This window comes from Thermanaeromonas sp. (assembly GCF_021890735.1).
GTDB lineage: Bacteria > Bacillota > DSM-521 > Neomoorellales > Neomoorellaceae > Thermanaeromonas.
In genome coordinates this window covers 1-86348 of the sequence record NZ_JAKKUR010000003.1, presented here as the reverse complement: position 1 = coordinate 86348, position 86348 = coordinate 1, and the positions used below count along the sequence as shown (strand labels likewise).

Annotated in this window: 78 protein-coding genes and 1 tRNA gene; 9 read left to right on the top strand and 70 right to left on the bottom strand. The window is 52.0% G+C overall.

Annotation, left to right across the window (positions count from 1 at the left end):
- The 12 genes from L5656_RS01475 to L5656_RS01420 all read right to left on the bottom strand — a co-directional run.
- On the bottom strand, nt 1–109 hold a 109-nt coding region (locus tag L5656_RS01475), incomplete at its 3' end, for a thiamine pyrophosphate-binding protein (RefSeq protein WP_297197980.1).
- A gap of 71 nt (nt 110–180) precedes the next feature.
- Nucleotides 181–1839 (bottom strand): dihydroxy-acid dehydratase, encoded by a 1659-nt coding sequence (gene ilvD, locus L5656_RS01470; RefSeq protein ID WP_297197977.1) that lies wholly within the window; start codon nt 1837–1839, stop codon nt 181–183.
- 9 nt (nt 1840–1848) lie between these two features.
- Nucleotides 1849–2736, bottom strand: coding sequence for a branched-chain-amino-acid transaminase (gene ilvE, locus L5656_RS01465; protein ID WP_297197974.1), 888 nt, complete (start codon nt 2734–2736; stop codon nt 1849–1851).
- Between the two features lie 217 nt (nt 2737–2953).
- Nucleotides 2954–4630, bottom strand: coding sequence for an L-lactate permease (locus L5656_RS01460; RefSeq protein WP_297197971.1), 1677 nt, complete (start codon nt 4628–4630; stop codon nt 2954–2956).
- 208 nt (nt 4631–4838) lie between these two features.
- Nucleotides 4839–4976 carry a hypothetical protein gene (locus L5656_RS01455; RefSeq protein WP_297197983.1) on the bottom strand — a complete coding sequence of 46 codons (138 nt, stop codon included), beginning with the start codon at nt 4974–4976 and terminating at the stop codon, nt 4839–4841.
- A complete protein-coding gene (locus tag L5656_RS01450) occupies nt 4939–5163 on the bottom strand; it encodes an FmdB family zinc ribbon protein (RefSeq protein WP_297197968.1) in 225 nt (74 codons plus the stop codon). Before L5656_RS01450 ends, L5656_RS01455 begins: the two co-directional genes overlap by 38 nt.
- 77 nt (nt 5164–5240) lie before the next feature.
- Nucleotides 5241–6344, bottom strand: coding sequence for an HD-GYP domain-containing protein (locus L5656_RS01445; protein ID WP_297197967.1), 1104 nt, complete (start codon nt 6342–6344; stop codon nt 5241–5243).
- Nucleotides 6345–6582: 238 nt separating this feature from the next.
- Complete coding sequence (locus L5656_RS01440) at nt 6583–8082, bottom strand: aminotransferase class I/II-fold pyridoxal phosphate-dependent enzyme (RefSeq protein WP_297197964.1); 1500 nt, start codon at nt 8080–8082, stop codon at nt 6583–6585.
- A 218-nt stretch (nt 8083–8300) separates the two neighbouring features.
- The gene (gene fbp, locus L5656_RS01435) at nt 8301–9446 is read right to left on the bottom strand and encodes a fructose-1,6-bisphosphate aldolase/phosphatase (protein ID WP_297197961.1); all 1146 of its coding nucleotides are present in this window, start codon (nt 9444–9446) and stop codon (nt 8301–8303) included.
- A gap of 190 nt (nt 9447–9636) precedes the next feature.
- Nucleotides 9637–10134 carry a pantetheine-phosphate adenylyltransferase gene (gene coaD, locus L5656_RS01430; RefSeq protein ID WP_297197958.1) on the bottom strand — a complete coding sequence of 166 codons (498 nt, stop codon included), beginning with the start codon at nt 10132–10134 and terminating at the stop codon, nt 9637–9639.
- 20 nt (nt 10135–10154) lie between these two features.
- Complete coding sequence (locus L5656_RS01425; RefSeq protein ID WP_297197955.1) at nt 10155–11189, bottom strand: acyl-CoA dehydratase activase; 1035 nt, start codon at nt 11187–11189, stop codon at nt 10155–10157.
- Nucleotides 11152–13413, bottom strand: coding sequence for an acyl-CoA dehydratase activase-related protein (locus L5656_RS01420; RefSeq protein WP_297197952.1), 2262 nt, complete (start codon nt 13411–13413; stop codon nt 11152–11154). The genes L5656_RS01425 and L5656_RS01420 overlap by 38 nt, the downstream gene beginning before the upstream one ends.
- A gap of 162 nt (nt 13414–13575) precedes the next feature.
- Here L5656_RS01420 and L5656_RS01415 point away from each other — a divergent pair, with 162 nt between their 5' ends.
- Complete coding sequence (locus L5656_RS01415) at nt 13576–14313, top strand: DUF72 domain-containing protein (protein ID WP_297197949.1); 738 nt, start codon at nt 13576–13578, stop codon at nt 14311–14313.
- 18 nt (nt 14314–14331) lie between these two features.
- On the opposite strand, the gene L5656_RS01410 is transcribed toward L5656_RS01415, so the two are convergent.
- From L5656_RS01410 to L5656_RS01275, 28 genes are all read right to left on the bottom strand, one after another.
- Nucleotides 14332–15612 carry a uracil-xanthine permease family protein gene (locus L5656_RS01410; RefSeq protein WP_297197946.1) on the bottom strand — a complete coding sequence of 427 codons (1281 nt, stop codon included), beginning with the start codon at nt 15610–15612 and terminating at the stop codon, nt 14332–14334.
- A 74-nt stretch (nt 15613–15686) separates the two neighbouring features.
- Nucleotides 15687–17168, bottom strand: a complete 1482-nt coding sequence (locus L5656_RS01405) for a tripartite tricarboxylate transporter permease (protein WP_297197943.1) — start codon at nt 17166–17168, stop codon at nt 15687–15689.
- A 20-nt stretch (nt 17169–17188) separates the two neighbouring features.
- Nucleotides 17189–17650, bottom strand: a complete 462-nt coding sequence (locus L5656_RS01400) for a tripartite tricarboxylate transporter TctB family protein (protein WP_297197941.1) — start codon at nt 17648–17650, stop codon at nt 17189–17191.
- 67 nt (nt 17651–17717) lie between these two features.
- On the bottom strand, nt 17718–18728 hold the full coding sequence (locus tag L5656_RS01395) for a tripartite tricarboxylate transporter substrate binding protein (RefSeq protein ID WP_297197938.1): 1011 nt from the start codon (nt 18726–18728) through the stop codon (nt 17718–17720).
- Nucleotides 18729–18798: 70 nt separating this feature from the next.
- On the bottom strand, nt 18799–19875 hold the full coding sequence (locus L5656_RS01390; protein WP_297197935.1) for a zinc-dependent alcohol dehydrogenase: 1077 nt from the start codon (nt 19873–19875) through the stop codon (nt 18799–18801).
- Nucleotides 19876–19904: 29 nt separating this feature from the next.
- The gene (locus L5656_RS01385) at nt 19905–21158 is read right to left on the bottom strand and encodes a Tm-1-like ATP-binding domain-containing protein (protein ID WP_297197932.1); all 1254 of its coding nucleotides are present in this window, start codon (nt 21156–21158) and stop codon (nt 19905–19907) included.
- A 15-nt stretch (nt 21159–21173) separates the two neighbouring features.
- A complete protein-coding gene (locus L5656_RS01380; protein ID WP_297197929.1) occupies nt 21174–22091 on the bottom strand; it encodes a sugar phosphate isomerase/epimerase family protein in 918 nt (305 codons plus the stop codon).
- 81 nt (nt 22092–22172) lie between these two features.
- A complete protein-coding gene (locus L5656_RS01375) occupies nt 22173–22769 on the bottom strand; it encodes a class II aldolase/adducin family protein (RefSeq protein ID WP_297197927.1) in 597 nt (198 codons plus the stop codon).
- Between the two features lie 85 nt (nt 22770–22854).
- Entirely contained in the window at nt 22855–23706 is an 852-nt protein-coding gene (locus L5656_RS01370) for a creatininase family protein (protein WP_297197925.1), read from the bottom strand.
- Nucleotides 23707–23949: 243 nt separating this feature from the next.
- A complete protein-coding gene (locus L5656_RS01365; protein ID WP_297197921.1) occupies nt 23950–24939 on the bottom strand; it encodes a LacI family DNA-binding transcriptional regulator in 990 nt (329 codons plus the stop codon).
- 216 nt (nt 24940–25155) lie between these two features.
- Nucleotides 25156–25740 carry an indolepyruvate oxidoreductase subunit beta gene (locus L5656_RS01360; RefSeq protein WP_297197918.1) on the bottom strand — a complete coding sequence of 195 codons (585 nt, stop codon included), beginning with the start codon at nt 25738–25740 and terminating at the stop codon, nt 25156–25158.
- Complete coding sequence (gene iorA / locus L5656_RS01355; RefSeq protein WP_297197916.1) at nt 25733–27511, bottom strand: indolepyruvate ferredoxin oxidoreductase subunit alpha; 1779 nt, start codon at nt 27509–27511, stop codon at nt 25733–25735. Before iorA ends, L5656_RS01360 begins: the two co-directional genes overlap by 8 nt.
- 113 nt (nt 27512–27624) lie before the next feature.
- Nucleotides 27625–28944 (bottom strand): phenylacetate--CoA ligase family protein, encoded by a 1320-nt coding sequence (locus L5656_RS01350; protein ID WP_297197913.1) that lies wholly within the window; start codon nt 28942–28944, stop codon nt 27625–27627.
- 25 nt (nt 28945–28969) lie between these two features.
- Nucleotides 28970–29740 carry a sodium:solute symporter family transporter gene (locus L5656_RS01345; RefSeq protein ID WP_428849288.1) on the bottom strand — a complete coding sequence of 257 codons (771 nt, stop codon included), beginning with the start codon at nt 29738–29740 and terminating at the stop codon, nt 28970–28972.
- A 66-nt stretch (nt 29741–29806) separates the two neighbouring features.
- Nucleotides 29807–29956: a hypothetical protein gene (locus L5656_RS01340; protein ID WP_297197907.1), complete on the bottom strand. Its 150-nt coding sequence runs from the start codon at nt 29954–29956 to the stop codon at nt 29807–29809.
- A 93-nt stretch (nt 29957–30049) separates the two neighbouring features.
- Nucleotides 30050–30823 (bottom strand): acyl-CoA dehydratase activase, encoded by a 774-nt coding sequence (locus L5656_RS01335; protein ID WP_297197904.1) that lies wholly within the window; start codon nt 30821–30823, stop codon nt 30050–30052.
- Nucleotides 30824–30842: 19 nt separating this feature from the next.
- Nucleotides 30843–32039: a 2-hydroxyacyl-CoA dehydratase subunit D gene (locus L5656_RS01330; protein ID WP_297197902.1), complete on the bottom strand. Its 1197-nt coding sequence runs from the start codon at nt 32037–32039 to the stop codon at nt 30843–30845.
- 94 nt (nt 32040–32133) lie between these two features.
- On the bottom strand, nt 32134–33174 hold the full coding sequence (locus L5656_RS01325) for a 2-hydroxyacyl-CoA dehydratase subunit D (RefSeq protein ID WP_297197900.1): 1041 nt from the start codon (nt 33172–33174) through the stop codon (nt 32134–32136).
- Nucleotides 33171–34586 (bottom strand): argininosuccinate lyase, encoded by a 1416-nt coding sequence (gene argH, locus L5656_RS01320; protein WP_297197899.1) that lies wholly within the window; start codon nt 34584–34586, stop codon nt 33171–33173. Before argH ends, L5656_RS01325 begins: the two co-directional genes overlap by 4 nt.
- A 16-nt stretch (nt 34587–34602) precedes the next feature.
- The gene (locus L5656_RS01315; protein WP_297197896.1) at nt 34603–35814 is read right to left on the bottom strand and encodes an argininosuccinate synthase; all 1212 of its coding nucleotides are present in this window, start codon (nt 35812–35814) and stop codon (nt 34603–34605) included.
- A 62-nt stretch (nt 35815–35876) separates the two neighbouring features.
- Nucleotides 35877–36818, bottom strand: coding sequence for an ornithine carbamoyltransferase (argF, locus tag L5656_RS01310; protein WP_297197895.1), 942 nt, complete (start codon nt 36816–36818; stop codon nt 35877–35879).
- 107 nt (nt 36819–36925) lie between these two features.
- Complete coding sequence (locus L5656_RS01305) at nt 36926–38122, bottom strand: acetylornithine transaminase (RefSeq protein WP_297197893.1); 1197 nt, start codon at nt 38120–38122, stop codon at nt 36926–36928.
- Between the two features lie 52 nt (nt 38123–38174).
- Nucleotides 38175–39035, bottom strand: coding sequence for an acetylglutamate kinase (argB, locus tag L5656_RS01300; RefSeq protein ID WP_366017788.1), 861 nt, complete (start codon nt 39033–39035; stop codon nt 38175–38177).
- Between the two features lie 87 nt (nt 39036–39122).
- On the bottom strand, nt 39123–40343 hold the full coding sequence (gene argJ, locus L5656_RS01295) for a bifunctional glutamate N-acetyltransferase/amino-acid acetyltransferase ArgJ (RefSeq protein WP_297197889.1): 1221 nt from the start codon (nt 40341–40343) through the stop codon (nt 39123–39125).
- A 52-nt stretch (nt 40344–40395) separates the two neighbouring features.
- Entirely contained in the window at nt 40396–41436 is a 1041-nt protein-coding gene (argC, locus tag L5656_RS01290) for an N-acetyl-gamma-glutamyl-phosphate reductase (RefSeq protein ID WP_297197886.1), read from the bottom strand.
- 74 nt (nt 41437–41510) lie between these two features.
- Nucleotides 41511–42488 carry an SH3 domain-containing protein gene (locus L5656_RS01285; protein WP_297197884.1) on the bottom strand — a complete coding sequence of 326 codons (978 nt, stop codon included), beginning with the start codon at nt 42486–42488 and terminating at the stop codon, nt 41511–41513.
- A 97-nt stretch (nt 42489–42585) separates the two neighbouring features.
- Nucleotides 42586–43986, bottom strand: coding sequence for an RsmB/NOP family class I SAM-dependent RNA methyltransferase (locus L5656_RS01280; protein ID WP_297197881.1), 1401 nt, complete (start codon nt 43984–43986; stop codon nt 42586–42588).
- Nucleotides 43986–45185 carry a M20 family metallopeptidase gene (locus L5656_RS01275; RefSeq protein ID WP_297197878.1) on the bottom strand — a complete coding sequence of 400 codons (1200 nt, stop codon included), beginning with the start codon at nt 45183–45185 and terminating at the stop codon, nt 43986–43988. The genes L5656_RS01280 and L5656_RS01275 overlap by 1 nt, the downstream gene beginning before the upstream one ends.
- Nucleotides 45186–45240: 55 nt before the next feature.
- Between L5656_RS01275 and L5656_RS01270 the strand changes: the two genes are divergently transcribed.
- Nucleotides 45241–45405, top strand: coding sequence for a hypothetical protein (locus L5656_RS01270; RefSeq protein WP_297197875.1), 165 nt, complete (start codon nt 45241–45243; stop codon nt 45403–45405).
- Between the two features lie 51 nt (nt 45406–45456).
- Here the strand turns inward: L5656_RS01270 and amrS are convergent, their stop codons facing one another.
- The 3 genes from amrS to L5656_RS01255 form a co-directional block, all read right to left on the bottom strand.
- Complete coding sequence (gene amrS, locus L5656_RS01265) at nt 45457–46449, bottom strand: AmmeMemoRadiSam system radical SAM enzyme (RefSeq protein ID WP_297197872.1); 993 nt, start codon at nt 46447–46449, stop codon at nt 45457–45459.
- Nucleotides 46450–46638: 189 nt separating this feature from the next.
- Nucleotides 46639–48024, bottom strand: a complete 1386-nt coding sequence (gene amrA, locus L5656_RS01260) for an AmmeMemoRadiSam system protein A (RefSeq protein WP_297197870.1) — start codon at nt 48022–48024, stop codon at nt 46639–46641.
- Between the two features lie 123 nt (nt 48025–48147).
- Entirely contained in the window at nt 48148–48846 is a 699-nt protein-coding gene (locus L5656_RS01255) for an N-acetylmuramoyl-L-alanine amidase (RefSeq protein ID WP_297197867.1), read from the bottom strand.
- 170 nt (nt 48847–49016) lie between these two features.
- Here L5656_RS01255 and L5656_RS01250 point away from each other — a divergent pair, with 170 nt between their 5' ends.
- From L5656_RS01250 to L5656_RS01235, 4 genes are all read left to right on the top strand, one after another.
- Complete coding sequence (locus L5656_RS01250) at nt 49017–49295, top strand: UxaA family hydrolase (protein ID WP_297197864.1); 279 nt, start codon at nt 49017–49019, stop codon at nt 49293–49295.
- A gap of 4 nt (nt 49296–49299) precedes the next feature.
- Nucleotides 49300–50460 (top strand): UxaA family hydrolase, encoded by a 1161-nt coding sequence (locus L5656_RS01245; RefSeq protein ID WP_297197861.1) that lies wholly within the window; start codon nt 49300–49302, stop codon nt 50458–50460.
- A 415-nt stretch (nt 50461–50875) separates the two neighbouring features.
- A complete protein-coding gene (locus tag L5656_RS01240) occupies nt 50876–51856 on the top strand; it encodes an ATP-binding cassette domain-containing protein (RefSeq protein ID WP_297197859.1) in 981 nt (326 codons plus the stop codon).
- A 47-nt stretch (nt 51857–51903) separates the two neighbouring features.
- Nucleotides 51904–52698 carry an ABC transporter permease gene (locus tag L5656_RS01235; RefSeq protein WP_297197856.1) on the top strand — a complete coding sequence of 265 codons (795 nt, stop codon included), beginning with the start codon at nt 51904–51906 and terminating at the stop codon, nt 52696–52698.
- A 14-nt stretch (nt 52699–52712) separates the two neighbouring features.
- On the opposite strand, the gene L5656_RS01230 is transcribed toward L5656_RS01235, so the two are convergent.
- The 7 genes from L5656_RS01230 to L5656_RS01200 all read right to left on the bottom strand — a co-directional run bounded on the left by L5656_RS01230 (nt 52713) and on the right by L5656_RS01200 (nt 57738).
- Complete coding sequence (locus L5656_RS01230) at nt 52713–53273, bottom strand: cyclase family protein (RefSeq protein WP_297197854.1); 561 nt, start codon at nt 53271–53273, stop codon at nt 52713–52715.
- Entirely contained in the window at nt 53255–54832 is a 1578-nt protein-coding gene (gene zwf, locus L5656_RS01225; protein ID WP_297197851.1) for a glucose-6-phosphate dehydrogenase, read from the bottom strand. Before zwf ends, L5656_RS01230 begins: the two co-directional genes overlap by 19 nt.
- A gap of 54 nt (nt 54833–54886) precedes the next feature.
- Nucleotides 54887–55420: a thermonuclease family protein gene (locus L5656_RS01220; RefSeq protein ID WP_297197848.1), complete on the bottom strand. Its 534-nt coding sequence runs from the start codon at nt 55418–55420 to the stop codon at nt 54887–54889.
- A 70-nt stretch (nt 55421–55490) separates the two neighbouring features.
- Complete coding sequence (locus L5656_RS01215) at nt 55491–56018, bottom strand: DUF2179 domain-containing protein (RefSeq protein ID WP_297197845.1); 528 nt, start codon at nt 56016–56018, stop codon at nt 55491–55493.
- A 105-nt stretch (nt 56019–56123) separates the two neighbouring features.
- Nucleotides 56124–56198, bottom strand: a tRNA-Gly gene (locus L5656_RS01210).
- 57 nt (nt 56199–56255) lie between these two features.
- Nucleotides 56256–56603, bottom strand: a complete 348-nt coding sequence (locus L5656_RS01205) for a cupin domain-containing protein (RefSeq protein WP_297197843.1) — start codon at nt 56601–56603, stop codon at nt 56256–56258.
- A gap of 109 nt (nt 56604–56712) precedes the next feature.
- On the bottom strand, nt 56713–57738 hold the full coding sequence (locus tag L5656_RS01200; RefSeq protein ID WP_297197840.1) for an alpha-hydroxy-acid oxidizing protein: 1026 nt from the start codon (nt 57736–57738) through the stop codon (nt 56713–56715).
- 235 nt (nt 57739–57973) lie between these two features.
- Between L5656_RS01200 and L5656_RS01195 the strand changes: the two genes are divergently transcribed.
- Nucleotides 57974–58381, top strand: coding sequence for a c-type cytochrome (locus tag L5656_RS01195; protein WP_297197837.1), 408 nt, complete (start codon nt 57974–57976; stop codon nt 58379–58381).
- Between the two features lie 16 nt (nt 58382–58397).
- The gene (locus L5656_RS01190) at nt 58398–59786 is read left to right on the top strand and encodes a cbb3-type cytochrome c oxidase subunit I (RefSeq protein WP_297197833.1); all 1389 of its coding nucleotides are present in this window, start codon (nt 58398–58400) and stop codon (nt 59784–59786) included.
- Here the strand turns inward: L5656_RS01190 and L5656_RS01185 are convergent.
- The 6 genes from L5656_RS01185 to L5656_RS01160 all read right to left on the bottom strand — a co-directional run bounded on the left by L5656_RS01185 (nt 59765) and on the right by L5656_RS01160 (nt 67005).
- Nucleotides 59765–60622, bottom strand: a complete 858-nt coding sequence (locus L5656_RS01185) for a class I SAM-dependent methyltransferase (RefSeq protein ID WP_297197831.1) — start codon at nt 60620–60622, stop codon at nt 59765–59767. The genes L5656_RS01190 and L5656_RS01185 overlap by 22 nt on opposite strands.
- Nucleotides 60623–60643: 21 nt before the next feature.
- Nucleotides 60644–61399: a FadR/GntR family transcriptional regulator gene (locus tag L5656_RS01180; protein ID WP_297197828.1), complete on the bottom strand. Its 756-nt coding sequence runs from the start codon at nt 61397–61399 to the stop codon at nt 60644–60646.
- Nucleotides 61396–63564, bottom strand: coding sequence for an L-lactate dehydrogenase (quinone) large subunit LdhH (gene ldhH, locus L5656_RS01175; protein ID WP_297197826.1), 2169 nt, complete (start codon nt 63562–63564; stop codon nt 61396–61398). Before ldhH ends, L5656_RS01180 begins: the two co-directional genes overlap by 4 nt.
- Nucleotides 63533–64102 carry a LutC/YkgG family protein gene (locus L5656_RS01170; protein WP_297197823.1) on the bottom strand — a complete coding sequence of 190 codons (570 nt, stop codon included), beginning with the start codon at nt 64100–64102 and terminating at the stop codon, nt 63533–63535. Before L5656_RS01170 ends, ldhH begins: the two co-directional genes overlap by 32 nt.
- A 190-nt stretch (nt 64103–64292) precedes the next feature.
- Nucleotides 64293–65579, bottom strand: coding sequence for an adenylosuccinate synthase (locus L5656_RS01165; RefSeq protein WP_297197820.1), 1287 nt, complete (start codon nt 65577–65579; stop codon nt 64293–64295).
- 28 nt (nt 65580–65607) lie between these two features.
- On the bottom strand, nt 65608–67005 hold the full coding sequence (locus tag L5656_RS01160) for an NAD(P)/FAD-dependent oxidoreductase (RefSeq protein ID WP_297197817.1): 1398 nt from the start codon (nt 67003–67005) through the stop codon (nt 65608–65610).
- Between the two features lie 233 nt (nt 67006–67238).
- Between L5656_RS01160 and L5656_RS01155 the strand changes: the two genes are divergently transcribed.
- Nucleotides 67239–67604 (top strand): hypothetical protein, encoded by a 366-nt coding sequence (locus L5656_RS01155; RefSeq protein WP_297197814.1) that lies wholly within the window; start codon nt 67239–67241, stop codon nt 67602–67604.
- 112 nt (nt 67605–67716) lie between these two features.
- Here the strand turns inward: L5656_RS01155 and L5656_RS01150 are convergent, their stop codons facing one another.
- The 14 genes from L5656_RS01150 to L5656_RS01085 form a co-directional block, all read right to left on the bottom strand.
- On the bottom strand, nt 67717–68985 hold the full coding sequence (locus tag L5656_RS01150) for an SLC13 family permease (protein WP_297197811.1): 1269 nt from the start codon (nt 68983–68985) through the stop codon (nt 67717–67719).
- A gap of 94 nt (nt 68986–69079) precedes the next feature.
- Nucleotides 69080–70267: an aconitase family protein gene (locus tag L5656_RS01145; protein ID WP_297197808.1), complete on the bottom strand. Its 1188-nt coding sequence runs from the start codon at nt 70265–70267 to the stop codon at nt 69080–69082.
- 18 nt (nt 70268–70285) lie between these two features.
- On the bottom strand, nt 70286–70705 hold the full coding sequence (locus L5656_RS01140) for a 2-oxoacid:acceptor oxidoreductase family protein (RefSeq protein ID WP_297197805.1): 420 nt from the start codon (nt 70703–70705) through the stop codon (nt 70286–70288).
- A 58-nt stretch (nt 70706–70763) separates the two neighbouring features.
- Complete coding sequence (locus L5656_RS01135) at nt 70764–71579, bottom strand: thiamine pyrophosphate-dependent enzyme (RefSeq protein ID WP_297197802.1); 816 nt, start codon at nt 71577–71579, stop codon at nt 70764–70766.
- Nucleotides 71580–71595: 16 nt separating this feature from the next.
- The gene (locus L5656_RS01130) at nt 71596–72765 is read right to left on the bottom strand and encodes a transketolase C-terminal domain-containing protein (RefSeq protein ID WP_297197799.1); all 1170 of its coding nucleotides are present in this window, start codon (nt 72763–72765) and stop codon (nt 71596–71598) included.
- A gap of 27 nt (nt 72766–72792) precedes the next feature.
- Nucleotides 72793–73092 (bottom strand): 4Fe-4S binding protein, encoded by a 300-nt coding sequence (locus L5656_RS01125; RefSeq protein WP_297197796.1) that lies wholly within the window; start codon nt 73090–73092, stop codon nt 72793–72795.
- 292 nt (nt 73093–73384) lie between these two features.
- Nucleotides 73385–75310: a sigma 54-interacting transcriptional regulator gene (locus L5656_RS01120; RefSeq protein WP_297197793.1), complete on the bottom strand. Its 1926-nt coding sequence runs from the start codon at nt 75308–75310 to the stop codon at nt 73385–73387.
- Between the two features lie 220 nt (nt 75311–75530).
- Entirely contained in the window at nt 75531–77483 is a 1953-nt protein-coding gene (nuoF, locus tag L5656_RS01115) for an NADH-quinone oxidoreductase subunit NuoF (protein ID WP_297197790.1), read from the bottom strand.
- A gap of 15 nt (nt 77484–77498) precedes the next feature.
- Nucleotides 77499–77981, bottom strand: coding sequence for an NADH-quinone oxidoreductase subunit NuoE (gene nuoE, locus L5656_RS01110; RefSeq protein WP_297197786.1), 483 nt, complete (start codon nt 77979–77981; stop codon nt 77499–77501).
- A gap of 97 nt (nt 77982–78078) precedes the next feature.
- Complete coding sequence (gene fdhD, locus L5656_RS01105) at nt 78079–78882, bottom strand: formate dehydrogenase accessory sulfurtransferase FdhD (RefSeq protein WP_297197785.1); 804 nt, start codon at nt 78880–78882, stop codon at nt 78079–78081.
- Nucleotides 78883–78931: 49 nt separating this feature from the next.
- Nucleotides 78932–81637 (bottom strand): formate dehydrogenase subunit alpha, encoded by a 2706-nt coding sequence (gene fdhF, locus L5656_RS01100; protein ID WP_297197782.1) that lies wholly within the window; start codon nt 81635–81637, stop codon nt 78932–78934.
- Nucleotides 81638–81846: 209 nt separating this feature from the next.
- Nucleotides 81847–83010 carry a S41 family peptidase gene (locus L5656_RS01095; RefSeq protein ID WP_297197779.1) on the bottom strand — a complete coding sequence of 388 codons (1164 nt, stop codon included), beginning with the start codon at nt 83008–83010 and terminating at the stop codon, nt 81847–81849.
- A 117-nt stretch (nt 83011–83127) separates the two neighbouring features.
- Nucleotides 83128–84471, bottom strand: coding sequence for a DUF1015 domain-containing protein (locus tag L5656_RS01090; RefSeq protein WP_297197775.1), 1344 nt, complete (start codon nt 84469–84471; stop codon nt 83128–83130).
- A gap of 164 nt (nt 84472–84635) precedes the next feature.
- A partial coding sequence (locus L5656_RS01085) for an FAD-dependent oxidoreductase (protein ID WP_297197772.1) occupies nt 84636–86348 on the bottom strand: 1713 nt, incomplete at its 5' end.

Here is an 86348-nt window from a genome sequence, read left to right as displayed (position 1 = left end):
AAAGTTCGTGGTAGAGGGGAAGAACAGCCCCACCCGGGTATCCAAATACTGTATCTACGCCTTCAGCCTGCAAGGCCCGGATAATTATTTGAGCTCCTGTAAGCCTCATTTTCGCTCCGCAATCCCCAATGGTAATGGCACCTCCCAGAGAGAAATACTTCAAAGCGCTTCAAAGCAAACCTACTCAAGAACCGCTCCCCGAGCACCGGAACCTACCTGGCGCGCATAGCGAGCCAGATATCCGCTTGTTATCTTGGGAGCCGGCGGCCGCCACTCTTTCTTCCGGCGCTCGAGTTCTTCTTCGTCTACTAAAAGATCCAGTCTGCGTTCCGGGATATCTATGGAAATGAGATCTCCTTCCTTGACCAGGCTAATGGGCCCTCCCGCTGCAGCCTCGGGGGAAACATGCCCTATGGAGGCGCCGCGGCTCGCCCCGGAGAACCGGCCGTCGGTAATGAGAGCAACCGAGCTATCTAGCCCCATACCGGCCAGGGCTGCGGTGGGACTCAACATCTCCCGCATCCCGGGGCCTCCTTGGGGCCCTTCATAGCGAATAACTATAACATCGCCCGGCTTGATCTTTCCCCCTATGATGGCTTCAAAAGCCTCTTCTTCAGCGTCGAAAACCCGTGCCGGTCCTTTATGGACCATCATCTCCGGGAGAACAGCTCCCTTTTTAACCACCGCTCCCTCCGGGGCTAGACTCCCATAAAGTACGGCCAATCCTCCATCCGGGCTGTAAGGCGCTTCTACCGGCCGGATGACCTCGGTATTGTAGACCTTTTTCCCCCGGCAAATTTCGGCCACCGTTCGGCCTGTTACCGTCAGGCAACCGCCCTCTAACAATCCGGCACGGTACAGTTCAGCCATAACTGCCGGAATACCACCGGCTTCATGTAAATCCTGTATGTAATGGCTGCCGGCCGGATCCAATTTGCAAAGTTGGGGTACGCGGCGGCTGGCTTCATCAAATACCCGCAAAGGCAAGTCTACCCCCGCCTCCCTGGCGATGGCCGGAAGATGCAGGCAGGTATTGGTAGATCCTCCCAAAGCCATATCTACAGCCACCGCGTTATGGAAAGCGGCTTCGGTCATAATATCCCGCGGGCGTATACCCTTTTCTACCAACTCCATAATCTTCTGCCCGGCTTCCTTGGCCAAGCGCAAGCGGGCAGCATAAACGGCCGGAATAGTACCATTACCGGGCAAGCCCATCCCCAAGGCCTCCGTAAGACAGTTCATGGTGTTAGCCGTAAACATCCCGGCACAGGAACCGCAGCCCGGGCAGGCACAATCTTCCAATTCCTTCAGCTCTTCCTCTGTCATCCTACCTGCCTGAACTGCGCCCACACCCTCAAACATAGTAGAAAGGGATACATCTTTCCCCCTATACCGTCCAGCCAGCATGGGGCCGCCGCTTACAAAGATAGCGGGGATGTTGAGCCTTGCGGCAGCCATAAGCATGCCCGGGACTATCTTGTCACAGTTGGGGATGAAAACCAAACCATCAAAGGGATGGGCCACGGCCATTATTTCGATACTATCTGCAATAAGCTCGCGGCTGGCCAGAGAATATTTCATACCTAAATGGTTCATGGCAATACCATCACAAACGCCTATAGTCGAAAACTCTAGGGGGGTACCTCCAGCCATCCGCACGCCCGCCTTTACAGCTTCGGCTACAAGCCTTAAATGAACATGACCCGGGGCGAGCTCATTATAAGAGTTTACAATTCCTATAAGTGGGCGGGACAATTCCTCATCAGTGAAGCCACTGGCTTTAAACAAAGAGCGGTGTGGAGCCCTGGCCAAACCCTTTTTCATGCTGTCGCTCCGCAATTTCCCTCACTACTCCTTCTGGGGAAAGATTTCCGGCCCGTCTACTTTGGTCAACTCGCGGAAAGCGCTGATGAGCTTCCGGGTTATGGGTCCCGGCCTGCCGTCTCCGATAGGCCGGCTGTCAAGGTGGCTTACGGGTATGACTTCTGCGGCAGTTCCGGTCAAGAAGCATTCATCCGCCGTATATACATCATGGCGGGTAAACACTTTTTCTGCCGCAGGTATACCAAGCTTCTTAGCCAAGTCGAGAACCGTGTTCCGGGTGATGCCCTCTAAAAGGCCGATGTGCGAAGGAGGGGTATAAAGACAGCCGTTTTTAACAATAAATATGTTATCCCCCGTTGCTTCTGCCACATAGCCTTCTTTATTGAGCATCAAACCTTCGGGCGCTCCCGCCTTGGTGGCTTCTATTTTGGCCAGAATGTTATTAAGATAATTTAAGGATTTAATGCGCGGGTCCAAGGCATCGGGTGCATTTCTCCGCGTCCCCACCGTAACCAGCTCCAGCCCCCGTTCATACAGCTCCTCTGGATAAAGCTGGATACCGGCGGCTATGCAGAAGATAAAGGGTTTGGGGCACTTGCGGGGATCTAGTCCCAAATCGCCACGGCCCCTAGTCACCACTAACCTAATGTAGGCATCCTTAAGATTATTACGCCGGCAGGTTTCCAGCACTATGTCCATCATTTGCTCTTGGGTGATACCGGGATCCAGGGCTATATGCCTGGCCGATTCATAAAGCCTTTGAATGTGCTCTTTTAACTTAAACACCCGGCCATGGTAGGCCCGGATACCCTCAAACACCCCGTCACCGTAAAGTAAACCGTGATCGAACACAGAAACTTTAGCCTCTTCTTCGTTCACAAATTTGCCGTCTAAGTAAATAATAAGCCCCACTTTGTCTCATCCCTCCCGCTCCTCAGGGCCTCACCCGGCCATATTTAAAAAATAAGAAAGAATAACAAAGCCTTAAGAAATATGTTTATGTTTGAGTATAAAAAAACCCGGCCGGAGGTGTCAAGGACTTTCCTGTGTTAAATTCTTGTTAAGTAATTAAGAACCCCCGGCCTGTTACCACCGGGGGTCTAAAACTCGGTCACTGTTTTCTTTTGTCTTAATGAAATCCTAAAACATAAATGGCCAGCATCCCGTATATACCCGCTGCTGTCAAATAATATATTGTAGGTATAACAGTCATACGCAAGATGTATCCTTCTTTTCCTATCATACCTACTACGGCAGCCGCGGCTACGGCATTATGCACGCAGAACATGTTTCCACCGGCACCACCGACAGCCTGTAGAGCAACCACCAACCTTTCGGAAACACCAATTTGATTGGCCACCGACCACTGGAAAAGAGCAAACATCATGTTACTAACAGTGTTAGATCCCGCAACAAAGGCGCCTAACCCGCCGATATAAGCCGCAAACATAGGCCATGCGGCACCTACGCTATCGGCCACTCCCTTGGCCAATTCTAAGGGCATGCTCATATATCCGGTAGCATTGACTCCTGACTCGATAAAGACCCTCACCATGGGCACCGAGAAAGACAAAGCCACTCCGGCATTGAACATTTGGCCCGCAACTTCTTTAAAGCTCTTACTTATTTCCTCACCTTTCATCTGGTGCAAGAACCAGACAATAATTACTACCACTAGAAAGATGGTCCCTGGCGAATGAAGAATCTCCCAACTCTGAGATATATTAGTACCAAAAATATTCTTAAGCTGTAAATTTACTGATTTTAAGGCCGTAGCTAGGGGCTTATACATGCGTGTCAAAACTAATAGTATGGCCACTATAACATAAGGCGTCCACGCCTTCACCAAGGACATCTTTTCTCGTATTTCACCAACGTCCCCTGTTACAGTCCCCAGCCAAAGGCTAGGCCACTCTTCCTGGGGCGGAAAGTCCCAAATGTTCTTAGGCATTAAAAACCCTTTACTCGCCGCGTACGTAACTATTGCCAAAGCAATTAGAGCACCCAACATAGACGGAAATTCCGGTCCTACAAAATTGGCCAGCAATACGTAGGGTATAGCAAACGTTATCCCTGCGAAAAGGGCAAACGGCCAAACCTCAAGGCCCTCTTTCCAAGAACGGTTCTTCCCGAAAAACCGTGTCAACAAACACGAGATGAACAAAGGCATGACAAAACCTATAATAGCATGTAAAATGCCAACCCGCGCTGCAATGCTATAAAGATATTGCTCCCAACTCATTCCCATGGCTTGAGCTGCACTTTCCACGAGGCCTTGCCCGGACTTAAGCCCTGTATTAACGCCTACTAGTATGGGTGTACCCACTGCTCCGAAAGAGACCGGCATGCTCTGGGTGACCATACCCACTACCACGGCTGCCATGCCCGGGAAGCCGAGAGCCACAAGCAAGGGACCTACTATAGCAGCCGGAGTACCAAAACCGGAGGCTCCTTCAATAAAACATCCAAAGAGAAAACCTAGAATAATGGCCTGGATACGCCTGTCTGGAGTTATCTTTGTAAAACCGTAACGAATAGTGGCCACTGCCCCGCTGTATTTTAATGTGGCCAGTAGCATCAATGATCCAAATATAATCCACAGCAGGGAGACCGCTACCCACAAGCCTTGCACAGACGCAGCAAGAATCCTTATCAAGTCAACCTTCCATACGAAATAGGCTAAAATGACAGCCACCAGCCAAGATACTGGCATAGCTCGTTTAGCAGGCCAGCCCAAACCCGGCATCAGGATTAATACCACTACAATGGGCAACGTAGCAATTAGAGCCAGCGCTCCATGGCTCAACTTCGTTCCCCCCTACTTATAATCCACGTAATTTATTAAGATTCGGTCTAAAATCAAGGTTTGGCCTTAAATTAACTGATGAACTAATTCGTGTATTTTCTTTTTTCTTCCTACCACCTCCCGTTCGGTGTTCCGATGGTTAGACCACCTTACTACATAAATAAATTCAACACCATAGCAAAAATTCCTGCTTGTAAAGCTTAAATTTTCATGAAACTTTGAGTACTAGTTCCCTCTTCTTACGGGACGATAAATACCCTTTTTCACAAAAATAGTAACAGTCCTGCCCCGTCTTCCCCGATATTTCTTTAACGACAACCACTACAGCTACTACAACTTCCGCCACAACTACTCCCCGAGCTGCCTGTACTCACCCCACCTTCGCCGCCCTTCGTAATATATAGAAACCCGGTAAATCGCTGGCTGACAGCACCTCCGCATACCGGACAGCGTACTTTGTCCCTCTCCTTTATGGATACAAACTCACTGAAAGTATGCCCGCACTCCTGGCATTTAAAATCATAAGTCGGCATCTCTCTTCACCTCGCATCGTATTGAGGGTAAGTCCCGGTAAGAACTCCTGTTTAACCGTTGGCTAACTCCGGAAAGGCTACCTCTTTTCGACCTTTTCCTGAGGTGGTAGCACCCTAACTACCCAACGGTCCAATTCTTGGGCTAAGTCTATCTCAATCTTTGCTTTAAGGGGTTTCCCTTCACGGCCATAAAGCAAGCATACCTGAGGTTTGTGGGATTGCCCGGGAGAGGTTCTAAGTACTATTCCTACCTCCCCGGTATTAAGTTCAACCATGGTACCCACTGAATAAGCAGCCACATTAGAAAGGAAAGCCTTTACCAGGCGATAATCATGCCGGAAATTGCCTGCTGCCGCCAGCATTTCATAGGCTTCGTGGGCAGGGTAGGCTTTGCGGTAGACCCGGTCGGCCGTTAAGGCATCGTATTCATCCACAATGGCGGTTATAGCCGCAAATTCATGGATGTCTTCCCCTTTAAGTCCACGGGGATAACCGCTACCGTTATACCGCTCATGATGTTCCCAGGCCACAAGAGGAGCGATCTTGCCCAAGCCCTCCTGCTTGCTCAATATCTCAAAGCCTAACTCTGCGTGCCGGCATACTATATTATACTCTTCCGGCGTCAAGGGACCCGGCTTGTTTAAAACCTCGGCGGGTATAAGGATTTTCCCTATATCGTGAAGCAAAGCTCCCATCCCCAACTGGATGAGGCTTGCTCTGGGATATTTTAAAGTTATCCCTGTAATAACAGCGAGAATACACACATTGACGGAATGAGCAAAGGTATAATCATCTAGGGCTCTTATGTCTGCGAGGTTGACCATTATCCCTTTACGGCTTAAGAGTTCTTGTACGATACTTTCTACTACTTCCCTTACGCGCTCCGGTTCAATTAAAGCCGCCTGGTTACCTCTTTTTTCTCCCTTAACCCCTTCCATTATTTCCTTGACCAGTTTTAGGGCCTTAAGCCGCGTGGCCTCAGACACCACGTCTTCTACTTCCCATTCAGGCCCCATATCATCGGCTACATAAACCCCAGGTATACCCAGTTCCCGCAACCGCTGTATATAATAGGGCTTTAAGATGACACCTTTATTTAACAATACCCGGCCCTCTGCATCAAAGATAGACCGGGCAACCACCATTCCTGGCCGCAAGCACTCCAAAGGGAGCTTCCGCAAGGGCCTTCCTTCCTCCCCTTCCTTGCTCACGACCAGTTATTCGACATAATTTGAAATTATCCTTTATTCCTCGGGAAAATTTCCATTCCGGGATCCTTACGCTGGCGGTAAAGATAATATATCAAAAGCACTGCTGTGCCGCCCAGAAGAATAATCCCGTACACAGCCATGGCCAACTACACCCCGAAGAATATTATAGCACAAACACAACCCCTTGGAGTTCCCGCTTTGCGTTCTTTTAAGCCAGTCCGGCGCGGCTTACAGCTTCCCTTTCTAGGAGGCTTACCGTACGCTTCAACACCCGGATATATCTAAGCTCCGGGTCTTCGGGGCCCTGAAGATCGGCCTGCTCTTTTTTAAGTAAGTTTACATAATCTATAATCTCCCTCGTTATCACCTCTCCCGGACATACTAGAGGTATCCCGGGAGGATAAGCTGTGATGGCCTCTGCGCTTATCTCGCCCTCTGCATATTCCAACTCTACGCTACGGGTCTGGCTGTAGAAAGCTTCCCTGGGCAACACCGACATCCGCGGTATGGCGGGTAGAGGAGGGCAAAAACGTATTACATTCTTTACAGGACGCTGCCGGGCAATATCCTGGAAAGCCGCTACCACCCGCCTGGCCATCTCCCAATCATCGCCTATGGATATAAGCAGGAGCACGTTATACAGGTCAGACAGTTCCACCTGGATGCGGTATTCGCGCCGCAGGATGTTCTCCATCTCATAGCCCGAAAGCCCGAGATCCTGGACGTTAACCGTAATCTTGGTAGGATCTAAGGCATGACAACCGGGCACCCCTACCACTTCTTCCCCTAAAACCCGCAGGCCCTCTATGCGGGAAAGTTCTCTCCGTATAAAATAGGCTATCTCTAAAGCTCGCTCTATTAGCTTGTGGCCGAAAAGGGCCATCTGCTTGCGCGCCACATCGAGAGAGGCGAGCAAGATGTAGGAAGGGCTCGTTGTTTGAGAAAGATTAAGAACGGCCTTAAGGTGTTTAGGATCCACCCTGTTGCCCCTTGCTAGAAGAAACGAGCTCTGGGTAAGAGACCCCGCAAGTTTATGGGCACTCACTGCCGACAGGTCCGCTCCTGCCTCCATGGCCGAAAGAGGCAAGGCCGGATGAAACTTAAGGTGAGCCCCATGGGCTTCATCCACTATTACCGGCACGTTGTACCGGTGGGCTACCTCCACTATTTCCTTTAGGGCCGGAGCTGTCCCGTAATAATTGGGATTTATGATAAATACTGCCTTAGCGTCCGGGTGTTCATTTAAAGCCCGTTCTACCTTTTCTGGGGTTACACCCATGGATATGCCAAAATCGTGGTTTATCTCCGGTTCTATATAAACGGGCCGTGCCCCGCTTAATATAAGGCCGCCCAGGGCCGAACGGTGGGCATTACGGGGGATGATGATCTTGTCGCCGGGATTACACAAAGCCAGAATCATGGCCTGGATCCCGGAAGTAGTCCCGTTTACCAGGAAAAAGGCATGATCGGCACCATAAGCTTCAGCCGCCAGCTCCTCGGCTTCACGGATGACACTTCTGGGATTGCAGATGTTATCTAAATCGGGCATACAAGTAAGATCAATGGCCAGCACCCGTTCGCCTACGTATTCCCTAAATTCGGGTAACGCCCGGCCCTGTTTGTGTCCCGGGACATGCAAGGGTAAAACACCTTCTTCTACGTACCGTTTCAGGGCAGTAAAAATGGGCGTCTTCCTCTGGTCTAGCACCTCTACCCGGACCCCCAACTTCTTAAATAACAAGCAGAATTAATTACACCATAACCTTTCGATAAATGCAAGGATAAAACTTTAAATGAGCCTGTTATTGGGGTTCTATTATTTTTTATGCCAAACACTAGCTAGCGTCAACCCCCTAAAAACGGAAGAGGGCCTATCCTTACGGCCCTCTTCTGGAGGATATTACGCATCCAGGTTAGAGTGTACTTTTATTTTGCACCCAGTTCCTCCCGAGCAGCAGCGACCTCCTTTTCTGCTCCTGGGGTAATTTTGGTGAACCTATGTTTGATCCTCGCCATTACTTCGGGTAAAGTAGTATACTCCATATCCTCTAACGGTAGGCGGTGCGGCTCAAAGGGCCCTAACTGCCGGAGGTAGCTGGCTATCTCATTGGCAATCCTCCGGGCCTGGTCGAAAGCCACGTCGGCGAACAGGTCCTGCGGCCCTATAAGCTTCCCGTTGGCCAGCTGGAACCCGAGGGCGACTACACGCGGCGGGCCATCAAAGCGAGTAGGTGTAGCCTGGGCTAAGGATACGGGCATCAGGGGGCCCATGTGGGAACCCCGCATCCAACCTGCCACCAGGTGGGGATGGGCGAAGGGTTCCAGGGCTTCTCCTACGGCCGGAAGCCCGCTCTGGCAACGCACGATACATACAGGATCATCTTTGCCCACATACCGACCAGCCAGGAAGTTGAGTCTCTGTGTGCTGGATACAGCTGCAATCTCTCCGGTGGCCTTAGAGTACACGGCCTTAACACAGTACCGCCCCGGTGCTCCTATAAACACTAAAAGATCGTACATTTCTTCGGGTAGGGAAAAGATCACGCGCTTATTTTCGATCAAATCATAGACCTCAAAGCGGAAGCCTTGATGCATTTTAGGATCTATCACCAGCCCGATGGTATTAAAGGGATCCGCAAACATTTTATAAAGGGGGAAGTTCCAGGCACCGGGTTCAGTTTTGTCGGCCATAAATATGATTACCGGCTCGCTCTTTCTTTCCTCAAATTCCATCTCCGCTACTCCCGGACCCATTCCCCGCACGTTTCCTGAAAAAGCATCGGAGAGCAAATCCTGCCCGGCACCATATAACTTCATCTCCCGGGCGACCTCGGTACAGCGCAGGAAGGTATTCCAAGCCAGGTGATGAATCTCAGGGCTATCTACTCCCCGGCGGTGGGTCATGATTAAGTTGATATCATCTCCCACATGGGTGACGTGAAAATCCACCAAAAGATCGCTTTCCGCCAGGGTCTTTCTGGCCGTCTCTATTAGGCGCGGATGTACGCTGGAATGACCTACCCAGCCTCCGATGTCAGCTTTAATTACTGTTAAAGTAATTTTTTCGGGCATATATCTATCCTCCTTTGCGAGAGGTGATCTCGCCAGCCTCTTACAATAATTATGTTATACTATATGCTTCTAATGTGCAATATAGAATAGCAAAATTTAAATCAAGAGCAGCCTAAATAAAAAAATAAAAAATAGCAGGCTTTGGCCTGCTTGAGTTGCTCCGTTTCTGAAAAGTGCCTTCTCAAAGATATTAGACCCTGTATTTTTCTGCTAAATTAAACTTCTCGTAAAGAGCAAGCTCTACTGCCGGGGGAACCAGCCCCCTGATGCACCCACCTAGAGAGGCTACTTGGCGAATGATGCTAGAAGTTAAAAAAGAATATTCGGTAGCCGTCATAAGAAAAACAGTTTCCACCTCTTCGGCCAACTTTTTATTCATAATAGACATCTGGAACTCGTACTCGAAGTCGGAGACCGCCCTTAAGCCCCGTATTATAGCGCAGGCCCCTTCCCGTCGCACGAAATCTACCAAAAGGCCCTGAAAAGGCTTTACTTCCACTCCCGGGATATCCTGCGTGACCTCCCGGGCCAGCCTTACCCTCTCTTCTAAAGAAAATAAGGTCTGCTTGTAGTTATCCTTAGCCACCCCTACGATTATGCGGTCGAAAAGCTTGCAGGCCCGCTTTATGACGTCTAAATGGCCGTTGGTTATAGGGTCAAAGGTACCCGGATAAACTGCGATCCGCACTGTGTCCTCCTCCTTAAACTTTAAGCCCCAGGGCGTAAAAGGGTTAATTTTTCTCTCTGATCTTCCCGGTCGGCAGAAGAAAGGCTTAAATTAGCCCACTTCCCGCAACGGCTGCCCCACCGCCCCACAAGCTCACCGTGGACGTAAAGCTCGCTTATTTCGCAGTTGTTGGCGCAATCGTTGCAAATGAAGCTCCTGGGAGTGCATTTGAAACTGGCTATAGCAGCGATACCCCGGAACTTGGTAGGCATCCGGTACTTTAACCATCTCTCCCGGGCAAGAAGCGCTGCTCCCAGAGCCCCCATCACCCGAAAATGTTTAGGAACAACTATGGGCAAACCCAAAAGAGCCTCAAAGGCCGCCCTCAAGCCTACATTGGCCGCTACACCGCCCTGGAAAAGCACTACAGGTTTTATTTCTCTCCCGCGGGCTACGTTGGTAAGATAATTGCGTGCCAGAGCAAGGCAAAGGCCGGCTATTAGATCTTCTTTGCTATAGCCCATCTGCTGTTTGCTGATAAGGTCGGACTCCGCAAAGACCCCACAGCGTCCCGCGATGCGTACGGGGCTCTTAGATTTTAGGGCCAGTTCCCCGAACTTTTCAATGGGTACATTTAACCGGGCCGCCTGGTGATCCAAAAAAGAGCCCGTCCCCGCTGCACAAACGGTGTTCATATTAAAACCCCGCGATACCCCGTCCTTAAGATATATGATTTTAGAGTCCTGGCCTCCGATATCTATGACCGTCCGCGCCTCAGGATGAACTTCCCGTGCCGCCACCGCGTGGGCGGTAATTTCATTTTTTATAGTGTCCGCCCCTACCATGGCCGCGGCCAGGTGGCGCCCCGATCCGGTAGTGCCCACGGCCAGTACCTCAGCGTGAGGTAAAGCGTCGTTAAGCTGTTTAAAGCCCGTCTGTAAAGCCTCGATAGGGCCGCCATGGGTCCGGAGATAAGTTTCAAAAAGGATTTCCTTTTCCAGGCTCAGGGCCACAATTTTGCTGCTCACACTGCCTACGTCAATACCCAAGAAGCACTCCAAATCTTCCACCTCCATAACTTAAGCCCTCTTCCCGTCTTTCAGCCAGAACTTCCAAGAAGGCCTCAAGCCGCGTCTCCCAACCTGCCGTCCCGGTCTGCTCGTTGATTATCAACGAAAGCAATGGCAAATCTAGTTTCTCGCTTAAAGGTACCATTATATTCTGGGAAACCGTTTCGGGCATACAGGTAAAGGGTAAAAGGTGTATCACTCCGTCAAAACCTTCTTCTTTGGCCAGGACCAGTTCGCCTACGCTCTCTTGCCCGTGTCCTCCTACAGGTGCCCTCAAGTAAGGTGCGGCAGCAGATATAACTCGCTGGTGGTGCTCACGCGCTTTTTGCTTATGCAGCACGTGGAGATCAAACCACTGGGTAGCGGTAAGATTGCGTACTACTTCTACCCTTAAATCGGGCCGGGAGGCTAAGAAACGTTCGATTTCTTGATTAACAAAACTCTCTAAAACTGTATAAATCTCTCCTATAATCTTCACCCTCAAGGGAGCAAGTTTTTCTTCCGGTATGGCTTCGAGCTCCTCCCAAAGCTCTCTTTCTGCTTTTTTAACCTGCCCGACATAACCCGCTGCCTTGACCTGCCGCACAAATCTCCTCCATGCCTTATCCGCCGTACCTCTATTTTTTTCATAAGCCCTTTTACGCCGGACCCAGGCCTCACCCCGGTCTAAGGCAGCCATTTTATGATACCCTAAGTACAATCCTTTGGCGATCCTCCACAAAGGAGCATTACCCGTAGCTTCCCGCAAGGCCTGGCGGAACGCCTTCCAGCGGGTCTTTAACGGTACCGGAGAATCTATGATTACTAACCGGAACTCGTATCCTTTAGCCTTAAGAAGGAGTTCCTGGAGCTGGGCATACCAGCCTAGGCGGCACCTTCCCTTGCCGCCCACCATAATTATGGTATTAGCACCTTTTTCCAAGACAGCCCGCATCTGCCCTAAGGTGGTAACCATAGGATAACAGATAAATTCGGGAGCCAGCTCTTTACCCAGCTCCACGACAGTTTTACTTAAAGGCGGTGTGGGAATCATTTCTACCCCGCACTCCGCCAGAGCCGACTCCAGGGCGATATCCAAAAGCCCCATGCCTGGGGCTCCTACTTTTAGCTCCTCCCTTCTTAGGGCAGGCACGGACGAAATCGGAAGCCTGCGGTTGTCACCGGGTCCCGTTATTCCGCCCTCCATAACTAACGATTCGGTCCTCGCGCTGGAGGGGACCCGTAACCTTACGGGGGACACTCGCGGCTCTCCAGCACTAGTATCCAAGAAGGCTTCCAGCCGGGTAACGAACCCGGCTTCTCCCGTATGCTCGTCCACCGTAAGTAGCAAAAAAGGTACGCCCCGTGCTTCGGCCTCGGCCTCAAGGAAGGCTTCCAGCACAGAAGCAGGGCCGCAGGAGAAAGCTTCCACCAGGATAAGCTTATTTACCAAGCCGCGACGCAAAAAGTAAAATCCGGCCCCCAGCAGCCGGGCCTCATAGGCCCACATCCTGTTCCCTTCCCAAAGAGATCCCACTTCTTTTAATACCTCTTCTTGGGGGGCCATCTCTGCCGTCCAAACCTGCCCGTACTCGCGCAATCTATCGACCAGGTTATGTCCCACTATATCATAAAGGACATAGGGGTGACCTAGCACTCCTATAACTTGCGAGGGATCATACTCGGCCAGGGGGTCAAAGCGGCGCCGGGGTCTTTTGTCCTGGCCAGACATCCGGGCATAGGCCTCTACCACGGTCAAACCTTGGCGGGTTAACTTTTCAAAAAGGGCCTGCCTTTCCTCTCCCACCCTTATAGCTTCCTCTGCCTCGTTACGACGAGCCCCCAGGCGAGCTGCCACTTCCAGAAGGCTTTCCTTCCAACAACCTGGCTTTTCCCTTTCGTTCCATTCGGGAGCTAGCAACTGTTCCTCACTTAGCCCAAGCCCGTTTTTAAGCATATCTGCGATTCCTATAAGCTTCGGGCAACAGTAGTTCTCCTTATCCACGCTAGAAAGAACGGGAACGAACAGGTAGTCTACACCTTTTTCCAATAGCCTTTTGGCATGGGCAAAATAAAGTTTTACCGAGACACAAGGTTCATCCGTGGGGCAACAGACCATATCTAGTAGGGTCCGCCCGTCACTGGGCGGCGACACCACCACTTCAGCTCCCAGGGTTTCCAGGAAACCCTGTATAAAGGGAAAAATATAATAATAAGACAGTCCGCGCGGGATACCCACCCGTAAAGGCACCAGCGGTCACCCCCTGCTAAGTTAATTATACTCCTTCGCCAATATAAGGCAAGCTTTGCCAAGGTCAACGCTTCTTTGGAGTATTCCCCGGGAGTGGGTTTATTTATACTGAGGTGTTATACTTTTGTTAGGTGCAGAAGGGATGGAAGGGAGGATGGCGGGTTGGGCAAGCTTTTTTTGGGAACCAGCGGGTTTAACTATTCCCACTGGCGCGGCCGCTTCTATCCTCCGGAACTGCCTACTAAGGAATGGCTTAAATTCTATGCCTCTTACTTTCCTACTGTTGAAATTAACGTAACTTTTTACCGTGTCCCGCGGCTTACCACTTTTACCACCTGGTACGAGCAAACTCCGGACGATTTTACCTTCGCTTTAAAGGGCCACCGCCAGATAACCCACTACAAGCGCCTTAAAGATGCGGAAGCTGAGCTTGAAAAATTTCTGCAGCATTTATCCCCTTTACAGCATAAATTGGGGATCATCCTGTGGCAGCTACCCCCTGGCCTTAAAGCGGATATAAAGCTGCTTGCAGATTTTATAGGAGCTCTTCAGGCTCATCCTTTAGCCAGCGGGGTTCGCCACTCCTTCGAATTCCGCCATGCAAGCTGGTTTTCTGCCGAAGTTTACTCCCTGCTATCTTCGGCAGGATACGCCCTCTGCGTAGCAGACAGTCCTCGCTGGCCCAAAATCGAGGAACTCACAGCAAACTTCGTGTATGTGCGCTTTCATGGAAGCCAAAAACTTTATGCTTCCTCTTATACTAGCGAAGAACTTGCGAAATGGGCAAAAAAAATAAAGCACTGGCTAGAACAAAACTTGGACGTCTACGCCTACTTTAACAATGACGCCCAAGGATATGCCCTCGCCAATGCCCGGGAGCTATTGGCCCTTCTAGCCTAAATAGCTGTTCTTCATGAGTTAGCCAGTTAACTTTTCCTGGCGTTTTCTTTTAAGAACTACGTGTTCCAACAACATACTGGCCAAAGTCCCTACAATAACACCGTTGCTCAAAGCACCTGCTGCCCAAGAAGGCACCCTTACCCAGTATCCCGGGGGTAAAAGCATCACTCCTATCCCTGTAAGAAGGCTGAGGCCTATTATAAATGTCTCCCGCAAGGAAACCTCCTCGCGTAACATATCCTTTATACCTATTACCACCAGGGAGCTCCCCGATACCAGCAATACTGCGGCAGCTACCGGTTGGGGGATACTACCTACAATCCTGCCTAAAGGAGGTAGCAGGCCCAGGGCCATGAACATTATACAGGCGAAGATAAAGGGACGGGAGCGCTTGTCGCCCGTAACGGACACGAGCGCAGCCGAGATGGCAAAGGGAATAGTTCCGACACCGCCTCCAAGGCCGCTCATAATATTGGCCACACCGCTCGCGAGTAAACCTCTATCATACCTTCTAGCGGGCACCTTATCGCCCGTAGCAGCTTCCCAGGCCGAAATGCTGCCTATAACATTGGGTACAAGCATTATCCCAAGCAAGATGAGCGACAACAGGGTCCCCGGGTCAAAGGTAGGTTTCCCCCACGGAAAAAGGCAGGGCAGGGAAATAAGCCCCATGCCTCTTACTTCTGGAAGAGGAGCTGCTCCCACTACCAAGCTCAATAGCCATCCTAGGGCTACACCCACTATGATAGCTCCCTGCTTTAGCATTCCCTTGCCGTTTAAAGTGAGATAGACCACCAGCACCAAGACCAACAGAGCAACAATGAAAAGCCTTATCCCGCCGCTAGCGATACCCTTAACCCCCACACCACCTATCTGCAACCCCAATACCGTGAGGAGCACGCCCGTGATGCGGGGTGTAAAGAGGGAACGCCATTTAGTGATTACCCCGGCCCATCCCATTATCGCCAAAACAACCCCTACGGCTATCATAGCTCCTTCGATATCCGTACGCACCGATGCCAGGTGCTTTCCTGTGCCGACCGCCACACCGGCCAGAAGAACATAGGCGGCCCACCAGGGGGCCGCCGGTCCTTCCATTAGTAGTACCCCGTGCCCGAACTTGACCTGAAGTAAACTGGAAAGGCCGGTCAAGAAAAAAGCCATCTGGCTTAACCTGGCTATTTCCAGTGTATTCATGCCCAGGGCGCTGCCGACGATAACAGGTACGGAAATAATCACCCCCAAGTGAAATACCACCCACTGAAGGGCGCAGAGCCACCAATCCGATCTATCCTGCAAATTGGCTGCCCCCTTAACCTGGCGCATTCCCAGCTTTTCGTGGGAAGGCCTGCCTTGGCTTTAAAGTGAGTGCATCAATCTGCACTCATAACCCGGGGTTTTTTGACCAGCATAAAAACGACTAAAGCCAGGGCCATGGCGTACATGGCCAGGGAAATAGGTGAGGCTACAAATATCGCCAGGTCTCCCCGGCCCATGATCAAGGCCTGGCGCAGGGATCGTTCCATAATGGGACCCATTACCAGTCCGATCAGGAGGGGAGCGGGATCGTATTCGTATTTCCGCATCAGATATCCCGCCACTCCCGCGGCCAGCATCACCCATACGTCGAATATATTGTTGTTATCGGCATAGGCCCCTACGATGCAAAACAGCAGGACTACGGGCATAAGGTATTTATAAGGAATTCGGGTGATACTGGCCCATATTCCTACCAGGGGCAGGTTTAGAATCAGCAGCATTATATTGCCTATATACATGCTGCCGATTACACCCCAGAAGGCATCCGGATGTTCCCGCAGGAACAGGGGGCCGGGCGTAACTCCTACTAAAAGCATACCGCTTAAGAGGACGGCAATGGCCGGAGAGAAAGGTATCCCGAGGGAAAGCAAGGGTATCATGGCCCCTACGCTAGCCGCGTTGTTAGCGGATTCCGGTCCGGCCACCCCTTCGATGGCCCCGTTACCGAACTCCTCTTTGTGTTTAGAGGTGCTTTTTTCCAAACTGTAGGAGGCAAAGGAAGCGATAGTAGCGCTCGGGCCGGGAATAAGACCGATTAAAAAGCCGAGCAGAGTCCCTCTAAACATGGAGGGCAAAGCCCTCTTTATTTCTTCTTTAGTTGGATAAAGGTCCCGTAGCCTTACCTTGGCTACAGGTTCGATCTTCTCTTCAGGCTGGCTGGCCAGCCACAAGATCTCACCTACTCCGAAAAGGCCAGCAGCAATGGCGATAAAACTTAAACCCGTACCCGCCAAAGGCTGGTTAAAAGTAAACCTGTTAACCCCGCCTAAAGGATCCAATCCTACAGTGGAGAGCAGGAGCCCCAGCGCTATCATTAGGAACGCCTTTATGCCGCCTTTACCCGAAAGATTGGAAAGCACAATGACGCCCACCACCGTCAAGGCGAAAAACTCTGCCGGTCCGAAGGCCAGGGCTGCTTTAGCCAAGGGCGGCGCAAAAAGCTGAAGCAGAACTATGCCAATGGTTCCGGCTACAAAGGATCCCAAAGCGCTGACAGCCAAGGCAGCTCCCGCCCGTCCCTTTTGGGCCAGCTTATATCCTTCCAAGCAAGTAACCACACTGGCCGGCTCTCCGGGTACGTTTACCAGAATAGAGGTAGTAGAGCCACCGTACATGGCTCCGTAATAGATCCCCGCCAGCATGATCAAACCTGCCGTAGGCCCCAACTTTACAGTTAAGGGCAAGAGCAGGGCCATGGCCGCAGCCGGACCCAATCCTGGCAAGACTCCGGTTAATGTTCCGACTAGCACTCCTACAAAGCAGGCCAAGAGGTTATACGGAGTAAGAGCTATCTCCAGGGCCGAAAGAACGGACATAATTTAAGCAGGACCTCCCTTTAAATAAAGAGACCTTTGGGAAACGAAACCTGTAGCCAGAAGGAAAAAATCAGGTAGGCTCCCAAAACAGCGCCTAACGCTACCCCTATGGCTTGGCTCCATCTCTTTACCCCTAGCAATTTACAGAACAGGCAGACTAAGATAAAGCTACTAGTGAAAAACCCTAAAAACTTCATCCCCCATAGTATAAAGGCATTCAGCACCACCAGAGACACTACTTTCCGCGTACCGTTGGTATTATTATTGTTTTCTTCCTTTTCACTTGGCCGTTGGTTTCTACCGGCTAATATATTGACAAACAGTAACCAACCTGCCATGGCTATAACCGCAATGGCCACAAGTAGCGGAAAAACAGCCTCTCCAGGAGTCTCAAGACTGCCCAGATTGTATTGAAGGGAATATATCATAAAAAATAATCCGATACCTGCTATCACTAAAATACTTCCTATCTCCTTAGCCACACTACCAACTCCCCAGGCCTTAGGGGACACCCCTAGGCGAGGTGTCCCCGGTTTTACAGACAAAATCCTATTGTTTCTTCATGCCGACCTGCTCCATCAACGCCGCCAGTTCCTTGTCTTGCTCCGCTATGAACTGGTCGAACTCCTTGGCCCCGCGAAATTCAATGTTGGCCCCCATGTCTTCGGCAAATTTCTTGAACTCGGGGTTCTCGGCCACCTTCTTAAAGGCTTCCTCCAGCTTTTTGATTACCGACTCAGGCGTACCGGCAGGTACCGCGATACCACGCCACAGCGAAAGGGTAAGGGGGATGCCCTTCTCTTTGAAAGTCGGTACATCGGGTAAAATCTTAAGCCTTTCTTCCCCTGTGATGGCCAGGATCCTTACCTGGCCGGCCTTTACCTGAGACATAATTTCCGCCGGTAGCTGGGAGCTCGCTTCGATCTGGCCCCCTAACACGCTAGAAATAGCCAGTCCGCCCTGCCCGAAGGGCACATGGGTAAATTTGGCACCCGTTTTGTTTTCTAAAGCTACGGCTACCAGGTGAGTGAAGCTACCGTTACCCGAATTTCCGATACGTACTTTTCCGGGATTTTTCTTGGCATACTCTATAAACTCGTTTATATCCTTCCAGGGTGCATCGGCCTTAACGGCTATGCTTACCGGCTCGGTGGTAAGTTCGGCCACCCCGCTAAAGGCAGTGTAGTTGAAATTCATATTCCCGGCATGATAAGCAGTATTGATGGAATTGGAGTTCCATACAATGGAGTAGCCGTCCGGTTTTTGCTCTTTTACGTAACTGTATCCTACGGCCCCTCCAGCTCCCGTCCGGTTAACCACGGTGATAGGTTGCCCAAGCTCTTTCCCGGCCAGCTCCGCCACTTTACGTGCCAAAAGATCGGCTCCACTACCTGGCGCAAAAAGGACGGTCATTTCAATGGGCTTGGTGGGAAACTCTATCTTTTGCTCTTGGGTCTTCCCATTCGAAGACCCTTGGGCCCCTCCGCACCCCGCTGCTACGAGGCCTAAGCCCGCCAGCATTATGCTTGCCGTTAAAATGGCTAAAAATTTCTTAATCATAAGCTCCACCTGTACCTCCTTTTTAAAATAAACATAAGTTCAAAATGTCAAAAAGGAATAATAGCTTAGCTTAAGGATTTACCACCACCTTCATGGCTCCGTCTTTACGGTTTACAAAGTAATCCAGGGCTGTATGGAACTCCTCCAAGGGGAAAGCATGGGTCATAATAGGTTTAGCATCGATTTTCCCCTGGGCCATAAGGGAAAGGGCCCGCTGGCAGTTGCGATTGCCTTCGCCACGCACAGTAAGAAGGCTTATCTGGTTAAGGACCACATAATCCAGGTTGGCCACAACCGGCTCCTTATAGAAGGAGACCAGTACCACTACTCCGCCCTTTTTAGCCGACTTAATGGCCAGCTCAAAGCTATCGGAGGTTCCCGCACATTCAAAGACTCTTTCCGCACCCTTGCCGTTGGTCAAGGCCAAAATCTTATCTAAGGGAGCAGGTTCCTCCCGCACGTTGATGGTATGGGTGGCGCCCAGCAGGCGGCCTTTGCTCAAGCGGTCTTCGCGGGTTCCGACCAGTATTATCCTTTCTGCTCCCAAGGCTCTAGCGCACTGGACTACAGATAGACCTATTGGCCCGGGGCCTATAACAACTATGGTATCGCCTGCAATATAACCTCCGCTTTTATCTATGGCATAAAGGGCACATCCCGCCGTAGTCACATAGGTTGCTTCATTGAAGGAAATGTTATCGGGGATTTTATATACAGAATTTACGTGCTGAACGGCGTACTCAGCAAATCCCCCGTCCACTGTCATCCCTGCGGCCCGGTGGCCTTTATCCAGGCGACCATAGTTTAAACAGGCGGTGTACTTCCCGTCGATGCAATTTTCGCAACGGCCGCATCCCTTGTGGGCTTCGATGGCTACTCGGTCCCCTACCTTAAACTCGTCAACCGTTTCCCCCACGGCTACCACGGTACCGGCCCACTCATGACCAAAGGTAAATTCGCCATAAGGCGGCATTTTCGGCATACCTTTTGTAATAATTTTTACATCGGTACCGCAGATCCCGCACGCCGCTACCCTTACCAGTACCTCTCCCGGGCCGGGCTTAGGAACTGGCTTTTCCACCAGCCTGACGTCGTTGGGGCCAAAAAGAACTAAAGCTTTCATCTTGTCGGGAATGGTGAATTCCATAAGCCATAACCCCTTTCTTTTAAAGAGTTTTAAAGAGTTTGTGCATTTATTTCCTTAAATTTCCCAGTTGACCCGATCATCTCGTGCAGGATGCTTGCAGCCAGTTCAGCAAAAGCCGCATCATTGATATGGGCGTCTACCTTAATTAGCCGGATCTCCGGTTTAAGATGCGCTTCCAAAGCCTTTACCAGGGCCTCATCAGCTTGGGGGTCGTGTAGCGGGCCTCCCTCCCGCCCGTTTTCCGAAAAGCCGCGCAAGGGAATAAGCACGGCCACCGGCCCCCGGGACGCATTGAGTTTCCCCGCCAGAACCCGGCCCACCTTAGCGAGCTCCTCGGCGGTAGCCCTTACGTTGGTATTGTAGGGGTTATGGTAGTGGGTAGGCCTGTTCCGGTAACGAGGGGGAATGGTATCGGGCGGGCCAAAGCAAAAGTAATCTAGTCCACCCGGTGCCACCACTTGCGGAACACCTCTTTTCCCCGCCGCCTCCAGCCGGGGCCGTAACGGGGTATAGATGTCATCACCTAAAACCTCGCCCACCAATTCGTGGGGTGTAAGATCCAGTACTCCCGCTACCCACCCCTCTTCAATGAGTTCTTCCATGGCTGAACCGCATGTCCCGGAAGCGTGAAACGCGATAACCTCGTAGCCCTTTTCCTCCAGCCAGTCCCTAGCCCTGGTGACCGCCGCATTGGTGTTACCGAGGGCGGTAACTGTGATAACCGGCCTATCCCCTCTTTTAAGGCTTGAGCCATGTTGGGCCATTCCGATGACAGCCGCCGCAGCATTAGCCAAAATTGACCGGCTCACCGTATTGGGACCGCCGAGAAGATCGGCTACCGAAAAAAGCATCATTATATCTTTGTATTGTACGTAAGGTCTGACGTTTCCTGAGGCCACAGTAGAAACGATAACCTTGGGAACTCCAAAGGGCAGGGAGCGCATGGCTATAGAAGCTATGGCCGTTCCCTGGTTCCCACCGATCCCCACTACTCCTTTAAGCTCTCCTCTTTGGTACAGCTCCTTAAGTACCCGGGCCGCTCCCCGGCCCATGGTCTCCATCATAGCGTCCCGGCGCAAACCTTTAAGATCGTTAAATTCCACCCCCGCCAACCGGCTTATAACTTCGCGGGGATAATCTGCCTGAAAATTGTGGGGAGAGTAGGTACTCACATCCAGTACCGGCGCCGCGAAACCACGGGAGCTAATAAACTCTTTTAGAAAGCGGGTTTCTGCCTCTTTGGTGTCTACGGTAGCAACTATAGCTATAGATGGAAGGGGCACCACAACTTCCTCCCCTTAGGCCAGGGCCCAGGCTTCCCTGATTACACGCTTAGCATTGGCCAGAATAAGCTCTGAAGTCTCGCCCGGCAGAAGCGGCCGAACTTCGGCGCTCAAAACCGGTCTCTTTTCGGGTCCCACCAGCCCCATGTCCACCAGCAGGCGGAAGTAACCTGCCACCTCGGCCACGTCTATTTCCCCATCCTCCACTCCAAAACGGGGCTGCAAATCGCCGTATAGGGGGTGACGCCTGTCCTTCATTACGCAGTTACCGATGTGGAAGGCCATAAGGTAATCCTTCACTAAAGGCAGGGCTTCCTCCGGTTTTTCCCTGAGCAGAGGAAAATGGGAAAGATCGGCCAGGAGACCAAATTTAGGATATTGGGGCTTAAGCTGCCGGGCTATATCCAGGGCATCGCGGAAGGGACCTATGAGAGACTCCTTGTCAATATCCCGGTCGAAAATTTTTAAGGTAATTAGAGGATCCCCCATCTCCCGGGCATACTCGCAGATCTGGGCTAAGGAATCTACTAAGAGCTTTTTAGCTTCCTCTCTCTTTTCCGGACCGGGATCTTTACCTGCGGGTATCCGCACCGCCGTAGCTCCCAGGTCTAACGCTTCCTTAAGGCAATTGAATACCTGCTTAATAGCCTTCTTTCTTTCCTGGGGATCTAGGGAATTTAGATTAAGCTTCTGACTGAACATGGCCGGCTGGGTGGCATAACATACTTCCAAATGAGAAACTTTCAACATGTGAGCAGCCTCCAGCCGGACCTTTACATCCCGCATCCAGCCTACTTCTACAGCCGTAAAGAAGTCGTCCTCCGCTATACGGCGCAAGGTCTCCAGGATGGGACCGGTGCCGTATGCCGTTTCCGGAAAAGCCTTGAAATGGACAATGCCCACCTTCATGTAGCGGTAGATGGAGCCTTCCAACCCAAACGCCCCCTTAAATTTACCTGAAATTTCGTTGTTTGCCGAGTGCTACCCTAAAACGCTGGTCTGGGTTTCGCCCGCCTAGCCTTTAAGGCTTTTAAGGATACAAGCTACCCTGGCATTGTCCTCTAAGACATCTGCAAGGTAGTAGGCCTTTCTTATATTTTCTCCTACTGTCACAAAGCCGTGCTTGCTTAAAACTGCAGCTTTCACCCCAGACTCCCGGAAGGCTTCAACGACCAAACGCGCCAATTCTTCGGAACCGGGCGGTGCAAAATCCACTACTGCAACTCGATGTAAGCCCATTTCAGCCGCGGCGGTAACTACGGGGAGTTCACCGAAGGCCGTGGCATACGCGGTGGCGTACGGGGAATGACCGTGGACCACGGCATTGATTTCTGGTCTCACGCGGTAAATACCCAAGTGAAACCTTATCTCTTTAGAAGGTTTTCCCTCTCCTTCCAGTACTTCCCCGTCTAAATTCACTAGTAGAAAATCTTTTTTTTCTACCTCACCAAAGGAGCGACCGCTGGCTTTAATAAGCACCTTATCTGGCATGTGCGGAAGCCGGGCGCTGGTGTTTCCGCTGGTTCCCGAAGAAAGTCCCCGCTCATAAAGTTTTCGCGTTACCTCCACTAGCTCCTCTCTCAAGGCCTCTAAATCAGCCGGCCAGGACAACTCTTTGCACCTCTCTTTGCGGCGGGAAGCTGTCCCCGGGGCGCAGCCGCTTTAGGGTTACGCCCCGGGAATACCCGCCCATAGTCTAGGCCCTTTCAGGGAAGTCACGGTTCTTAACCTGGAAGGGGAATTTCTTAACTTCGTTAATAAAGGCCGCCAAGTGTTCCGCCTCTTTTTCAAAAAGCTTTAATCCTTTTTCCTTGCTCCCCCGGAAGGGGTTACCAATTGTCGCGCTATCCGAATACTCGTGGTGCTCCATAGGCACAATTATGTTCTCTGAACCGCGGAATTTCACGGTAGCAGTACCGTCTATCTTGGAGAACTCCGGCCCCATCCACCGGGGAGCGTGGGCAATGTCCCTGACCGCCCGGCTCATATCCACTAATGTCTCATCATAGGCCATCACTTGGGATGTCTCCATTTCTCCAGCATGCCAGCCCGGCGTCTCCTCGGGCGGTCCTTCAATTATCCCCTTCACTACTTCACATTCCCTTTCCGTAGGCGTCTTGTACCAGGCTACAAAAGCCCCCGTCTGGTAACGGATCTTGCGCAGCAACTCATCGATGGGTTTGGTGTTAGAGCCATGGTGGGATACGTAAATAATTTTGTTGGCGCCGTGGTAAATGAGGCTGCGGGCAATATCGTAGAGGACCCGGCGGAAGGTCTCTGCAGACAAGGTTATAGTACCGCAGCCTTCCCCGACTTCGCCCATGTGGTGCGGAGAATATCCGAAGGGCAAGAGGGGTGTGTAGGGAACATTGGCTATTTTTGCTGCACGCTCGGTCACGGAGATAGTGGTGAAACTATCTGTGCCTAAGGGTACATGGGCGCCGTGTTTTTCGCAGCTTCCTACGGGGACCAAAACTACATCGGTTTCCTTAAACCATTCCTGAGCCTCGACATAAGAACATTCTAGTAAATTGTGTCTCTTGGCCATCTCCTAAAACCTCCAGGAATTATTTTGGTTTAAATTTTTAGGTCACATTTTTTGTTGTTTAGGCTATTAATTAAGTCATATATTGAGTTAACGGGAATAGCCGCGGCTACCCTTTTTTGGCTCACCCGAGATAATTTCTTAAATTTACTTAATCGGAGGAAATAAATGGTTATAATGTCTATTTTGATCTATTTATCCATTTATCTATACCGCTCTATTGTTATCCACGTTCTTATCCACGATTCAGGCTGACTCGCGGATAATCAGCTCCACTGGTAACAAAGTCACTTGCGGGACCGTTCTACCCCCCAGCAAATCCCTCAAAAGGCGCATAGCTGTAGCACCAAGCTCGTATACGGGAACCCTAACCGTAGTCAACCGAGGCAAAACGTAAGAAGCCAAGGGAATATCGTCAAAACCCACTACGGCCATATCCCGCGGTACTGATAAGCCTTCATCCGCCAGAGCCTTTATTGCACCTACAGCCATGAGATCATTATGCGCCAGAAGAGCCGTAGGCCACGGCTTGTGTTCTAATAACTTCCGCACGGCCTCGTATCCTCCGTGGGGAGTAAAGTCAGCATGGACTATGCGGGAAGGTTCGTATTTCAGCCCCTTTTCCTCTAAGGCCTGCCTGTATCCAGCCAGGCGGTCCCGCGAAGTGGTAGACGAAGAGGGACCGGCGATGCAAGCAATATCCCTGTGTCCTCGTTCAAGCAAATGTATAACTGCTCGTCTTGCCGCATCAGCATTATCGATTTGCACAGAAGGGAAGAATCCGAAATGGCGTCCTATCACTACGGTAGGGATATCCTCTTTCTGAAAAAAGTGGTCCTCCCTAGCGTCTTCCACCACACCCCCGCCCATAAAGATTACCCCATCTACCCTCTTTTCCCGCAATACACGAAGATACTTGAGGGTTCTTTCGCGGGAGCGGTCGGTATTGCAGAGGATGACGGTATAACCTTCCTGGTGGGCCACATCTTCGATCCCCCGTACAATACCTGAATAGTACGGGTTAGCTACATCGGGTAGCATGAGTCCTATCATTCGCGTCTCGTTAAGCTGAAGGCTGCGGGCCGCAGCGTTGGGGCAAAAACCAAGCTCCGCTACTGCTTCAAGAACCTTTCTTCTTGTCTCCGGGCTTATAGGGTGGGGACTGTTATTCAGTACGCGTGATACGGTAGTTACGGAGACTCCAGCCCGTCGAGCAACATCTTTTATGGTTACCATTACTCCGCTCCTCTGACGGAAAACGTTTTCCTATAGCTAAGTGTAGCATGCTATACCCAAGCTGTCAACACCCTTTTGGACTGAGTTATCCCCACTTTTTACAGAGCAGGCCTGCTTGAGCTTGGAAGCGACCGACTAAACCCTTTTGGGCTTTTGTTACCGGACTGTGATATTGTCATAGTGTAAGCGGACTGAAAAAGAAGCTAAAAGAAGGGTTTAAGTTATGGATTCCCACCCCAATGTAAAGGCTTTAAGGTTAATCTCCCGGAACTCAGATTTCACAGAAGTACTAATAGCTTCCTCCCAGCACTCACGGGGTATGGATAAATGCCGGGCCAGAACACCTAAAAGGACCATATTTACCGCTTTGGCGCTCCCTGCCTCCTTTGCTTTCTTTAAGGCATCTACGATGGCCACTTTTTTTACGCGGGCTCTCAACATTTCCAGAAGCCCTTCGGGATAGCTTGAAGCACCCGTCAAAACCGGAAGCGGCGGTATCTCCTGGTCGTTAACGATCAGCACCCCTTCACCTTTAAGGAAGGGCAAGCAGCGACAGGCTTCCAATTTCTCGAAGGCCACTAAATAATCGGCCGTACCTTGTGTAATCACCGGGGAATAAACTTTAGTGCCAAAGCGGACATGGGTTATTACGCTACCCCCCCGTTGGGCCATCCCATGCAAGTCGGCTACTTTAACATCCCAACCCAGACTTGCTGCTGCCCGGGAGAGTATACGCCCTGCTAAAACCGTCCCTTGTCCACCTACACCAGTTAAAAGGATACTTATGACCTGGTCATGCATTTTCCCCAACCACCTTTTCAATGGCTCCTGCCGGGCAAATCTGGGCGCACAATCCGCAACCCGTACACTGTATTTCGTCAATTACCGCCTCTTCGCCGTTAAAGGTAAGGGCAGGGCAGCCTAGGTCTAAGCAACACTGGCAAGAACGACAATACATACCTACCACCCTATATTTACCTGTTCCCTTAGCCAGCAGGGCGCAAAGGCGCCGCGCGATAATAACCGAAGGTTCCGGCGTAGCCACTTCGGCACTTATAACTTCTTGGGCACGGGTGAGATCATAAGGATCGACAACCTGTACCCGCCTTATACCGAGACCCCTTACCACCTGTTCCAGATCAATCTTGGTCGTCAGCGCGCGGGAAGCAGTGTATCCTGTACCGGGGTGATCCTGGTGCCCGGTCATGGCCGTAGTACCGTTGTCCAAAATGATAACCGTGGTTGTCCCCTGATTGTAAACTATATCCAGAAGTCCCGTCATCCCAGCATGTAAAAAGGTGGAATCCCCTATCACGGCCACCAACCCGCGACTAAATTCCTGTCCCCTAGCTTTTTCCATTCCCAAAGCTACACCCATGCTAGCACCCATGCAGATACACGTATCCATGGCGTTCAGGGGCGGGGAAGCTCCCAAAGTATAGCATCCAATATCCCCCGCTACAGTAAGCTTTAACTTGCGCAAGATATAAAACACTCCCCGGTGAGGGCACCCGGGGCACATAACCGGCGGACGTGCAGGCAGGGTTATATTTAAGGAGGGAGAGTTGTCGTGCAATAAACTCTCGTTTAATAGGGCGGGGTTCACCTCGGCCACTTTAGGCCCTATACCTTTGACCACCACACGGGGGTCGAACTCTCCGATGCGGGGCAAAAACTCCTTCCCCCGCACCGGCAATCCCCAGGAAGAAATCTGCTCCTCCAAGAAGGGTTCCAGCTCTTCCACGACAAAGCAGACATCAACCGCAGCTATAAACTGCCGGATAAGGTTCTTAGGCAAGGGATAGGTTAAGCCCAATTTGAGTACAGAAACACCGGGAAGGGCCTCCTTTACGTATTGGTAAGAAATTCCCGACGTAATAACCCCTACCCGTCTATCCCCCCATTCCACCCTATTTAAAGGGGTGATCTCCGCGTACGCTGAAAGTTTAGCCCTTCTCTCTTCCACAACCTTATGTCGTTCCCGGCCAAAGGCGGGTAACATCACATATTTCGAGGGCGCCTTAGTATAAGGTTTCAGGGGAACCTCTTCTCGTTCCCCTAGTTCAACTAAGCTTTGGGAATGGGCTATACGCGTGGTTAAACGGAGCATCACAGGAGTGTCAAAGGCTTCACTTAAAGCAAAAGCCACTTTGGTCATTTCTTTGGCTTCTTGGCTGTCGGCCGGCTCCAGGCAAGGTATCTGAGCAAACCGGGCGTATAGCCGGTTGTCCTGTTCGTTTTGAGAACTGTACAGGTTGGGATCATCAGCAGAAACTAACACCAGCCCGGCATTTATTCCCGTATAAGCCAGGGTCATGAGGGCGTCCGAGGCAACGTTTACACCTACATGCTTCATGGCCGCCAGGGCCCTCGCTCCGGCTATGGCCGCACCGGCCGCCACTTCCAAGGCCACCTTTTCATTAACCGACCACTCGGCATATACATCCGGATACTGAGCTAAAGCTTCGATAATTTCTGTGCTCGGGGTGCCTGGATAGGCAGCCGCTACCCGCACCCCGGCCTCCCAGGCTCCCCGGGCTACCGCATGATTACCTAACATAACTTCGCGCATAGTACTAAAGCTTCACTCCTTATAGAGGTTCCTGTATTAACAGGACAGTTAATTCTTCATGATAAAGGCCAATTCCTCCCGAGCCGTCTGCAGGGCAAGAATAAGCCTTATGCCTACTTGGGTCTTAGGTCGATTATCCGCTGGGCCTTACCTTCACTACGGGCGATGGAACGCGGTTCTACCAGGCGCACACGGGCTTTAAGCTGTAGCACCGTTTTAAGGCGGTCAGCTATCTTTTCTTCAAGCTCCTCTAAATCACTAAACCGACCGGTAAAAAACCGCTCGTTTACTTCTACCCGTACCTCCAGTTCATCCAGGTATCCCCGTCGTGAGACAACGAGCTGGTAGTGGGGGGATACTTCCTCTATCTCCATAAGCACGCTTTCTACCTGGGAAGGAAAAACATTTACCCCGCGGATTATAAGCATATCGTCTGTACGTCCCGTTATCTTAGCCAGCCGAGCGGTAGTGCGGCCGCAGGGGCAGGGCTCATAGATAAGGGCGGAAATATCCCTCGTACGGTACCTGAGAACTGGTACGGCCTCTTTAGTTAAGGTAGTTATAACCACTTCTCCGTACACGCCTGGAGGGCAGGGCTCTCCTGTGACGGGATCTATAATCTCCACGAGAAAATGATCTTCAGCTATATGCTGGCCATTCTGATACGGGCACTCACCGGAGACCCCGGGACCCATCACCTCTGAGAGCCCGTAATTGTCCGTAGCCACCATACCCCAACGCCGCTCAATCTCCTTTAACATCTCCCGGCTGGAAGCTTCTCCTCCGAAAAGCCCAAGCCTAACAGGGAGGCTCCTGGGGTCCACCCCCATCTCCTCTGCCACTTCGGCTAAATGTAAGGCATATGAAGGTGTGCCTACTAATACTGTGGTCCCGAAATCTTGCATAAGCATAATATGCCGTTTAGAATTTCCGGCGGCCGCCGGGACCACCGTAGCACCTACCCGCTCAAGGCCATAATGCAGGCCAAATCCTCCTGTAAAAAGGCCATAGCTAAAGACCACCTGGGCCACATCCCCGGCAGTAACCCCGGCCGCCGTTACCAAACGGGCTACTACTTCTGTCCATATCTCCATATCCCGGCGAGTATAGCCCACCACCACAGGTTTTCCTGTGGTACCCGAAGAAGCGTGGAGGCGAACTACTTCTTTCAAAGGCACGGCAAAAAGTCCGAAAGGGTAGTTTTTACGAAAATCCTCCTTGGTAGTGAAAGGCAGAAGCCGGACATCTTCAAGACTTTTAATATCCCCGGGACGTATCCCACGCTCATCGAGGGCCTGGCGATAAAAAGGAACCCGCTCATACACATACTCAACAATATTCCTTAACCTTTCTAATTGTAAAGCCTCTATTTCTTTCCGCGGCCGACACTCGTTAGCTGGGTCCCAAATAACATGTTCTCCTTGTTTTTCCATCTAGATTACAACCTCCAGTATGCTTTTATCCTATGACTCGTTCTCTTTCTCGCGGCCAATACTGTAAATCCCTTGACAATTCAAAACGTTCCTCCCCGAACACACGTTTTAGGTGTTGAGTAGAGAAAGCAGGGGTGAACAAGCTTACCACAGGTACCACAGCCAGGGGAATAAGCATAGCCAAGCACCCAATTGCTGGAACTACGTTGCTATCCAACCGGTAGTAGAAAGATAAACTTAAAGAAAGGGTTACCCCGGTAAGGAACCCGGCCCAAGCCCCGGCTTTGGTGGTCCTACGCCAATATAGCCCATAAATATAAGGAGCCAGGAATCCACCGGCCACCGTACCCCAAGAAAGGGACATAAGAACCAAGATAATCGTGGGTTTTAAAGCTATATATACTGATAGACCTATAAATATAACGCAAAGAAGGCGCAAGCACAAAAGCACAATCCGCTTAGAGATCTTAGGCCAGGCTCCCTGAAGAAGGTCTATGGCCACTGCGGAACTGCTTACCAAAACGAGAGAAGATAAAGTAGACATAGAAGCTGCTAGTACTAACACCAGTATTACTACTCCGATACCAGGGGGTAAAAAACGTTCAATAATCATAGGCATGATAAGATCAGGATTAGGCCTCCCATTTAGCAGGGGCATCTGATTGTTGAAAAATAGACGACCAAAGGAACCTGTAAAGTAGGCTCCTGTAGCAATCACTAGGGCAAAAAAGGTAGATACTACAGTAGCAGGACGGATGGCTTTTTCATCCTTTATAGCATAAAATTTCTGGACCATCTGAGGGAGCCCCCAAGGCCCCAAGCTTGTTAAAACAACCAACGAAAGTAGCCCCAGCCAGTTAGGTCAAGTAGTGCTATAGGCAAAGGCGGAGATCCAGGGTCCTATGCTACGGTGACCCAAGAAAAAGCCATTGATGTCCCGTGAACGCCGATGGCTCGCCAAACCTATGGCTAGCATCACGGTAAAATAAAGGACTAAAATAAGGATTTTCATTTACTGCCGTCCTCCCATCCTAAAAGTAATACGCAAACATATTCCACAAATCTTAAGGAAATCCTGCTAAAGGCTTTTAAGTTTAGCTACCTTCTAATTTTCTTCGGCTGCCAGTAAAGCCGCACCCAACGCGCCCAATATCTGGGGTTCCGCAGGGATATACAAACTAGTGCCCAACCTTTCTTCCAGGCTCTTTACCACCCCAATATTTTTGGCCACTCCCCCGCTCATGACTACGGGTCTCTCCCAACCCAACCGCTGGGCCATAGCCACCACCCTCTCGGCTACGGCATAATGTAAACCCTTAAGTATCTCTTCCAAAGGCCTGCCCTCGGCTAGAAGGGACACCACCTCTGATTCTGCAAAGACCGTGCATGTACTGCTTATGGGAGCTGCTCGGCGGGCCTTTACTGCCATTTTCCCCATTTCTCCCAGCTCTACCTCCAGGGCCCGGGCCATAACTTCCAAGAAGCGCCCCGTTCCTGCTGCGCACTTCTCATTCATTTCAAAATCCAATACCTTCCCCCCGGGTCCCACCCGGATCACCTTGCTGTCCTGACCTCCTATATCTATAACCGTAGCCACTTCAGGGAACAGGTGCCACGCCCCGCGGGCATGACAGGTTATCTCCGTAACCCGCCGGTCCGCGAAGGGTATGCTTATACGCCCGTATCCTGTAGCTACAATGCCCTTTAGCTCCTTCCGCTTAACATTTGCCCGGTTTAGGGCTTCTTCTAAAGCCCTTTCCGCCACTTCTGAACCGCCCCGGCCCGTAGGTAAAATGCAAAAGGATAACAATTGCCCCTCTGCAACAATGGCTGCCTTAGTGGATAAGGAACCTATATCCAATCCTGCCGTAATTAACATAATCTCCCACCTTTTTCTTCTAGTGTAATCTACTCGCGGCCAGAAGCTCCAAGAAGGCCTCTAGCCGTGTACGAACGCCACCCCCAGCGTACTTTTCCCGGTCTATACAGTCCCCATCAAGATTAAGAAAAGCCGTATTTTCCCGCCGGAGGGCCTCCTGCAGCAAGCGTATACCCGCCGTGCTCTGCCGGCACCCCCAGTGGGCGAAGTGGATTACCCCCTGGGCATTAAACTCTCGCACCATGTCTAAAATCGTCTGGATGCGCCTTTCCATAAAACTTAAGCCCTGGTGCCCCAGCACCTTGAGGGCCAGACTATAAAAGGGACGGTCTAAATCTAGCTCCTCCCAATAGACATGGTGCATCTCTTCGAAAACGACTATAGCCCCGCTTTCCTCCTCCAAGATTTTAAAAATTTCGGTGGGATAATAGGGCCGCAAGTGCAACCACAAGAGGCGGAATTTTTCCCGGGAAGCGGCCCATTTCTTTTCCCGCCGCCGGGTCTTAAGCTCTTCTAATAATTCCCGGTATACCTCTTCAGTAAAATCAGCACCCCAACCGGTTAACATAAGATATAGGAAGCCGTGGGCTTCTTCCCCGCGTATGACAGCCGGAAGCTTCTGTCGGTCCGCATTAATTTCAAGAAGCAGCCTTCTTGCCTCATTAGACCTTCCTATAGCCGCCTTTAAAGCCTCCATATCAGGGGAAAGTCCCAGGTCCCGGGCCAGGGAATAAAATATATATTTAAGTTGCCGGGCTACGTAGGTAGCATCCTCCGCTTTTGCCCTCTGGGGAACATCCAGGAGATAAAAAGGCTTGCCGTGTCGGTCCGCACTCCAGGCCAGGGACTGGGGGGCTATATCGCAGAGGTGGGAAGTACACACCACGGCATCAGGGGTCGGAAAATACCCTGCCAGGTCAAGGCCAGCAGCCAACCTGTGGAAGGAGCAGATATCCGTAGCCACCCAATGAGCGCTCGCAGCGTTAAGGGCTTCAGAAGCCAGGCCTAACCCTACTGCCAGGGCCGAAGCCGCCTCTGGTGCAAAAGGTACAACTCGCAGGCCGTAAAGTATTTCCGTAGGAAAAAAGACGTTATGCCATACTACGGGCCGCCGACGGAGGTACGCTTCCGCAACCTGATCTAAAGCTTTAAGAACCATAAGGTAAGTAGCCCGCCAGGGGAAAGCGCGGGAGGAAAGGGCAACCAAATGCTTCACAGTATTGATCACCCAAGGAGAAAAGGCCTTGCGCCGCAAGGGCGCAGCCAGGGCTGAGCGAATATCTTTATATAAATCTTTCAGATCTACCCACCTACCTTCTCAATCTCTCCAGGAAAGCCTCTACGCGGGTGCTCCACTGTCCCCGGCCTCCGCCGGTATAATCCCCTTCCACCCTGAGCACCGGAATACCCCTTAAATCCAGCTCTTCTTTAACCAAGATCCAGTCCATCAGGCCGGCATCGCAAAATTTCATAACGTGATATATAGCCCCGTCTATCCGGTAACGGGAAAGTAGGTCTTGCAGGTATCTCCTCCTCCGGCCTTTATCAGCCACCATGCGCGGGCAGGGGGGCTTGCTCAAATATAGGTGGGCCAAGTAGGTGTAAGGCGAGTCGGCCCCACAGGCCTCCCCGGGTAGCAAGCGCCACCCGTTACAGGCATCCTCTACAACGCTTACCGCGCCCGCCTGCTCTACCATGTCCAGGAGGTACGAAGGCACGATGCTGCCCAGCAATAGCAACCGGAGCCTGTCCCTAGGCACAGCAGAACCTTCCCCAGGGTCGGGAAAAGTATTTGCCCCGTTTATCCCTTCCTCTAAAAGCTCAAGAACCCGTGCACCCCGTAAGAAAACGTTGCCGGCCGCCCTCTCTTCAAGAAAGCCCTTAAGGCGCTCTTTGCGCTGCTTTTCTTCTTCAATGGCCTGCCACAAGTCCTCTTTATAGAGGCGCCGGCCGTAAAAGGAGGCCATCTGAAGGGCAACTTCCTCCAGCCGCCGGCTGAAATAATCCACCGCTAAAGAATTGTAGCTCCGGGGTACATCGATAACCCAGACCGGTCCGGAAAGCTCTAGCGCCCGCCAAAGGTTAGCAAGATGAGTCATAGCACTGCAGGAAGGGACCAGGAGCAGCCCTAAAACGGGTGGAAACCTTCCCTCCAGGGCGTTCTCCAGACATGCCTTTACATACGGGCAGAGGTTACCCGCAAAAAAGCCGTCTGCCCGCGGCGCCCTTCCTAAAGGAGGCAGCATCCGGTATGGCCTAAACCCCAAGGCACGAACGATCTCTAGCGGAGTATAACTACAAAACCACCCTAGTAGATTTTCATCCCTTTTTGTCCCTTGTTCCGCCTTCATTGTACTTCCGCCAAGCCTTTCAGAAGCTTAAATGATTCGGCCCGTTCGGCTAGAAGATTCTTTGCTCGTTCAAGCGCCCGTGTTACGGCTTGGGGTGCCGGGCCACCCGGTACATCCCGCCTGTTAAGACAAGCCTCTACGGAAAGATGCTGGTAAATATCTTGGCCAAAAAGGGGAGAAAAGGCCTTGAATTCTTCTAAGCTCAGGTCCTCCAGGCGGCAGCCCCGTTCCAGGCACCAAAGAACAAGCGCTCCTACCACAGAATGGGCCTCACGGAAGGGGACCCCTTTGCGTACCAGGTATTCGGCCACATCTGTAGCATTGCTGAAGCCGCCCTCAGCAGCATCCCGCATCCTCTGAGTGTTAAATTTGGCCGAGGCAAGAAGAGGAGTCAAGGCAGCCAGGCACCCCTTCAAGGTATCCACTGTATCGAACACAGCTTCCTTATCTTCTTGCAAATCTTTGTTATAGGCTAAGGGCAATCCTTTAAGCACTGTTAAAAGCCCCAGCAAATGCCCGTAGACCCGTCCGGTTTTGCCCCTTACAAGTTCTGCGACATCGGGGTTTTTCTTCTGGGGCATCATGCTGGAACCGGTAGTATAAGCATCATCGAGCTCTAAAAACCCGAATTCTTCCGTACACCAGAGGATGATCTCCTCGGCCAGCCGGCTCAAGTGCATCATGAGGAGGCTGGCCGCAGCCAAAAATTCCACAGCGAAATCCCGGTCACCCACGGCATCTAAAGAGTTGGCCGTTATCCCTTTGAAGCCCAGCTCACGGGCCACCATCTCCCGGTCTATGGGTAAGGTGGTACCGGCCAGAGCCCCAGAACCTAAAGGAGAGACATCCAGGCGTTTCAAACAGTCTGTCAGCCTTCCCTGGTCCCTTTCCAGCATCTCAAAGTAGGCCAGGAGATGGTGCGCTAAAGTTACAGGCTGCGCCCTCTGTAGGTGGGTATACCCGGGCATTATGGTACCAAGGTGTTCTTGGGCAAGATTAACCAGTGCTTCTTGCAGCCGGTGCAAAAGGAAGGAAATATGCGGAATCTCTTCCTTAAGATAGAGGCGGAGATCCAAGGCTACCTGGTCGTTCCGGCTTCTGGCGGTATGCAGTTTTTTGCCCGCCTCACCTATCCTTTCAGTCAATACCTTCTCAACATAAGTGTGAATGTCCTCCGCTCCTTCAAAGGTAAGCCGGCCGGCTTCGATATCCTCTAGAATTCCCTTAAGCCCTTCTACGATCTTATTAGCTTCCTCCCTGCTAAGGAGCCCCACAGAAGCCAGCATACGTGCATGGGCTATGGAACCCCGGATGTCCTGCCGGTAAAGCCGGTGATCAAAAGAAAGGGAGGAATGGAATTCCTCCACTATTTTAGCAGTATCCTTTCGGAAGCGGCCACCCCAAAGTTTCATTGCCGCTGGCCCCTTTCTATTTCCTTAAACCCGTCCTCATCTCCATCTGGGCGCGCACCTTTAAGGGTAATCCGAACAGATTAATAAAGCCCGTGGCATCCCTCTGATCGTAGTCCCCCCCGGCACCGAAGGTAACCAGCTCCTCACTGTATAGGGAGTAGGGTGAACGCACACCGGCAGGAGTGCAGTTGCCTTTATATAGCTTTAGCCGGACGGTGCCAGTAACCGTCTCCTGGGTGCTGTCCACAAAAGCATCCAGGGCTTTCTTTAAAGGCGAATACCAGTTGCCGTCATAAACCAGCTCCGCATATTTTGCAGCCACCATCTCTTTAAAATGCATGGTCTGGCGGTCAAGGGTGAGGTGTTCGAGCTCCCGGTGGGCTATATAGAGCACTGTGCCTCCCGGACACTCATAAACGCCCCGGGACTTTAGGCCCACCAGCCTGTTCTCCACTAGATCTATAATACCCACCCCGTTGGCCGCGGCCAATTCATTTACCCTTTCCACCAGCGCCACAGGGTCTAAACGTTTTCCGTCTATGGCTACGGGTACACCCTTTTCGAAATCGAGGGTTATATAAGTGGGTTTGTCTGGTGCCTTCTCCGGAGGAGTAATAATCTCGTAAATATCCTCTTTAGGCTCGTTCCAAGGATCTTCCAGGTCGGCTCCTTCATGGCTCAGATGCCAAAGATTCCGGTCCATGCTGTAGGGCCGTTCCTTCCCTACCGGTACCGGAATACCCCGCGCTACTGCATAGTCGATGGCCTCTTCGCGGGAGCGTATGGACCACAAACGCCAGGGAGCTATTATTTTAAGCTCCGGATTTAAGGCTTTGATGCTCAGCTCAAAGCGCACCTGGTCGTTGCCCTTACCTGTCGCTCCGTGAGCGACCGCGGTGGCTCCTTCCTTTTCTGCGACCTCCACCAGGCACTTGGCGATGAGGGGGCGGGCGAAGGAGGTTCCCAACAAATATTTACCCTCATAAACGGCCCCTGCTTTAAGGGTGGGCCAGATGAAGTCTTCTACGAATTCCCGTTTTTTGTCCAGAATGTATATCTTGCTGGCCCCGCTCTTTAAAGCCTTTTCCTCTAGAGGAGCCAGTTCTTCACCCTGGCCTAAATCTACGGTGACCGCGATGACTTCATACCCGTAAGTCTCCTTAAGCCAAGGGATTATGATAGAGGTATCCAACCCGCCGGAATAAGCCAGCACCACTTTTTCAGGCATAGTTCTAAAGCCCCCTTGAACAAAATGGTAAAACCGCTACAACGCAAATTCCTTAAGCCAACCTAGAGCAGGGCTGCTAATATAGCCTTATGGGCATGTAACCTGTTTTCTGCCTGGTCCCAGACGGCTGACTGCGGCCCGTCGATTACCTCATCCGTTATCTCCTCGCCCCTGTGGGCAGGAAGGCAGTGGAGAACCATGGCGTCCGGCCGGGCCATCTTCAGGAGGGTACTGTTGAGCTGGAATCCTTTAAAAGCCTGCCGGCGCTTTTCTGCCTCTGCCTCTTGCCCCATGCTGGCCCACACATCAGTATATAAAATATCTGCTCCCAGGGCAGCTTCCTGGGGATCATTGGTCACGGTGATGTGGCTCCCGTTATCTGCAGCCATACGCCTGGCCTCTTCTACCACCTGAGGCAGCGGTTCGTACCCCGCCGGGCAAGCTATGGTAATATTTAAGCCCACCCGGGCACCACCGTACAGAAGGGAATGGGCCACGTTGTTACCATCCCCGATATAGGTAAGGTTGAGCCCCTTAAGCTTGCCCTTCCATTCACGGATGGTCAAAAGGTCGGCCAAAACTTGAGTGGGATGGAGGAAATCCGTTAGGCCGTTTATCACCGGTACCGTCGCATACCGGGCCAGCTCTTCCACTTCCTCATGGGCAAAAGTGCGGATCAAAATACCGTCCACGTACCGGGAAAGTACCCGCGCCGTGTCGGCGATGGTCTCACCCCGGCCGAGCTGTAGTTCATTCTTGCTTAGGTAAAGGGCGTGCCCGCCTAGCTGGTACATGGCTACTTCAAAGGAAACCCGCGTGCGGGTGGAAGGCTTGGTGAAAATCATAGCCAGCGTTTTCCCTGCGAGCAAAGGATGGGGTTCCCGGTTCTTCTGCTTAAGTTTGAGGTCAGCAGCTAAATCTAAAAGATAATGGATCTCCTCCGTGGAAAAATGCTTTAGGCAAATAAAATCGCGGCCTTTAAGGGAAGGGGCCTGTTCCTTCAACCTGTTACACCCCTTTTCTTGACATTTTTACTCTATTTTACTTTTCCCTTCCAGATAAAGCAAGGCAGAAAAGCTTAAGCTTTCTCTCACTAGGTATACAAAACAGTTTACCCCAAGCATTCTTTTAAAGCCTTACGGAGGATCTCCAAAGCTTTATCGATCTCCTCTTTTTTTACAGTAAGCGGGGGTAAGAAACGTAAGATTCGGCCGTGGACCGCATTAATAAGGAGCCCTTTCTCAAGGCATACCTGGGCTATTCTATCAGCCGGGCCGTCGATTTCCACCCCCACCATAAGGCCCCGCCCGCGCACCTCCAATACTTGCGGAAATTTAGCGGCCAGGTCGCGCAAGCGCTCCATCAAATATTCCCCTTGTTTTCTGGCGTTTTCCACCAGCCCCTCTTCGAGCAGGGCCCGGAGGGCGGCCACCCCGCAGGCAGCAGCCAGGGGATTTCCTCCAAAGGTGGAAGCGTGGTCTCCCGGGCTAAAGGCTTGGGCCACCTCTTCCTTAGCCAGCATGGCACCGATGGGAACGCCGCCGGCCAAAGCCTTAGCTAGTGTCAAAATGTCGGGATATACTTCATAATACTGGTGGGCGAACAGGTAGCCGGTACGGCCCAAACCGCACTGGATTTCATCAAAGATAAGTAGTATGCCGTTTTCATCACATAATTTCCTTACTGCCTTGAGGTATTCCTTCTCTGCCGGGTAAACTCCTCCTTCACCTTGAACGGGTTCTAGCATTACGGCGCAGGTTTCCGGGGTGACGGCCTCTTTTAAAGCTTCCAAATTATTAAAGGGAACATAGCGGAAGCCGGGTGGCAAAGGCTCAAAACCCCGGTGGAATTTATCTTGACCGGTGGCGGCAAGGGCTCCTAAAGTCCGGCCGTGGAAAGAGCGGCGCATGGTGATTATCTCAAAACAGTTTTCCCCTTTATACACCTTGGCGTATTTTCTGGCCAGCTTTATAGCCGCCTCGACGGCCTCGGCCCCGCTATTACAGAAGAAGGCCCTACCCAGACCCGAATGCTCCACCAAGATTTTAGCCAGCTCAACCTGGGGCTCTATCCAGTAAAGGTTGGAGCAATGTAAGAGCTTGCCTGCCTGCTCCCGGAGGGCCTCAACCACCCGGGGGTGACAGTGCCCTAAAGAATTAACCCCTAAACCGGCGATGAAATCTAGGTACTCGCGGCCGTCGGCATCCCAAACCTTGGTGCCCTGCCCGCGTACTAAAGCTATGGGATAGCGGTTATAGGTATGCATTACGTACCTCTTACCCAGGCTGGCGATTTCCGCGTTGGTCATATAAGCTCCCCCTCTCAAGCCCTGACACCCTTATCTTTCGGCAACAACTTTTCTAAGGAACAACCATGGTCCCCACACCTTTATCTGTAAAAATTTCCAGCAAAATAGAATGGGGTACCCGGCCGTCAATGATGTGCGTGCGAGCCACACCACCCTCCAGAGCCCTAACACAGCACTCGACTTTAGGGATCATGCCACCGGAGATTATCCCCGCTTGAATCAGCTCGGGCACTTTACTTACCTCTACCGAGGAAAGTAGGGAGGAAGGATCGTTTTTATCGGCTAATATCCCCTCTACATCTGTCAGGAGTACCAGCTTATGGGCTTTTAAAGCCGCGGCCAGCTCACCGGCCACGTAATCGGCATTTATGTTATAGCTTTCACCCTCGGGCCCCACCCCCACCGGAGCCACCACCGGTATATAGCCCTCTGCTATAAGAGTCTGTATAATCTCCGGATTTATTTTGCGCACCTGACCAACAAAGCCCAGCTCCACGTCTCCGCTCTGCTTTTCGGCTTCGATAAGCATCCCGTCCTTACCGCATAGACCCACAGCCCTGCCTCCCAGGCGGTTTATCTCGGCCACAATTTCTTTATTTATCTTTCCTACCAGCACCATCTCCACGATCTCCATGGTCTCCGCATCAGTGACCCGCTGGCCTTGCACAAATTCTGGTTTCTTCCCCAGCCTCTCCATCATCTGGGTTATCTCCGGCCCGCCGCCGTGCACCAATACCGGCCGCATCCCCACAAGATGCATGAGGACCACATCCTGCATAACAGCCTTTTTAAGCTCGCAGCTCTGCATGGCGTGCCCACCGTATTTTATGACCACCGTTTTCCCGTAAAACTCACGGATATAAGGCAGGGCTTCGATCAGGATGCTGGTCTTCTCTAAAGCAGAAATCTCCAAAGTCAAATTCCCTCCTCTCCCTCGCCTTTCCTCCTGGGGTCTTTTACGGCCCCTCGCCGGTACAGGCTCTTACAACAAACCTTTCTTTCAGGTCCTGTAGGAAGCGTTGATCTTGACGTAATCGTAAGTCAAATCGCACCCATAAGCTACTGCTGTAGCCTGCCCCAGATTAAGATCTACGATGATCTTAACCTCTTCCGCCGAGAGTATGGCGCTGGCTTTAGCTTCATCAAAGCAGGCGGGCTCCCCTTTACTGGCTAGTTGCTCGCACCCGGCTGCGCTTTCGATAAAAATATCCACCCGTCCTGGATCCAGCTCGGCTCCGGCATACCCCGCGGCGCATAAAATCCGGCCCCAGTTGGCATCGGCGCCGAAAACAGCGCTTTTCACCAAATTTGAGCCGGCTATGGCCCTGGCTATTTTACGGGCATCCGTGAGGGTGGCCGCACCACGCACCTCCACCTCAATGAGGCGGCTGGCGCCTTCCCCGTCCCGGGCGATAAGGCGGGCCAGGTAACGGCATACGTACTCTAAAGCCGCAGCAAATATCCTGTATTCTTCCTCGCTCGTAGGCCCCACTCCAGAGAGGCCGTTGGCCAGGACCACTACCATATCGTTGGTACTTGTATCGCCGTCCACCGTAATAAGGTTAAAGGTGTTATCCACCGCCGATACCAAAGCCTTTTTCAACTGTTCCGGGCTTAGGACCGCATCGGTGGTAAGAAAGGCGAGCATGGTAGCCATATGGGGATGGATCATGCCGGAACCCTTGGCTATACCTCCTATCACCACCGGACTGCCCTTGAAATGGAAACGCACGGCTATTTCCTTAACCCTTAGGTCGGTGGTAAGGATGGCCTCTGCTGCCGCACGACTCCCCGTGGGGGACAGTTCCTGAGCTGCCTTCCTTATTCCCGCTTCGATTTTATCCATGGGAAGAGGCACACCTATAACACCTGTAGAGGCCACCACCACTTCTTGCGGTTTAATACCCAGGATTTCCGCAGTTACCTCGGCCATCCTCCGGGCATCCTTTAACCCCTGCTCCCCGGTACAGGCGTTAGCATTACCGCTGTTAGCCACAATGGCCCGTGCCCGCCCGGAAGCCAAATGCTCACGGGTGATCTTTAAAGGAGCAGCCTGTACCTTATTGGTAGTATACACTGCTGCCGCCGAAGCTAAGGTATCGCTCACGATTAAGGCGAGATCCTTTTTATCCCGGTTAGCTTTTTTTAACCCGGCGTAGACGCCTGCCGCCCGGAAACCTCGGGGTGCGGTTACCCCACCGGGTATAACTTCCCATTCCATCGAATTAGATCCCTCCTAAAGGCTCTCCTCAAGGAAAATTTCGCAAAAGGCTTTACGGAGAAAGGCCGGGATAATTAAGGCCCAAGTCTTCCGGCCATCCGAACATGAGATTGAGGTTTTGAAGGGCCTGGCCAGAGGCTCCTTTAGTCAAGTTATCAATGGCAGAAGCCAGGATCAGCCTCCCCGTGCGCCGGTCCAAAGTAAAATTAATATGGCAGAAGTTGCTCCCGTAGACCCAACGGGTATGCGGCCAGAGCCCCGGCGGCAGAAGTTTAACAAAGCGAGCCTCCCGGTAAAACTCTTCGTATAGCTTGCGCAGTTCTTCCTCCGAAACTTCTGCTTTCAAGTTTACATAAATAGTGCTCAGGATACCCCGGGTAATGGGTACTAAGTGCGGCGTAAAGGAAACCGTCACCTTTCTACCGGCCATCAAGCTCAGCTCTTGCTCGATCTCGGGGGTGTGGCGGTGCCTGGCCACTCCATAAGGATGGAGGCTTTCATTACACTCGGTAAAGAGGTAACCTATTTCCGTTTTCCTGCCGGCACCGGAAACGCCGGACTTGGCATCAATAACGATGCTGTCCAATTCCCCGTAACCCGCCTTGATAAGGGGAGCCAAGGCTAAGATAACACTTGTAGGATAGCACCCCGGATTGGCCACCACCCGGGCAGAGGCGATCTCCTCCCGGTGTATCTCCGGTAGTCCGTATACCGCCTGTGCGGCCAGCTCGGGGTTGGGATGTTTAAGTCCGTACCACTCTTCATAAACCCGCACATCCCGGAACCTAAGGTCAGCCCCCAAATCAATGACCCGGACTCCCCGGCGCAGGGCCTCCTCAACTATGGGTACCGAATGGCCGTGGGGCAGGGCTAGAAAAACTACTTCCGCGCGGGAAAGTACCTCCTCCGGGCTAAGATCCTCGCAAATATGAGAGCAGAACCCGTGAAGTGATGGGTAAACCCGGTCCATCTCCTGGCCAGAGAAAGTTTGAGAGGTGAGAGCCACAAGCTCCAAGCGGGGGTGGCGGCAAGCCAAACGCACCAATTCTGCACCCGTATAACCTGTAGCTCCTATGATGCCTACTTTAAGCATAACTAAACACCTCAGGCCGCTGAGTTATTGTATAATTATACAGCCAGATTGCATAAAAATGCAAGAAAAAATTTCTACCTTGTTTCCCCAGAAACCCCGTGTATCCTTACATCCTCCTTAGTAACATAGCCTGTAGAGCCCGATAAGGTTTTTATGCGGTAAAGTTGGGTAGCCTCCCCCATGTACGCGGTCCAGCCCCAGGCTTCCTCTTCGTCCAGGATAGCCACCCTTTCACCGGGCTTAAGCTGGCCCATTTTTACATACCTGCCCCCTTTCTGCTCTTTAAGGTCGCATGGCCTCCCTACCTCTCCTTCTCCCAGTATCAGCGCTCCCCACTTGGGCTCCCATTTGTATAACCGGGCTAGCGCCCTTTCTTTGGTGGAAGTGGGCGGATGTTCTGGATGCGGTCCTTCCCAGAAAACCCTAATTTCCTGGGTCCTGGCTACGAGGCGTCCTCCTTCCCAGTTAAATTCCACCTCTACTTTGTCTTTAATTCCTTCCCATCCCTCGCCGCGGCCTACCCACTTTTTCTGCCACTTTTCATCATTGTCTATGACCTTGCGCCATGCTTCCTGCCACGCACCTTCTTGGTAAACATAAAGGCTATAGAAGCGAGTAAGAAAATAAGCCCCGAACCTTTCCTCCAAGACTTCCCGGACTAAAACCCCTTCCCGGCCGGGTTCTAATTTTAGCACTTTGACCTCTTCTACCGGCAGGATGGCCCGATAAGTTAAAAGTTGCGGGGGAGATGACGCTAACGAAAATAGACCTAATACCCCCCGGTCTTTGGAGAGATTCGCCCCTATCACTACTTCCTTTCCTGGTAGCGGAGCCAGATCACCTTCGGTTTTAAAAAATTTAATTCCGCTTGTCTCGCCCTGCACGATTTCTTTAAGTATTTGCGCAATTTCCTCCCCGGACGTAGTTGCAACCGCTAGGCCTCTTGCTTCGTAAGGCGTCCGGGCAAGGGGAAGGTAAAAGACAAGCCTTACAAAAATAAAGGCCAGGCTCAAAAGGCCGGCCGCTACCGCCAAAACATAATATTTTTTCATGGCCCGGTACCCCCCTTTAAGTACACGTGTCCTAAGCCGTACCCTCGTTGCTCTGAAGGGGACTGTATAGGCGGAATTCCCTTTAACTAAACGTGTTCTAAGCCGTACCCCATGCGGCCCGGAAGTGGCGCGGGTAAAGGCTTTTTAAGCCGCCGGCCACAGAACGTGCCCACCCCAGGGGAAATCCCCCGACCGTCACCAATACCCACTCCTCCCCTGCATCTCCTACCGGCCCATCCTTAAAGCCCCCCTCTAGCCATTCACCCCGAAGATAGGCCTTAAGTTCTGCACTGTCTAAGGGTAGGTCTTTTACCCTCAAAGCCTTTTCGGCCTTTATCCCTAATGCCAAAGCGTGATCGGGCTGAAACCGCCCCTTGTATATGCGGCCCAGCCACCATCCCGGTCTTACTACTTTTAGCCCTTTCCACATTTCCAAAGGTAAGGGTGTCCGGTAGATTTGGCCACCCTTTTCTATAAGCCCCTCAGTAGCCGGAAGCTCTTTTAAGTTATGACGGCAAAATTCTTCATACAGCTTTTCTGCCTCAAGGGAAAGGTAAGACTTGTTCCTTCTCCGGAGTACATATCCTTCCCCCTGGTGCTTAAGTAAAGCATAGAAATGCCCGTGTCCGGGAGCAAGGTGGGGCCACAAGCGCACCGCCCACTTTAGCTGCGGGTCTCCACCTTCTATCCATTCCGGCCTCCCCGGCGAAAAAAGGGGATGCCGGGAGGGATCTACCAGGATAAAGTCGCTCCTTTTTTCTAAGAAACGGGATATCACCCCTTCGTTCTCTTCAGGGGAAAAGCTACAAGTAGCATAAAGGAGCCACCCGCCAGGCCTTACCAAGTGAGAGGCATGATATAAAAGCTCAAGCTGGCGGCGGGCAAACCTCTTTAGCAAGTCCTTGCTCCAGGCTCGAAAGGCTCCGGGGTCCCGGGCCAATACCGCCTCCCCCGAACAAGGAGCATCCACCAGCACCCGGTCGAAAAGCCCTGCCCACCTGGCAGCCAAGGTTTCCGCCCTTTCATTTAAGATGATGGCGTTGGTTACCCCCATGCGCTCAAGGTTAAAGGCGAGCACGCTCGCCCGCCGGGGATTGACTTCATTAGCCACCAGGACTCCCTCGTTCTCCATCCTGGCCGCAAGGTGAGAAGCCTTTCCCCCGGGTGACGCGCACAAGTCCAGCACCCACTCACCGGGCTGCGGGTCTAGAAGCCCTGCGGCCGCCATGGTGGCAGGGTCTTGGATGTAATACAACCCCGCAGCGTGATAGGGATGCCGGCCCGCCTTCTGCTCCCCTTCTAAAATTATCCATCCCTCCAGGCACCAAGGCACCGGAGCTAAGGGAAAGGGACTTATCCGTAGGAATTCCTCCGGCCTAAGCTTTAAGGTATTTACCCGCAAGCTAAGCCGGGCTCCCCGCTTTAAAGCTTGCATAAAGTCGTCATATTCCGGGCCGAGCCTCTGCCTCCAGACCTCGTTAAAAGCAAGGTTCTGCATTAAAAAGCTCCTTCCTGCAACATCGCCAGGCTGAATTCTTCTTGTATACGGGCTAAAAGCTCCCGGTCTAAGAGAACGTCTGCTGCCGTCCAGGCTAAAGCTTTGGCCGCCAGTATAACGAGCCTCCTTCCCGCTTCTCCCCGAGCCGCCCGGGCAAACTCCCGGGTGTGGGGTACGAGTCTGCCGCTTCCTAAAGCGAGATACGGGTGTATGGCGGGTACTACCCGGCTAACATTGCCCATGTCCAAAGAACCCTTGCTGCGGCGGGGAGGTCCGAACTCGGTCACCCCTAAAATACGCAGGTTCTCTTTAAAAGCGTCGGCCAGGGCTTTATTAGTGACCATGGCATCATAGGAAAATTCATAGTTACGCCAGGTGACACTACATCCTGTAGCCAGGGCCGCACCGCGAGCGCAATTTTCTACCCGCTGGACGACTTCTCTTACGGCTTTACGGCTTTCGGCCCGGATATAAAAGCGAGCCACGGCCCGTTCGGGAATAATGTTGGGCGTTATACCTCCTTCTGTTATGATCCCGTTAATGTGGGCTTCACCTTTAAGGTAAGGGCGGAGACTGTTGATACTGTTGAAAAACTGTATGAGGGCTTCCAGGGCGTTTATCCCTTCCTCGGGGCTAGAAGAAGCATGGGCCGCCCGACCTTCAAAAATAAACTCTAGGGCCTCCAGAGCCAGGGAAGACACTTCTACAATATTGGCGTCGCCGGGATGGAAAATAAGAGCAGCATCTATCCCTTGGAAGGCTCCCGCTTCAACCAAAACCACCTTTCCTCCATTGCTCTCCTCAGCAGGCGTGCCCAAAATTAAGACCTCACCTTTTAGTTCCTCCTTCACGGCGGCCAAGGCCAGACCCGCACCTACGGCAGCAGCACCGATAAGATTGTGCCCGCAGGCATGGCCTAGACCGGGAAGGGCATCATATTCGGCAAGTAAGGCCACCCGCGGGCCCGGGCCAGCGCACTTCAAAGTGGCCCGGAAGCCGGTAGGCAGTTCAGGCAAAGGATAAACAACTTCAAATCCATATTTAGCCAGGGCCTGGGTCAAAAGCCGGGAAGCGAAAAATTCCTGTTGTCCTACTTCGGGATGATCAAATATTTCCTCCGCCAGCCGGATGATCTCTTCTTTATGGGTTTCTACCGCATTGCTTATACGTTTTTTGAGGTTGGTCAAATTTAAGGACATAGCTTATCTCTCCCGCGTCCTGGGGAAAAATAGAGTAAAGGAGGGAAGTCAGGTTATGCCCTTTATAATCTGCGACTGCCCTTGTACCTTTAGCCGGGATGGCCAGTGTGAATTGGATAAAGTATTGCTGACGGGCGGGCCAGCCTCCTGCCCTTATAAAAAGAAAGCGCATGGAGCACAAGGCTCTGGCTGGATGGGGAAGCCGGATGGAACATTTTAGCATTAGCGGTAAAAATTTTAGCGTTAGCGGTAAGCCCTACGGCTTTAAACTCTACATTAGAACAGGGATTTTATTACCACACTTGCGGCAGTAACCGGGGCTTACAAGACCGGGAAGAGAGACCCTGTAACCCTGCCGCCTTATTAATAGAGTCCCGCACTGGGGGCAGTAAGTATTACTGGCCTCGGGATCTTCTACGTTACCTAGGTAAACATAATTAAGATAACGGCGGGCCATCTCCCAGGCACGTTGCATAGTTTCCAAGGGGGTAGGGGGCTGCCTTAATTTATAGCGGGGAAAATAGCGGGAAAAATGAAGGGGTGTATCCTTGCCTAGCTCCGCCATTATCCATCTTACCAGTTCTTCCAACTCCTCTATTTTATCGTTTAAACCCGTAACCAGTAAAGTAGTGATCTCTACGTGGCACCCGGCTTCTTTAGCCTCTTTGGCCGTATGGAGCACCGGCTCATAATCTCCGTGAACTACACGGCGGTAAAATTCTTTGTTGAAGCCTTTTACGTCTATGTTGAGCGCATCCGTAACGGGCAAAAGCTCTTTTAAAGGCTCCTTCTGAATAAAGCCGTTGGTAACCAGGACGTTTTTCAACCCCGCCTCACGGGCCACTCTAGCGGTATCCAAAACAAATTCAAACCATACGATGGGTTCAGAGTAAGTATAGGCCAGGCCCACGCTCCCTAAACGCCTGGCCTCCTCTACAAGATACTCGGGGGTAATCCGAGCTACTTCCGGCTCACCGTGGGCTATCTCCCAGTTCTGGCAAAACTCGCACCCAAAGTTGCAACCCACCGTACCCACAGAGAGGATGAACTCTCCCGGGTAAAAGTGGTATAGCGGCTTCTTTTCGATAGGGTCCAGGGCCAGGGAAGAACAGAGACCGTAGTTCCGGGTAAAAAGCCTGCCTTCCCGGTTCTCCCGCACCCGGCAGATACCCCGCCTCCCCGGAGCCAAGCGGCAGTTATGGGGACAAAGACGGCACTCTACCTTATCTCCTTCTAACTTGACATAATACTTGGCTTCCCGCATGCCGTTTCCTCCCTGCTTAATTTGCTTCCCCCTTTCGGCACCTTAAAGGTATCCTTAACCCTGGGCATCGCTTTACAATCCAGATCCCCTCACACGTTTATCTTCATTACAATCCGGGCCCCTCATTTAAGTCATCTGCCCTCCAACTACTCCTGTTCTTGGGGTGGCCTTCTAAATACCCAATGCCCTTTAGCGATATCGCGTAACCCGAAAGCGCTGGAGACGGCAAGGCTCATTAGGCCCTATACCGGCCTTGCGTTTGGCGATGGCTACCTGCTCTTCCGGTGTATCTATCCCTTCCAGGTCCGGCAGAAGTAGGCCTTTTTTGCGCCCGCTGGATACTATAACTCCGTATACCCGCGGGTCAAGTTCTTCTAGGCTGCTTACAGGTTCGGGTTCCTCCAAGACGTCGACCGAATATTCTAGATAGGGTAGCTCCTCAACGGTAACCGGCGGAAAGCGGGGATCCTCCAGTCCTGCGCTTAAAGCATTGTAGATAATTTCTTCGGCAATATTGGAGCGGACGGGGCTGACGGTCCCTATGCATCCCCGTAGCTGCCCGAATTTTTTTATGGATACGAACACCCCGGCACGCCGTTCCATTTCCGGCGGCAAGTCCTTGGGTACGGGCAAAATTCGTCCGGTGTGCAAATAATGCTCCAAGCTTTCCTTGGCCAGCCGTACCGGAAAAGACAATTCGGCCTCCTTCTGCTCCGGCTTTTTCTTTAACAAGCTCCGGTCCGGGTCTTCTTCCCTGACTAAAAAACGAGCTACCAGGTACCCTACGCCAAAGGGTCCTTCATAAGAAAAAACCCCACCCTCCACCCGGTAGCCGTCCAGCGCTCCTAAGCCCATAATGAACGAACGGAGCCCGCATTCACCTGCCCTTTCGGCCAGCTCTTCCGGCAAGTTTAAAATCCCGGTCACGTCAAAGGCCGCAATCAAATCCTTCAGCCGGCCATCGAAAATCTCTCCCTGCGGGTCGTAGCCGGCCGGTGCCTCCGGGGTCAACCGGTGGGATAGGTCGCCGCTAGCTATAAGGATAGCCCGGCGGGAGCTGGACTTGATAGCCCGGGCGAGGGCGGCTCCGAAGGCATAAAGTTTTTCCCGGGGCATAAAGGCCATGCCCATGGCCACCAAAGGCCCCTCCACTCCCGCCTCGCGCAGGAAATAAAGAGGAACCATCATCCCGTGATCGAGCTCGGGAACTAAACCGTAACGCCTGCTGTTATTTTCATCTAGCAAAACAACCTGTATTCCCTCTTGGCTGGCCGCGGCTGCTATTTCCCGTGTTAATTCTTGATCCAAAATATAGCGAAATTTAACCTGCGGAGCACGGAAGGCGGCCAAACTTCCTTTAAGCTCATACGTAGCCCAAAGACCCACGGCATCCCGGAAAACCGGACCATGGGGCGATATTATGACAACTACATCCGGAGCAAACTTAGCTGCCTCCCGGGCCACTTCCCTGGCAGAAGCTACAGTGGAAGCGATTTTAGTCAACTCTTCTCCCCCCACCTCGGGTACCATGATAGGCGGGTGGGGTAGAAAGATAACTTCCAGCAACCTGCCCACATTACCACCCCTTTTAATATGACCTGACCCTTGAAATTTATGCCCCTTGAAATTTAATGTAAACCCTTCCTTTAGGTATACTTTACCACACGGAGCATAAATTTAGTAGTTACCGTTTAGGGGTTACCGTTTTCGCTCTGCCAGATACCTGGCAATCCCCGAATAAATCGCGAAGGCCATCCTGCGCTGGTAATCCTTATCTCTTAAAAGCTTTTCTTCCTGGGGATTGCTGAGAAAGCCGACCTCTACGATTACTGCCGGAATATTTAGGCTACGAAGGACAAAGGCATCCAAACCCAAAGGTTCCCGCTCCGTATTTTTCAACAGCCGGCGGATCTCTTCCTGGATGGCCGCTGCCAGCCTTTCTCCCTCCTTAGAACCAGGATTGAAAAATACCTGGGCTCCGTACTCACGCTCGTTGAACGCATTGGCGTGGACTGATACAAAGATATCTGCTCCCACCTTTTGGGCCAAGCGCACCCTTTCTACCAGGTCATCCCCGCTTTCACCTTCCGGAGCTTCTTCATCCTCCCGGGTAAGGAACACCCTGGCCCCGCCCTGCCTCAAAAATGCCGCCAAGTTTCGACTTATACCCAAGACTACCTCTGCTTCTAACGTGCCCCCCGGTCCCCGGGCACCGGCATCGATGCCCCCATGCCCTGGATCCACTACAACCACTTGGTTGGCCAAAGCCCAAGAGAGGGCCTCAACAGCTTTACGTTCCCGGTATCCCTGCAAAACCGTGTGTACAAATACGAGTGTACCGAGAACTGTTACGGCCAGTGCCGCCCATACGCCAAATCGTCCTACTTTACTAGGCATACTTTTATCCCCCCGCCTTAATCCATATGATAAATTCCTCTCCTTTAGGCCGGTAGTAATTTCCCCAACTTTTCGCCCTTGCAGCCTTGACAGGCAGGCTTAGCTAGTCCTACAATAAAAGTGGTATTACCACTGACCTCATATACCTGGGAGAGGGGGAACTTTCCAAAGTGGAAAAGTTTTTTGTACACGCCAAGGCAGATACCGTAGGCGTTGCTGTGGCGGATATCCAGGCCGGTGAAAAAGTAACTGGCTGGGTCATGGAAGATGACACTATCATCGAAGTTCAGGCCAAAAGTAACATCCCGCTCGGCCATAAAATCGCCCTCCAGGACATAGCCAAAGGTGAAATGGTCATCAAATACGGCCAGCCCATCGGCAGGGCAACCGAAACGATAGCCCGGGGCGAGCACGTCCATGTACACAATCTTAAGACCGCGAGGTGGTAAAAATATGCCGGGAACTAAATTTCTAGGTTACCGCAGAGAAAACGGCCGTGTGGGCGTACGGAATCATGTTGTTATCCTCCCTTTAGACGACCTTTCTAACACTGCTGCCGAAGGCGTAGCCAAACTGGTAGAAGGAACTATAGCCCTCCCCCATCCTTACGGGCGCTTACAATTCGGAGAAGACTTAGAACTCTTTTTCCGCACTTTGATAGGTACCGGCTCCAATCCGAATGTGGCCGCCTGTATAGTTATAGGTATAGAACCCAAGTGGACCAACCGCGTAGTAGAAGGTATCGCTGCAACCAAGAAACCCGTAACCGGGTTTGCCATCGAGCGTTACGGCGACCTCAAGGTCATAGAAATGGCTGCCCGTAAGGCTGTGGAATACGTACAGTACGCCACCGAACTCAAGAAGGAAGAATGCGATGTTTCGGAGCTTGTCGTGAGCATTAAATGCGGAGAATCCGACACCACTTCTGGTCTCGCTTCCAACCCGGCCTTGGGCAACGCCGTGGACCGCCTAGTGGATATGGGCGCTACGGTCCTCTTCGGGGAGACCTCAGAACTTACGGGAGGCGAACACCTGGTAGCCGAGCGCTGCGCTACCCCAGAGATTAGGGAACAATTCATGCGCAGTTTCACGTCTTACAGCGAATTTATTATGTCCCAGGGTGTAGATCTCATTGGATCCCAACCTACTGAAGGTAACATAACAGGAGGTCTGACCACCATCGAAGAAAAAGCTCTGGGCAATATCCAAAAGATAGGAAAGCGCTCCCTTATTCAAGGGGTGCTCCAGCCGGCAGAACCCCCCAAAGGCAAAGGCTTGTGGTACATGGAGACCTCCTCGGCTGCCGCAGAGTGTATCACGCTTTTTGCCGCGGGCGGCTCGGTACTCCACTTCTTCACCACCGGCCAAGGTAACATCGTGGGGCATCCCATTATTCCTGTTATAAAGATATCGGCCAACCCCATCACCGTATCCACCATGAGCGAGCATATAGATGTGGATTTAAGCGGGATCTTGCGCCGGGAAATGAATCTGGAAGAGGCAGGGACGAAAATTCTAGAAGAATTCTTCCGCACTCTCAACGGCCGTTTCACCAAAGCTGAAGCCTTGGGCCATAAAGAGTTCGTCCTTACCAAACTCTACCGCAGTGCATAGTAACATAAAAGGGTTTAAATCTTAGCCAGGGAGGAAGGGGAAAATCCCCTACCTCCCTTTTTATTTTCCGGGCCGGCCCGGCGGGACTCCGTCCGGTTCCCTTAGACCAGGCCCTTTTTAAGCTTTCCCTTAGTTTTCTCACCCTTTTACCGGAGCATCATATTATGGTAATGAAAACACCTGAAGGGAGTGAAATCAAGTGGCCGGACTACTCTTCGACAACCGTTTTGCCTTCATTCTCTTCTTGATCCTCATCCTGCTCTTCTTCGGCGACAGTTAAGCCTTTGCTCCGCCAGGGCCAGGTAAATGGTGACCTACCCCCGGTACTCCCGGGGGTATTTGTTCTGAGGGCACTGTCTTTGTTGTACCTCTTTAGAAGTTAGAGCTATAATGTTGGTAAGTTTGGAGGGGGACCATGGGACATATCATCGAGGTGGAAAATCTCCAAAAAGTCTTCGGCCAAGTAGTGGCGGTAGATGACATCTCCTTTACAGTAGAGGAAGGGGAGATCTTCGGTTTCTTGGGCCCGAACGGTGCAGGTAAGTCTACCACTATAAAAATATTGTGCACCTTGCTTAAGCCCACAAGGGGCAGGGCACGCCTTGCAGGATACGATGTCTTACGCGAACCCCATGCAGTAAGGCGCTCCTTGGGGATAGTCTTCCAAGACAGCTCCCTGGACGACCGTTTAACCGCCGCCCAGAACCTCTACCTCCACGGCCTGCTTTACGGCCTTTCCCGTCAAGTGCTCAAAAAGCGGATACAGGAAGTGCTGGAAATGGTGGGACTGGCGGAAAGACAGGGGGATACTGTCCGCACTTTCTCTGGAGGCATGCGCCGGCGGCTAGAGATAGCCCGGGGGTTCCTCCACCATCCGCGCATTCTTTTCTTGGATGAGCCCACAGTTGGTCTCGACCCTCAGACACGCGCCGCCATTTGGGAACATCTTCATAAACTCCGGAAGGAAAAAGGCCTCACTATATTTATGACCACCCACTACATGGATGAAGCCGAAAACTGCGACAGGATCGCCATTATCGATTACGGCCGCATCCAGGCCCTGGACACTCCCGATAATTTAAAGCGCTCACTGGGCGGAGATATACTGACAGTAGTTCCCGTCGAAGGGATAGACCTTGCGCCCCTTATCAGGGACAAGTATAATGTTAAGGTCCAGCATAGCCCGGAAGGATTAAGGATAGAAGTGAGGGATGGGGCGAGCTTTATACCCCGTCTGGCCTCCGACCTCGGCAATCAAATTAAAAGCATCCACCTCAGGCGCCCAACTTTAGACGATGTATTTATTAAATTAACCGGCCGTGCCATCCGCGAAGAAGAAGCTTCAGCAGTAGAACGCATGCGGTTAAGCTCCCACCGCAGGCCGTTACGGCGTTAGAGGACAGCAACCTAAAAATTAAACCGGGAGGTAACAAGTTTACGCTTATGCCTGCTGCTTTACGTGCTATCTATACCATCTGGTACCGGGATACTCTGCGCTTGTTAAGAGAGCGTACCCGCATCATCGGAATGCTGGGCCAACCCTTGATCTACTTCCTTATCGTCGGGCAAGGCATCTCTTCCGCCATGGGGTTTAGGGGAGCACCTCCTGGATTAAATATTAGTTACCTCCAATTCATGTACCCGGGGATCCTGGCTATGTCCGTTCTGTTTACTTCTATTTCCTCCGGTATCTCCATTATTTGGGATAGGGAATTCGGGTTCCTAAAGGAAGTACTGGTAGCCCCGGTCCCCCGCTGGGCTACAGCCATCGGCAAGGCCTTGGGAGGAAGTACTGCGGCCATGGCTCAAGCTTTTATCCTCCTGTTCCTTGCTCCCCTGGCTCAAGTTTCCCTCGATTTTATTACCGCCGTTCAGCTTGTGGCCATTCTCTTTCTAATTTCCCTCGCCCTCACTTTCTTCGGTATAGCCATAGCCAGTCACATGGAAACCATGGAGGGCTTCCAGATGATCATGAATTTCTTAATCATGCCTTTATATTTTCTCAGCGGAGCCATGTTCCCCATGCAAAGCGTGCCTGCCTGGATGGCCTTCCTTATGCGCCTGGATCCCCTAACCTATGGTGTGGATGCCCTGCGCCTTCTGGTTTACCGCAACGCCGACCCCCAAATTTTGTCCTTCCTAGTGCGCTATGACCTCAAGATCGACCTATCGGTCCTGCTCCTCCTGGTCTTAGCCTTGGGAGCCTGGGGAACCTGGTCCTTTAGTCGCCAGGAATAATAGAGCTTTAAAAATCAGGCAAGGGACTCTAAAAGTATTACCCTGGCCGGCGCTGCTTCAGCACCCTGTACCGGCAGGGGAAGGGCTACAAGACCGTATTCCCCGGGTTTTACCTCCTTAAGGCGCAATCCTTCTAAAATAACGATACCTTGTTCTAGCAGTAACCTGTGGCTTGGATGCCCGGGTTGAGCCCGCTCAATACCTAGAGCATCCCACCCGACCCCTCTTATTTTTCTTTCTACTAAATACCGCGCACCGGATTCGCTTAAATAAACAAAACAAGGGTCGAAAGCATCCTGGTAGGAATTCCGGGTCTTAAAAAGGAGAAATTCTCCAGCTTTAATATTTAGATTTTGGAGGTCGTCTGCTCCTACTGCTTCTTCAACAAAGGTTAGGTCCGCCACCCGGCATTTGCCCAGTAACAACGTAAGGTCTATCTCCTCTACGGTCTTACCTCCCGGAATAATATGCGCCGGGGCATCCAGGTGGGTACCTGTATGGCTAGGGAGCACCAGACGGGTCTCCCTAACGCCTGAGGGATAATCCCTAAATAGTTCTAACCAGGGCTGCCGCACCGGCTCTCCTTTGTATACTGGCATACCCGGGTAAATGGGCCAGGATACGTCATATACCCGGAGCTCCCCCACCAGCGCCTGCCGTCCCGCTCTATAAGAATCCGGGCTTCGGGCGGACCCCATTCCCCAGCAGCATAATTGGGAAAGCGCACGGGAATATTCGCCCAAGCCTGAGCGATAGGATCCACAAACCTCCATGCATATTCCACCTCCTCCCATCCAGTAAAAAGGGTCGTATCCCCGCGCAAGGCGTCATAGAGCAGGCGTTCGTAAGCCTCGGGAGAATTGGTACCCACCCCGCAGTTCTGACAAAAATCCAGTCTTATGGGTACGATATAGTTATTCCTCCCCGGCCGCTTGGCATTAAGCTGCACAAAAATACCCTCCAGGGGTTGGACGCGTATTACTAAGACGTTGGGCAAAAGCTCGCCGTATTCCTTGAAATAAAGGATTTCCGGCAGGGGCTTAAACTGGATTACAATTTCCGTGACTTTGGCCGGAAGGCGCTTCCCGGTCCGCAGGTAGAAGGGCACTCCGGCCCAGCGAAAGGTATTCACGAAAAGCTTCATGGCTATAAAAGTTTCGGTTAAGGAGTCGGCAGGGATCCCTGCTTCTTCCCGGTAGCCCGGGACAGGTCTTCCGTCAATATAGCCGGGACCATATTGTCCCCGGATTATATCTTGAAGGACCCTTTCTCCCGTAAAGGGTTGCAAGGAGCGAAAGATCTTGGCCTTCTCCAGACGGATAGACCGGGCGTCCAATCCAACCGGAGGCTCCATGGCCATGAGGGCCACAAGTTGGAGCATATGATTCTGCAACATATCCCTTAAAGCCCCGGCCTTATCGTAATAAGCCGCCCGCTCTCCCACCCCTATTTTTTCGCCAGAAGTAATCTGTATATGGTCGATATACTTGTTATTCCATACCGGCTCGAAAAAGGCGTTGGCAAACCTTATGACCATGATATTTTGGATCATCTCTTTACCCAAATAATGGTCGATGCGGTAAATATCCTCTTCTGAAAAGGCCTGAGTCAGCTCCCGGTTTAAGGCCTGGGCCGAAGCCAGGTCCCAACCGAAAGGCTTCTCCACCAAAACCCGCTGCCAACTGTGAAACCTTTTATTGAGGAAGCCTTTCTCCTTAAGATTTGCCACCACAGTCCCGAAAAGTTCTGGGGCCAAGGCCAGGTAGAAAATGCGGTTGCTGCGGGCACCCCATTCCCGATCTAGCTGGTCTAAAAAATTTTTAAGCTCCACGTAGCGCGCAGAATTCCGCAGGTCCAGCGCAAAATAGTAGCAGCGCCGGGCCAAAGAGGAGTAATCCTTGGGCACGCTTCCGGCCAGACGGGAATTATCCAAGAGGGCAGGCAAAATAAATTTTTCCCGGAAGTACGCGGAATCAAAGGGACGGCGTCCTACCCCTACTATAGCCACTCCGGGAGGTAGAAGCCCTTCTGCCGCAAGGTTATAAAGGGCAGGGAAGAGCTTGCGCCGGGCCAAATCTCCCGTCGCACCAAATATGACAAAAAGGGCGGGATCTATGTGGTGACCTTCGGCCATCCCGGTCTACCCCCGTTAATTCAGGCATCCTTTATTATTGTTCCCGGGATGGCCTTATAAACCCCATAGCCCTTTTCCTGCATTACGGGCTTCATTTTCCAGTCGCTTGAATGTCTCGGCGTATTTGACATTGGGAGGAACGGTCATGACCTGGGCATAGCCTTCCCGTAACAGCTCCGCGTTAAACATTTTGGTGCGTATTTCCGTGTCGGAGATGTCCCGTGGTTTTTCTAACCAGACGTAAGCCAAAAGGCGCCCGTACCTATCCCGTTCGGAGGTATCCAGTTCAAGATAAATGCGCCTGCCCTGAAGGCGCCTCTCCGTATAGGCTTTCGCCTCCAACCCGTAGGGTTGAACTTCCCCGCTGATTTCCGGAGTATTAACACCTATAAAGCGTACCTTCTCTTTCCTTCCGCTTCCCAAGACTACTGTAACCGTGTCACCGTCTATAACCTCTTGAACCCTGGCCTCCAGGAAAGGCCCTGCCTGTTCACTGTTAAAACCTAGAAATTTGTAAGCTATCAGACTTAAAAAGGTGATAAAAAGCCAAGGAATTATCCTTTTTCTTCTAACCCTTCGCGCCTTCACTCCACCCGCTCTCCTCATGAATTGTAAAAATCGGTCTTCCGTCTCGCTAAAAGGAGGGCTTTCGTCCTTTCTATTTCCCGCCTTTACGCCATCCATAAAAACCTCCGCACGTATCCTTTACATCCTGTATCACGACAAAAGCCTGGGCATCCCAGCGGTTTAAAAGCTCCTGAAGCTCTGCTAAGCGCCGCCGGGGAAGGTTTAAGTACAAAATGGGATGTGTACCTTCTTTACCGTACCCTTGGGTGACTGTAACTCCGTAACCTGCATCCCTCAACTTTTGGGCAAGCTCCATGGGATGGCACAGGGTGATAACTTGAACGGCCACTTGCCCCAAGGCCATCTTTTCTTCGATATAGCTTCCTACAATATTTCCGGTAGCAAAACCCAGGGCATAAAAAATTACACTTACAGGGTCGGAGAGATGTTCCATAACAAATTTTAAACTAGCAACCCAGATTATTACCTCTATAAATCCCAGGCCAGCAGCGTGGAAACGCCTCCCCCGAACCACGAAAAGTACCCGCAAGGTAGCTAGAGTTACATCAGTTACCCTAGCTAAAAAAATAAGCAGGTACCCGGCAAGTAAAGAGAACATTAAATTTCTTCCCCCGCCTAAGGTATGAAAAAACGAACAAATTGATCCTTGCCAAACTAAAAAGGCCTCCCGGTAATCACCGGGAAGCCTTCCGGGAAAACAGGCTGGAGCGGAAAACGGGATTCGAACCCGCGACCCTCGGCTTGGGAAGCCGATGCTCTACCACTGAGCTACTTCCGCCCGTTGCACTTTCTATTTTAGGCGGCTATTCCTCCTTTGTCAAGTAGGCCATGGTCATTATATTTTAATCATTTCTGCCGGTACGGGAGACTGAAAGGCCACAAATATTAACGGTTCCGAACCTTTTGCCTTTACTCCGTGGATCTGGCCCTTGAAGGCTACAGCTACCATACCCGCTCTCACCGTCTGAGTGGTACCGTCACCCAGATAATATTCTCCTTCACCGCTTAAAATAACCCAGACATCATCGCTGTTGGGGTGCCAATGGGCTACCACTTCTTCCCCCGGGGGCACGTACCAAATGGCGGTGTTGGTCCGGTCGTTTTCGTAAAGAACCGTCTTTGTCGCCCGGTTACCGGAAGATAACCCTTTTACAATTTCGGAAACGCTAAAAAACCTGTCCATCAAGCTTATACCTCCCCTTAAGTCATTTTGGCAGACCTTAGCTTAGGGCCTAACAGGGGCTATAGAGGCCAGAGTAGCCTACACGTCCCAAAGTGGGCTCTAGCTCAACTTAGGACCTAACAGGCGTTATTATTTCTGAAGATATATCCCGCAAGTTTCCGCACCCTGTAAGGCGCATGGCCACCGTAAGTTCCTGAGCTAAGGATTCCAACTGGGCCTTAACCCCATCAGGTCCTCCTCCACAGGCAGCGATTAATAAAGGTCGGCCTACCAAAACAGCCTGCGCGCCAAGGGCCAGCATTTTAAGCACATCTACTCCTGAACGGACCCCTCCATCAGCCAAAACCATAAGTTTCCCTTGGACGGCGGCCGCTATGCCCGGCAATACATCCGCCGTCCCCAAGGTATGATCTAGGGCCCGGCCTCCATGATTGGATACCACTATACCTGCTGCGCCACCGGCTAAAGCCGCTTCAGCATCGGCCACAGTCATGACACCCTTTAAAATCAAAGGTAGAGAAGTGGACCGAGCAATCTCCAGGATGTCTTCCACTGTTTTAGGTTCTACCGTCTGGCCAACCCTTGTCATATTGAGCAAACCTGCCGCATCTACATCAATAGCTATGGCTAGGGCACCTACCTTTTCCGCCTCTCGAATACGCTTTATAATTTCCTCGTTAGCTCTGGGCTTGATAACCGGAATACCCCACCCGCCGGCCTCTTTAATGGCAGCTAAGCCTGCGGAAAAAACCTCGGGATCTGGGCCGTCGCCCGTTAAAGCCACCGTCCCACAAGCCTTAGCCCCCAAAACCAGCGCCCGAGCTATCTCTCTCTCCTCCAACCTCCCACCAAAATTTACCTTGGCTCCTGCTATAGCTCCTGCCAAAATGGGAAAAGGCAATTTGTGGCCGAAAAATTCAAAACCAGTATCCTGTACTTTCCTAGAATGTAACACCCGCAGGTTCAACTTCCAACTGGCCAGAGCATCAATGTTGCGGCGGAAACCTTCCCCCGTACCTGCCCCTCCCATTCCGGGTACCCCGGTGGGGCAATTCCGACCATTGCATACAGCGCACACCCTGCAAATCCCTCTAAGAACCTCCCGCGCCCTCTCGCGCACCTCTTCCAGATCCATTTTCTTCACTCCTTTATGTCTATCCTTCGTGTAATTCTATATATCTCCCCTATTTCCTTCTTTTGTTATCTTTAATCATCTTAAATCTCCAATCATCTTAGGCCAGTCCTGTTGCCCTATACCACCAAGCTTCCGACCTTTTCTGCCCGAAATATACATAAAACCCTGTTGTTAAAGGTAAACTAAAAAAGCATGCAGCTAAGAAAAGCAAGCCCAAAGGAGAAACTTTAAGCCCATGCAATCCCTGGGGGTTTACCTTATAACTTTACTCGTCTCCCTGCTTCTCTTCGGGCTACCCCTTTTCTATTCCCTTAAGCCCTTATACGAGGAAACCTGGCCTGAAGAAGCCATGGCCGGGAAAAAAATCTGGCAGGAAAAAGGGTGCATCGAATGTCACACTTTACTCGGGAACGGGGGTTACTCAGGGGGCGATCTTACCTTTGTAACTGCCACCAAAACTAAAGAGGAATTGCTAGCCTTTTTAACCTCTCCCCCTGTTTTACCTCCTGCTAAGCAATTGCGCCATATTGCTCTAGATCCAGAACAAGCAAAAAGCGTTATATCCTTTCTAGAAAAAGTAAGCGAAATCGATACCCACGGGTGGCCCCCTAAACCGGTAAGGAATAGCTCAGCCCAAAAATAGAAGGAATCAAAAAGGAATGTTGGAGTTCTTTCTTAAGTTGTTTTTTAAAAAAGGGAACAAAAAAGATAAAGACCATGACAGCCCCTCGCAAAAGGCAAGCTATCCTTATGCATTATCCGTATTTACATTTTTAGCTTTACAAAGCTTTCTGGCCACCGGAGGATCCCTTCATCTCGTGTTTCCCGATCTCCCGACCCCCATAGCCTTCACCAGCGGCCGGGCTATGCACCTTAATTTGAGCCTGCTATGGCCTCTTTTAGGTATTATGGGAAGTGCCTGCTATTTTATAGTAGAATTCACGGGTAACGAACTTTATACTCCCAAGCTGATAAAGTGGAATTTCTGGTATTTGCTTATAACTATCCTTCTGCTTTTGGCCTCCCTGGCTTTAGGTCATACCGAGGGTAGGGAATATCTTGAAGCACCCTTCCCTTTTAAAGTTGCTTTGCTGGTAGGATTCTTATTCTTTATCCTTAATCTCTTAATCTCTATATTTAAAAACAGACTGCTTTATCACCCGGAAACGATCATAATGTTCAGCGGCTTTCTCCTTGCCTCTCTCCTTTATCTACCCAACCTTTTTCCCGTCTTGCACCCCACCGTAGACGATACCTTCCGGTTCCTGGTAGTTCACCTGTGGGAAGAAGGTAGCTTAGAACTTGTAGCCACTACCGTAGCCTCCCTCTGGCTGGCCACCCTTAAGGTAGTCCCTTTAAACCGGGCTAAACGGCTAATCTTATGGGAGGCAATCCTGGTCCTTTTTTCCGGCGCCCTGGCTTCAGCCCACCACCTCTACTGGATCGGCCTACCGCGGTTTTGGCAGCTTATAGGGGCCGCAGCAAGTGCTATACAGGTAATTCCGATAGTTCTTTTAGGGATTACGGCTTTCCGCTCTTTATATTCCTCCAATTTGAACCATATTTCCCTTTACTTCTTTTACTCCAGTGTCTTTTGGAATATAGTGGGTGTGGGGTTGCTGGGCTTTCTTTTAGCCTTGCCGCCCCTTAATTTTTACGTCCACGGTACTTATTTAACTTCCGCCCACTCCCACATGGCCCTCTTCGGCTTTTTTGGATTTCTGGTGCTGGGTACCAGCTATTTTATCCTCACCCGAAGGTATAGCCTTAGCGCTGCCCACAAAAAGCGCGTAAAACTATCCGTTATCCTTCTTAACTCCGGCCTAGCTATAATGAGCGGCAGTTTGATATTAACCGGGTTACTGCAAAGCTACTTATGTTATGTGGCAGGCCTAAATTTCACCCGGACTCACCTGTTGCTTCATCCCTACCTCCTGCTCCGGGCAGCAGGGGGGGCCGTCTTCGGTGCTGGTGCCTTTCTGTTAGCTCTGGAAATGTGGCTCCATTTCTTTCGCTTAGTAATCTTTCAGACGCTCCAGCATAGGTAGGCTGCTATAAATTCTCTTTTTTGAATGTACTTGCCTTCCACGGCATGAGAAACGACGTAATCTGTAATAATTCTGCGGGCCTGGTCGTTAAGGTCTATATACGGGTAAAAGAAGTTTTCGTACTCCGCTACGGCCTCATCTACGCTCATTTCCCTCCAGATGGGTCGGCGCTCTAATTCTAAAGAGGGGAGATAACCCCATGAATAAAGAAGGTGAAAAATATAAAAAGCCTCCGGGGCTAGAGGAGGTATTTCACCCCCGATAAGCTTTCGCCAAAGTTCCCGCCGGCCCTCTTCCTCCTGCCGGACGTGCCCCCCCAGTACACACACTCCGTGGCAAGCCTCTATCATTTTCTTTAAGGTAGCTGCATCACGGATCCCCGGGGTCATAAGGGCCAGCACCGCTTTAAAACGCTTCTTAAACCCCAGGTCCTCCAAATCTACATCTTCCCAGGCCGCTTGGACAACCTCAATATTTTCCAGCCGCTCTTCTTGCATCCGTCTTTTTAGAGCAGAAAGCATCTCTGGGGACGGATCCAGGGCTACCACCCGCCTGACCCGGCGGGCCAGTACTAAAGCATAAGTCCCCGGGCCGCATCCTATATCTAGAACTTCTGCCTCCCGGTCCAGGACGTTACGGTGCCCCAACAAGTGAAGGATGTTGGCTGCTCTTTCCTGGGCTTCACGGCTCCGGGAATGGCTAGTGAAGCTTGCTGCCCTGCGGTTCCAGTACTCTTCCTCCCTGCCGGGAAGCCGCCTTCCGTAAAGGCTTTTGGCCCTGGCCTCCTGCCACATCTTCTCCCAAAAAAGAGAATCCCCGAAGAGCTCCCTAGTCAATATCCCTGCTCCCTCCTAAAACTACCCCTTCTTAAGCTCCCGAGCCACAAATTTAAGGTGGTCGGCCATGGCCCGACGGGCTCCCCTGGCGTCGCGCGAGATTATGGCTTCGTAAATGGCCTTATGCTGCAGGTACAACTTTTCCGCATTTTCGGGTGTCTGGTATAACCGCTGGCGGCTGCTCCGGAGGGCCTGGCGTATGGTATCGGAAACAGTGTACATTAGCCGGGACAGAACGCTATTGTGAGCGGCTTCCGCTATGGTAAGATGGAAGCGGACATCCGTCTCTTCTCCCAGGCGCCCCTCTTCTAGCTCCACTTCCATCTCTTTTATAATCTCCTCCAACTTTTCCATCTCTTCCGGGCAGGCCCGCCGTGCGGCCAAGGCCGCCGTTTCCGTCTCTAAGATCTCTCTTGCTTCCAACAAGTCTAGCGTGGCTTGCCGGTCCATAAGGAGGGCCATAGCCAAAGGCTCTACTATAGCCCCGTTCCTTACCGCCTGCACGAAGGTCCCTTCCCCCGGCCGGATGGTAATGACCCCCATGGCAGCCAAGGCGCTTAAGGCCTCCCTCACTGACGCCCGGCTCACGTGCAAACGCTCGGCCAACTCGCGCTCGGAAGGCAGGCGGTCACCGGGTTTTAAATTACCTTCGCCGATGAGTTCCTTAATTTGATTAACTATCTCTTCGTATATCTTCCTGGTCCTTATAGGTTTAAGCTTCAAACCCTTTTCACCCCCAGGCCCCGGCTTCCCAGTGATGTATTCGTGCTTTTTCACCGCAGATCCTGCCCGGCCGCTAAAATTTCGGCTGTATGCTTGGCCAGGACAGGGCTAGAAGTCTTATCCAGCCCCCCACGAAGCTGCACCAGACATCCCGGGCAATCGGTGACCACTATCCTGGCTCCGCTCTCTAAAATGCGGCGAAGCTTGCGCTCTAGTAAGGCCTGGCTTATTTCCGGGTACTTAAGGGTGTATGAGCCGCCGAAACCGCAGCAGCGGTCGCTTTCTTGCATCTCCACAAGTTCTACTCCTTTGTGGCGTTTTAAAACCTCCCGAGCTACCTGAGCTAAACCCAAGTGGCGCTTGTAATGGCAGGAGTCGTGATAGGTGATTTTTATTCTTTCCCCTGTGCTAAATCCAGGAAAACTCACCTCCATCTCCTGCACCAGCTCGTTAAAATCTTTAACCTTCGCCGCTATATCCAAAGCCCTTTCGTACCATGTCGGTTCTCCGCTTAAAAGGGAAGGCAGTTTGTGTTTTAAAGCTACAGCACAGGTGGGACACGCGGTAATAATTACCCCCGTAGAAGCTCTCTCCAGCACTTCAATGTTCCAGCGGGCAAGCTTTAAAGCCGTCTCTATATCTCCCGTATAAAGAGCCGGCGCCCCGCAGCAGCCCTGGTCTAAAGGAAACCTTACCTGGACGCCTGCTCCCTGTAATACTCTAAATATAGCTTCCCCTATCTCGGGATACACATAATCTATAACGCAACCGGCATAAAAGGCAGCCGTCAGCCGGGGTTCTACCGGAGCTTTTTCTAAATCCCTTATCCGCTCACGCAACGGCCGGGAGCTCAGGGCCGGCAAGCTCCTCCCTTCGGTCCACCCTTTAAAAGGACCGGGCAAGCTTCTAATAAAGGGCTGCCCACCGGTTACGGGCCGCTGTAGCTTTTTCCCTAAAGCAAGGACCCCCTGCATAACCTTAGGCTTAGCCACCACACCCCGCAAGGCCAGGCGGTAGGAAAAGGGCATGCCGTGCTCCCTTGCTATCCTCTTCCGCAGCTCCAACACTAGATCAGGAATATTAATCTTAGCCGGGCACACCTCCGTACAACGCCGGCACCCTATGCAAAGGCTTTGGGGGTCTGCTGCCTGCTCCACGGAATTAAAGAAAGCCGTTAAGATGCTCCCAATGCCTCCAGAATAAACAAAACCGTATACCTGGCCGCTTACAAGCTGAAACACGGGGCAAACGTTGGTGCAGGCCGCACACCGTATGCACTGGAGGGCTTCCCGGAAAACCGGATCCCTGGCCATCTCCAGCCGGCCGTTATCGAGCAAAACCACGTGAAACTCCTTAAGGGCAGTACCTTCTACACCTCCAACCGGTACCGGCCCCGTGATCATAGTAACGTAGCTCGTTATAGGTTGGGCCGTACCGCTCCTGGGGAGGGCTTCCAGGATAGGGAGTACATCCTTTATCCGCGGCACCAGCTTTTCGTACCCCACCACGGCAATGTGCACAGGAGGGAGGGTGGTAGCCAGGCGAGCATTTCCTTCATTGGTAAAAAGGATGATGGTCCCCGTCTCGGCTACTGCTATATTGGCCCCGGTTATACCCAATCCGGCCGTTAAAAATTTGTCCCTTAATTCCTCCCGGGCAATGCGCACCATAGTTTTAATATCCGGTTCTACGGGTCTACCTTTGTGGCGGCTAAAAACCTTCGCCACCTCTTCTTTAGGCAGGTGGATAGCCGGCATCACCATATGGGAAGGGCGCTCACCGGGCATAAGCTGGAGGATCCATTCAGCGAGGTCGGTTTCGTAAGATACTATGCCGTGTTCGGCCAGATACTCGTTTAACTGTATCTCCTCTGTAGCGAAGGATTTGGATTTTACCACCCGGGTAACTCCATGCTCTTTTGCTACCTTCAGTACATATTCCCGAGCCGAAGCCGCATCCCGGGCAAAAAACACTTTGCCGCCGCGCAAAGTCACTTGCCGGGCAAATTCCTCGCCTAGTTCCCTTAACTGAAGGGCTGCAGCGGATTTGATGGATGCGATTTTAGTCCTTAACCCTTCGAAATCCCGGCCTGCGAACACCTGCTCCCTGGCTACAACATAATCCGCAGCAAAGCGCTCCAGAGCACCCCTTAAAGTGGGGTTTAGGAGGGCCTGCCTTACTCTTGCCTTAAAGGGAGTCCCCGGCATTACTTCCCTCACCTTCTTCCACCAGAACTATTAAAAGGCACTCCGGCCCGTGGACACCGATGGTAAGGCTGCGTTCGATATCAGCCGTACGGCTGGGGCCGGTCACGAGGGCCAGGTAACCGGGCCAAGTTTTTTGTCCTAAGTAATACTCAAAAGCTTGTGTCATATCACGAACGATGCGGTTAGCCGGAAGGACGGCCACACAATTAAGCGGGAGCATGGAGGCCAAGCGTTTATAAAGGTCTGTAGCATCGTGGACCAGAGTTCCCGTTTCCGCCACCCCTAAGTCGAACTCCACTATCCCGCTATCTGCTTCCCTGGCGAACCAAGCCCCGCTTGTCTCCACTTCAAAACCCGCTTCTTTTAACGCCGCTTCAAGGTCGGCGCTTTTTAAAAGAGGAGAAACGGCTACAGCCACCCTTTGGCCCCGTGGCTTTAAAAACTCTAAAATTTCATTCTTCATTCTTTGGACATCTTTAACCTTTGTGGTCAGCGCTCCCATGGCTTTTGCGTGACGGCAAAAGCTTTCTACTAAGTCTTCCCTTACCAAGCTCCATCCCCCTTTATGCTGGCCTGACCACCTGATGATTTAATTATATCTTTTTATTCCGGCTCAGGCAATCGTATTAATTACTGGCGTATCCTCAGTTTTTTCGCTGGCAAAAGCCCAGCCCAGCAATAACAATTTTGAGGGCTCCTTCTACACCGGGGAGCCCTCATAACCAAAAATTTTCGTTTTTCTACCCAAAAATATCAGCGACTTCTATAGTCTGATCTCGCCGGGGCCCTACTGCTATAAGCTTTACCGGAACCCCTGCCAGCTCCTCAACCCGCCTGATATAGGCCCGGCAAGCCGGGGGAAGATCTTCGATGCTTTCTGCTCCCGTTATATCGTCCGCCCAGCCTGGAAGTTCTTCATAGACGGGCTCGCATTCCTGCAAAACTCTTAGACTGGCCGGAAAACTGGACAGTATCTTACCTTTATATAAATAACCCGTACAGATCTGTATAGGATCTACACCTGTGAGCACGTCCAGCTTGGTAAGGGCTAGGCCGGTAAGACCGTTAACATCTGCGGCATGGCGTAAAATTACGGCGTCTAGCCAGCCACACCTTCTGGGACGACCGGTAGTGGTCCCGTACTCTCCTCCCCGGCGGCGCAAGTATTCACCTGCGGTATCTTTAGCCTCGGTAGGGAAGGGACCCTCCCCCACCCGGGTAGTATAAGCCTTGGCCACTCCTATAACGCTATCTATAGCTTTAGGCCCCACACCTGCTCCTATGCAGGCGCCGCCAGCCACGGGATAAGAAGAAGTTACATAAGGGTAAGTTCCCTGGTCCAAGTCTAAAAGCGTACCCTGGGCTCCTTCAAAGAGTACCTTCTTCCCTTCCCGCAAGGCCTGGTTTATTATCTGACCTGTGTCGGCCACTAAAGGTCGCAGCCGCTCTGCATACTCTAAGTATTCCTCCAGGATCTCTTCCAAAGAGCAAGGGGAAGTACCGTAAACCTTAGTGAAGAGCTCATTCTTCTCCTTAAGGTTAAGGGCTAGCCTTTGGCGGAATTCCTCAGGGTCCAAGAGATCCACAACCCGGATGCCCGTGCGAGCTGCCTTATCTACGTAAGCCGGCCCTATACCTCGCTTGGTCGTACCTAACCGTCCGCTTCCCCGTCTTTCCTCCTCCAGCTCGTCTAGCCTTTTATGGTATGGTAAAATCACATGGGCGCGGTAGCTTAGGCGCAAGCCCGAAGTATCTATTCCCCGCTCCTTAAGCCCTTCCAGTTCCTCCACCAAAACCTGGGGATCTACTACTACGCCATTTCCGATTATGCAAATTTTCCCAGGGTAAAGGATACCGGAAGGTACTAAATGAAGCCTAAACTCTTCTTCTCCCACTTTTACCGTATGCCCGGCATTGCTTCCCCCCTGGTAGCGTACTACCAGGTCGGCCTTTTCCGCCAGGTAATCGGTTACTTTCCCCTTACCCTCATCACCCCACTGGGCGCCGACAAGGACAACTCCCGGCATAAATCTCCACCGCCTTTTGGGATTTGCTCTAACCCTTAGCTTCCCTACTTAAAATATCCCGTGCAGCTATCACCCCGGCCGCAGATGCTTGGGCCAATCCCCGCGTCACCCCTGCTCCATCGCCTATGGCATACAACCCGTCAACCTCCGTCATAAGGTTGGAATTTAGTTTAAGTCGAGAGGAGTAAAACTTTACCTCCACGCCGTAAAGAAGGGTGTGGCGGGAATAAACCCCCGGAGCTATTTTGTCCATGGCTTCGAGCATTTCTACTATAGCAGTCAAATGGCGGTAAGGAAAGACCAAGGACAGGTCCCCGGGGGTGGCCTCCTTAAGAGTAGGGGTGACCAAACCTTTACTTAAACGGTCGTGGGTGGTCCGCCGGCCGGCGAGGAGGTCACCCAACCTCTGCACCAGTACCCCTCCCCCTAAGAGATTGGCCAGCCCGGCTATATAGCGACCGTAAGCTATGGGCTCCTTAAAGGGTTCGGTAAAGGTTTTGCTTACCAGGAGGGCGAAGTTGGTGTTCTCAGTTTTTTTGTCAGCATAAGAATGGCCGTTTACCGTGACCAGCCCTTCGTTGTTTTCTAGTACCACTTCTCCGTGGGGGTTCATGCAAAAAGTGCGTACCCGGTCATCAAATTTTCGGGAATAAAAGATAAATTTCGATTCATAGATGACATCAGTTAAATGCTCCATAACCACGGCCGGGACTTCTACTCTAACACCTACATCCACGGGATTAACGGCCAGCTCTAGTCTTAAGCGGTTAGCCACCTTCCTAAGCCAATCTGCTCCCTGCCGGCCCGGAGCAAGTATTACATAACGCGAAGAGATTTCCTGCCCGTCTTTAGTAACTACCCCGGCCACCCGCCCTCCTTTAGTAACAATCTCTTCTACCGGTTCATCGGTCCTCACTTCTACACCTTTTTCTAGAAGGTAATCCTTCATGGCTTTAAGGATCTCCTGGGTGCGCCCGGTACCCAGATGGCGTATGGGAGCCGGAATAAGTTTGAGATCGGCTAAAACAGCCTTCCTCTGTATTTCAGCGATCCGCTCATCTTCCGGGCCACCGTACACTTTTTCCGGAGCACCGAAGGAACGGTAAATACCGTCTACATAACTAATTAGCTCTTCCACTTCCCGCTCCGGGATATACTCGCTCAACCACCCGCCCACCTCGGAAGATAAAGTGAGCTTACCATCGCTGAAGGCCCCTGCACCACCCCAACCGGAAACCATGGAACAAGGGGAACAATGACGGCAAGACCCCCCTCCTTCTTTAGACGGGCAGTGCCGACGCTCAAGATCGTGGCCTTTTTCCAGCACTAGTACCTTAAGCCCGCCGCCACGTCTTACTATCTCCAGAGCGGCAAATATACCGGCCGGCCCGGCGCCTACAACTATAACGTCGTATTTGGGGGCCATTTTCTCTCCTCCTTAAATCTTAAGGGCAAAAAAATAGCCCCTGTTTACGGAGCAGCCCTTAAGCCAGGTATATTGTAACAGAAGGCCGGGCGGTAATCAAGGTTCTCTCCTTTTGAAACTTTCTTTTGTCAAACGCAATAGGGCACAATATTTATCGCTCTACTACCGGTTAAATGAAGGCTAAGGGACCACTGCTCCAGCAATAAGCATAAAATGCTTAAGGAGGGAGGAATATGGATAATTTTACCTCTGATGAAGTAAAAATCAAAATCGGCCAAGTAACAATGAAGATGGTAAGAAAATTCAGCCTGCCCTGGCCCCATGAGGTTTCCGCCTACATACCCCGGGTAGAGATTCGCCGGAGAACCTACCGGGAAGGGAAGCTAAGGTGTGAAGAGGAGATGATACTGAACAGCCTGACCATAGTGCATGCCCCTAGGCATCCCCCCGAGCGTCCCCCTTACCCTGGTACCTGGCCGCCGTCCCCGCATCCCCCCGCCCCACCTTCACCGCCTGAACTTCCCCCTCTCCCGGAAACACCTCAAGCACAGCCCAAACTTCCGCGGATAGTATTCCGTTTTGAAGCCCCAGAAAAATAAAAGAAAAAAGCGCTGTGGAAGCTTCTCCACAGCGCAGGCCGCGATTTGAAACTTGCCGCCGTTCAAAGTCTGCCTGTCCTGGGTCTTCTCACACCTTATACATTTTAAATTTTTAGGGCAACCGCAGAACTGTAAAAGCTAGCCAACTCACGACTGCTCCGACTACGGACATGGATAAGCCCCAAATAAGCATATCCCGGAAGAGCTTCTTCTTGTCGGTCTTTTCGCCCGCGTTAGCGTAAAAGATGGCGCCAGTGGTGGATAGGGGGCTGAGGTCGGTAAGGAACCCGCAAACCACAATAGCGGAAAGCAAGGGCACAAGCTCAGTGGCAGGGGCTCCAACTTTTTCTAGTAACATAGGAGCCATGGGGATAAAAGCCGGTAAAATAACACCTGTGGTGCTAGCGTAGGCAGAGATCAGCGCGGCCAGGAAACCAGTGACTAAAGTAATGGTAAAAGGTGTAGAAACGCTAGCTATAATTCCGGCAAAGAGCTCCATACCGCCAATGTTCTTCATTAGTTCAATAAGCACCGTTACACCGCATACAAACAAGATAGTACCCCAGGGCATTTGCTTAATGGCCTTACCTTCGTCAGATATTTTAAACAGAGCCAGGATGGTACCGATGAGGAAACCTCCAAGACCTACATCCATCTTAAAGAAGAGGGCGCCTATAACGAACACCAAAATAGCAATAAGGGTTATCCACTGGTTACGGGTAAAAGGTTCGATCTCCATGCTCGCCAGGACCTGTCGTTGTCCCGTATCTTTAACTTTCCAAAGTTTAAGGCCACCATAAATAATGTAAGCCAGGGCCGAAACTATGAAATGCCCCAGAAGCTGGTTCAGCCACAAGATATTGCTTACGCCCGAAAGACCCATCTTGGCGGTCAACCCCGCCGTTATAACCCCCGCCGGAGCAATGGGGGACATAGCGCCCGCCTGCCCGCCGTTACCCACAACGATGGCCATAAGCAAGGGGCTAATACCTACTTCCTCTGCGAGGAGCATGGCCATAGGCGCCATCAGCGCAGCAATGGTTATCTGCCCCGGACCCATCGAGGAAAGGGCAAAGGCGAGGAAGAAAAAGATAATGGGAAGAATCGCTACATTCCCCCGCACACCTTTTATAGAGTACTTAACGATCTTTTCTAAGGTACCATTCACCTGGGCTAATGCAAACAAATAGGTAGTGCCGGCCAGCATCAAAAATATGTTTACAGGATACCCCTTGATTATATCGGCTACTTTAATACCGCCCAGATAATGCCCTACAACGAGGGATAATCCTAAAGACATGGCACCAATATTTAAAGGAAAGATGCAGCTTATAACAATTACAAAAATCAGCGCTATTAAAGAAATCACAGGTACCGACATCCTCTATAAATTCCCTCCCCTTGTTTTAGGTTGCTGCAGAAAAACCTGTCAAACTGTAAGATCCTTCGTAAAACTTTCCCCCTTAAACTTTCCCTCAATCACCCCCTTCCGGACTAACGAGGCATCCTGCGGCAGCCGCCGCTCCTACAGCCCGGGGAGAAGCTAAGTAGATCTCAGCCGCATCGGCCCCCATACGTCCCGGAGTGTTCCGGACTGTAGCGGCTAAGACCCGGTCGCCGGGAGCCAAAAGCCCCAGATGCTTGCCAGGGCACGGTCCGCAACCCGGCGGAAGTATCATAGCACCCTGCTCACGGAGAGCCCGGGTCATACCTTCCCTTTCCATAGCGGTCAGAATCTCCCGAGACGCCGGAGTAACTAGAAGAGTTACATTCTTATGGACTAAACGTCCATTAAGTCCGACAATTAATTCCCGCATATCTTCTAGGCGCCCGCTGGCACATCCCCCCACCACCCCTTGGGTGATGGGTAACCCTTCCAGGTGCTTCAAAAACCGTACGTTAAAGGGAGAAGGGGGACATGCTACTAAAGGCTTGAGGCTGGAAGCATCTATTTTAAGGTCGGGCTTCTCTCCTGGCTTCACTTCTTCGGGCGGAATGATCAATCCTGTTACAGCACCTGTCTCCCCTATCAGGTTACATAAGGCCATTTTACCGGCAGTACCTAAATTCCACACCCCTTCTCCTTGAAACACCAAAGCCGCTCCCTGAACCCTCTCCCGGTCCAAATTTCTAATTACCTCCAGAGCGAGATCCCGCGCAGTTGTCCCCTTGGGTAAGCGACCCACGACTTCCACCGTATATAGCGGGGGAACCCGTACCGGCAACCTGCCGGTCAAAAGGACTCCCACCAATTCCTCCGGTTTAACGGTGAAGGCCAGGGCACCGAAGGCCCCGGACGTGGTTACGTGCCCATCGGCCCCTGCTATTATCCATCCCGCCCGGGGGGTAAACTTTTCTGCCACTACCTGGTGGAGAACCCCCTCTCCCCGGGAAAACACGTGTATCTTTTGCTCCTGTCCGAACTCCAAAAGGCGCCTGTGTAACTCCCTAGCAGCCACAGTAGGAGCCGGCAAAAGGTGGTCTAAAGTGAACACGGCCTTCTCCGGCCTCCACACCTTCCCGCCCGGAGGCCAGTGGGCAAGCACCTTTTCGGCTGTCCCGTCATGCCCTAAGGCCAGATCTATCTTTACTATGATATTTTCACCGGTCTCGACTTTCGGCCGGCCTGCGGCGGCAGCCAGTACACGGTGAACGAAATGCATGCCGATCCTCTCCGCACTTTAGAGGTTCAGCAGACCGCATAGGGCCTGCCACAAACTTTCCTGGCGCGCTTTAACTTCCGTGCCGGGAGGTACTTCTAGGGTGGTGATTTTATATCCCTTTATTCCCGTCTCCTCTGGGGAAAGACCCGAGACTATCACTACTCCTCCTTTTTTAAGCCCCTGGGTGACGTCTACAACGCTGAAAAGGCTGTTATCCAGCACCACTACCACATCCGGTGTGCTCTTATTTGCAGAACGGGTGTAGATGAAATCGCTGCTGATTCTAACCGTGGTATAAAGCGGGGCTCCCGGCCGGAAGGCCCCGAAGTTTTCAAAAACCTGCACAAAAAATCCACGGTTTAAGGCTCTTTCTGCCATGGCCATGGCCCAGGGAGTGACTGGCTGGCCGTAACGGCCGTGAAAGCGGATTTCCATCATCTTCCTGCCCCCTTGAAAAGCATCCAAGCAGAGCCCCTCTCTCACCCGGGAACTGGGTTTAAGTGCTCGCCTTGGCCTGGAAAAAAGCTAAATCCTCCTCACTAAGGGTGCGAAAGCGCTGCTGCCTGCGGAGGTACTCTTGTACCGGAACTTTACGTTCCGGGACCACCGTTAGCCGCTTTTCTCCTGCTCTGATCTCATATAATTCCCAGAGGCCGCATTCCACCGCCAGCCTGGCCATTTCTACGGTTTCTTCTTCCTTTATACCCCAGCCGCGGTGGCAGGGAGCCAGCACGTGAATGTAGCGGAAACCTTTAATTTCTTTAGCCCGCTTGAGTTTGTCTATAAAATCCTTGGGGTAGGCTATGGAGGCCGTAGCCAGGTAAGGTGGGCGGTGGGCAGCCATGATGGCTAGCATATCCTTTTGACGTGTAGGCTTTCCAGACGGCGTATCAGAGGTCCAGGCTCCGAAGGGTGTAGTCCCTCCCGCTTGGCCGCCCGTATTCATATAACTTTCGTTGTCGTAGCAGACGTGTATTATATCTTCATTGCGTTCTGCAGCCCCTGTTAAAGACTGAAATCCTATATCCGCCGTTCCGGCATCCCCTGCCCAGGAAACCACGTTAACTTCTCTTATCCCCTGCACCTCCAAAGCTGCCCGTATGCCGGACGCTACCGCCGGAGCACATTCAAAAAGGGAGTGGTAAAAGGGGATACGCCACGCTGTTCTTAAACCAGAGCCACCTATAGTAGCCATACAAGAGGCCGGGATAACAATAATCGTGCGCGGCCCCAAAGCTTCCATGGCTTGCCTGGCTGCGATGGCTGCCCCGCATCCACGGCAGCCCACATGTCCCCCTGTGAACAAATCCACTTTAGGCTACCTCCTGTCACTCTATTCCATACCACTCGTAGGGTAAGGGCTCCTGGTTGCCTTTAACCTTTTCCTCCACCATCTGATAGATGCGGACCACATCTTCCGAAGTTACATCCCTTCCGCCCAGCCCGGCGATATAACTGTAAACAAAAGGCCCTTCAGGTCCCGGCCCGTACAGGGAAGCCCGCACTTCCCGGGCCAAAGCTCCCCCCGAGCCGTAGACAATATTTTTATCTAAAACCGTCACCGTGCGAGCACCCTTTAAAAGGGAACGTACTTTCTCCCCGGGGAAGGGCCGGAAACAACGCACTTTTAACAGCCCCACGGGCAAACCGTCTTCCCGGAGCATGTCTACAACTTCACGGCAAGTACTCGCCAACGATCCCATAGTAACGAAGATATGCTCTGCGCCGTCCAGCCGGTAAACCCCGAGGGTGCCCCCCCAGCTCCGTCCGGTTAATTCGGCATACGCGGTATCTACCTCGCACAGCACCTCCTGGCTGTCCTGCAAAGCTTTATCCTGCCGGTACTTGTAGTCCATATACAGGTCAGGACCGGTAACCACATTGACCGCCTGCGGGTTATCCACATCTAAAGCCGGCCGGCGGTGTAAAGGCAAAAATTTATCTACAGTTTCTGGAGCCGGAACTTCTACTACCTCCCGGGTATGAGACTGAATATAGCTTTCATAATGGACCATAACCGGAAGCCTTACCCGCTCATCCTCCGCTAAACGGTAAGCCTGAAGTAAAGTATCTAAAACCTCCTGATTGTTTTCGCAGAATAGCTGGATCCAACCGGATCCTTCCTGGGCTATCGCGTCCCCGTGATCGGGGAAACGGGTGTGCGGTGCCGCCAGGCCCCGGTTTACCACTGCCATTACTATGGGGAGCCTTAAGCCAGAAGCATGGTACAGCACCTCGCTCATATATGCCAAACCCTGGGAATTAGTAACAACCAAGGGCCTGGCACCTGCCAAGGCTGCGCCCACAGCGGCAGCCAAAGCGCTATGGTCAGACTCCACACGTATAAACTTAGCCTTAAGCTTTCCTTCAGAAATAAAGCGAACGATCTGCTCCATGGCCGGCGCGGCCGGAGTAATGGGATAGGAAGCCAAAACTTCCACCCTGGCAAGCCGCGCCGCTATGGCCGTCGCTTCGTTTCCATTTAAGAGCTGCCGCATTTATTCCTTTCTCCCTTCCCCTATACCTTAGCCCAGTAGTCCCTGGGGTCCCGTATATTCAGCTACCATACGCAGCGCCTGCCGTTGGCACTCGTGGGCGCAAATGCCGCAACCCTTACAAAAATCCAAGTTTATCTCTAATTCTTTCCCCTTTTCCGTCTCCTTCAGCTTCAAAGCTCCCTCCGGACAGAAGTACAAGCACTCACCGCAGGCGTTACAGCGCCCTTCTATAATCTGGGGGTGCCTTTCACGCCAGGCAGCCGCTACTGGCTTTAAGGCCATAGTCCCCGGCGGAGCCGAGGGCACTACAGGAAGATCTTTGGCCAAGGCTACCCTTCCTTTCCAAAATTTTGCTCTTCCAGTTTGCCAGTTTGCCTTGTAGGCTCCTGTTCCTACTGTTATGCAAGAAATATGCCAAAACTACGGTTTTTTATAGCCGGTGGTCCCGATGACTTAACCATCTTGAAACACAGGGCCTTTAAATTAGAAAACCCATAAAACAGGGGGTTAAAATACGGGAGCCCTTTTGTCCCTTTGTTACATGTTTGCAACAGGATCCTTAACAGTTGTGCAACAGAAATTTCTACCGAAAATCTCTCCCCAGGTAGCCTTAAAAATTTCATTCTCTACTTTCGGGTCTCCTCAACTTCCTCCATAAAGTAGTCCGGCTGATACCGAGCCGCCGTGCAGCTTCCGCTTTATTTCCACCCGTTTCCCAAAGTACCCTCTCGATTAACCCCCGCTCAACTTTTTTCACCTGAGCTGGTAAAAATCCTCGCTCATCTCCTACATATTCCGGGTTCCTGCCGTCTTTCTCCGGTTGTTCGTGAGATTCCAACTCCAGGGCCTGGAGTACCTCTTTACTCCCGATGTCACCCCCGTGGCACCTTAAGGCCAGGCGTTCCATGGTATTGCGCAACTCCCTTATATTACCCGGCCATGGGTAAAATAAAAGCTCCCGGCAAGCCTCCGGAGTAAGCCTGGGTACCGGTCTTCTTAAACCACGGCAGAACTCCTCCAAGAAGTGCTGGGCAAGAAGGATAATATCGGTTCCCCGGTCCCGCAAAGGAGGTAAAGTAAGATTCAGGACGTTAATACGGTAATATAAATCCTCCCTAAAGGCCTGCTCACGCACCATGGCCTTGAGATCCCTATGGGTGGCCGCGATAACCCGCACATCTACAGGGATCACTCGGTCATCGCCCAACCGCATGATCTCTCCTTCTTCTAAAACCCGTAAAACCCGTGCCTGAAGCCGGGGAGACATCTCTCCGATTTCGTCCAAAAAGATCGTCCCTTTATGGGCTAACTCAAAAAGCCCCGGCTTCCCTCCTCTCCGCGCCCCTGTGAAAGCTCCCTCCACATAGCCGAAAAGCTCACTTTCCAGAAGGCTTTCGGGCAGGGCCGCACAGTTCACAGCCACAAAGGGGCCCTGCCGCCGGGGGCTGGCCAGATGCAGGGCGTGGGCGAACATCTCTTTACCAGTACCCGTCTCCCCATAAATCAAAACTGTAGAATTAGTGGCGGCATATTCTTGGGCCAGCCGTATGGCCTCTAAGAGGGCGGGGCTCTGGCCTAAAATATCCTTAAAGGTATACTTGGCTACATGGCCCCGGCCGGATAACATCCGGCGCACCTTATGTTCTAAGCTTTGAAAACTGCTGACGTTCTGGAAGGTGGCGACGACCCCCACCGTCCTCCCGTCCACCACTATGGGGACCATGTTGGCCACGACCCTGGTACTACCGATCTCCAAAACCTCGCCCAACTCGGGCTTGCCTGTCTCAAAAAGAAGGTGAAACTTACCTCCCGGGATAACCTCGGTCACCGGCCGGCCGATGGCCTCTTCGGCCCGCCAGCCCGAAAGCTTTTCCGCAACCGGATTAAACACAGTGATCCGGCCCTCTTCATCTAAAGCGATGATTCCGTCATAGGTAAAGTCCAGTATGGCCTTTAACTGCTCCGAGCGCCGCTTTTCCTGCTGGCGTACCTGAAGAACTCGCTTAGCTTCCTTCAAGGCCTGGTACACTGTCTCCTTGCCCGAGGTTATTATGACACTGTTGAGGCCAAAGTTACGGGCTTCCTTGGCCATGGCGATCTTGCCTATGACCACTTCCGCTCCAGCTTCTTTTACAGCCTGGATACCCCGCCGGATATCCTCTCCCTGGTCTTTAAGGGTATATTTGATAAAAGTCTCCCCTAGGATATTCTCTAAGCTTTCCAAACCCTGGATAACATCAGGGATATCTACAATCCCGATAGGGCCGCCGAACTGCTTAGCTTGATAATAAGCTCGCAGTATATCATACCCACCTATAGGAACATCTACAACGGGCAGGTCTAGCTCCGCTTGTTGGATAAGCCAAGCTGTTACACCACGGCTCACTATCACCTGGCAGCCCTTACGGGCAGCTTCCTGAGCGGCCTTAACTCCTTCTTCCATCCGGGCTACATATATATCGAGTTCCATTCCTAGCTCCTGGCTTACCTGACGGGCTACATGAGCTAAATCTTCATAGGGGGCAATAAAGGCTATTTCAGCCACAACCAGCCCTCCTCTAGCTCAAGTCTATGTTTCTAGGCTATGTACAAATGTGGATGCTTTTGTAACGCAAATAAGTTTCAATAATGTAACGTGCTTACTAATATAGTTAGATTTTGCTTCTCCCAATCCCTTCCCCCTGTCAGCAAAAAATAAAGGGGGCTAGACTACCACCCCCGCTAAAACACATCTACGTACACCTTAGAGCCTTATCTTAGTCCTTTTATGCTTTCACTACAGCCCCAAACTTGCACTTTTCTAAGCAGCTTCCGCATTTTATACAGCGAGAAGTATCTATACGGTGGGGCTGCTTCCGCTCACCGCTTATAGCACCCACCGGGCAGGCTACACGGCAGGCACCGCAGCCAGTACATTTATCTTCTAAGATAGAGAATGCCAGCAAGGCCTGGCAGACATGGGCCGGGCAGCGTTTATCCCTAATATGAGCCTCATATTCGTGGCGGAAATACTGCAAGGTAGAAAGTATGGGATTGGGGCAGGTCTGTCCCAGGCCGCAAAGCGCTGTATTTTTGATGACCCGCGCAAGTCGCTCTAAGGTATCCAGGTCCTCCATCCGGCCTTGTCCCTCGCATATACGGTTCAAGATCTCCAGCATCCTCTTGGTCCCCTCACGGCACGGGGTACACTTGCCGCAGGATTCTGCCTGGGTAAAGTTTAAGAAAAAGCGGGCCACATCCACCATACAAGTTGTTTCATCCATGACCACAAGGCCACCAGAGCCCATAATAGCCCCTGCCGAGGTTAGGGACTCGTAGTCAATGGGCAGGTCCAACTGCTCCTCGGGCAAGCAGCCGCCAGAAGGACCACCAATCTGCACGGCCTTGAACTTCTTGCCTTCCCGTATACCGCCGCCCACGCCAAAAATGACTTCCCGCATAGTGATACCCATAGGCACTTCCACCAGGCCGGTGTTGTTGACCTTGCCGGTAAGGGCAAATATCTTAGTGCCCTTACTCTTTTCTGTACCCATTGAAGCGTACCAGGAACCACCATTTTTGATAATAAGAGGGACGTTAGCAAAAGTTTCTACGTTATTGATGACCGTAGGTTTGCCCCATAAACCTTTTTGAGCCGGGAAAGGAGGCCTAGGACGCGGCATGCCACGGTTGCCCTCAATAGAGGTTAAGAGAGCCGTTTCCTCGCCGCACACAAAGGCTCCTGCACCAGCTTTAATCTTAATGCGGAAGTTGAAGCCGGAATTGAGAATATTTTCACCCAGAAGGCCATATCTTTCCGCCTGGGCAATGGCTATTTTCAAGCGATGTATAGCCAAGGGGTATTCGGCCCGCACATAAATGTAGCCTTCTTGGGCCCCTACAGCATAACCACAGATGATCATACCTTCCAGTACGGCATGTGGGTCACCTTCCAGCACACTGCGATCCATGAAAGCCCCAGGGTCGCCCTCGTCGGCGTTGCAGACTACGTACTTCACATCGCCTTCGGCGGCACGCACAAAGCTCCACTTCAAGCCCGTGGGAAAGCCTGCACCGCCGCGGCCTCTTAGACCAGAGGTCTTCACTTCTTCAATAACCTGCTCGCAGGACATTTCGAAAAGGGCCTTGGTAAGGGCCTCATAGCCACCGCTGGCCACATAGTCGGCCACATCCTCGGGATTAATGTGCCCGCAGTTATGCAACACCAGGCGCTTTTGTTTGGCGTAAAAAGGTACTGTCTCGTAGGTAAGAGCCCTTTCTCCGGTGATGGGGTCCACATAGAGCAACCGCTCCACCACTCGGCCGTTAACAAGGTGGCCTTCCACAATCTCGGGCACATCTTCTGGCTGCACGCGGGTATAAAAAATTTTCTGCGGCTCCACAATGACCAGAGGGCCTTGCTCGCAGAAGCCATGGCAGCCAGTAATTTTTACGGAAACTCGCTCCTGTAAACTATACTTGGTCAGCTCTTTCGTAAAGGCCTCCACCAACTTTTGAGAACCGGAAGAAGTGCATCCGGTACCAGCACAGATAAGGATTTGTTTTTTCTCGCTGTCAGGCGGTATATGGATGGCTTCTAAACGGGCCTTGATTTCTGCCCGGCAGCTCTCGTCATCATGGCAGAGGGGGCCCTTAGTTCGGCACCTGATGTAGTCCCGGCAGGGGCTGGCCGGAGTGTGAAAGCATCGTTCGCAGCAGGGATCCATCAAGCTCTTCAAGGCTTTGCCCCTCCTTTACTTATACTGCTCCAAAACGCTGGCCGCCCGCTCGGGAGTCAACCGCCCGTGGGTATCATCATTTACCATCATCGCTGGCGCAAGACCACAGGCACCCAGGCAAGCCACCGTTTCCAAAGTGTAACGCAGGTCCGGTGTGGTTTCGTTTCTACCTATCCCTAGCTTCTGGGAGACCGCCTCAAACACTCGGGACGCTCCCCGCACATGACAAGCCGTTCCCTGGCATATACGCACAATGTTACGACCCCGCGGCTTTAGGTGAAACTGAGTATAAAAGGTAGCCACCCCAAAGACCTGGCTAAAGGGAATTCTTAAACGCCGAGCTATCTCCCGCAGGACCTCTCCCGGAAGATACCCGTAAATTTCTTGGGCCTCCTGGAGTAAAGGAATTAGTGCCCCCCGCTGCCCTGCATAACGCTCAAAAACCTTCTCCAAAGCTTCCCTCTTGGCTTCTTCCTGAAGACAATTACAGTTGCTCAAACTTTTGTCACCTCCTACTTTCTTCTCCCCAAGGGCTTACCCATACATGCACTTTAAAGGTAGATAAAAGGCTTCCGCCTGCCCGGCCCTTAGCTCCTTATCTTTTCTCCTTTTTTACATCCCTTTCAAATACCCGCCACGCATGGCTATAAACTTTAAATCTCTTCCCGCGCGCAGATCCTACTAGCGTAATCCCTAAAAGTTCAGCTAACCACACAGCGTAATCGCTCGGCACTGAAAGGGAAGCTATGAGGGGAAGCTGAAGTCTAGCTGCTTTATAAAGTATTTCCGAGGAAATGCGCCCGGTAGTGAGAAGCATTTTATCATAACTTTCTATCCCTTGCCGCAGGGCCCAACCTATCACCTTATCTACAGCATTATGCCGACCTATATCTTCCCGCAATATTAAGATCCCCTGGGGGGAAGCCAGGGCTGCCCCGTGGGCTCCCCTGGTCTTACGGTACAGAGTACCTCCTACCTGTAATTCCGTTACAAGCTGGATAAGAGCTTCTGGAGAAACTTTTAGGGGAAAACTCACTTTAATCTCATAGATGCAATTTCCCTGCCTTCCCCGCCAGGTAACGTGGCGACCGCAACCGGAAGTGAGCCAGGCCACCCCGGTATTGTACTCCTCTAACTCGCCCTTTATCCTTACCTCGGCCCGGCCCCCAGCTATCTTAAGCTCCTCTATATCTTCCACATCTCCTATAATCCCTTCAGAATACAGAAATCCTATTACCAAATCCTCTATATCTGTAGGAGTACACAGGAGAGTTACTAAGCTCTGCCCGTTAATTATAATTTCTAAAGGTGACTCCGCAATAACATTGTCCTCACTCTTGCGCGCCTCTCCACGTTCAAAGAGGGTAACCACCAGTCCGCTAAAGGGGGCCTCCTTCATCTATCTAAAAGCTCCTTTTTAGCCTCCATTAAACTCCCTTTCCCCTTCTTCAAGCTAATAGCTTCTTTACCTTCACAGCACAAGCTTTATATTCTGGTATTTTAGAAACAGGATCTAGAGCAGCTATAGTCAAAAGATTTGCCGCTGCTTCCCAGAAGTGGAAGCTCATAAATATCGTACCTTTAGATACCCGTTCGGTCACCCGGGCCTTAACTTTTACCCGTCCGCGGCGGGAGATAAGCTCCACTGTCTCGCCATCTTCTATGCCTAAAGAAAGTGCGTCTGCGGGATTTATCTCCGCTTCCGGCTCCGGGCATATCTCCTCTAAGCCCCTGCTCTTCCGCGAGATAACCGCATGGTAGTGATAAAGAAGGCGGCCCGTGGTAAACAGGAAGGGATATTCCTCGTCCGGTTCTTCGGCCGGAGGCCGGAAGTGGACCACGTGGAACCGGCCTTTTCCTCTGGTGAACTTTTCCCTGTGGAGCACCGGAGTTCCGGGGTGATCCAGGGAAGGAACCGGCCACTGCAAACCCTTTTCCTCTAACCGGCTGTAAGTAATACCAGCGTAGCTGGGTGTAAGCCGGGTTATCTCCCGCATCACATCCTCCGGCGATGAGTACTCACCCTGGCTTCCCAACCGTTTTAAAAGCTCGCCTATGATCTCCCAATCGGCCCTGGCTTCTCCCGGCGGGTCAATGGCCTTATGCATGAGCTGCACCCGGCGCTCTGTATTGGTCACAGTGCCTTCCTTCTCAGCAAAGGCTGCCCCAGGCAGCACCACATCCGCCAGGCGGGCCGTCTCTGTCAAGAATATATCCTGAACCACAAGGAACTCCAGATTCTTTAAAGCCTTCTCCACATGGGATACGTCGGGATCGGTTAAAAGCGGATTTTCACCTAAAATGTACATGCCTTTGAGCCGACCTTCCTCGGCTGCCCGCATCATCTCCACCACGGTAAGCCCGGGCTCGCCGGGCAGGTCCTCCACTCCCCAGGCCAAGGCAAATTTCCGGCGCACCTCAGGATCTGTAACCGGCTGGTAACCGGGTAAAACGTTGGGCAACCCTCCCATATCGCAGGCTCCCTGGACGTTGTTCTGCCCCCGTAAAGGATTGACCCCGCTACCTTCCTTACCTATATGCCCGCAGGCCATGGCCAGATTAGCCAGGGCCATGACATTGGCCGTACCTGTGATATGCTGGGTGATGCCCATGGCATAAAGTATGGTAGAACGCGGTCCCCGGGCATAAAGCCTGGCCGCTTCCACAATATCACGGGCAGGCACACCGGTAAGTTCAGCCACTTTCTCAGGAGTATACTCTTCTACAGCCTCCCGGACCTCCTCAAAGCCCTCTGTCCGCTCCTCGATAAACTTCTGGTCATAGAGCCCCTCTTTCACAATAACGTGTAACAGGCCGTTGAGCAGGGCGAGATCCGTCCCTGGCCTTTGCCTTAGCCAAAGGTAAGCCCAGTCCACCAGCTCTATATGGCGGGGATCTGCCACAATGAGTTTGGCCCCCCGCCTGACGGCCTCTTTTACTTTGAGTCCGATTACAGGGTGGTTTTCGGTGGTATTACTGCCTATAACGAAGATACAATCAGCCTGAGCTATATCCGCTATAGAATTGGTCATCGCTCCGCTGCCGAACGCGGCTGCCAGACCGGCAACCGTGGAGGAGTGTCAGAGGCGGGCGCAATGGTCCACGTTATTGGTGCCCAGGACCCCCCTGGCTAACTTCTGCAAAAGATAATTTTCTTCATTAGTGCATTTAGCCGAGCATAATACTCCTAAGGATTCCGGGCCATGCTTCTCTTTTATCTCCCTAAGCTTTTCAGCCACCAGGTCCAAGGCTTCCTCCCAGCTCGCCTCCCGGAACTGGCCGGAACCCCTTTCACCTGTGCGAATGAGGGGGCGGGTAAGCCGTTCGGAGCTATGGATGTAATCAAAACCGAAGCGCCCTTTCACGCACAGCCAGCCGTTGTTCACTTCGGGGTTTTCATATCCTGTAACCTTGACCACCCGGCCGTCCTTAACGTAAAGGGTTATGTTGCAACCCACACCGCAGTAGGAACATATGCTGCGCACCTTCTTAAACTCCCACTCGCGGCCCTGCCACAGCCGCTGCTTTTCCGTAAGGGCTCCCACCGGACAAACCTGCACGCAATTCCCGCAAAACACGCAATCTCCCGCTTCCCTTAAGGTAACATCCAGGGGTGGGGTCACGCGGGTATTAAATCCCCTGTAAGCAAAATCTATGGCGCTCCTGCCTTGCACCTCCGCACAGGCCCGCACGCATTTGCCGCAAAGGATGCACTTATTCATATCTCGGATAAAGAAGGGATTGTCTTCCTCCAGGGGATAATTATGGCGCTCTCCTTGGTATTCGTCGCCCCGCACCCCGTACAGGTAAGCGTAATCCTGGAGCCTGCAGTCGCCGCTTTTGCTGCAGGTCAGGCAGTCTTGGGGATGGTTGGCGAGGAGAAGGGAAAGGATCTCTTTTCTGGCCTCGATCACCGCGGGAGAGGCCGTCTCCACCACCATACCCTCGGCTACCGCGGTCACGCAGGAAGCAGGAAGCCCGCGCATCCCTTTTATCTCCACCACGCAGAGCCGGCAACCTCCCCAGGGGGAAAGCCGGTCATCCTGGCAGAGGGTGGGAATGAAAATCCCCGCTCTTCTTGCCGCTTCCAAAACTGTTATGCCCTCCGGCACAGTAACCCGCTGCCCGTCTATGGTTAGCGTTACCTCAGCCACCTCAACTCCCACCTCCAGGTGAAGTAAATCCTTACATCAATTTAACACAAGCTGCACGGAAACTGCAATAATTTTACGCAACCTTAAGTCTTTTACCGCTAATTTGTACCTTGGGTCACATATTCCTTTTCTCATCTCCGCCCCCATAAAACAGGAAGGCCAGACGTTCTTAAGCCCCTCCACGTTCTTGAGCCTCTCCTACCTCCTCCTTACGCGGCCGGTCTTTCCTGCTTGAGCAACAACTTGCGGGCATATCTCAATTGCTCCTCACGGCCCTCTATCTCCTTATCGGGCTTAAGCCCCCAGGCCTCGATCTCCCGGCCCGCGGGAGTAAGATAAAAACCGGTAGTAAGCTTTAAAGCCCCGCCGTTGCTTAAAGGTATAATGCTCTGGATGCTGCCCTTGCCATAAGTACGTGTGCCCACAACATATGCTATGCCTACATCCTGGAGGGCACCGGCCAAAAGCTCCGCTGCACTAGCCGTACCTTCATCCACCAACACTACCACGGGTAAATCCAGGCCCGGGCCGGCCGAACGCAGTATTTCCACCCGCCCAGCCTTGTCCACCACCTGGGCCACCGGAACTCCGGGAGGTAAGAAAAGAGAAGCCACCTCCAGGGCAGACTGCAGGTACCCGCCGGAATTGCCCCGGAGATCCAGTATTACCCCCTCAATTCCTGCAGATTTAAAATCAGACAAAACCCGGTCGACCTCTAATGGTGCCCAACTGGGAAAGGAGGCTAAGCTTAAGTATCCCAGCCGGCCGTCTAAAATTTGCGCCCGGACTGTCTGCTGGTGTAAAAGCTCGCGCTTTAAAACAAAGGTTCTGGGCACCCCTTCCCAAGGCCAGGCTATCTCTAAATTCACCTCGCTACCCGCTTCCCCCTGCAGAAGCTGCTGTACCTCCTCTATAGTGAGCCCTTTTACAGGTTGACCGTCAATTTTAAGCAGCACCCCTCCCGGCCTTAAACCCTGCCTGGCCGCCGAAGAGGAAGGGATGACGCCTATAATGGTAAAGCTTCCGCCCTCCTCTTTAAGTACCAGGCCCACTCCTGTATATTCCTGCTCCAAAGCTTTCCGGTAAGCTTTTATATCACGGGGGCTGAGATATTCGCTGTAAGGGTCGCCCAAGCTTTCCAGCATCCCCCGGATAGCCCCTTCTTCCAATGTATAGACGTCCAGCTCCCCTGCATAGTTTTCTTCTACCAGCTTGCGAACCTCAAAAAGAAGGGGCCAGAAAGTATCTCCTTCCTGTGCGAGGGCCGGCGAGGGGACCCCTAAAAGGGGGGACAAAAATAAAAGTATTAGAAAAACCCTAAGGGTGAGGCTAACGAACAACCTCCTCCTGTTTATCCGGCCGGCACCACCCATAAAATGGAAAGCCTCCTTTTTTGTCGGGATACACCTTCCCTAAAGAATATTCCACAAAAGGAGGCTTTCCCCTTCTTTTATTCCTCCGTTCGGGTCAGCATAAAGCCGACGAAGCTTTTATTCCTCCAAGCTGTTGATCACCAACCCGGTAATGAGCTTGGGATAAAAATAAGTGGATTTTTGGGGCATCTTTTCACCTGCTTCGGCCACAAGTTTGACTTGCTCCACCCGGGTGGGATTTAAAAAGAAGGCCAACTGGTACTCTCCGCCATCCACGGCCCGCAAAGCCCCTTCCTCCTCCCGGGTATAAGTTAGATATTTTTCCTCGGCTCTTTCCGCTCCCCCTATGCCCAGAATCCTTTCTAGAATAAGGCAGTGGAGAACCGATACATCCAGCCCCTTCCACGCCGGGGAATGCCCCTCGGGCATAAAAAACAAAAGCGCTCCTTCCTCACGCAGGGTGACGAAATAAAGGCGCCCCTTACCGCAATAAAGGCCGAAAGTATGGCCGCGGGCCCCCTTCTCCCTCATTTTACTTAGGAACTCCTCAAAATTGCTGTAATCAGAAGCTAAGGGGAAGGGCTCCAGGTTAAAATGCTCTTTGAGACCCTCGAACAAAAAGTCTTCCTTAAGGTCTTTTAGGTTACGGATCAGGCGATGGGTGGGCAGGACAACCAGCCCGGGGTCATAAAGGTTGACCAGGGTCATCATCACATAATCATAAGGCCTTTCACCGGCAGGGAAACCTTCCTGTTCCCTCCTCTCCTTTTGATAGGCTAAAGCCGTCTCATACCGGTGGTGGCCATCGGCAATAAAAATACGTTGGGGAACGAAAAGCTCCTCCACTTGCTTTAAAACCTCAGGGCGTGTGATCACCCACAAGCGGTGAACCTGGCCATCTTCGTCTTCAAATTCTACGTCCGGCTCTCTAAGGCCGGCCTGCCCGCCACAAGTTAGGGCTCTGCGCAAAACTTCCTCCACTTGCCTTTCTTTATCTATATAAAGCCCGAAAATGGGGCTAAAATTGGCCTGGCAGGCCCTGAGCAAGGCCAGGCGGTCTTCCTTATGTCGGGGCAGTGTCTCTTCATGGGGCAGCACTATGCCTTTTTCATAAGGTTCCAGCCCGACCCGGCATATGAGCCCGCAACGCTTAACTCTACGGCCCTGGACGCTAAATTCCTGCTCATAAAAGTAGAAAGCAGGCTTATTTTCGGGCACCAGCACCTTGTCTTCCCGCCAAGCCTTAAAGCAGGCAGCAGCCCGGGTATACCGGTTGTTTTCTTCTGTATCCCCGGGATAAATTTTCCCGTATTCTAGGCGGATAACGTTATAAGGATGCTTCCGGTAATATTCTTCTTGGCTTACCGGATCGATAACATCATAAGGAGGGGTTACAAGGCGGTCCAGGGGGCCGACCTTAAGGGAATACCGGTATCCCCGGAAGGGTTTTATCTTAGCCATAAGATAAATCCACCTGCCTTTTTTATTAATAACTCCTGGATAAATTCCCGGATAAAAACTTTTCCCGCTAAAAACTTCCGAGTAAAAAGCCCTAAAGTAAAACTGCTAACAAGCAAAACAGCACAAACAGAAACTGCCCGGCAAAAACCCTATGCTCCCCGGATCTAAAGACCTTCTTTATCCACCCTCGCCCCGAACTTTTCTACCAAGATTCTTCTTACATAGGCTATCTCTTCCTGCCCCCAAGTCCCGGGATCCCGGCCTTGCTTTAGCGCGTAAGCGCCGGCCACCCCGGCCGCATCTCCCAATACAGCCTGATTAGGCAGAACCCTAAGCTCAGCCCAGGCAAGAGACGAGATACTCGCCGCTACCCCGGGTACTAAAAGATTAGTAAAACGGGGGCTCAATATGGCCTCAAAAGGCAGGTACACCGGGTTTTCCGGTCTTGCCCTCAGGCCCGGCGTGCTCTGCCCGAAATCGGGGCGGAGGTAAGAAGTCACAGGCCAGCGGAAAATACCGCCTTGCCCTTGTAAATCTTCAAAACGATATGCGTTTATATCCAGCCAATAAAACCCTAGCCCTATGCGGTTTACATAATTACCAGCATCTGCTCCATCCCCCGGCCCCCGGCCGGCCAGATAAGCCTCTACAGCAGTAACGGCATAATCTCCCTCCCCGGACCTGCCGTCTGCCTCCCATCCGGAGCATAAGTGGTGTACGGTCTCCCGCAGGTAAAGTATATCACCCGTAACCGGCTGCCCAGAAGGATCCTTTACCAGCTCTGCTCCCTCAAACCCGGGGAACTGCCTTAAGGCGTTTATAAACTCGGGCTCAAGGATAAGCTGCCTTGCCGCGACCCAGGCTTCATCAGTTTCCAGGCTGCCGGGAAGTTTGTCCGAGGGATAACGTTTGCTTCCACGGTCCCGGAAATGGGCCCTGCCATCCACGTTAAAAATCAACAAAGCGTTGACCCACCATTCAGGACTGTTCCGGCCGTCTTGGGCCGCATTTAAAGGCTTAAGGGCAAAGCCCCGGGGGCCGAAGGTTTTGTTGAAACGGTTGACTACGGGGTTTTCGGTGTAGGTGCGTACCCCGCCGTAGGCACCCCAAACGCCCTGCGGGCTAAAAATAAAAACCATATCTTTGTAAACCCCGGGACGCACGCCCTTTACCTTAAACATCAGGGTAGCCGCCTGCTGGCGGGCCACCCCCCGGCCTTCCGCTGAAGCAACCTCCGGAAGAACCTCCTTGTAACCCGCAAGCTGCAAAACCCTTTGGGCAAATCCCAACCTTTCTGGTGGTAAGTGAGGTGCCGCTTCTTTCTCCCCTTGAGAGGCAACCCAAGAACTTTTTACTTCAGCTTCCGGTAAAAAGGCGGCCGGCCAGTCCGCCCGGCCCACGGTGACGATGCTTCCGCTTAAAAAACTTAAGCGCCCGTCCTCGGAAGCATCGATAAACTGTTCGGCCTTAAGTAGCGTTTCCTCACCCTTCCAGTGTAAGTACCCTTCAGGACCGCGTTCCAGGGGTCGCAGGGCTAAAGCTTTGAGCCGCTCCCCTTTAGCGTCAGCATATACGGCCGTAATATCGAGGCCCCAAAAGGTTACCAGATTGGGCAGCTTCGATAGGTCTCCGGCTATAAGTTCTGCCAGCTCTTCCGTTCCGTAAAAGGGCCCCGTATGAGAAAACCAGCGGCTAAAACTCCCTCCCTGGGGCAAAAGCCCATCCCGGGCCCAGTAACGCACGTCCCAGAAATTCTGCCCCCCGACTGTAGCCAGCCCCCCGTACCTCCTGGCCGTGTAGGGTACGACAAGGGCCACACGCTTATCCGGAGCAAATGAAGCCGCCTTCCAGGCCGCCGCGCAGGCCGCCAGTCCCCC

Excerpts from the sequence above, each read along its gene's own strand:
- L5656_RS01450 (WP_297197968.1), bottom strand. The coding sequence starts at position 5,163 with ATGCCGACTTATGATTTTAAATGCCAGGAGTGCGGGCATACTTTCAGT.
- fbp (WP_297197961.1), bottom strand. The coding sequence starts at position 9,446 with ATGCCCGAAAAAATTACTTTAACAGTAATTAAAGCTGACATCGGAGGC.
- L5656_RS01425 (WP_297197955.1), bottom strand. The coding sequence starts at position 11,189 with ATGGAGGTGGAAGATTTGGAGTGCTTCTTGGGTATTGACGTAGGCAGT.
- L5656_RS01405 (WP_297197943.1), bottom strand. The coding sequence starts at position 17,168 with ATGTCCGTTCTTTCGGCCCTGGAGATAGCTCTTACTCCGTATAACCTC.
- L5656_RS01395 (WP_297197938.1), bottom strand. The coding sequence starts at position 18,728 with ATGATTAAGAAATTTTTAGCCATTTTAACGGCAAGCATAATGCTGGCG.
- L5656_RS01390 (WP_297197935.1), bottom strand. The coding sequence starts at position 19,875 with ATGGAATTCACCATTCCCGACAAGATGAAAGCTTTAGTTCTTTTTGGC.
- L5656_RS01370 (WP_297197925.1), bottom strand. The coding sequence starts at position 23,706 with ATGGCCAAGAGACACAATTTACTAGAATGTTCTTATGTCGAGGCTCAG.
- L5656_RS01365 (WP_297197921.1), bottom strand. The coding sequence starts at position 24,939 with ATGGTAACCATAAAAGATGTTGCTCGACGGGCTGGAGTCTCCGTAACT.
- L5656_RS01360 (WP_297197918.1), bottom strand. The coding sequence starts at position 25,740 with ATGCATGACCAGGTCATAAGTATCCTTTTAACTGGTGTAGGTGGACAA.
- iorA (WP_297197916.1), bottom strand. The coding sequence starts at position 27,511 with ATGCGCGAAGTTATGTTAGGTAATCATGCGGTAGCCCGGGGAGCCTGG.
- L5656_RS01350 (WP_297197913.1), bottom strand. The coding sequence starts at position 28,944 with ATGGAAAAACAAGGAGAACATGTTATTTGGGACCCAGCTAACGAGTGT.
- L5656_RS01345 (WP_428849288.1), bottom strand. The coding sequence starts at position 29,740 with ATGGTCCAGAAATTTTATGCTATAAAGGATGAAAAAGCCATCCGTCCT.
- L5656_RS01340 (WP_297197907.1), bottom strand. The coding sequence starts at position 29,956 with ATGAAAATCCTTATTTTAGTCCTTTATTTTACCGTGATGCTAGCCATA.
- L5656_RS01335 (WP_297197904.1), bottom strand. The coding sequence starts at position 30,823 with ATGTTAATTACGGCAGGATTGGATATAGGTTCCTTATCCACTAAGGCA.
- L5656_RS01325 (WP_297197900.1), bottom strand. The coding sequence starts at position 33,174 with ATGAAGGCGGAACAAGGGACAAAAAGGGATGAAAATCTACTAGGGTGG.
- argH (WP_297197899.1), bottom strand. The coding sequence starts at position 34,586 with ATGAAACTTTGGGGTGGCCGCTTCCGAAAGGATACTGCTAAAATAGTG.
- L5656_RS01315 (WP_297197896.1), bottom strand. The coding sequence starts at position 35,814 with ATGCCTGAAAAAGTGGTGCTGGCTTATTCCGGCGGGTTGGATACCTCT.
- L5656_RS01305 (WP_297197893.1), bottom strand. The coding sequence starts at position 38,122 with ATGACCAACGCGGAAATCGCCAGCCTGGGTAAGAGGTACGTAATGCAT.
- argJ (WP_297197889.1), bottom strand. The coding sequence starts at position 40,343 with ATGGAATGGGAAGTTATACCCGGTGGGGTAACCGCACCCCGAGGTTTC.
- argC (WP_297197886.1), bottom strand. The coding sequence starts at position 41,436 with ATGCTTAAAGTAGGCATCATAGGAGCTACAGGTTATACGGGTGCAGAA.
- L5656_RS01285 (WP_297197884.1), bottom strand. The coding sequence starts at position 42,488 with ATGAAAAAATATTATGTTTTGGCGGTAGCGGCCGGCCTTTTGAGCCTG.
- L5656_RS01280 (WP_297197881.1), bottom strand. The coding sequence starts at position 43,986 with ATGCAGAACCTTGCTTTTAACGAGGTCTGGAGGCAGAGGCTCGGCCCG.
- L5656_RS01275 (WP_297197878.1), bottom strand. The coding sequence starts at position 45,185 with ATGTCCTTAAATTTGACCAACCTCAAAAAACGTATAAGCAATGCGGTA.
- L5656_RS01270 (WP_297197875.1), top strand. The coding sequence starts at position 45,241 with ATGCCCTTTATAATCTGCGACTGCCCTTGTACCTTTAGCCGGGATGGC.
- amrS (WP_297197872.1), bottom strand. The coding sequence starts at position 46,449 with ATGCGGGAAGCCAAGTATTATGTCAAGTTAGAAGGAGATAAGGTAGAG.
- L5656_RS01255 (WP_297197867.1), bottom strand. The coding sequence starts at position 48,846 with ATGCCTAGTAAAGTAGGACGATTTGGCGTATGGGCGGCACTGGCCGTA.
- L5656_RS01245 (WP_297197861.1), top strand. The coding sequence starts at position 49,300 with ATGCCGGGAACTAAATTTCTAGGTTACCGCAGAGAAAACGGCCGTGTG.
- L5656_RS01240 (WP_297197859.1), top strand. The coding sequence starts at position 50,876 with ATGGGACATATCATCGAGGTGGAAAATCTCCAAAAAGTCTTCGGCCAA.
- L5656_RS01235 (WP_297197856.1), top strand. The coding sequence starts at position 51,904 with ATGCCTGCTGCTTTACGTGCTATCTATACCATCTGGTACCGGGATACT.
- zwf (WP_297197851.1), bottom strand. The coding sequence starts at position 54,832 with ATGGCCGAAGGTCACCACATAGATCCCGCCCTTTTTGTCATATTTGGT.
- L5656_RS01215 (WP_297197845.1), bottom strand. The coding sequence starts at position 56,018 with ATGTTCTCTTTACTTGCCGGGTACCTGCTTATTTTTTTAGCTAGGGTA.
- L5656_RS01205 (WP_297197843.1), bottom strand. The coding sequence starts at position 56,603 with ATGGACAGGTTTTTTAGCGTTTCCGAAATTGTAAAAGGGTTATCTTCC.
- L5656_RS01200 (WP_297197840.1), bottom strand. The coding sequence starts at position 57,738 with ATGGATCTGGAAGAGGTGCGCGAGAGGGCGCGGGAGGTTCTTAGAGGG.
- L5656_RS01195 (WP_297197837.1), top strand. The coding sequence starts at position 57,974 with ATGCAATCCCTGGGGGTTTACCTTATAACTTTACTCGTCTCCCTGCTT.
- L5656_RS01190 (WP_297197833.1), top strand. The coding sequence starts at position 58,398 with ATGTTGGAGTTCTTTCTTAAGTTGTTTTTTAAAAAAGGGAACAAAAAA.
- L5656_RS01165 (WP_297197820.1), bottom strand. The coding sequence starts at position 65,579 with ATGCCGGGAGTTGTCCTTGTCGGCGCCCAGTGGGGTGATGAGGGTAAG.
- L5656_RS01160 (WP_297197817.1), bottom strand. The coding sequence starts at position 67,005 with ATGGCCCCCAAATACGACGTTATAGTTGTAGGCGCCGGGCCGGCCGGT.
- L5656_RS01155 (WP_297197814.1), top strand. The coding sequence starts at position 67,239 with ATGGATAATTTTACCTCTGATGAAGTAAAAATCAAAATCGGCCAAGTA.
- L5656_RS01150 (WP_297197811.1), bottom strand. The coding sequence starts at position 68,985 with ATGTCGGTACCTGTGATTTCTTTAATAGCGCTGATTTTTGTAATTGTT.
- L5656_RS01145 (WP_297197808.1), bottom strand. The coding sequence starts at position 70,267 with ATGCATTTCGTTCACCGTGTACTGGCTGCCGCCGCAGGCCGGCCGAAA.
- L5656_RS01140 (WP_297197805.1), bottom strand. The coding sequence starts at position 70,705 with ATGATGGAAATCCGCTTTCACGGCCGTTACGGCCAGCCAGTCACTCCC.
- L5656_RS01130 (WP_297197799.1), bottom strand. The coding sequence starts at position 72,765 with ATGCGGCAGCTCTTAAATGGAAACGAAGCGACGGCCATAGCGGCGCGG.
- fdhD (WP_297197785.1), bottom strand. The coding sequence starts at position 78,882 with ATGAAGGAGGCCCCCTTTAGCGGACTGGTGGTTACCCTCTTTGAACGT.
- L5656_RS01095 (WP_297197779.1), bottom strand. The coding sequence starts at position 83,010 with ATGGGTGGTGCCGGCCGGATAAACAGGAGGAGGTTGTTCGTTAGCCTC.
- L5656_RS01090 (WP_297197775.1), bottom strand. The coding sequence starts at position 84,471 with ATGGCTAAGATAAAACCCTTCCGGGGATACCGGTATTCCCTTAAGGTC.